Origin of the sequence: Albidovulum salinarum, assembly GCF_025673475.1 — a bacterium.
Lineage (GTDB): Bacteria > Pseudomonadota > Alphaproteobacteria > Rhodobacterales > Rhodobacteraceae > Albidovulum > Albidovulum salinarum.
The window spans coordinates 1-107,223 of sequence record NZ_JAOVQO010000010.1; the positions used below are offsets into that span (position 1 = coordinate 1).

The following is a 107,223-nucleotide window of genomic DNA, read 5'->3' on the forward strand; positions in this document are numbered from 1 at the left end:
CACACCCAGCACTTCACCCTGCCGCATTCAATCTCCCAGCCGATACGACGTCGGCAACGACGTCAATAACGACGTAGCCTAAGATCTGAAGACCACACTCGGAAGGCGGTCCAAAGCGGCCGGTTACGTCTTACACGCCATCTTACTCTTCCCATTCGTCACCCGTGAGTAGTGGCGGTGGACGGAGCAGTAGCGGGCGTGGCAGCAGCAAGCCGAAGTGGTCTCCGGCAGGGTCATCCGTGCTCTACACTCCTACCGAAGTGCGAGCGCTGACCCCAGTTCGCGAGAATGTGGAGAAGCGGGCGTCACAACCTGAGCTTCGAGACGTGTTTCTCTGTCATGCGTGGGACGTCCGGAAAGGCGCAGCCAAGGAACTGCACAATCTCCTTGAGTTGAAGGGCGTCTCTGTATGGTTTAGCGAAAAGGATGTCCTTCTCGGGTCACCGTTGCTTCGCGAAATCGACAAGGGACTAGCCAAGTCGCGAGTGGGTATCGTGCTGGTAACCCCGGCGTTTTTGAGTCGCATTCGTGGAGAGGGTATCGCCGACAAAGAACTATCGGTACTCCTTGCGCGAGAACTGCTTGTTCCCATTGTTCATGATACGACTTACGAAGCTCTCCGCGACGTCAGCCCCATGCTTGGCTCGCGTAGCGGTCTAAGCACCGCAGAAGAGCCCATGTCGGATGTAGCGACGAAGCTAGCCGAACTGGTCGCTGTGTAATGTCAGCGTCTCATTAGGCCTGTCCAGCCTGCTTACGATCTGCTTATGAGTTGGGCTATTAACAACAAAAGCCCCCTTGCGGAGGCTTTGCAATTACCTGTTTTAGCAGGGATTTTTGGCTCCGGCGGTAGGGATCGAACCTACGACCAATTGATTAACAGTCAACTGCTCTACCGCTGAGCTACGCCGGAACACCGGGGGCGATATAGCAAGCGCGGCGTGGGGCGTCCAGAGGGTCTTGCGATAAATTTCGAGGAACTTCACAGAAGCCGAAAATGGGCGTCGATTCCTGAATATAGTTCCGGCTCTGCGATCTTTTTCTCCATGAGATCAAGGAGGTGGGCGAAGACGTTTCGGGCGGCCGCGCGCATGAGCGGTGCCGGCGTATCGGTGTAGATCATCGCGGCGAGGCTCGCGGCATCCGCAGGGCCACGGGACAGCGCTCCCAGGATCGCTGCTTCGCGTTCGCGGCGATGGGCGGCCAGCGCGGCGATGCGGGCCTGTGCGTCGGGAATCGGATCGCCGTGGCCGGAATAGAGGCGCCGCGCGCCGGTCGCCGCGAGCCGGGCGAGAGAAGCCATGTAGGCCCCCATGTCTCCGTCGGGCGGAGAAACCAGAGACGACGCCCAGCCCATGACGTGGTCGCCGCAGAAGACCGTGTCTTGCCAGGCGAAACTCAGGTGGTTGCCCATGTGGCCCGGCGTGTACACCGCCCGCAGCGTCCAGCCGGCGCCTTCGACCGTCTCGCCGTCGCGAAGGCGGATATCGGGCGCGAACCCGGCATCGACACCCTCACCGCCGGCGAGCCCGCCCCCGGCCGCCAGCCGTTCCATCAGCGCCGAGCGGCCAGCGCGCGCGTCGCCAAAGGCGAGGACCGGGGCGCCGGTCGCCTCGGCCAGCGGCCGCGCGAGCGGCGAATGGTCGAGATGGGCATGCGTGACGAAGATGTGGCTCACGCGTTCGCCGGGAGCGAGGGCGCCGAGGAGCGCGGCGAGATGGGCCGGATCGGCCGGTCCCGGATCGATCACCGCGACCTCGCCTTCGCCGAGGATGTAGCTGTTGGTGCCGTGGAGCGTCATCGGCGAGGGGTTGGGCGCGAGCACCGTCCGGAGCCCCGGCTCCAGAAGCAGCACCCTGCCGGGGCGGGGCGGGATCCGCGATTCCTCCTTCATCTTGCGCTTTCTCTCCCTGACCGCTGGGGCTAGGCTCCGGCCATGCGTTTCGACTGGTTCAAGAGCATCCTTCCCCGCGGCCTCTACGGCCGCGCCGCGCTCATTCTCGTCCTGCCCATCGTGATCATCCAGATCGTCGTGTCCATAGCCTTCATCCAGCGCCATTTCGAGCGCGTGACAGCACAGATGACCCGCAACGTCGTGCTGGAGATCTCCTATCTCGCCGAGCGCGCCGATACCGCGGGGGATGCCGCGACCGCCCGGTCCGAGCTGAGGCGTCTGGCCGAGGCGCTGGCGATGACCGTCGACCTGCCGGCGGCGACGGATGCGCCGTCGGCGGATGCGCGGGTCTTCTACGATCTCTCGGGCCGAGTTGTCATCCGGACGCTGCGCGCCCTGGTCGAGCGCGTCGACGCGGTCGACGTCTCGGACCTGCGCACGGTGCGGCTGGTAATGTCGACCCGGCACGGTCCGATGGCGATCCGTTTCGAACGCAGCCGGGTCGCCGCGACCAACCCGCACCAGCTCCTGGTGCTGATGCTGGCGACCGGCCTTCTGATGACCCTCATCGCCTTTATCTTCCTGCGCAACCAGCTCCGGCCGATCCGCAGGCTGGCGCGCGCCGCCGAGGCCTTCGGTAAGGGGCGGATCGAGCCCTACCGCCCCTCCGGCGCGATCGAGGTCCGCTCCGCCGGCAACGCCTTTCTCGACATGCGCGCGCGGATCGAGCGCCAGATCGAACAGCGCACGTTGCTTCTGTCGGGGGTCAGCCACGACCTGCGCACGCCGCTGACGCGGCTTAAACTCGGCCTGTCGATGCTCGGCGACGATCCCGAAGCCACCGCGATGAGCCGCGATGTCGACGACATGCAGCGTCTGCTCGACGCGTTCCTGGCCTTCGTCCGGGGCGATGCGATGGAGGAGGAGGCGAAGGTCCTGGACCCGTTGCCGCTCGTGACCGCGGTGATCGAGGACGCAAGGCGCGCGGGGCAGGACGTCGTGCTCTACGCGGTCACCGGCGCCGGCGCGGCGCCGATGCGGGCGGGGGCGGTGCGCCGCGCGCTCGAGAACCTGATCGGCAACGCGGTGCGCTACGGCCGACGCGCCGAGGTGTCGCTGGCGATCCTCGACCGCGCGATCCGGATCACGGTCGAGGACGATGGCCCGGGCATCGCGCGAGAACGGCGCGAGGAGGCGTTGCGCCCCTTCACCCGGCTCGATGACGCGCGCAACCAGGATCGCGGCACCGGGGTTGGCCTGGGGCTCGCGATCACCGCCGACATCGCCCGCAGTCATGGCGGCACGCTCAGGCTCGGCGAAAGCGAACGGCTCGGCGGGCTCAAGGCGGAACTGGTCCTGGCGCGCTGATCGGGGTCATTGCGCGCCTTGCATCTCCAAGGCGGAATCAATCGATCGCTTCCCTTCCGCGAGGAATGCGGCCGGAGATGATCCTTCGTGGGGTGCTGCGGCGTTTTAGCGCTGATCCGGGAAAGGACGGGGTTTGCCCTCAGCGTTCCGACATCGGGCAACGGCTTGGATCACGGTGGTGCCGAGTGCGTTGAACCGGTTCACGATGGCGATGCGGATCTGGATTTCGGCGCTCTGACGGTCGGGGTCTCGTGACATGGTGCTCTCGCCGGCACTCTTCGAGCAGTTGATCCGGGCCGCGGCCAGTCCGGCCTGGCCATCTCCAACGGGCTCGCGACCAAACCGACCGTTTGGCGCAGTGGGAGGCCGAACTGGACCTTCATGGTCAGGCAGATCTGGATCGCGCTCTCGAAGAAAGTCTCGGGATGGCAACGCTTGCCGTTTTCCTGGCGTGCCAATCCATCTCCGGATCGAACCGGGCCGACAACGCGCCCCGGCGGCGCAGCGACGCGTCGTAGTCCGACCAGTTGTCCGTCGGCACGCACTGCTGCCCGTGGACGATTGCCTCTGTGCTCTCCAGCCCTCGATCCCGTATCTGACCCGGTCGGTGCTGCATCGCCACTTCGGCGATGAGCCATTGTGGCGCCATTGGTTCGAGCCCAAGGGCGAATGCATCTCGCGGCTGCCGGATGTCGAAGGCGACAAACCCAGGCGTCAGCGCTTCAAACGCTACCCCATCGGGTTCATTCACATCGACATCGCCGAGGTGCAGACCGCCGAGGGCAAGCTCTTCTCTTCGGTGCCATCGACCGCACCAGCACGTTCGCGGTCGCCCCACTGGTGGAGAAGGCCGGCCTACGGACGGCGCGGGTGTTCCTGGAACACCTGCTGGAGGCGGTTCCCTACCGGAGCCACACGGTCCTGACCGATCGAGCCATCGCGGCGCCATCGGTTCGAGCCCGATGGCGAGGAGCATCCAGTTCGCCGACCAGCCAAGGAACAGAAACACCCCAGATTCCAGGCAGATGCGCTTCGACATTACCTGCGATGCGAACGGGATCGAGCACCGCCTGACCAAGCCCAACCACCGTCGGACCAACGCCCAGATCGAGCGGATGAACCGGACGATCAAGGACGCGACAGTGAAACGCTTCCGCCACGAGAGCCACGATCAGCTGCGCGCGCACCTCGCGGACTTCATGGCCGCCTACAACTTCGGCCGCAGGCTCAAGACCCTCAGCGGCCTCACGCCTTACGAATACATCTGCTAGGTCTGGATTTCAGAGCCCGATCGATTCATCGTCGATCCGATCCACCAGATGCCAGGACTGAACACCTGGACAACTTGGGGCGCTAAATCCTGCCGCAGTGGGTGGCGCTTAAGGGCAGGCGGCCTGATAGGTTTGACCGGTTTGCGGGTTCCGATACGTGCAAGTGCGCGATGTCGGCTGGTTCGCTCCGACCTGCGCGCCGACCGCCGCTCCGACCAGCGTCGCGGCGGTTTTGCCGCTGCCGCTACCGAACTGGTTCCCAACCGCAGCACCCACGAGCGCGCCCGAAGCTGCGTTGACGCCCTGATTGTCCGTGCACCCCGAAACGATGCCGAAACTCGCCGCCATGATTAAGACGATTCCTGCTGCTCGGATCATTCTCTACTCCTTCCGCTAACGGCTCTTAGTTGAACAACCTTGCGGGTTTCTAAACGTCCGCATGTCTACTCGTCGGGCGATCCAGATGAACTTCTGTCGCCACTTCTTCAATCAATGCGCTTCCAATGAACTTTATCAAGCCTTTACATGTGTGAGCAATCCGATTGTGGTTAGCCCCACTCATGCTTTCTGAAAGCCTGCTTGGTTCAAGAGTTGGGGCTCGTCGGTTCTCCGGGGGATCCCGAGGAGGGGCAAAAAGACATTAACCATCGTGGCAGGCCAATTCCGTTGGGGAGGCTCAACGAGCGCTGCCGCGAGAAACGCGGCCAGGAACAGCCCGGAAAACGCGATCAACGCGCTGGCGTCCGGTCTCAGGCGCTGTGCGGCCAGCGCGGGTGCAGATCATCGATGACGACAGAATGCCGGTGGCTTTCTATCCCGTGTTCCTTCAGATGCGGATGATCGGCGGGCAGGTCCGGATGCGTGTGAGGCAGGGCATCGGGCTCGGCGGCCGGCCAGAGGCGCAGCGCCAGAACGACGCCGAGCACAGCGAGCGCCGCCATCAGGAGGAACGTGGTGTCCAGCCCGAAAGCAGCACCAAAGCGTCCTGCGAGCGGATAGGTCAGAAGCCAGCAAGCATGGCTCAACGCGAACTGCGCGGCGAAGATTGCCGGGCGGTCCTCCGGTTGGGCGGAGCGCCGCAGCAGCCGACCGGTCGGCGTCTGGGTCAGGCTGTAGCCAAAGCCGATGACGACCCAAAGGGCCATCAGCACCGGCAGCGATCCCGCGAGCGGACCGACGAACGTGCCCAAGGCCAGGATCGCGGCGCCGGTGATCATCGCGGGGCGGTCGGCTATCCGCTCAAGCAGTTTCGGCAGGATCAGGGCCGCCGCCATCGAGCCGCCGCCGAAGGCCGCGAGCGCCAGAGCCACCTGCGGCTCGCCGAGACCAAGGCGCGCCTTGACGAGGACGACGGTGTTGACGATGACCATCGCACCGGCCGCCGCTACCGCGAGGTTCAGCGCCAGCAGCCCGCGCAGGCGCGGCGTGGCGAGATAGATGCGTGTGCCGCGCGTCGTGCGGTCCCAGATGCCGCGCGGCCGGGCCGGCTTCGGCGAGGGCAGCGTCACCGTCAGGAGCAATGCCGCCGAGGCGAGGAAACCGATCACCGTGCCGCCGAAAAGGACGGGGAAGCTGACCACCGTGAGCAACGCCGCCGCGAGCATAGGCGACAAGAGGCTTTCGAGGTCGTAGGCAAGTCGCGAGAGCGACAGCGCGCGGGTGTACTCGCCCTCGTCCGGCAGGACATCGGGGATCGTCGCCTGGAAGGTCGGGGTGAAGCCAGCCGAGGCGGCCTGCAGGAGGAAGATCAGCACATAGATGTGCCAGACGTCGCTCACGAACGGAAGCGCCACTGCGACCGCCGCCCGGATCAGGTCGAGCGCGACGAGCATCGCGCGGCGCGGCACCCGGTCGGCAAAGGCCGAGGCCACAGGCGCCAGCGTCACATAGGCCACCATCTTGATCGCGAGCGCCGTGCCGAGCACGAGCCCGGCATCCTCACCCGCGATCTGCCAGGCGAGAAGCCCGAGCGCGACGGTGGCAAGGCCGGTGCCGATCAGCGCGATCACCTGCGCCGCGAAGAGGTGGCGGTAGGTGCGGTTCGCGAGCACGGAAAGCATGATGCCTCAGAGCAGCTTGGCCATAGCCCGCATCTCGGCGAAGCTCTGCCCGCCGTCCTGCCCGAGGCAATGGTCGATATGATCGTGAATGAGCACCCGCTTGGCGGCCGAGACCGCCCGTTCCACCGCCAGCAATTGCATCGCGATGTCGGCGCAGGGCTTGCCGCTCTCGATCATGTCGATGACATGGCGCAGGTGGCCGTCGGCGCGTTTCAGCCGCTTGACGATGCCGGGGTGGGTTGCGTGGGTATGGGGTTCTGTCATTGAAGCCCCCTATCCCCCGGGCGGGGATAATGCAAGATCGCGTGAATGCGACGTATCGGGCGGACAGGCGAATGGCGACACAGCGTGGAAAAGGGGCAAGATCAAGCCGATCATCCACTAACACTCATGCCGGACCACTCAGGTGGGGCAGGTCAATCTCCCCCTGACCGCAGAAGGACCAAAGTGGCACAAGTAGCGTCAGGAGCGGCCATCCAACCCATCATCGATGCCGACCAAGCCGTCGGTCATTGAAAGGCGCCGAGACCGAAGACCTGCATCACACCGCCGATCCCCACGACCGCCTCACCACAGTCCGCCCGGCCGTTACTCTGCAGCGTGAGAGCCAAGTCAGCGGGCTTCGCTCATCAGTCCACGCAGGATCGCCCAGCACATGAGCAGCAGCACCACCGTGAAGGGCAGGCCCGTCGAGATGACCATGGCCTGAAGCGCCCCGAGCCCGCCGCCGACCAGAAGCACGATCGCCACTGCGCCCTCGAACGTACACCAGAAGACCCGTTGCGGCAGCGGTGCGTCGACCTTGCCGCCCGCCGTGATCGTGTCGATCACGAGCGAACCCGAATCCGACGAGGTCACGAAGAACACGACGACAAGAATGATACCGATAACCGAAGTGATCGTGGCCAGCGGTAGCCCTTCGAGCATCGCGAAGAGCGACAGCTCGGGCACATAGCTGTCGATGACGTAGGTCTTTACCGAACTGGCGGCCGGGTTGGTCAGCACCTGGTCGATGGCGACGCCGCCAAAAACGGCCATCCAGAGGACGCAGACCAGCGAGGGGATGATCAGCACGCAAATGATGAACTCGCGCACCGTGCGGCCGCGCGACACGCGGGCGATGAACATGCCGACGAAGGGCGACCAGCTGATCCACCAGGCCCAGTAGAAGGCGGTCCAGCCCTGCATGTAACCGGCATCCGCACGCCCGACCGGGTTTGACAGCGGCAAGATCCCGGCCGCGTAAGCACCGAGGCCACTGATAAAGTCGGCCACGATCGTCGCCGTCGGCCCGGCAAGCAGCACGAAGACGAGAAGAAGCGCCGCGATGCCCATGTTGATCTCCGACAGCACCTTCACGCCGCCGTCGAGGCCGCGCAGGACAGACCCCAATGCCACGGCGGTGATGGCGGTGATCAGCAGTACCTGCACCGTGATGTTGTTCGGGATGCCGAAGACATGCTCGAGCCCCGCATTGGCCTGCTGCGCGCCGAAGCCGAGCGAGGTGGCGAGCCCGAAGAGCGTGGCGAAGACCGCAAGTATGTCGATGACATGGCCGACCCAGCCCCAGATTGCCTCGCCGAAGATCGGGTAGAAGGCAGAACGGATCGTCAGTGGCAGGCCCTTGTTGAAGGTGAACAGCGCCAGCGCCAGCGCCACGACGGCGTAGATCGCCCATGGATGCAGGCCCCAGTGATAGATCGTCGCCGCAAGGCCCATCTTCCTCGCGGCCTCGACGTTTTCCGGGATGATCGCGCCATCCTCGCCGATCGGCGAAGGCACGCCCAGTGGTTCGGAGATCGCCATGTGATAGACCGGCTCCAGCACGCCAAAGAACATCAGCCCGATGCCCATGCCGGCGGCGAAGAGCATCGCGAACCAGCCCATGTAGGAGTAGTCGGGCGCGGCCTCCTTGCCGCCGAGCCGAACCGAGCCCCAGGGGCTGACGATGAGGAACAGGCAAAAGAGCACGAAGACGTTCGCGGCGCCTAGGAAGAACCAGTCGAAGGTCGACGTCAGCCAGGGTCGGAGCCAGCCGAAGACGGCACCGGCCTGATCGGGAAGGGCCAGCGCATAGAAGACGAAGGCCACGATCGTCAGGCCCGAGACAATGAAGACCGGGTTGTGGATGTCGAAACCGAAGGGACCAAGCTGGCCTTCGATGTTGTCCTGGCCGATCGTGTAATCGGTATCGATGATGTCCGCAGAGCCTTCGGGAACGGGGATGCCCTGGGTATTGTCCTGGCCGGCCATGTGGCTTCCTCCTGTCGCAGGATAGTGTCGGTTTCCGGGTGTCAGCCGCGTACGAGCATCACCGAAGCGCGAGAATGCAACGCGAGCGAGCCGCCGTGCGACGCCCAGATGTAGTCGGTCACGTTCGGGATATGCGTGGCCATGATCACAAGATCGGCGCCGATTTCGCCAACGGTCTCGTGCAGGGCCTTGTCGAGTTCGGTGGTCGGGTCGTGGCTGATGACCAGGTGCGACGCCCCCCCGTGCCCGTGCTTCGCCGCTTCGGTCTTGGCAAGGTCCGCAAGGCGGTCCGCGACCTCCCCGGGACCGTGCCCAAGCTCGCTCGGCTCGGCGCTGGTGACGCCAACGTAGCAAACGGTGGCCGAATAGAGCCGTGCCAGATCGGCTGCCGCCTGCAGCGACTTCTGCATCCGGTCAAGGTGCTTCAAGTCCACGGGAACCATGATTTTGCTGAACACTTTGCCCTCCCATATGCGGTCTCGTCGGATCGCGGCGCCCGAGCCCGGCATTCGTACCGGCCATCAGAACGTGCGGTGGGTCCTGCTTCGGCCGGTGGCATGCCCGAAAAGGTCAACCGCGGACATGCCGGAAACTGGGCCAACTGCCGTGCTTAGCCCGTTTGGCGACTTTGGCATTGATATTAGAACACATTTTCCGGCAGCGACCAAATCGCGCTGGAGCGTTCCCAAGCTGCGCGGTCGGGCGGATGATCTTCGCCGCAGCCGTTCACGCCCGGGAGGTCGGTCAGGACATCGGCGCATTCGGACGCGGCCAGCAGGTGTTCGGTTGAGGTCGAGTGCTCCGACTGTTACGGGCTGGAACAGGAGTTAATCAAGCCGCGCAGCCCTCAGCAGAACGTATGGTCGAGCGTGTGAAGCGGACGCTGAAGGACCAGTGCATCCAGCGCAAGCGTTTCGATGGAATCCAGAACGCAAACCGCGCCATCGGCGACTGGCGCAGTTTCTGCAACCACCAGCACCCGCATCAGGCGCCGGACATGGCCCCTCCCGCTGACGCACGCGCATCAGCGGCCTAGCGTGTGCAGATTCCGCGGAACCGATACCAACTCGTGAAACCTGGCGCGCAGACGCTCGTCATGACCGACCGGCGACCGCGGCCGGTCACACCGGGTCATCCTGCCGGGTTGAGGAGCGATACTTTGCGGTAGGCCGGCAAGGAGATCAGCGTCCGCGAAAGCCAGGACAGCGCGCCTGCCGCCAGCACCCCCAGCGCAATCCCGCCCAGTATCGCCACGGCGTCGAAGACGACGGGAGACAGGTATGGTTCCATGAAGGGCATCAGCACCTCGGGCGCCAGGCGGTGCAGCAGATAGATCGGGAAAGCCGCGTGCGCGAGGCGCATGACACCGCGCACGATCACTCGCGGCATCGGCACCGCCTCGACGAAGAGGAGCACCCCGGCCAGCCCGAGCAGGCTCAGGTATTTCGACCAGGATCCGTACCAGTTGCCGCCGAGCCAGGCGGCGAGCGGCAGGATCAGCGCCGCCGCCACCAGGATCACGAGCCGCTGCGAGTAGCTCCGCGCCGCCGCGATGCACCAGCCGAGCGCAAACAGGTAGAAGATCCAAGGCACCGAAAACTGCGAACGTCCGGCGGGCAGCGGCCAGAGTTCGGGCAGGGTCACCCGCAAAAGCACGCCGATGGCCAGCAGGAACAGACCGGTGCCGAACAGCGAGCGCGCCAGCCAGCGGCGCATTCCCGGCGGGCGGAAGACCACCACGAGCAGCAGGCACATCTGAACGTAGGCTTCGACGAACCAGTAGAGGTAGGGCAGCATGAGGTGCGTCTCGGGCTTCGTCACGGCGAAATTGCCGATCAGCGCGACGGACGCCCAGGGTATCTGCTGCCAGGCCACGGCATATCCCAAGAGGACGACGGCATAGGGGATCAGGACGCGCCCGAGCGGAGAGAGGAAGCGCGGCGTCTCCCCCTCGACCAGAAACCGCGACCGGTGCTCCGCGACGCTCATCCCCAGCAGGATGACCATTGCAGCCGCACCGCCATAGACGGGCCACAGCGTCTGATGCGCGACGACCACGGCCAGAATCGCCAGAGCCCGCGCGAGAAGCGGCATCGGAACCCGGCTCGCCGGTCCCGTGGAGGCGCCTTCGAGCTCGGCGATCGGCCGCCGCTCCCAACCTTCGGGCAGCCCCCCGAAGTGCTGGTCCAGCGCGAGAGAGAGCTCGACATGCTGGAGGGAGTCGCCGCCGAGGCTCTGGAAACTGTCGCTCCGCCGGACCGCCTGCGGCGCGAAGGTCCGCGCGAATATGGGCAGCAGGCCCTTGTCGGGAGGCGGCGGCGACGCCAGCGCCTTGAGCGCCGGATACTCGATCTTCCCGTTCGGGCGCCGCGGCAACGGGTTGCACCGAACCAGGACCACATGCCGGGCACCGACGCCCGCGAGCCGGGCCACGCGCGTCTGCAGTGCCTCGGAGGGGCGGCCCGTCGCAACCCAAATGCGCTCGTCATCGCCCCAGACGGCCGCGTCGTCTCCCGATGCGGCAAGCGCCTGTTCCAGCGCGTCGTGCCCCACGCGCAGCCCCGCGATCTTCGACATCCGAGAGCGCCGCCCGGTTATGCGGTAGAGCCCGTCAGCCCCGCACACCGCCAGATCCCCCGTGGCGAGTTCGTCGGTTTCGGAACCGCGGCCGAGATCCGCGGCATCGGATGCGTAGCCCATCATCACGTTGGGTCCGCGATAGATCAGCTCGCCCTCCCGCCCGGGTTCGGCGAAGGTCGCGCCGGTGTCGTCCCGCAACGATAGGCGTCCGCCCGGGATGGCCCGGCCGATGGCGTCCGGCGCGCCCGCGGCCATTTCGTGCGGCAGATAGGAGATCCGCGCCGTCGCCTCGGTCTGGCCGTACATCACCACGAAGCGGCCGCGCCGCTCCGACATCCTCTGCGTCCAGCGCTGCACATCGGCAGCGGGCATCGCGCCGCCGGCGACGGTCAAACAGGTCAGCCCGGCCGGCAACCCCCTTTCGGCGATCGCGGCCTCCAGCAGGCGGAAGTGATGGGGAACGCCGGCCAGACTTGTCGCCCCGGACTCCGCGAGGCGCGGCAGGAAGGTCGGCTCGAGGATCGTTCCCTCGTTCAACCACAGGCCTGCCCCCGACGCGAGATGCGAGTGGAGGACGGACAGGCCGTAGGAATAGTGCAATGGCAGCACCAGGGCGGCGCGGTCTTCCACTCCGATCGCCAGATATTCGGCGATGGACGAAGCGTTGGCTGAAACGGCGTCCCGGGAAAGGCGAACGCCGCGGCCTTGGCCGGTGCTGCCGGAGGTCATCATCAGGAGTGCCAGATCGGGATGAAGCTCGGAGGGCCGATCATGGTAAAGCAGTCGGAAGCGATTCCCCACCCGCCTCCAGCTCGCAGCGGGCCGAAACCGTGCTTCGAGGCTCAATGCGAGATCGGTCTGCCCCTCCGGCATCGGCATCACGGCGTGGCCCGCCCGCAATGCGCCGAGATAGGCGGCAATCGTTGTCGGCGTCGGCGCCATCTCGATCGCGATCAGGCCGCGCCGCAGCGGAAACCTGCACGCGAAGCGAGCCGAGACCGCCGCGAGTTCCGAATAGCTCGTGACGCTATCGCCTGCGAGCAGTGCGGCACGATCCCCGAACGCCTGAAGGGCTTCATAGCTATGGAACAAGGTGCCCTCAGCCGATTACTGGTCGCAATGAACGCGCCCGATACAATGGTAGAGTATTTCAGTCAAGTATGAGCCGTTCGTGAGATGTCGTGGCCTGAAGGACCCAAGTGCGCCTCGAACACACAATCGGCTTTGTGTCATCCCCGCCCCCATACACTGGAAAGACGTCTGAGCCCCGCCCGCCATCGCTCTTGCATCGACCAAGTCCGCGGTCAGGCGAACGTCTCTGGACGCCGGACCTGCCGCGTGCCGCACAGGCGTCGCTCGACGCAGCATGTCGCGGCATGTCCATGGTTCACCGTGAACGGAAGCAGCGCGGCAGTCTCGCCTTCCCCCGCATGGCCATTGACGCGGCGGCGAGGGCGGCCTGGTCAATCGTCAGCTCTTCGGGGTCGGCGATACTGCCAGTTATCACCTTGACCATCACGCCGTCCGGCCCGGTGTCCGTATCGGTCTGCCCGGGTCTGCCGGCCTGCCAGCCGCCATGAAGGCCCGCGCAGTCTATCGCTGCTGCACCGGCGCCAAGAGCCCCGGCAAACCCCCTGCCCCATCCAGGAGCACCTTTCGGTCGGGAGGCAGGTTCCGGACCAAGGCTCAGGCCCTGTTTTTTCGTCACTTACTTGCATTCAAGGAGATGAGAGTGGTGCGGTTGAGAAGACTCGAACTTCCACGGGGGTTAGCCCACAGCGACCTCAACGCTGCGCGTCTACCAATTCCGCCACAACCGCACCGGGCCCGAAGTTCACCTCCGGGCGAGGTGGGCGCTTATTAGCCAAAGCCTCCGGCGATGTGAAGGGGAATTTTCGCCCCGCCGCGAAAAAACACGCGACGGGGAACCACCCCCCTGAAACGGCGCCCCGGCGGCTACTCGGTTACCTCGGCCGAGGCGGTGTCGAGCGGCAGCGCGAAGCTCGGAAGCGCCGCTGGCAAGGCTTCCGGCGCCGCCGGAACCGCGGCCTGGTCGCCGCGGCCGGCAATCGTGTAGGCAGCCTTACGCACCAGTTGCATCCGCTCCGGCTGGCCCGGCGCGAAGGGGGCCGCGCCGGTCAGGTCCGCGGCGGTGATCGCCATGTCGTACCAGTCGAAGGCGAGATCCGCCCGCCGGGCCGCGCCGAATCCCTGGCTCAGGTGATGGCCGAGAAGCTCTCCGTACGCGGCCTCGCCAAGTGCTGCGAGAATCAGGTTGGAGGCCACGGCCACGTCCATGTCGTCGCCGGAATACCCGACCGAGAGGCAGATCTTCGCGGTCGCCGCGAGTTGCGCCGGCGCCATGCCGGTCGAGAGCGCGAAATCGCGCACATCGGCGATGACGCGATCGGCGGTTTCGAGCGAGACCGATGCGACATGGGTTTTCATCGCCGGCGCGAAGCCCGCACATTGGGCCGCCACCTCAGACATGGTGACGCCGGGCACGCGGGCGGCCATCTCCTCACCCTCGGCGATGGCGAAGCTGCGGACGAGGCAGAACTGCTCGCCGAGTGCCGTCATCGGATCGGTCATGGTCGCGACCGTGGTGTAGCCGCCGCTGGAAGCCATCAGCCCGACCCGGTTGCAATGCGAGGCGAGAGAGGCCTCGATCGTTGCGCCGCCGAGGAAGGTCGGCAGGCCCGGCGCGGCCGGTTCCGGCTCCGCCTCGGGCTCTGGCATAGCGATGACCGCCTGCGGTTCGGGCGCCGTCACGGCGGGCGCCGAGGGCACCGGGAGCACCGGCGCCGCCGGCATGGCGGTCGTCATCTGGCCGTGCACCGCGCCCTGGCCGTAGGGCGTGACCCCGGCGGCCTCGTCGCGCCAGGTCAGCAGGAGCCCGCGCATGCCCATCGGATGGGCGGCGGCCTGGCTCATCGTCGCCCCCCCCCCCGCCACCGCGCGGTGGTAGGAGCCGACGAGCAGGTTGCGCTCGTATTCGGTAAGATTGCCGGTGGCCGGGTAGCCGAGCGTCGCCTGGTACTGCGAGATCGCCGACCGCGAGCGGCTGCCGATCACCCCGTCGGCGGCGCCGACCGGATAGCCGAAATAATTCAGCGCCACTTGCACCTCGCGGTTCTGGGCGCGCTGCGCAGAACTGACCCCGCTGTAGTGGTAGCTCGGCGAGCGGCGCACCACTTGCTTTCTCTTGTTGGATTCGTTGACGATCGCGCCACCGATGATGCCGCCGATGATGCCACCGGCAATGGCGTCGCCGGCATCGGCCAGGACCGGACCGGCCGGTGACAGGACGAGCGAAACCGCTGCGGACGCGACGACGATGCGTTGCTTGATCATATCGTACCCCCCGACGAAAATGGCATTTCGCCGTGCCCCGGGCACGTCCAGGCCGCGGCGAGACTTGGAAACCACCCGAGTCTGAACCCCTCGCGTCGCATTGGCAACGGCGAAGGGGTTCAGGCCCGGGTTTTGCACACTCGTAACAAGAACTATCAACAAGGCTTTCTATCTATGGTCGATCACCCAGCCGGACCCCGTTCCTGACTCCGACCGAAAGCCCGGATGGGCCAGCAAGAAGGAGACGATGAGTAGACCGGTCGTGACCGCCACCGAAGCGGCCGCAATGCGTAACACCGACATGCTTGCCCCCAATGATCTGATCAAAAAATCCCCGTGAACTTTCGGGGAGGCCGTACTATGCGGGGGACTATGCGCCGCCGCATCGGCTGGCGCCAGTCTGGAATTCCTGCCCTTGGGGCAGCTTTGATGCGGAGAACCCATGGTCGAATGGATCACCAGCCCCGGCCTCGTCGATTACGAGGCCGCGCTTGCCGCGATGGAGGAGCGGGTGGCCGCGATCGCCGAGGGGCGTGCCGGCGAGGCGATCTGGCTGCTGGAGCACCCGCCGCTCTATACCGCCGGCACCTCGGCGCGGCGCGAGGATCTCACCGATCCCGACCGCTTCCCGGTTTACGAGGCGCGGCGGGGCGGCCAGTACACCTACCACGGGCCAGGCCAGCGCGTGGCCTATGTGATGCTCGATCTCAACCGCCGCGGCCGCGACGTCCGCGCCTTCGTCGGCCGGCTCGAGGCCTGGATCATCGCGGCGCTCGCCGAGTTCAACGTGAGAGGCGAGATCCGCGAGGGGCGCGTCGGGGTCTGGGTCGCCCGTCCGGACAAGGCGCCCGGCTCCGACGGTGCGGTGCGCGAGGACAAGATCGCCGCGATCGGAGTGCGGCTCCGGCGCTGGATCAGCTTCCACGGCATCGCGATCAACGTCGAGCCGGATCTTGCGCATTTCGACGGGATCGTGCCCTGCGGCATTCGCGAGCACGGGGTGACGAGCCTCGTCGATCTCGGCCTGCCGGTGACGATGGGCGATCTCGACGTCGCGCTGAAGGCAACCTTCGCGCAGGCATTCGGGCCGGGTGAGGCGGATCGGCGGCCCGGGCCTGTCGAAGCCTGAGACTGCGGGCAACCGATTCCCCGGCCAGCGCCCTTCCCCACCGATCAGGCCGGTTTGCGCCATGTCAAATCGCGCCATCGGATTCGGTGCTAGAGCGGCCCCGCCCGGACCTTGCCGGGGCTCCGCCAGTCGAAGGAAAGCGATGTAGATAGAGATCCCCGCCGGGACCGCGGCCACGCCGTAAGACCGAATGCCCGCGCGTGGACGCCAATCACGATACGTGCCGCCCCGCGGCCTAGCCCGGCCTCGCCGCTCCCGGCGCCCGCCCGGCAAGTCCTCGGACGCGCTTGATTTCCCGAAAATCCACGGGACGGAAATTTTCCGTCGCGGGCCCTGCTTCTTTGATTGCCCATCCGCCCCCGGACAATTATTACGGGGCCTGAAGCCGTGCGCGGGGCGATAACCCGCGCCTTGCGTATGGAATGGGAGAACAGCATGGCCGACGCAGCCGTTCATGGCCACGGTGATCATGGACACCCCGGGTTCTTTACCCGCTGGTTCATGTCCACGAACCACAAGGATATCGGTATCCTCTACCTCTTCACGGCCGCGGTCGTGGGTCTCATCTCGGTGGCCTTCACGGTCTACATGCGGCTTGAGCTCATGGAGCCGGGCGTCCAGCACATGTGCATGGAGGGCTCGCGCCTCTTCGCCTCCGACGAGCCCTGCACCCCGAACGGGCATGTCTGGAACGTGCTGGTCACGGCCCACGGCATCCTGATGATGTTCTTCGTCGTGATCCCGGCGCTCTTCGGCGGCTTCGGCAACTACTTCATGCCCTTGCACATCGGCGCGCCGGACATGGCGTTCCCGCGGATGAACAACCTCTCTTTCTGGCTCTATGTCGCGGGCACCTCGCTCGCCGTGGCCTCGGTGCTGGCGCCGGGCGGCAACGACCAGGCGGGTTCCGGCGTGGGCTGGGTGCTCTATCCGCCCTTGTCGACGAACGAGGCCGGCTGGTCAATGGACCTCGCGATCTTCGCGGTGCACGTCTCGGGCGCCTCGTCGATCCTCGGCGCGATCAACATGATCACGACCTTCCTCAACATGCGTGCGCCGGGCATGACGCTGCACAAGGTGCCGCTCTTCGCCTGGTCGATCTTCGTCACCGCCTGGCTGATCCTGCTGTCGCTGCCGGTTCTGGCGGGCGCGATCACCATGCTGCTGACCGACCGCAACTTCGGCACCACCTTCTTCCAGCCCTCGGGCGGCGGTGACCCGATCCTCTACCAGCACATCCTGTGGTTCTTCGGCCACCCCGAGGTCTACATCATCATCGTGCCGGGCTTCGGGATCATCTCCCACGTCATCGCGACCTTCGCGAGAAAGCCGATCTTCGGCTACCTGCCGATGGTCTACGCGATGGTGGCGATCGGGGTTCTGGGCTTCGTCGTCTGGGCGCACCACATGTACACGGTCGGCATGTCGCTGACCCAGCAGTCCTATTTCATGCTGGCGACGATGGTGATCGCGGTGCCCACGGGCATCAAGGTCTTCTCCTGGATCGCGACGATGTGGGGCGGCTCGATCGAGTTCAAGACGCCGATGCTCTGGGCCTTCGGGTTCCTCTTCCTCTTCACCGTGGGCGGCGTCACCGGCGTCGTTCTCAGCCAGGCGCCGGTCGACCGGGTCTATCACGACACCTACTACGTCGTGGCGCACTTCCACTACGTGATGTCGCTCGGCGCGGTGTTCGCGATCTTCGCGGGCTGCTACTTCTGGATGGGCAAGATGTCGGGCCGACAGTACCCGGAATGGGCCGGCAAGCTGCATTTCTGGATGATGTTCATCGGTGCGAACCTGACCTTCTTCCCGCAGCACTTCCTCGGCCGCCAGGGCATGCCGCGCCGCTACATCGACTACCCGGAGGCCTTTGCGTACTGGAACTACATCTCGTCGCTCGGCGCGTTCCTGTCCTTCGCTTCGTTCATCTTCTTCATCGGCATCGTGTTCTACACGCTCCGCGCGGGCAAGCGGGTCGAGGAAGCGAATTACTGGAACGAGCATGCCGACACGCTCGAGTGGACCCTGCCCTCGCCGCCGCCGGAGCACACGTTCGAGACGCTCCCGACCCGCGACATGTGGGACAAGGGCCACGCCCACTGAGATGCCCTATCACTGGGTAAGACGACCCGAGGAGGCCCCGGAGAAATCCGGGGCCTCTTCGCGTGAGCCGGTGGCCGAACTCGTGCTCTGGCCGCACCGCTCGCTGCCGCGCACCGGGTTCGTCGGCTTCATCGCGGCGACCGCGGCACTCCTGTCGCTGCCACTCTTCGCGGTCCTCGGCACCAAGGTCCTTTGGGGGCTCCTGCCCTTCCTCGTCCTCACCGTCTGGGGGATTTGGCGCGCGCTGAGTTCGAGCTACCGCACCGGCGAGCTGACCGAGCGGCTGACGCTCCACCCCGACCGGATCGAGATCCTCCGCCGCGCCCCGGACGGCAGCGAGCTGCGGTGGGAGGCCAATCCCTATTGGGTCTCGGTCGCGCTCCATGCCACGGGTGGTCCGGTCCCCGACTATCTCACGCTGAAGGGCGAGGGACGCGAGGTCGAGCTCGGCGCGTTCCTGTCGCCAGAGGAACGCCGCGACCTTGCGGGCGCTCTGCGAGAGATGCTTTCGGCAGCACGATCATGATCGGCTGCGGTCGCAGCAAGAAGCATGACACATTGTCGCCACATTTCGACTTCAGTTTCTCAGCGAACCTGATCGACGACGAGAACCGAAATGGCGACGCAGCAGGTCATCGGAAGCCCCACCCTGAGCATCGGTCCCGGTCAGACCGAGGTCGTGTCGGTCTACACGGCGACGAAACTGCCCGCGAGTTGGTCTGTCACGGTGCTATCGGACGGCGCGCTTTCCCCGGGCGACTACACCGTGTCGATCGGCCCGACCGGGGTCCTGACACTCACGCTGCTGCCGGGCGCCGATATCCCGCCCGGAGGCGTCACCGTGAGCCTCGCGGTCACCGCGGTACATGCCGGCGGCGGCCAGGGTAATACCGACACCCTGACGGTCTCGATCGCAATCGACGAGAACGCCGTGCCGTGCTTCGTCGAAGGCACGCTGATCACCACCACCGACGGCGAGCGCCCGATCGAGACGCTTGGCGTGGGCGACAGGGTCCTGACGCTCGACGGCGGGGCCGCGCCGATCCGGCACATCCTGCGGCGGGAGATAGGCGCGCGGCGTCTGGCGTCAGAATCGACTCTGCGACCGGTGCGCATCAAGGCGGGCGCTTTCGGCGCCGGGCGGCCGCATACCGATCTGCTGGTCTCGCCCTTCCACCGCATCCTGATCGGCGGCTGGGACATAGAACTGCATTTCGGCGCCGAGGAAGCGTTCGCCCATGCCGTGCACCTGGTCAACGACCACAGCGTCGTCCGCGAGGACACTGCCGGTCCGGTGACGTACATCCACCTCATCTTCGATCGCCACGAGATCATCCTCTCCAACGGCCTCGCCAGCGAGTCGCTTCACCTCGGAAACGTCGCCGTTCGATGCCTCGACCGGGAAGACGTGGCCGAACTCGAGCGGCTCTTTCCCGAGGCCGAAAGCCTGTCGGAACATGCCGATTTCGGGCTTGCACGGGGCTGCCTCACGCGCAGCGAGGCCACCCTCGTCGCGTCGATGCGCTGACGCGGCAAGCACACCGCAAACCAGTCCACGAGCTGCTTCTGCCGCACGCACCCGCCAACTCCGCGTCAGATCGATGCCTCTTGAATGATCTAGGCGGGACAGAGATTCGGGCGCTTTATTCCGCCGCCACCGCCGAAACGGCGCCCGCGACGAGCTCGACCCCGGCAAGCCCGGCAAGCCGGTCGAGATCCTCGGCGTAGCGCGCGCGCAGGGCGGTAAGCTGGGTTGCTGCGAAGCCGGTCTCGGGCGCGACCTGCGGCTGGGTTGCGTGGAAGGCGAGGATCCGGTCGCGTTGCCCGGGGGCGAAGCGGGCGCCCTGGCCGTAGTGGCGCTGGATCATCGCGATCGCGCTGTCGGTGATTGCCGGTGCCTCGGGCAGCACCACCGGATCGGCGAGCCGCAGCCCGGGCACGAGATGCGCCATCAGGTCAAGAGGGTGCTGCGGGCCGACCAGCACCGTCACCCTGCCCGCCTCGAGACCGTCGCGCAGCGCCGTCACCGTCTCGGTCCAGCCGCCGGAAAAACCCGCCATCGCCGGAACGTATTCCGCGAAGGGCTCCATCTGCCGGTCGAGCGCAAACCGGCGCCAAGCGCAGGCAAAGAGGTCCTCGTAGGGACGGATCGCGACGACGAGGCGGTCGACCGGCCGGCCGAGCGCCTGCCGCAGCGCCTCGGCCCGCTTCAGTGCCACCGGGTAGAAGCGCCCGGCGAGGAGGCTCGCCATATGCCCGGCAAGGTCGTGCTCCGACAGGATCAGACCGCGCCCCTCCGCGCCAAGGTCCGCGAGGGCCGTAGCGATCGCGCCGACGATGGCGTCGAGCGAGATGCCCTGGTGGCGCGGCTCGGGAAAGCCGCAGTCGAAGGTGCCGCCCGGCGCACCGCCCCGGCCCGGATAGGCCAGATCGTAGCCGGCCGCGGTCAGTGCCGCGCGATTTGCGCCAAGAAATCTCTGATACTCTTCGGCGCCGCAGCAATGCGCGCCGGCATGGACCACGATATCGCTGGTTGGAGCCTGCATGATGTCGGCCTTTCCCACGGATCGTTTCCAGACTGGTGACCAAATATGGCGAAGGTTTGGCTTTTTCCGGTTGCGGATTGGACGGCTGTCCAATCTGGACAAGACAGCAACACCGCGCCAGTCTCGGCCCCGGATAGCGGAGGAACGGCCATGGGCGCACGCAAGATCATCATCGACACCGACCCCGGCCAGGATGACGCGGTGGCGATCCTGCTGGCACTCGCCTCGCCCGAACTGGAGGTGCTCGGGCTTACCACAGTCGCGGGCAACGTGCCGCTCGCGCTCACCTCGAAGAACGCGCGCGTCGTCTGCGAGCTTGCCGGGCGGAGCGACATCCGCGTCTTCGCGGGCTGCGAGGCACCGCTCACCCGCCAGCTCGTCACCGCCGAACATGTCCACGGCAAGACCGGCCTCGACGGAATCGCGCTGCCGGATCCTTCGATGCCGCTCGCCGAGGGTCACGCCGTCGATTTCCTGATCGAGACCCTGCGCGAGGAGGCGCCGGGCACGGTCACGCTCTGCCCGATCGGCCCCCTCACCAATATCGCCACCGCCTTCCAGAAAGCGCCCGACATCGTCGAGCGGGTTGCCGAGATCGTGCTGATGGGCGGCGCCTATTTCGAGGTCGGCAACGTGACGCCGGCGGCCGAGTTCAACATCTATGTCGATCCCGAGGCGGCGAGCATCGTCTTCAAGTCCGGCGTGCCGCTCGTGGTGATGCCGCTCGACGTCACCCACCAGGCGCTGACCACAAGGGCGCGGGTCGAGGCGTTCCGTAACCTCGGCACCCGGGTCGGCCATGCGGTGGCGAGTTGGACCGATTTCTTCGAACGCTTCGACATGGCGAAATACGGCTCCGAAGGCGCCCCGCTCCACGACCCCTGCACCATCGCCTATCTCATCGAGCCCGACCTCTTCTCGGGCCGCCACATCAACGTGGAGATCGAGCTTGAAGGCCGCTTCACCGCCGGCATGACGGTCGCCGACTGGTGGCGCGTCTCGGGACGGGAGGCCAATGCGATGTTCATCGGCGATGTTGATGCGGACGGCTTCTTCGCACTCCTGACCGAGCGCATCGGGCGGCTCTGATCACGGCAGAGCTTCCCCTGCCCCGCCGCCGTGCCTATCTAGGGGGCGAGGAACGCGCATGACCCTGACCCTGCCCTTCGACAATTCCTATGCCCGGTTGCCGGACCGCTTCTTCGTGCGCCAGGCCCCGGTGCCGGTCGCCGAACCCGGCCTGATCGCGGTGAACGACCGGCTCGCGGCCGAACTCGGGCTCGACGCCTCTCTGCTCGCGACGCCCGAGGGCATCGCCGCCTTTGCCGGAAATGCGACGCCCGCAGGCGCGGCCCCCCTCGCCCAGGCCTATGCCGGCCACCAGTTCGGCGGCTGGGTGCCGCAGCTCGGCGACGGCCGCGCGATCCTTCTGGGCGAGATCGTCGCGCCCGGCGGGCGGCGCTTCGACCTCCAGCTCAAGGGCTCCGGCCAGACCCCCTTCTCGCGCCGGGGCGACGGCCGCGCCTGGATCGGCCCGGTGATCCGCGAATACATCGTCTCCGAGGCGATGGCCGCACTCGGCGTGCCGACCACCCGCGCCCTCGCCGCGGTTACGACCGGCGAGACGGTCTGGCGCGAGACCGCGCTCCCCGGCGCCGTCCTCGCCCGCGTCGCGGCGAGCCATATCCGCGTCGGCACCTTCCAGTATTTCGCCGCGCGCGAGGATACCGAGGCACTCCGGCTCCTCACCGATCACGTCATCCAGCGCCACTATCCCGGCGCCGAGGGACCGCTCGCGCTGATCGAGGCGGTGACGGCGGCGCAGGCGCGGCTCATCGCGAAATGGATGAGCTTCGGCTTCATCCACGGCGTGATGAACACCGACAACATGGCCATCTCAGGCGAGACCATCGACTACGGGCCCTGCGCTTTCATGGACGCCTACCATCCGGGCAAGGTCTTTTCCTCGATCGACCAGTTCGGGCGCTACGCCTACGGCAACCAGCCACAGATCGCGGTCTGGAACCTCGCGCAGTTCGCCTCCTGCCTTCTGCCGCTGATGGGCGAACTCGAGCCCGCGATCGAGGCCGCCACCACCGCGATCAACCGTTTCGGCGTGATCTACCAGAGGGAATGGCTGAGGCTCTTCCGCGCCAAGATCGGGCTTTCGACCGAGGAGGACGGTGACGCCAAGCTGATCGAGGCGCTGTTGACCCTGATGGCCGAGAACGAGGCCGACTTCACCCGCACCTTCCGCGGCCTCGTCGACGGCACCGCGGCGGCGGAGTTTGCCGACCCGTTCGCCTTTGAGGTCTGGGCCGAGGGCTGGCAGGCGCGGCTCGCACGCGAGGCCGACCCCGAGGCCGTGATGCGCTCTGCCAACCCGGCCTTCATCCCGCGCAACCACCGCGTCGAGGAGGCGATCCGTGCCGCCGTCGCCGGGGATTTCGCGCCGTTCCACCGGCTGAACGCGATCCTCGCGGAACCGTACGGAGACCAGCCCGAAGCCATCGCATACCGGGACGCGCCGAAACCGGACGAGATCGTCCGCCGCACCTTCTGCGGCACCTGATCAGCGGCGGAATTTGCGGAAGAACCGACGGTTCTTCTGGATGAACTCCTGCAGCACGCCGGTAAGCCCGCCAAGCTCGATCCCCTTGAGGTGGAGAAAGCCCGCGAAGGCCCCGATCGCCGCGCCGATCATGTCGACGATGAGATCCCACATCGTATCGACGAGGCCGGACTTCTGCATGTTCAGCCCGAAGACCTGGTCCATCGCGAACTCGAACACCTCCCACATCGCGCCGACCGACAGCGCGAAGCAGAAGCTGACGAAGGCCACCGCCCAGGCCGGCGCGGCGTAGCGGTCGCCCTCGAACAGCATGAAGACGAAGAGGAAGCCGACGAGCCCGAGGGCGACCGCCGAGACGCCGTGAAGCACGATGTCCCACCACCAGATCCAGTTGTAGAAATCGAACGCCTCGCCGAGGAAAATCGTGGCAAAGACGAAGACCACGATCCAGACGAAGAACCGCACCGGAAGGCGGATGCCGAACCGGCCCTGAAAGAGCACTGGCAGGAGCGACAGGACGATCGTCGCGACCGAGACGAAAGCGAGGTACCAGCGCCCGGTGACGAGCGCCGCGAGGCAAGCCACAGCCAGGACGGTCCAGATCGCCTGGACGATCAAGGGCTGGCGACGGAGGCGGCGCTTCCACATAAGTTCAATCTAGGATTGCGAAATTCGCGCTTCAAGCCCACATTTGACCGCACCAACCGAGGGGATGATGCTGCGCCTGGCCTCCTATAATGTGCACAAATGCCTCGGTCTCGACCGACGCCGACTGCCGCGCCGGGTGTTGTCCGTGATCAACGCGGTCGGCGCCGACATCCTCGCGCTGCAGGAAGTCGACCACCGGCTCGCGCCACGCCCCGCCGCGCTGCCGCACCGGCTGATCGAGCGCGAGACGGACTACACCGTGCCGCCCTTCGCCCTCGACGGACCGAGCCTTGGCTGGCACGGCCAGACCATCCTCGTGCGCCGGGAGATCGAGGTCACGGCGCTCCGCCGTATCGCGCTGCCGGGGCTGGAGCCGCGCGGCGCGGTCCTCCTCGAGGCGGAGACGACGGCGGGGGCGATCCGCGTCGTCGGCGTCCATCTCGGGCTGATCCGGCGCTACCGGACGATGCAGATAGCCGCGATCCGCGCCGCGATCGGCCGCCGCACGGCAATGCCGACGGCGATCCTCGGCGACTACAACGACTGGTCGGTGCGCGGCAGCGGCGAGGCGCTGGCGCCAGAGTTCCGCCTCCACGCGCCCGGCGCGAGCTTTCCCGCCGCGCGCCCGATCGCACCCCTGGACCGGATCGCGCTCGGCCCCGGCCTGCATCTCGTGGATGCCGGCGTCCATGCCTCAGCGCCGGCCCGAATCGCCTCGGACCACCTGCCGATCTGGGCCGATCTTCGGATCGACCCGCCCCCGACCGGCTCAGCGCCGGGCTAAACCCGTCACTAGAAACACGATTGCGCCCGGCGCTGTTCCCGGCCAGCATCTTCGGAATCCCAAGGTACAGACCGTGACACAGACGCTCGCCCCGATCGCCGCCTACGACATCCTGCCGGACGGGACGGCGCGTGCCCTGTCCGATCCCTGGCCCGACGCGGAGCCCGCGCCCGACGCGATCTGGCGCTGGATGCATTTCGAGCGCACCGATCCCGGCTTCGTCGCCTGGAGCGCCGAGCACCTGCCCGCGCCGGTGCGCGCGGCCCTCCTGCAGGCCGAGACCCGGCCGCATTGCGACGCGATCGGCGACGGGCTTCTCGTCACCCTTCGCGGGATGAACCTCAACCCCGGCCAGGCCGAGGAGGACATGGTCTCGCTCCGGCTCTGGATCCGGGCGAACCTCGTCGTGACGGCCCGGCTCCGGCGGGTCTTTCCGATGGACGACCTCCGGCGCGAGATCGCCGAGGGCCGGGCGACGGCCTCGCCCGCCGCCTTCGTCGCCCGTCTCGCCGACCTCGTCACCGAGCGGATCGAGACCGCCTCGTCCGCGCGCGAGGACCTTCTGGACGGGATCGAGGAGGCGCTTCTCGACGACGAGTCGGAGGCCCTCGCCGCCCACACCACCGAGATCGCCCGGCTCGCGCGCTCGGTGATCAAGCTGCGCCGCCACATCGCCCCTCAGCGCGAGGCACTGAACCGGCTCGCGGGAATCGAGGCCGCCTTCCTCACCAGCCCCAGCCGCTACGCCCTGCGCCATGCCGCGAACCGCACCACCCGCGCGGTCGAGGAGCTCGACACGGTCCGCGACCGGCTCACGGCCCTACGCACCCATATCGACAGCCTGCAGACCGCGCGGCTCGGCCGCAACGGGTTTATCCTGTCGGTCGTGGCGGTGGTGTTCCTGCCCCTGAGCTTCCTCACCGGGCTCTTCGGCATGAACGTCGCGGGCATTCCGGGCACCGTTTGGCCCTGGGCCTTCGCGACGCTCTCGTTGGCGATGATGCTCCTCGGGCTCGGTCTGTGGGTCATCCTGCGCTGGCGGAACTGGTTCTGAAGCGCGCTGCAGCCCGCTTCCCCCTTGCCACGTCCCCGCGCCCGCGCTAATCAACGATCCACGCGGGTGTAGCTCAATGGTAGAGCAGCAGCTTCCCAAGCTGAATACGAGGGTTCGATTCCCTTCACCCGCTCCAATCCTTGTGACGACCGGTTCAACCAACCTATCAACCAAGGGAGATTCAGATGAAAACCACGATCCTTGCAGCGGCCATCGTTCTCGCCGGTTCCGGCGCGGCTTTCGCGGCTCAATGCCCCTCGATCATGGCCCAGATCGACGAGGCGCTGGCCGCCTCCACCGCCGACGACGCGACCAAGGCCGAGGTCATGGCGCTCTATGAGACCGGCAAGGCCGCGCATGAGGCGGGCGACCACGACGCTTCGGTCGCCGATCTCAACGCCGCGCTGGTGCTGCTCGGCGGCTGACCAGCCCCGACCGCATTACTGGACGGACCCGCCGCCGCTCTGGTGGCGGGCCCGATGGTTTCGGTTTCCTTCCGCCCGCCGAGCCGCTAGGGATCGCTGCGCGACTCCCCCAGCAAAGGACCGAAGCAATGAGCAACGAGATCGTCAGGTTAGAGACAGAAACCCGCATGTCGAATGCGGTCATCCACAACGGCGTCATCCACTTAGCCGGCGTCGTCGGCGAGCCGGGCGGCGATGCCACCCAGCAGACCCGCGACTGCGTGGCCGAGATCGACCGGCTTCTGGCACTCGCCGGCTCGGACAAGACCCGGATCTTGCGCGCGCAGATCTGGCTCGCGGACATCAAGGCCGACTTCGCCGCGATGAACGCCGTGTGGGACGCCTGGGTTCCGAAGGGCCATGCCCCCGCCCGCGCGACCGGCGAGGCCAAGCTTGCCACGCCGGACTACCTGGTCGAGATCATCATCACCGCCGCACAGGCCTGAGCGGCGGTCCGGTTTTTCGCCAAAAGAGCGGCATTTTGTCTGCGAGAAAATAGGCCGGCTCAGAGGGCCGCGACCATGAGGCAAAGCATCTCGAACATCAGCGAGGCGCCGAGCCAGGCTGTTCCGCCGGTCGGATCGACCGGCGGCGACACCTCGACGAGGTCCGCACCGACGATGTTGAGCCCGGCGCATTCGCGCACCACCCGGATCGCCTCGTAGGCATTGGGTCCGCCCCATTCCGGCGTGCCGGTTCCCGGCGCGACAGAGGGATCGACGAAGTCGATGTCGTAGGACATGTAGGCGGGCTTCGTCCCGACGATCGCGCGCGCCTCCGCCATCACATCCTTGACCCCGCGGTCAAAGAATTCCTCGATCGTGACGATGCGGATCCCGTGCGCCTTGGCGAAGTCGCGATCCTCGCTGTCGTACATCGTGCCGCGGATGCCGATCTGGATCATCCGCGCGGGATCGAGCAACCCCTCCTCCACCGCCGAACGGAACGGATTGCCGTGCGTGAGCGTGGTGCCGCCGAAATAGGCCGGGAAGAGGTCGGTATGGCTGTCGAAATGCACCAGACCGAGCGGCGCGTCCTTCGCGATGCCGCGCAGCACCGGCAGCGTGCAGAGGTGGTCGCCGCCCGCGACCAGCGGCCGGATGCCGCGTTCCTTGAGGCCGGTGAAATAGGCCTCGAAGCGCCTGAGCGTGTCGGGATTGTCGACCGGGTTCGGCCCGACGTCGCCGAGGTCTGCGCAGTTCGCGGCCTCGAAGGGGCGCATCCCGCTCACGCCATGCTGCGCGCGGATCATCGTCGAGGCGTCGCGCAGCTGGCGCGGCCCGTGCCGCGGCCCGGCCCGGTTCGAAACTCCTCCGTCCCAGGGCAGGCCGACAAGCCCGATCTGAACCTCGTCCGCGCGCGGGTGGTCCAAGGGCACATGCGGCAGGCGCATGAAGGTCGGGATGCCCGCGAAGCGCGGCATCTCCATGCCGGAAACCGGGTGGAAAAATCGATCGCTCATGGCCGCTCCCCTGCTGTCGACCGCGAGCTTACCGAGCTCGATGCAAAGGTAAAGCCGCCTTTCTTCGCGCTCGAAATCGTCATCGTCCACCTATCTGAAAATCTGAACGCGACAGCTGACCGAGCAGGCTTGAGAAGTATGGATCGCGGATGCCTTGGGCGAGGGCGCCCCTGTGAACTGCCCCCCAGGCGTCGAAGAAGGCTTTTGGCAGGACTTCCGCGACCTGCCCATCCTGCCATGGAGCAACTGGCTCGTCGGTCACCGTCAGGGTCACCGCCTTCAGCCGCACGCCGGGGCCGAACGTGGCCGCCAGATCCTCCGGGTCGACCTGTCGCACCGTCTTCGGATCGGTGATGTCGTCGAAGGTCACCATTGCCGGAAGGCAGCCCTTTGACACCGAAACCGCGGGCTTGCCCGCCTGACGAGGCACGTCGGCCAACCATTCTCCGCGCTGAAGGCCGCTATTCGAAGGGTTCCATGGGCCGCCCCATCCCAGCGCCTTTCCGGCGGCGCAGGCGTAGCGTTCTTCCGTCCCGCCCAAGAGCGCGAAGAGATAGCGGCCCGGTGCCACCTCGACCACCGTCGCCTCGCCGGAGAGTTCGTAGCTCACCTCGTTGCCCGACAGCGGTTGCTGCCCGAAGGCTGCGCGCACTTCAACGATCGCGGCCCCGGTCCTCATTCCTTCTGCGGTTTCCACTGTCAGTTCCAGCTTCTGGTGCCAGACGTGATGGTCCTGGAGGAAAAGGCTAAAGAACGGCCACAGCCAGATCGCGATTGCGGCCACCGCGCCAAGGGACAATATCCGAACGGCTTTTGTGGCGCTTTTCACGCGGCGACCCTTTCGCAGAACGACCGATCCCGGCGAAGCGCTATGTGGGCGTTCGCCGCGTCGTGGCTCGGGTTGGTCCTGAGTATTTCAAAGAGGTTTTCGGCCGACCGCAGATAGGTCATCGGGTCGAAGACGATCGCCTCGTTGCCATAGATCCGGCCTTGAAAGCCCGCGAGCCCGCCGCCCAGGGAGTGGCCTGTGAGGATGACGCTTTTCGCGCTGTCGTCGGGCTGCACGGCATCGAGGAAATCGGCGGCGAGCCGCGTCTGCTCCTTGAGGACGTTCCCGGCGCCGAGCGGCCAGCCCTCGGTCTGATCGGCGGCGAAATCCTCGGCGGGCGTGAAATCCGTCCCCCGGTAGGAGATTACCGTGCCGTAGGGCGTATCGTAGGCAATGGCGTAGAAGCCGGCGGCTTGCCAGGCGTCATATTGCTCGCGGCCGATTCCAACAAGCTGCCGGTCAATGATCGTCGATTCTCCAATCGACGTGTCGCCGCCAAGCTCAATGCCCGCACCGTACTCACGGTTGTAGGCGTCCATCGACAGGATGGCGAGGTAGAGGTCCTTGGAGATCGTCATTTGTACAATCCTGTCTTAAAGGCGCCTACATCAAAGTATTTTACGTCAGAGGAAATATTTTCCTCAGGGAAGCCCGGCGGATACTGGATGCGTGTTGCGGGGTCAGTCCGTCGCCCAATGACCGCTAAATCCCCCAACACCCCCTCGACCCGCCCCTCGGTCACCGGCTCCTCCGTCACCGCCAGCGTTACCGCCTTAAGCCGCACGCCGGGACCGAACGTGGCCGCCAGATCCTCCGGGTCGACCCGCCGCACCGACTTCGGGTCGGCTATGTCGTCGAAGGTGACGAACAGCGGGTATGCCTCGGATGGCAGCGGCACCGGCCGGTCCTTGGGCAGGGCCTTGATCAGCGCCATCGCCTCGACCGAACTGGCGTAGGCACCCTGCGGCACCGCCAACGCAAAACCGAGGTTGGCACCCGGCTCGCCGCGCCAGCCCTGCGCGCCCTTCAAGAGCGCAAAGAGCCAGCGTCCCGGTGTCACCTCGACCGCCACCGCCTCACCCTGCGGGTAGAAGCGCGACCGGGCGCCGTTGCTCGGTGTCGTCGTCCGGTGCGCCGCGTCCAGACCCTGCCAGCGGATGGCCTGCACCGCGCTGCCGCTGACTTCGCCCGAGGGCGTCTCGATCACCACCGCCATACGCTGGTGCCAGCTCTCCTCGACCGAGCCCGACGGGGGCAAGGGCAGGGCCAGCCGCAGAACCGGCCAGTCGTGGGCGATGACCGCGGCCAGCAGTACCAGAATGGCGACCGCGCCCCACTTCAGGATCGTGCTCATGCCACGGTGCCCTCGCGGCGATGAAGCCGGACCATCTCCCGCGCCCGCGCCGTGCCGGGTCGACAGGCGCGGCCAGACGTTCCTACTTTCGTCATTCCATCCGACCTTCTGGGGTTGGGTGAGTTCCCTGGCCGCCGCAGGCAGGCGGCCGGGGAAGATATGCCGTCACTCCGCCTTTTCGGGTCGGGAAGCATTGACGTTCTCCAGCGTCGACCCTCCCCAAGCCCGCCGATCTGAGGATGCAGCTGCAGTTCGCCTTCATTCACAATCAAGAGATTATGCAACCGCGTCTCAGGCTTCGAGTTCGGCGTCCCAGTAGAGGAAATCGACCCAGCTGTCGTGCAAATGGTTCGGCGGGAAGCGCCGGCCGGCGCGCTGCATGTCTTCGGCCGAGGGCTGGTAGGGCGGCCGTTTCAGCGTCAGGCCCGACTGTTTCAGCGGCTTGTTCGCCTTCCTGAGATTGCACGGTGCGCAGGCGGCGACGACGTTTTCCCAGCTCGTGATCCCGCCGCGCGACCGGGGCAGGACGTGGTCGAAGGTCAGATCGCCCTTCGAGCCGCAGTACTGGCAGCAGAATTCGTCTCTCAGAAAAAGATTGAAGCGCGTGAAGGCCACGCGCTTCTGGGGTTTGACGTAGTCCTTCAGCACCACCACCGACGGTATTCGGATCGCGGCGCGCTGGGAGCGCACGACCTCGTCGTACTCCGCGAGGATCATCACCCGGTCGAGGAAGACCGCCTTGATCGCCTCCTGCCAGGGCCAGAGCGACAGGGGATAGTAGGAGAGCGGGCGGAAGTCTGCGTTCAGCACCAGCGCCGGATAGTGCTTCAGGGCCGACGGCTCCCGCACGAAGCTGGTCCTGAACTCGATTTCGGCCGGTCTGTCGAGCATCTCAACAACGTCCTCGCCCTGCGTGCCGTCCGGCACCTGGGGCGGGAGCACCCGCCCCTGCTTATCAACAACTATATCTGGCGTATCGGCTCTGGCAAGCCCCGCTATCTGCTGTAAGCTGGTATCGCAGCAAAGTGACAGGGGAGTGACAGCAAAATGCCGGTCCCGCCCGTGCTCGGAACGCTCGAATCGGCGCTTTACGTCGATGACCTCGGCGCCGCCGAATCCTTTTATGCCGGAACGCTCGGCCTTCAGGTGGTCACCCGGCAGGAGGGACGGCATGTCTTCTTCCGTGCGGGCGACTCGCTCCTGCTGGTCTTCAACCCCGAAGCGACCGCGCATCCGCCGCGCCCGGGATCGCCGCTGCCGGTGCCGGGGCATGGCGCCAGCGGGCCGGGGCATTACTGTTTCAAGGTCGCGGCCGAGGCACTCGACACTTGGCGCGCGCATCTCGAAGCGGCCGGCATTGCGATAGAGGCGGATTTCCGCTGGCCGAACGGCGCGCGCTCGGTCTATGTGCGGGATCCCGCCGGAAACTCGGTGGAGTTCGCGGAACCCGCGCTCTGGTTCTGAGCGATTCGGACTGTCAGGGGGCGCCGATTCAGCGGCGCCGGTCGCGGCGATCGACGCGAACCGGCAGGCGCTGCGGCTGCGGACGGGACTGGAAAACCGCGAAAACAAGGGCAATGAGGGCAAGGGCGGTCATTGCGGCGAATTCCATGTCGGGCTCTCCTTCAGGTTCGTAACTGGAAACCTAGCGTCCCGCGCGGCGGTTTCAAGCCCCCGGAAGCTTCTCCTTGAGGAAGGCCAGCGCCACCGACAGACCGTCGGGCGCGATGCCGTGACCGGTGCCCTTCATCACATGGCCGTAGGTCTCGAACCCGGCATCCGTCAGCGCCTGCCCGGCGAGCCCCATCTCGGCGAAGGGCACCATCGGGTCGGCATCGCCGTGAACGAGCAGAACCGGCGGGCGCGACTGCGATTCCGCCGCGAGGCGCTGCGGTTCGAGCAGGCGTCCGGAGAAGCCGACGAGCCCGGCGACCGGCTGGCGCCGCCGCGGCAGGACATGGAGCGCCATCATCGTGCCTTGCGAGAAGCCGATCACCGCGAGCCGGTCAGGCGTAAGTCCCTCCTCGGCAAGGCGCGCGTCGAGGAAGGCGTCGATATCGCCGGAGGCGCGGATCAGGCCCGATGCGGCCTCGGCCTCGGTCGAACCATCAAGCCAGGGGATCGGGAACCATTGCCGGCCGAACGGGTTGCCGGCGCAGGGCTCGGGCGCGTCTGGCGCGACGAAGGCGGCGTCGGGCAGATGCGGCGACAAGGGATCGGCGAGGCCGAGAAGGTCGGCACCATCCGCACCGTAGCCGTGCAGGAAGACGATGAGCGAGGTCGCCCGCCCCGAGCGGGCCGGCTTGCGGCCGAATTGCAGTTCGCGTGTCATCTGATCCCCTCGCGGCTCCTCATGCGCCGGTAGTAGGCCCAGAGCGCGCGCGCCGCAATGGCCCGCCACGGGCTCCAGTCCTCGGCCATCGCGCGGAGCGCGCGTTCGTTCGGCCGGTCGGGCAGGTCGAAGAGCATCCGCGCCGCCTCCTGCAGCGCGAGATCGCCGGGCGCGAAGACATCGGCGCGGCCGAGCGAGATGATCGCGTAGATCTCCGCCGTCCAGCGCCCGATGCCGGGCAGCGCGGTGAGCGTGGTGATGACCTCGGAATCCGTTGCCTCCCGCAGGCCCGCATAGTCGAGCCGCGCCTCGGCGAGCGCCTGGGCGTAGCGGATCTTCTGCCGGCTGAGGCCGCAGTCCCTCAGCGCCGCTTCGCCGGCTGTCGCAACGGCGTCCTCGGTGACGAGGCCGGCGGCCTCGAGCCGCGCCCAGAGGGCCGAGGCCGAGGCGGTCGAAACCTGCTGACCGAGGATCGCGTCGAGGAGTGCGGCGAAGCCATCGGGCTTGCGGCGGAGGGGCAATGGCCCCGTTTCACCAAGAAGCACCGCAAAGCGCTGCTCGCGCGCGGCGAGCCAGGCGGCTCCCTCGGCGACACAGGCGGGCGTCTCGATGATGCGGCCGACCATCGGCTCAGACCGGGAGATCGCCGGGCGGATTGCGCAGGAGCCGCGCCATCGCCCCCATCGCCCGGTTGAACTCGGCCTCGCTCAGCGCCCCGTTCAGCGCAATCCGCACCGCGTTCGGCGTGTGGCTCTCGATCAGCGCAAACTCGTCGGCAGAGCGCACGAGCACGCCCTGGGCCTCGGCCTCGCGGGCGAAGGTCGAGGCGCGCCAACCCTGCGGAAGGCGCAGCCAGACGAAGGCGAGGCCCTTCTGCCAGGACAGGTCGAAGGCGCCGAGGATATTGAGCGTCATCTCGAGCCGGCGGGCAAAGACCTCCTGCACGCGGTCGCGCAAACGCGCCGCCTCGCCCGAGGCAAGGAGCGCGTGGACGATGTCCGTCACCGGGCGGGCGAGGCCGAAGCAGGAATGCTGCATCGCCAGTCGGCCCGCCTCGCCAAGCCCGGTCGGGCAGACGATGGCGCCGAAGCGCAGCCCCGCCACGAGCGACTTCGAGATCGAGGTCACATGCCAGGTCCGTTCCGGCGCGATCGCACGGAGCGCGGGGTCGGCGGTGGCATGGACCGAGTAGCAATCGTCCTCGATGATCTGCAGGTCGTGGCGCCGCGCCACATCGGCGATGGCGGCCCTACGTTCGGGCGGCATCCGCACGGTCGTGGGGTTCTGCGCATCGGTGGTGACGCAGACGATCCGCGCGCCGGAGCGGCGGCAGGCCGTGTCAAGCGCCTCGGCAGTCATGCCGGCGCCGTCGATCTCCACCGGCACGATCTCGGCCCGGTTGAGCCTCGCGGCGTGGCGGAAGCCCGGATAGGCCAGCTCCTCGCACAGCACCTGCGGCCGTGCTCCCTTGAGGCAGCATTGCAGGGCGAGGTTGATCCCGTTCTGCCCACCTTGTGTCAATACAATGTCCTCGGCGGTGATCGGACCGAGCACCCGGTCGGACAGCCAGTCGACGAAGGCCGCCCGAAGCGGGCCGTCGCGGCGCAAGCCGGGATAGCCGAGATAGTCCGTGCAGGCTCCCGTTGCGAGTTGTGCAAGCACAGATTGAATCGCCCCCCCCTGCCCGACGTCGGGCAATTGCGGGGTGCGCAGGTCGACCGGGCCGGACGCCGGCTCGGCCGCCGATCGTCCAACCGGGCGATACTCTGCCATAAGCGGTTGAGATGGGCCGAATCTCGGCCGCGAGGAGGCGACGAACGTACCGCGTCCGACCGAGGCTTCGAGCAGTCCCTCCTGGGTCGCGATCTGGTAGGCGCGCGCCACGGTGCCGGGCGTCATGCCGAGCCGCCAGGCAAGATCGCGCACCGGCGGCAACCGCGCACCCTCGGGCAAGTCGCCCGTCCGAACCGCCTCGCGCAGAGAGCGCGACAGGGCGAGATATTTCGGCCCGTCGAAACTTCCGAGGTCCGGGAGCCAACTTGTATCCGTCACAATGTACCTGTGGCGCTCATGCTTTCACCAATGTACTTGTACAAATACCAGCTATTTTCAATTGTATCAATACAAAAGGTGCATCATGGACCAGCTTGCAAAACCTTCCCCGAACGCAATCACACCCCTGGGACGCGTTTCGGTTTTTGTGCTGTACCAGTTCGGCTACCGGACGATCGCGGCCTGGGCCGCACGCCGCCGCAGCCGACATGCACTCGCCCGCCTCGACGACCAGCTCCTTAAGGATATCGGCGTGGACCGCCTCACGCGCGACCGCGAAGTCCTCGCGCCATTCTGGCGCTAGAACCGGGTCCCGTCCCTCCCCGACGGCTGACCCTTTTCCTCGGCCGGGCCCTGCCCGGCCGCTTTTTTTTAGTACGGCCTTAGGCCACCGCTTCGATCGCGATCGAGCGGCGCTTCAGTTCTGAATAGAGCGCCGGCAGGACCCGGGTCTGGTTGACCGCGTGGCGCAGCACATCACCGATCACGTTTTCCTGCGCCTGCGACCGCACGCGCCACACCATGCGACGCTTGACGCCATCGTCATAGACGATCTCGACGGCGCCCGACGGCGCCTTGCGGAGCGCAAGGAAATCGAAGCCCCCGAGGGAGCTGTGGTAGGACATCTGGATGGGCATTTTCTGCTCGTTTTATCTGCCTCAATGAGACGAACATGGGGGCATGCCAAGCCTTGCGTCAATCGGCCCGCCCCACACATCCGCGTGAGCGCGTCAATGCCGCAACAATGTAAACACGTCATGAAAATACGAAAAGGGCGCGGCCCGCAGGCCGCGCCCCAGATCTTGCGGTCCGGCAGATGCCGGAAGCGAAATCAGCGCTTCGAGAACTGGAAGGACCGGCGCGCTTTGCGCTTGCCGTATTTCTTCCGTTCGACGACGCGGCTGTCGCGGGTCAGGAAGCCCGCGGCCTTCAGCGCCGGGCGCAGCGAGGGCTCATAGAGCTGCAGCGCGCGGCTGATTCCGTGCTTCACCGCGCCGGCCTGGCCCGAGAGGCCGCCGCCGACGACGGTCGCCATCACGTCGAACTGGCCTTCGACATTGGCAACCTGAAACGGCTGCTTGAGGATCATCTGCAGAACCGGACGCGCGAAGTAGGCGTTGATGTCCTTGCCGTTGACGGTGACCTTGCCGGAGCCCGGCTTGATCCAGACGCGGGCGACCGCGTCCTTGCGCTTGCCGGTGGCGTAGGAGCGGCCCAGTTCGTCGCGGACCGGCTCACGCGGAGCCTCAGCTTCGACGGCGGCGGCAGTGCCCGAGACCGCCGACTTCAGATCGTCGAGGGATTTGATTTCGTCGGCCATGCTCATGCGCTCCGGGTGTTCTTCGGGTTCATCGACTTGACGTCGAGGACTTCGGGGGCTTGCGCCTCATGCGGATGCTCGGCACCGGCGTAGACGCGCAGGTTCGACATCTGCTGCTTGCCGAGACGGTTGCGCGAGATCATGCGCTCCACCGCCTTGATCACGACGCGCTCGGGATGGGCGCCATCGAGCACCTGGCCCGCGGTGCGGAACTTGATCCCGCCCGGGTGGCCGGTGTGCCAGTAGTAACGCTTGTCGGCACGCTTGTTGCCGGTCATCTGCACCTTGTCGGCATTGATGACGATCACGTTGTCGCCCATGTCCATGTGCGGCGTGAAGGTTGCCTTGTGCTTGCCACGCAGGCGCATGGCGACGATCGTGGCGAGGCGGCCCAGAACGACGCCCTCGGCGTCGATCAGGATCCACTTCTTCTCGATCTCCGCCGGTTTCGCGGTATAGGTTTTCATTGTCAGCCCTTCGAGTTCGGGATCGAAAGGACGCCCCACGGGCGCCCGGAATTCAGATGGGGGCTTTTCCGCAATTCGCTTGCCGCCGTCAAGAGGGCGTTTGCGTATTTAAGCACACGTTTTCAATGGCTTACAAAATAGGTATTAAAATACCCCAATTTTCCACCGCCCGCCCCGCCAGAGTCAGCGCCGCGGCGGTATCGAATAGGTCATCGAGGCCCGGGCAACCGGCTCTTCCTGGCCGTCCGAGCGGATCAGCACGTCGCCGACCGCGAGCACGCGGCCGAGCTTCAGGAGCCGCGCCGTGCCGATCAGGTCGGCGCCGGCGACCGGCTTCCTGAGGAAATCGACGCCGCCGTTCGTCGTCACCGCAAGCGCCACCGGCCCGATCCGCGCGAGGATCGCGAGATAGACCGCCACGTCGGCAAGCCCGAAGATCGAGGGGCCGGAGACGGTGCCGCCCGGCCTCAGGTGGCGGTCGGTGACCTTGAGCCGCACCACGATCCCGTCCTCGGTCAGCCGCTCGATCCGGAAGTCGGACTCGACCTGGGGAAACTCCCGCACCAGAAAAGCGGCCAGATCGGCCTCGTTCATCACCGTCGCCATCTTCCCTCTCCTCCCGCGTCCCCCTAGACTTCGCCAAACCGGCGAGGAATGACAAGATGAGCGACCCGATCCTTCTGCGCGACGACCACGGCGGCATCGCCACGCTGACGCTGAACGCGCCGGCGAGCCTCAACGCGCTCTCGGACGCGATGCTCGCGGCGCTGAAGGCCGAGTTTGCCCGCCTCGCCGGGGATGGCACGATCCGCGCGATCGTCCTCAAGGGCGCGGGCAAGGCGTTCTGCGCCGGCCACGACCTCAAGGAGATGCAGGCCGGGCGGCAGTCCCCCGACAGGGGCCGCGCCTATTTCGCCGATCTCTTCGCCCGCTGCGCCGAGGTGATGCAGTTGATCCCCGCCCTGCCCCAGCCGGTCATCGCCGAGGTCCAGGGCATCGCCACCGCCGCCGGCTGCCAACTGGTCGCGACCTGCGACATGGCGGTTGCAGCCGAAGGCACCCGCTTCGGTGTGAACGGGGTCAACATCGGGCTCTTCTGCTCGACCCCGATGGTGGCACTGTCGCGAAACGTGCCGCGCAAGGTCGCCTTCGAGATGCTGACAACGGGCCAGTTCATCGACGCCACCCGCGCCGCCGAGGTCGGTCTCGTCAACCGGGTCGTGCAGGCCGAGGCGCTCGGCGCCGAGACCCGCGCACTCGCCGAGACGGTGGCGCAGAAACTCACCGCCGCCGTGAAGATCGGCAAACGCGCCTTCTACGACCAGATCGAAATGACCCGCGACGCGGCCTATGACCACGCCGCCGCCGTCATGGTCGAGAACATGCTCTGGCGCGACACCGAGGAGGGGATCAGCGCCTTCCTCGAAAAGCGCCGGCCCGACTGGTCCTGACCCTCGTCTTCTTTTCCCAAGTATCCCGGGGGTGAATGCGGCGCAGCCGCAGGGGGGGCAGCGCCCCCTCTGCCGCCCTCGGCAAGCGCCGGAGGCTCAGATTCCGCGCGTCCTGAGCCACAAGGCCAGCGCGACGGCGCCGAGCGCGAGGAGCAGCGTGACCGAGAGCAGGAGCGTCACGCCCCCCGCCCCGATCAGCAAAGCCCCGAGGAACGGCGCCGCCGCCCCGGCAGTCAGCGGCGCGATCGCCAGCGCGCCACTCAGCGCGCCGAAGTTCTCGTACCCCAAGGCCTCCGCGGTCAGGAGCGGCCGGAGGATCGAGGCGATGCCGATCGACGATCCCTGGCAGACCGCGTAGAGGAACAGAAGCCACGCCTCGCCGGAGGCAACAAGCAGCGCCACGCTCGCGGCGCACATGACGAGCGCGATCGCCCGCGCCGCCGCCCCGGCATGGATCCGCGCCCCGCCAAGCATCAACGCGACCCGCCCCGCGACCTGCATCGGTCCGACCGAGGAGGCCACGAGCACCGCGAGGCCGGGTGCCGCGCCGCGGTCGGTGAGGACCGGCAGCGCGAAGGTGAAGAGCATCGTGTGATTGCCCATCATCAGCCCAAAAAGACCGGCGAGCGCCCAGAACTCCGGCCGCCGCAGTGCCGCCCGGATCGCGCCCTTCGGCGTCTCGGCAAGGGGCGCCCCGCGCCGTTCACCGCGCCGGAGCAGCGCCACCCCGGCGACATTCGCCGGCACCGCGATCAGAACCTGCAGGACGGCGAAGGTGACGAGCGCGCCGCGCCAGCCGAACTCGGCACCCGACCAGGCCCCGATCGGGAAGGCGAGCGTCGAGGCGAAACCCGCGACCAGCGTCACCCGGATGATCGCCGGCCGGGCGTCGCGGCCGAGCCGCCGGGTCAGGAAGGAAAAGCAGGTCTCGTAGAGGCTCGCCGCCTGCGCCGCGCCGATCACCACCCAGAGGCCGAGCCAGAGGCCGATATGCGTCACCTGCGACAGCGCGATGAGGCAGGCCGCGCCCAGGGCCGCCGCGCCGCCGAGGAGAAGCCCGCCGAGCCCGCGATCGACGAGCCGCCCTGAATACGGCGCGAGCAGCGCCTGGGTCAGGAGCGCCAGCGTCGGCCCGAGCGACAGCTCCGCCCGGCTCCAGCCGCTGCCGGATTCGAGCGCGAGCAGGATCGCGCCGAAGACATAGACGAGCGAGGCGAACCCGAGCGTCTGGCCGATCGCGAGCAGCCAGACACCGAGACGCTCCGCCCGCGCCATCGGTCAGAGCCCGTAGATCGCGCGGAACTTCGCCTCGAGATAGTCGAGAAGCGGCTCCTCCGAGGGCGCAGAACCGCAGGCGCGCGCGATCACCTCGGCCGGGCGGTAGAGCCCGCCGTGACGCTGCACCTTCTCGCGCAGCCAGTCGGTCGCCGGCCGCGCGTCGCCGGAGGCGAGTGCGGCATCGAGATCCGGCAGATCCGCCCTGAGCGCGGCATGGAGGCAGCCCGCATAGACATTGCCGAGCGCATAGGTCGGGAAATAGCCGAAGAGCCCCACCGACCAGTGCACGTCCTGCAGCACCCCGTGCGCCGGCCGGTCCACCGCCACCCCGAAATCCCGCGCGAAGCGCGTGTTCCAGGCATCCTCGAGATCGGCGACCTCGAGCCCGCCGCCGAACAGCGCGCGTTCCAGGTCGAACCGCATCATGATGTGGAGGTTGTAATGCACCTCGTCCGCCTCGGTGCGGATAAAGCCGGCCGAAACCCGGTTCACGGTGCGGTAGAACTCCTCGGCCGAGCCGACACTGAGCCCGCCGAAGACCGCGTGCATCTGGCCGTGGAGCCAGCCGGTGAAGGCGCGGCAGCGGCCGATCTGGTTCTCGTAGATCCGGCTCTGGCTCTCGTGCACGCCCATCGAGACGCCCTGCCCCAGGGGCGTGAGGAAATGCGCGGCATCGATGCCAAGCTCGTAGGTCGCGTGGCCGACCTCGTGGATCGTCGAGTAGAAGCAGTTGAAAGGGTCGGTCTCCACGACCCGCGTGGTGATCCGGGCATCGTTGCCGGATCCCGAGGAGAACGGATGCACCGCGAGGTCGAGCCGCCCCCGGTTCCAGTCGTAGCCGAAGGCCGTGGCGAGATCGCGGGCAAGACCGATCTGGCGCGCCTCGGCGAACTGCCCGGTGAGCGGCGCGGGCGGGTTCGCCGCGCCGAGGACCGCCTCGCGCAGGTCCACGAGCCGCGGCCGCATCCGGTCAAACATCGCGGCGATGCCCTGGGCCGTCGCCTCCGGTTCGTAATCGTCGAGAAGCGCGTCGTAGGCATCGCCCGCTCCGAACCCGGCAGCGGCCAGCGCGTGCCCCTTCTCGCGCGACAGCGCCACGACCTTTTCAAGCGTCGGCAGGAAATGCGCGACATCGTCGCGCGCCCGCGCCTCGGCCCAGATGCCCTGCGCGAGGCTCGTGACGCGCGCGAATTCCGAAGCGAGCCGCGCGGGGACCGCGGCATTGCGCCGGTAGGCGCGGCCGATGAGCTCGAGCGCCCGTGCGCCGGCCGGATCCGGCGCCTCGGCCGCGTCGAGCCAGTCGCCCACGCGCGGATCGGTGCGGCGGGCATGGAGCACGCCCTCGATCGCGGCCATCTCCTCGCCGCGCTGCTCGGCAGCACCCTCGGGCATCACCGTCTCCTGGTCCCAGCCCAGCCGGCCGGCGATCTGCGCCAGCGCCTCGGTCTCGCGCTGGAAGGCCATGAGAGCGGCGAAGGCGGTCATTTGCGGCCCCTTATGGTTGCGACGATCGGGTACTGCGCCCGGTGACGGGCGCGCAGGATCAGCACCCAGAGCACGACCGCGCCCAACTGGTGCACGAGTCCGAGAGCCAGCGGCGCGGCATGGAGCACCGTGACGATGCCGAGGACGAGCTGCCCGAAGAGCATCGCCGCCATCCAGTCGAACGCGGTCCGCGTCGCCGGATGCGCCGAGCCGCGCGCACGCCACCAGGCAAAGAGCCCGAAGGCAAACATAAGATAGCCCGCCATGCGGTGGGTGAACTGCACCAGCCCTGGATTCTCGAAGAATGCCAGCACCACCGGCCCGCCGTCGGGAAGATAGAAGGCATCGGCGGGAAAGAAGCTCTCGCCCATCAGCGGCCAGGTCGGGAAGGCACGGCCCGCGTCGATCCCGGCGACAAGCGCGCCGAGAAGGATCTGCAGGAAGGCGAAATGCATCACCCCGGTCGAGAGCGCGAAAAGCTTTGCCTCGCGCGACCGTCGCGCCTGCAGAAGCTCGGAATCGCGCCGGGCGAGCGACAGGATGTACCAGGCGATGAGGCCGAGGATCACGAAGGCGATGCCGAGATGGATCGCGAGCCTGTAGGAGGCGACATCGACCATCCGGCCGGTCAGCCCCGAGGCCACCATCCACCAGCCGATCGCGCCCTGCAGCCCGCCAAGCGCCCCGAGCCCCAGAAGCCGCCCGGTCCAGCCGGCGGGCAGCCGCTTCGTCGCCCAGAAGAACACGAAGCCCGCCGCCCAGACGAGGCCGATGACCCGGCCAAGCTGGCGATGCCCCCATTCCCACCAGTAGATCGTCTTGAAGGCGGCAAGATCCATCAGCCGGTTCTGGAGCTGGAATTCCGGGCTTTCCTGGTATCTCTCGAACTCGGCCTGCCATGCGGCCTCGTCCATCGGCGGCAGCGCGCCGGTGATCGGGCGCCACTCGGTGATCGAGAGCCCGCTGTCGGTGAGCCGCGTCAGCCCGCCCACCGCGATCATTGCCACCACGAGCGCGAAGAGCACCGCGAGCCAGACCCGGATCGCCCCCCGCGCGCCGCCGCGGCCCTTGTCGATCATGCCGCCCTGCGGGCCTTCCGCGGGTTTCGCCCCCTGCCCGACGTCCTCGAAGATGCTGCGTTTGCCGGCCATGGCCCCCTCCGTTCAACGCGCGGGACACTAGGCGTCGGCCGAACGAGCTTCAAGTGCCCGTGAACGCCACCCGCACCCATACCAATGGCTTATACCGAAGGGAATTGTCTTAAAGGGCTCGCTGTGGACTAGTAGGAGTTCGCCCCCAACCGCGACGCGGCACCAGACCTGCGACCAACAGGAGACATACTATGAAGAAATGGTCCATTCTTCTCACCACCCTTGTAGTTGCCGGCGGACCTGCACAGGCAGAGTGGGGCTTTAGCGGCGCCCCGACGCCGAACGCTTTCGTGCAATCGGGGGATATGACGGTCGAATTGCAGTGCGACCGCATCCGGTTTGCCCCCGCGGCTTACGAGGACGCCCAGGACATCGTCGCCAAGCAGGGCCTGTCGATCAGGTTCATGAAGAACGGCTCGACCGAGGCCGGCGCCTTCCAGGTGGGCTCGGACAACGCCTCCGTCGGCATCGTCGACAACTTCCCGGTCGAGATCGTCTTTCTTGATGCCGCGGACCACTCCTTCGTCCTCGACGGGATCGCCCGAAACGCGGTGCTGAACCTGTCGATGATCGACCGGGAGGTCACCTACGGCCTCTTCGACCTCAAGGGATCGGGTGCCGCGGTCCGCGCGTTGCGGGCAGCCTGCGGTTCCGGGGCGGCGCCGGCCTCCTCCGCCTCAACGGAATCGGCTTCGATGGAAGCACCCGAAGGCATCGTCTATTGCGGTGGCGGTGGCATCACGCGGCAGATTGAATACGCGATCCTCGCGCAGCGCGACGGTGAATGGGATGCCATCGTCACCGTGAATGGTGAGAGCCAAAGAGCGATGACTGCGTACAGCTACTTCGGCAACAGCCCCGTACCGAAGGGTTTTCAGGTTGCGCTGCTGCTCGAGGATCGCGGCGAGATGCTGGTGTTCAGCGACGCCGGCGAGAACTGGCTCGAATACGGCGACTACACCTACCACCAGTGCAACTAGCCCCGGCGCGGCAACGCCCGGAACGATCGGTCTGTGCCCCTACCGATCCCACCGACGGACGATCTGCCGCAGCATCCCGTGCAGCGTCTGGACATCGGCCCGCGTCAGCGGCATCCGGCTCCAGAGGTTGCGCAGGTTGAGCTTCATCCCCTCGGCCTTCTGCGCCGGGAAGAAGAACCCTGCCTCCTCCAGCCGCTCCTCGTAGTGGTCGCCGAGGCGCTCAACCTCGATCGCCGGCGCCAGCTCGGTCCCGGCGAGTGCCAGCACTTCCGGCGCCGTCGCGTCCCCCTGTCGCCGCCACTCATAGGCGCAGAGCAGCACGGCCTGGCCGAGATTGAGCGAGGCGAAGTCCGGATTGACCGGCACCGAGATGATCGCGTTGGCGCGCGAGACATCCTCGTTCTCGAGCCCGGCGCGTTCGGGGCCGAACAAGACGGCGACCTTCTGCCCCGCGGCGATCAGCGCGCGGGCATGCTCCATCGCGCGTTCGGGCGTCATCACCGGCTTCGTCAGGTCGCGGTTCCGCGCGGTGGTGGCGAAGACATAGGCGCAGTCGCCGATCGCCTTGGGCAGGGTCTCGAACACCCCGGCATGGTCGAGGACCCGCCCCGCCGCACCCGAGGCCATCGCCACGGCGCGCGGATTGGGCCAGCCGTCGCGCGGATCGACGAGCCGCATGTGCGAGAGCCCGAAGTTCAGCATCGCCCGCGCCGCGGCGCCGATGTTCTCGCCCATCTGGGGGCGCACGAGGATGAAGGCGGGCTGAAGCTCTGACATGGCATATCCGTGGGTTTCGCGGCCTGATACGATGGACCGACCCATATCGCAAGGAGGCGGCGATGGCGTTTGACGAAGGCTTGGCACAGCTCATGCGCGACGATCTGGCCGGCGAGCGGGTGACGGAGCGGAAGATGTTCGGCGGGCTCGCCTTCCTGCTGGACGGCCACATGGTCTGCGGCGTCCACGGGGGCGGCGCGATGTTCCGGGTCGGCAAGGCGAACGAGGCCGCGGCCCTCGCGGTGCCGGGTGCGGCGCCCATGGCCTTCACGGGCCGCAAGATGGGCGGCATGATCGACCTCTCGGACGAGGCGGCGGCCGACGACGCCCGCCGCGGCCGGCTGATGACGCTTGCGCTCGCCTTCGCGAAATCGCTGCCGCCGAAAGAGCCCCGGTAGCCAAGCCGGGATTTCTGCGCTAAGGCCCATCCGACCAGAGACACCGGAGCCGGACATGGCCAGCGAAGACCGCCCGCAGATCTACCTCATCACGCCCCCCGACTTCGTGCTCGAGACCTTCCCCGACCAGCTCGCGCGGGTGCTCGATGCGACCGAGATCGCCTGCCTGCGCCTTGCCCTCGCGGGCTCCGACGCCGACCGGATCGGCCGCGCTGCCGACGCCGCCCGGCTCGTCGCGCACGAGCGCGACGTGGCGGTCGTGATCGACAACCACCTGCAGATCGCCGAGCGTCACGGTCTCGACGGCGTCCATCTCACCGACGGCGCCCGGCTGGTGCGCGAGGCGCGCAAGGCGCTCGGGGCGGATGCGATCGTCGGCGCCTTCTGCGGCGCCTCGCGGCATGACGGCATGTCGGCGGGCGAGGCCGGCGCCGACTACGTCGCCTTCGGCCCGGTGGGCGAGACGGCGCTCGGCACCGGCGCGCGGGCCGAGCCCGACCTCTTCGACTGGTGGACCGAGATGATCGAGGTGCCGGTCGTCGCGGAAGGCGGGCTGACGCCAGAGCTCGTCGCGGCCCTCGCCCCGGTCACCGACTTCCTCGGCATCGGCGCCGAGATCTGGTCCGACGCCGACCCGGTGGCGGCGCTCAAGCGGCTCCTCGCCCCCATCGCCTGACGGCGGCGCCTCAGCTGCCGTAGTCGGTACCGAGCGCGGTCTTGATCCGCGCCCGGACTTCCTCCTCGCAATGCCGCGCGAGGTCCTTGCGCGAGGCGAAGGCATCGACGCGCACTGGGGGATGGAACACCACCTCGACCGAGCCTTGCCGGGGCTGCGCCAGCGTCTTCAGGAGATGCGGCGCGAAGGCCATGTCACCCCACCAGCCATAGAAGCGCGGGCTCTGTCCCTCGGGCGCCCGGTAGAGGACACTGACCGGCTGGATCCGCATCTCGTGTTCGAGCCCGTGATCGTGGAACGCCGCGAAGAGCGTCGACTTGAACGGCAGCACCCGGCGGCCATCGGTCGACGTGCCTTCAGGGAAGAATAGAAGCCGGTGACCGGCGCGGATCCGGTCGGCGAAGAGCTCCTGCTGGGCCTTGGCCGCGCGCGGATCGCGGGCGATGAAGGCGGTCCCCGTCGCCCGCGCGAGCCAGCCGATCCCCGGCCAGCCCGCCACCTCCGACTTGGAGACGAAGTAGACGCACTGGCAGGCATTCAGCGTGAAGATGTCGAGCCAGGAGGCATGGTTGGCGACGATCGCGCCATGATCCCGCATCGGCGTGCCCTCGACCCGGAACCTGAGCCCGATGATCCCGAGCGCCGCGCGGCAGACCATGCGCGTGACATGGGGCGAGACCGGACGGTCCTGCCCGGCGAAGGGCCGCTCCACCAGCCGGATCGCGAGGAGGAGCGCGAGCCCGCCGTAGGTCACGACGCCGAGCACCCCGCCGCGCAGGGTCGCGAGCGCGATCCCGACCGGGCCGACGCGCATCCGGTCGCCCGGCGCCTCGGCGCGCCAGGTGGTCACGCCCGCGCCTCGTGCTTGCGGGTGTAGAACCCCTTGTGGCGGTCGCTCATCGCGGCGGTGTCCATCAGGAGCAAGACATCGGTCGTGTTGAACTCGCGGTCGATGAACGCGCCCTCGCCGACGAAGCCGCCGAGCCGGAGATAGGCCTTGATCAGCGCCGGCATCTCGACCATCGCCGCACGCCGGTCGAGTGCGTCGCGGGCGACGAGATCCATGCGCTGGAAGTGCTCCGGCAGGGCGCGGACGCGCAAGGCCTCGGGCGCAAGATGGTGGTGATGGAGCCATGACAGCGACATCCGCAGCGCCTCGACATCGGTGCCGTGGAAGCTCGCGACCCCGAACAGCACCTCGATCCCGTGCTCGAGCACATAATCGGCGAGCGCGTTCCATAGGAGGAACATCGCGGTGCCGCCTCGATACTCGGCATCGACGCAGGATCGGCCAAGTTCCAGCAGCCGCCGGCCCGAGGAGCGGAGCCGCGCAAGGTCGTACTCGCTGTCGCAATAGAAGCGGCCGAACGCCTCCGCCTGGTCGCCGCGCAGGAGCCGGTAGACCCCCACGACATGATCGAGCGCGGCCGCATCCCGGCGGCGGTCGACGAGGATCAGGTGATCGTTGACCGGGTCGAAGGCATCGCGCTCGAACCTTCCCTCGTGGTCGACGAGCGGCCCGTCGCCGCCAAGCTCCTCGACGAAGACCCGGTAGCGCAGACGCTGCGCGGCCAGAAAGTCGGTCTCTCCGGCGGCAAGGCGGACCTGGAAGTGCGTGGTGTCGGGGATCATCGCAGGCGCCCGGATATTGCGTCCCAAGGAATGGCGGAGGTTTTAGGCGGCGCCCCGGCCATTTGCAACAGAAGGCCGACGCGACCCCGCGTTGACACCCTCATAGGTTGTGATACCGTGCCATTGACAGCCGGAAGTTAATCATCGGGGTCCATGACCAGTACGAGTTCCACCCGCGTCCCGTCGATCACGACCTTGCCGGCGTGTTCGAAATTCACCGTGATCTTCAGGCCGATGCGCGACTGCACCTGGCCGAGCCCCCAGTCCTCATGGACCGGATGGCGCACCAGCATTCCCGGCTCCAGCACTTCGTTCACGATCCGCCCTCCAGCCCAAGGAGTCCCCGATGGCATTTGACAATCCCGACCTGACGGCCCTTCTCGGATCGCGCATCTGCCACGACCTTATCAGCCCTTTGGGAGCGATCGGCAACGGGGTCGAGTTGCTGATGATGTCGGGCGATGCCGCCGGCCCCGAGATCGCGCTGATCTCCGAGAGCGTGTCGAACGCCACCGCGCGGATCCGCTTCTTCCGCATCGCCTACGGCATCGCACCGCCCGGCCAGAGCGTGGCGCGGGGCGAGGTCCGTTCGATCCTCGACGACATGACCCGCGGCGGGCGGCTCTCCATCGACTGGCGCGTCTCCGGCGATGCGCCGCGGCCCGAGACCAAGCTCGCCTTCCTCGCGCTGCAGTGCCTCGAGACCGCCCTGCCCTTCGGCGGACGGATCACGGTCACGGCCGATGACGGCGGCTGGCGGATCGAGGCGCAGGCGGAGAAGATGAAGATCGACGACGCGCTCTGGGCGCGGCTCGACGGCGCGGCGCCGGGCCCCGTCTCCCCCGCCCATGTCCAGTTCGCGCTCCTGCCGGAAGAGGCCGCCCGGCTCGGCCGATGCCTGCGCGTGAGCCGCGCCGAGGGCCGGATCGCGCTCGGCTACTGACGCGCCTCTCCGGCGCAGACGACGCAAGTCATCGCCGCCGGGTCGATGTCGAGCCGGCCCGCGCCGATGAAATCGCCGCAGCGGGCGCACCAGCCGAACTCGCCCGCGCCGATCCGCCTAAGTGCTGCCTCGAGCGCCAGCCGTCGCTGCCCGCGCCGCGCCTCGAGCGCCGCCGCCATCGCCTGGCCCTGCAACGCGTCCATCCGGCTCAGCCGCCCGACGCTCTGCTGGTCGAGCGTGACCGGCGCACGATCCCCGCTCGTCGCCTCGCTCGCGGCGTCGAGCTCGGCCAGCTCGGTCTCGATCCGAGACCGGTAGCGGGCGGCAAGCTCGGCGTCGGTCGGCTCCGCGGTCACGTGCGCACGGTGCCGTCGCCGGTGACGAGATACTTGAACGAGGTGAGCTGCTCGGCGCCGACCGGGCCGCGGGCATGCATCTTGCCGGTGGCGATGCCGATCTCCGCGCCCATGCCGAACTCGCCGCCATCGGCGAACTGGGTCGAGGCGTTCCGCATCAGGATCGCGCTGTCGAGCCGGGTGAAGAACCGCTCGGCCGCCGCGTCACTCTCGGTGATGATCGCCTCGGTGTGGGAGGAGCCGTAGCGGCGGATATGGGCGATCGCCGCGTCAACGTCATCCACGACCCTGGCCGCGATGATCATGTCGAGAAACTCGCGGCCGAAATCCTCCTCCGCCGCCGGCCTGCTGCCCCGCAGCCCCTCGGCCCGGACCTCGACCCCCGCCGCCATCAGCGCATCGACGATCCCCTGCCCGAGCGTCGCGGCGACGTCGCGATGGACAAGCAGGCATTCCGCCGCGCCGCAGATCCCGGTGCGCCGGGTCTTGGCGTTCAGCACGACCTTCATCGCCTTCTCCGGGTCGGCGTCCTTGTCGACATAGACATGGCAGATGCCCTCGAGATGGGCAAAGACCGGCACCCGCGCCTCCTTCTGCACGAGGCCGACGAGCCCCTTGCCGCCCCGCGGCACGATCACGTCGATGAACTCGACCGCCCTGAGCATCTCCGCCACCGCCGCCCGGTCACGGGTCGGCACGAGCTGGATCGCCGCCTCTGGCAGGCCCGCCGCCTTCAGCCCCGCCACGAGACAGGCATGGATCGCGCGGGAGGAATGGAAGCTTTCCGACCCGCCGCGCAGGATCACCGCGTTGCCGGACTTGAGGCAAAGCGCGCCGGCATCGGCGGTGACGTTCGGCCGGCTCTCGTAGATCACGCCGACGACGCCGAGCGGCGTCCGCACCCGGCGGATGTGAAGCCCCGAGGGCATGTCCCACTCGGCGACCACCGCGCCCACGGGATCGGCCTGCGCCGCGACCGAGCGCAGACCTGCCACGATGCTGCCGATCCGCGCCTCGTCGAGCATCAGCCGGTCCATCATCGCCGGGCTGAGGCCCTTGTCACGGCCGAAGGCCAGGTCCTCGGCATTCGCCGCGATGATCGCCTCGCGCCCCGTCCAGACCGCGTCCGCCGCCGCCTCGAGTGCGGCGCGCTTCGCCTCGGGCGCCGCGAAGGCAAGCTCCGCCGCCGCCGCCCGCGCCGCCCGGCCGATCCCGGCCATCAGCGCCGCCATGTCGGAGATCTCCTGCATCTTCATCTTGCCCCCAATATCCCTGCCGGAGGCCGCGCGCGCCAGCGCGCTCCCCTCAGAACGCCATGTCGTCGCGATGCACGATCGGCCCGCGCCCGGCATAGCCGAGAATGGCCGCGATGTCACCCGAGCGCCGCCCCGCGATCGCGCGGGCCTCCTCGGCCGAATAGCGCACAAGCCCCTTGGCGAGCGCCTCGCCCCCGGGCCCGAGGATCGCCACCGGATCGCCGCGCCCGAAGGCGCCCGCAACCGCGGTCACCCCGGCGGGCAGGAGCGACTTGCCGGCCCCGAGCGCCGTAACCGCGCCGGCATCGAGCCGGATCTCGCCCCTCGGCTTCATCGCCGCGATCCAGCGCTTGCGCGCGACTTGCGGGTCGCCCTGGCCGAGGAACCAGGTCTTCGCCGCCCCCGCCGCCAGCGCCGAGAGCGGCCGCTTCACCGAGCCTTCCATGATCGCCATCGCGCAGCCGCCGGCGACCGCGGTCTTCGCCGCCATGAGCTTGGTCTTCATCCCGCCCTTGGACAGGCCCGAGACCGGATCGCCCGCCATCGCCTCGATCTCGGGCGTGATCCGCTCGACGAGGTCGAAGCGCCGCGCGGTCGGGTCCTCCTTCGGATTGGCCGAGTAGAAGCCGTCGACGTCCGACAGGAGCACGAGTTGGTCGGCCCCGATCGTCACCGCGATCTGTGCCGCGAGCCGGTCGTTGTCGCCGAAGCGGATCTCGTCGGTCGCAACCGTGTCGTTCTCGTTCACGATCGGCACCACGCCGAGGCCGAGAAGCATCTCCATCGTCGCGCGGGAATTGAGATAGCGGCGGCGGTTCTCGGTATCCTCGAGCGTCACCAGCACCTGCCCGGCCGTGAGCCCGTGCGGCGCCAGCACCTCCTCGTAGGCCCGCGCGAGGCGGATCTGGCCGACCGCGGCGGCGGCCTGGCTCTGGTCGAGCGTGAGGGCGCCCGCGGGCAGGCCGAGGACGCCGCGGCCGAGCGCGATCGAGCCGGAAGAGACGAGGATCACGTCGGCGCCGCGCGCCTTGATCATGGCCACGTCCTCGGCGAGACCCGCGAGCCAGTCGCGCTTCAGCCCGCCGGCACGGTCGACGAGAAGCGCCGAGCCGATCTTGACGACGAGCCGGCGCGCGGCGCCGATGTCGGGGGTCAGGGCTGCCATGTCCCCTCCTCGGGGCCATCCTCGGCCCGGTCCGCCGAAATCACCCGGTGAAGCGCGCGCAGCACCTCCGGTACGCCCGCGCCGGAGACGCCCGAGATCGCGTGGACCGGACCGCCGGAGGCCTTTTCAAGGCTGCGCCTGCGGTTGGCCAGCGTTTTCGCGTCGAGCGCGTCGATCTTGTTCAGCGCGGTGATCCGCGGCTTCTCGGCCAGCGTCCCGGAATAGGCCTCGAGCTCGGTGATGATCGTGCGGTAGTCCTTGGCGATCGTCGAGGAGGTGCCGTCGACGAGGTGGAGGAGCACCGAGCAGCGCTCGACATGGCCGAGGAACTGGTCGCCGAGGCCACGGCCCTCCGAGGCGCCCTCGATCAGGCCGGGAATGTCGGCCATGACGAATTCCTTGCCGTCGATGCCGACGACGCCGAGGTTGGGCACGAGCGTCGTGAATGGATAGTCCGCGATCTTCGGCCGCGCGTTCGAGACCGCGGCGAGGAAGGTCGACTTGCCGGCATTCGGCAGCCCGAGCAGCCCGGCATCGGCGATGAGCTTGAGCCGCAGCCAGATCGTGCGTTCCACCCCGTCCTGACCGGGATTGGCGCGGGAGGGGGCGCGGTTGGTCGAGGACTTGAAGCGCAGGTTGCCCCAGCCGCCGTTGCCGCCCTGGGCGAGGAGCACCCGCTGGCCGACCTCGGTGAGGTCGGCGATCAGCGTCTCCTCGTCCTCGTCGATGATCTCGGTGCCGACCGGCACTTTCAGCACGATGTCGTCGCCCGACTTGCCGGTGCGCTGCGAGCCCATGCCGGGCTGGCCGGACTTGGCGAAGAAATGCTGCTGGTAGCGGAAGTCGATGAGCGTGTTCAGCCCCTCGACCGCCTCGGCCCAGACCGAGCCGCCGTTGCCGCCGTCGCCGCCGTCGGGGCCGCCGAACTCGATGAACTTCTCGCGCCGGAACGAGACGCAGCCCGCACCGCCGCCGCCGGAGCGGATGTAGACTTTGGCGAGGTCGAGGAACTTCATGGCAGCGCTTTCCTTGGGGTCGAGTGGCGATAGCCCGTGGCGGCGGTTTTCGCAAGGGCGGCGGGGCGTCGGCGAAGGGTCGGCAAAACGTATGGCCCGGGCGCGTGGCGGGTTAAGGGGTCGGTCTCGCTTCGGGCGAAGGAAGCGCCCCCCCCCCCCCCCCGCACCCCCCGGGGTATTTCGGCAATGAAGAAGATGCGGTGGGGCGGCGCCGGATCCGGACCGGTGCCGGTCGCGCGGGAAGCCGGGTCTCTCGGGGACGCCGCGCCACGTCCCGGTCGAGCGCGACGGGTTACGGCGCCGGCCGCGCGGTGCCGAGGGGAGCGGCGTGCCAGTCCGCGCGGGTCAGCTCCATCCGGCGGATCGTGACCTCGCGGCCGAGGGGGCGGGCGAAGGCGGGCCCGGTGCCCCGGTAGGCAAAGCCGAGCCACAGCAGCACCCGGGCAGAGCGGTCGTTGCCCTCGAAATGGCCGGATGCCAGCGGGCCCGCATCGGGATCGGCAAAATGGGCCGCGACGACCGCGCCCGCCGCTTCCTGCATCAGGCCGCCGCCCCAGAACCGGCGCGCGAGCCAGTAGCCGAGATCGGGCTTCGTGTCGATCAGCCCGGCGAGGGCGCCGCCGTGGTCGATCGCCCAATGATCGGCGGTGCCGGCGTCCGACAGGAACGCCCGCGAGTCACCTATCCCATAGGGCCAGGGCGGCGCGGAGAGCCAGCGCGTGACCTCCCAGTCCGCGAGCGCCGCGGCGATCGCGGGCGCATCGTCCGGGATCGGGGGGCGCAGGATAAGCCGCGCCGTGTGGATCACGGCGCGGCGCGGCATCCGCTCAGGCCATCTTGCGCAGATAGGTCCAGGTCGGGACCGTGGCGCCGCGCGCGACCGAGAAGGCCTCGGCGTCGCCGAGGTATTCGAAGCCGCAGTTCGTCAGCACCCGGGCCGAGCCGGGATTGTCCTGGAAGACCTCGGCGAAGAGCGTGCGCGAGCGGTGCGGGTTGGCCTCGACGACGGCGCGGACCGCCTCGGAGGCGTAGCCGGTGTTCCAGAAGGCGGGCGCCACCCAGTAGGTGATCTCGCTCTGCTCGCGCTCCATATGGGTCAGGCTGACGAGGCCCAGGACCTCGGCATGGCCGCGCTCGGACCCGTCCATGACCCAGACATCGGTGTCGCGGCCCTCCGACAGGGCGCGGGTGATGAAGGCCTCGGTCGCGCCCGGCGGCAGTGGATTCGGGATCGCGCGGCTGCCCTCGGCGATCCGTTTGTCGGCCATGTACATCGCGATCAGCCCGGCATCCGAGCGCCGGAGCGCGCGCAGTACGAAACGTTCGGCCGCCAGGGCGGGTTGCACGACGATGGGTTCCTGGATCATGCCTTCCTTCCTCCCGAGAAACACAAAGCCGGAACGTGGCCCCCTACCGGCCCCGAACCCTGCATAACTCTCACCTCGACGCCTTTCCCGCTGCCGCGGTGGTGGCGCCTTGTTTGCCGATACACCCGAAATGGGGCGGGAGCATGGCCGGATCAATCCCCCTGCGCGCCCTCGCGGCCGATAATCGCGCCGACGATCGTGAACCGGATCCGCACGGACAGGGGATCCCGCGGAAACGAAAAGGACCGGCCTTTCGGCCGGTCCCCCTTACGATCGAACGGTAAGGCTTCGGCTTACTCGGCTGCCTCCGCCGCCGGGAGGACCGAAATGAAGGTGCGCCCCTTGAGGCCCTTCCGGAACGTCACGCGGCCTTCGGCGGTCGCGAAGATCGTGTGGTCGCGGCCCATGCCGACGCCCTCGCCCGGCCACCAGGTGGTGCCGCGCTGGCGCACGATGATCGCGCCCGGCTGGGCGGCCTGGCCGCCGTAGAGCTTGACGCCGAGACGCCGGCCAGCGGAGTCGCGGCCGTTGCGGGAGGAACCGCCTGCCTTCTTGTGTGCCATGGGGTGTTACTCCTTCGTCTTGGCCGCGGCCTTCTTGGCCGGGGCTTTCTTCGCCGGGGCGGCTTTCGCCTCGGCCTTCTTGGCCGAGGCCTTCTTCGCCGGGGCAGCCTTCTTCTCGGCCTTGGCCTCGCCGGCCGGCGCATTGTCATGCGCGGCGACGCGGGCGGCGGCGGTGCCGATCGCTTCCTTCACGCCCGACTTTTCCGCGCCCGAGGCGAGGATGTCGGTGACGCGGACGAGCGTCAGCTTCTGGCGGTGGCCACGGGTGCGCTGCGAGGAGTGCTTGCGGCGGCGCTTCCAGAAGGTGATGACCTTGTCGGCCTTGATGTCGTCGATGACTTCGGCCTGCACGGCCGCGCCCTTGACGAGCGGCTCGCCCAGCACCGGCTTGTCGCCGCCGACCATCAGGATCTCGTTGAACTGGACTTTTTCACCAGCGGCGGCGGCGATGAGTTCCACGCGGAGCACGTCGCCCGCCTGAACCTTGTACTGCTTGCCACCGGTCTTGAGGACCGCGAACATGGGTCTTTCCTTTCTCTGCCGCGCCCTGTGGCCCCGGTCTCGACCGGTGTTTCGGGTGTCCCCGCCTCGGACAGCGCGCCCCCGTTTCGGGGACGATCGTTGCAAACTTAAGAATCCCGGTCGGGGCATGGCCTCGCCGGGATGCGGGCTTATCGGGCAGGAGCGCCGCAAAGTCAAGTCCGGCGTGAAGCCGTTTCCGTGGTGGTTTTCGGTCCCGGCCGCGGCGGGTCAATCCGCGGGCGGCGCGCCGCCCTCGGCGCTGCGGCGGGCGATGAAAGCGGCGATGCGCTCGCCGCGCTCGGCCGCGCCCTCGGGGGGGCGGTAGTCGGCGAGCACCTGCTGCCAGATCTGCGTCGCGCGCTCGGTCGAGGTGCGGGCGCCGGCGGCCTCCCAGGTGCCGTGGTTCGAGAGATCGGCGACGAGGGGGGCATAGAAGGCGCGGTCGAAGCGGTCCATCGTATGCTGGGTGGCGAAGAAATGGCCGCCGGGGGCGACATCCTGCAAGGCGTCCCAGGCGAGGTCGTCGGGAGTGGAGGCCAGGGGCGCGCAGAGTTCGGCGATGGTCTGCAGCGCCTCGATGTCGTTGATGAACTTCTCGTAGCCAAAGGTGAGCCCGCCCTCGAGCCAGCCCGCGGAATGCACCGTCAGCGTGGCATTGGCCATGAGGTTGGCCCAAAGCCCCATGTGGTTCTCGCCCGCCGCCTGCATATCGGCGGTGTTGGAGGCGGAACCGGCGGCCGAGCGCCAGGGCAGGCCGACATGGCGGGCGAGCTGACCGGTGCCGATCGCCATGCGGATATGGGTGGGCGTGCCGAAGGCAGGCGCCCCGGACTTCATGTCGACGTTCGACGAGAAGCCGCCGTAGCTGACCGGCGCGCCGGGCCTGGCGAGCTGGGCGAGCGTGATCCCGGCGAGGCATTCGGCGTGCTGGAGGACCAAGGCACCCTCGACCGTCACCGGGGCCATAGCGCCGGAGAGGCAGAAGGGCGTGATGATCGAAAGCTGGCCGGCGCGGGCGAAGTCGATGATGCCCTCGGCCATCGGCTTGTCGATCTGGCGCGGCGAGTTGGTGTTGATCACCGTGGTGGCCCAGGCGCCGGCGGCGAAGTCCTCCTCCGGGAGCCCCATCGCGAGGCGGATCATCTCGAAACTCTCCGCGACCTGGGCGCGGCCGCGGGCATAGACGAAGAGGGGCTTGTCGGAGAGCGTGAGCTGGCCCTTCATCATCGCGTAGTGGCGCAGGGGCGCGGGAACGTCCTGCGGCTCGGCCGAGGGGCCGAGCTTGTGAATCACGTCGAAGCTCTGGTGCAGCTTCAGCGTCTCCAGATAGGTCGCGAGATTGCCGGGGCGGCGGCCGCGCAGCGCGTCGGTGGCGTTGGGGCAGCCGCCGGCGGGCGAGAAGATGAGGGCGCCCTCCTCGTAGGTCAGGTCGCGGTCGGAGTTCGGGGCGCGCATGCGGATGCTGCGCGGCGCCGAGGTGAGCGCGGCGGCGACGATGTCGCGGCCGAGGCGGACCATCTCGGTTCCCTCGTCGACGAGCGCCCCGCCGGCCGCGTAGAGCGCCCGCGCCTCGGGCAAGAGGACGCGCAGACCGAGTTCCTCGAGGAGGCGCAGCGCCATCTCGTGGATGGCGGCGACCCCGTCGTCGGAGAGCACCTTCTGCGGCGCGAAGGGGTGGCGGAGATGGCGGTAGTCCACGACCCGCGCCGGCGCTTCGGTGCGGCGCGCGGCCCGGCCCCGGCGGCGATGCTGTTGGTCCATGGCGCCTCCTTGTCGGACCCAGCCTTTCAGCCGGGCGGCGGGCGGTCTTTCCCGTTCGCGACATCGCCGCTGTCGGTCGGCGCGGGCGATCGCCCCCGCTCGGCGCTTTATTTCAGGCGCCCCCTTGCAGGTGTGGTGGCGCGATCCGCATCTAGGTCCGACGGCTCCCACCGACATAAAGGCCCACCATGTTCGACATCTGGCTCCCGCTCCTCGGCGGTCTCGTTCTCCTTGTCCTCGGCGGCGAGTTTCTGGTGCGGGGCGCGGTGCGCGTCGCCGAGCGGCTCGGCGTCTCGCCGCTGGTGATCGGCCTCACGCTGGTGGGCTTCGGCACCTCGATGCCCGAGCTCGTGACCTCGGTCCGGGCCGCGCTGGCCGGATCGCCCGGCATCGCCTACGGCAATATCGTCGGCTCGAACATCGCCAACATCCTCCTGATCGGCGGCACCGCGGCGCTGCTCGCGCCGATCGCGGTCAGCTCGGCCGCGCTCCGCCGCGACGGCGGCGTCATGCTGGCCGTCGCCCTGGCCTTCGCCGCGATCGCCTGGGCCATGCCGATGTCGCGCGGCGTCGGGCTGGTCTTCGTCGCGGCGCTCGCCGTCTACATCTATCTCGCCTTCCGGATGGAACGGGTGTCGGCGGGCGGCGATCACGGCGCGGCCTACGACAAGGCCGCGGCGCTCGAAGCCGTCGATCCCGCGGTCACCCCCTCGCCCGTGGCCGGGCCGGGCATGCCGCTGTCGCTTGCGACCGCGGTCGGCGGGCTCCTCCTCGTCATGGCCGGCGGCGGCTTCCTGGTCGATGGCGCGGTGGCACTGGCGCGGTCGATGGCGATCTCCGAGACCGTGATCGGGCTCACCATCGTCGCGGTCGGGACCTCGATGCCCGAGCTGGTGACCTCGGTCGTCGCCGCCATCCGCCGCCAGAGCGACGTCGCCTTCGGCAACATCGTCGGCTCGAACATCTACAACATCCTCGGCATCGGCGGTGCCACCGCGCTGATCGCGCCGACCGAGGTGCCCGAGCAGATCGTGGGGTTCGACATTCCGGCGATGGTATTGATGTCGGTCCTGCTGATCGCCGCCGCCTATACGGGTTTTCGCATCACCCGGCGCGAGGGGGCGGCGCTGCTCGCGGGCTACGGCGGTTATGTCTGGTGGATCTGGCCGGTCTGAGCCCGCAGCCGCTCGGGACCCGGGATGGCGGGGGGGGGGGGCGGGGCCGGGTTACCTGTCACGGGCGAGGCTTACCATTCCCTTCCGCGTCGCAGTCGCCGCCCCGGCATTTCGGCCTTCACGCCCCGCGAGATTTCCCCTAAACCGCTAGAACCACGCAATCCGGAGCGGCCATGCGCCTGTCGATCATCGAACGTTGCGAGGCCAAGGGCCTCAGGATGACCGAGCAGCGGCGGGTCATCGCGCGCGTCCTGGAGGAATCCGACGACCACCCGGATGCCGAGGTGCTCTATGCCCGCGCCTGCGCCGTCGACCCGAAGATCTCGCTCGCGACGGTCTACCGGACGGTGAAGCTCTTCGACGAGGCGGGGATCCTCGACAAGCTCGAATTCGGCGACGGCCGGGCGCGCTACGAGGATGCCGAGCGCGAGCATCACGACCATCTCATCGACCTCACGACCGGCGAGGTGATCGAGTTCGTCGACGCGGAGATCGAGGCGCTGCAGGACAAGATCGCCAAGCGCCTCGGCTACCGGCTGAAGGGCCACCGGCTGGAACTGTTCGGGGTGCCCTTGAAGAAGCCCTGACGCCCCGGGAGTGCAGCTGCGGGAACCGGCCGTCAGATCGCCGAAGCCCGGGATCCGCCCTGCCGTGATGCACGGGTTCGGCGCGCCCGGAACCGCCGCGACCGAGGCCGTTGCCGCATGCAGAAACGGTCAGGGAAAACGCCGTCTCCTCCCGGACCCGCGCAACAACGCCGTGTCGAGCGTCACGACGCCGGGGCTTCTCGCCACCGCCCTGGTGGCGGCGGGACGTTCGGTTTCGCGGGAAACCCGCCAGAGGTTTTCCTGCGCACCGGCGGCGTCTCTGACCCATTTCAGGAAAGAGGGGCGGTCGAACGTCCCACCCATCGCGTCCGCCAGCACCGCTTCCAGCGGGTTGAGGATGCCGTCGAGCCATGAACTCATTGCCGGCGCTCCCAGATCGGATTGCGGAAGGTGCCGTGGAGGTCCGCCGGCACGCCTTCGGGCCTGAAGAGCAGCGTCGAGGGGTATGGGTCGTGGTGGTTTACCCGGGACTGCTCCAGGCACCAGAACAGCAGCAGCACCAGCGCGTCGCGCCGCTCCGCGGTCCAGCGCATCGGCAGGCTGTGCGGTTCGGGGGCCACCGAGGAGCAGACGAACTCCTCGCCGAAGGTACGCAGGAATTCGTTCTCAGCTTTCCTTAGCACAGGCACCGGCAACTCGAACAACGAGGCGACACCGAGATGCTTGGCGACCCTTTCCCGCAGCCCCGGCCACGGCACGTAGGCCGTGACCCGCAGCAGCCAGCTTTCGCCGGGGGGCGGGTAGAGCAGAAACTCTTCATCGCTGTCGCCGCGATTTGGCTCGTTATATGGGGCGCCGAACATGCGCATGCCGGTCGCCAGATGCACCGTCCCGGGTTCGGCCGGCCAGCGTTTCGGATCGCCGCCGATGATCGGCCGATCCTCCAGTTCCGGCACCTCCACAGAGCCCCACATGACCATCACACGTCTCCCCCCGCCTTCGCCGCCTGACCCGTCGCCTCCGGCATCTCGTTCGCGATCCACCGTCACGCCGCCTGCCCCGCCAGCGCGATCCGGCCGCTTTTGTCCCCGAGTCCCATCGTCATCCCCGTTTTCGCAAGTGGTAGAGCGCCCTTGCCGCCCCGCCAAGGGGGCTTTCATCCCGCGCCGGGGGCCGAATTCGCTTGCGCGCGACGCCCGATTGCGCTCTGCACGGCGCGTCCGAATGCAAGGTGGCCCGCATGAAGAACCTCCACGGCATCCTTCTCGTCCTCTTCTCGATGGCCGCCTTCTCGGTCGAGGACGCCTTCATCAAGGTGCTGACCGCGAGCCTGCCGGTCGGCCAGGTGCTCATCTGCCTCGGCTTCGGCGGTGCGGCGGTCTTCGCGGCGCTGACCGGACCGGCCGGCTGGCGACGGATCGGGGCGGCGCTCGCGGTGCGCCAGGTGGCGCTGCGCAGCCTCGCCGAGGCGGTCGCGGCGGTCTCCTTCGTGACCGCGCTGTCGCTGGTGCCGATCTCGACGGTCGCGGCGGTCTTCCAGGCGACGCCGCTCGCGGTCACGGCGGGCGCGGCACTGGTCTTCGGCGAGGCGGTGGGCTGGCGGCGCTGGGGCGCGGTCGGCGCGGGGTTCGCGGGCGTCCTGATGATCCTGCGCCCCGGTCTCGAGGGCTTCCGGCCCGAGGCCGGGCTCGTCCTCGTCACCGTGGCGGCGATCGCGCTCCGCGACCTCGTCACCCGGCGGATCCCGGCCGAGGTGCCCTCGCTCGCGGTGTCGTTCCACGGCTTCTTCGCGCTCGTCGTCGCGGGCGGGCTCCTGCTCGTCCTCGGGCCGGCGCCGGCGGCGATCACCGCCACCGCGGGCGCGCAGATCGGCGCCGCGATCCTCTGCGGCACCGCGGGCTATTACGCGATCGTCGCGGCGATGCGCGATGCCGACGCCTCGGCGCTGATGCCGTTCCGCTATGCGCGGCTCGTCTTCTCGCTCGCGATCGGGGTCGCGGTCTTCGCCGAACGGCCCGACGCGATGACGCTCGCCGGGGCGGCGCTGATCCTCGCGGCGGCCTTCTACACCTATCTCAGGGAGCGGAAGGTGGCGCGCACCGCGGTGGCGGCGTGAACACTCTTCCCTCATGGCGCGCGAGCGCGTAAACACCCGGCCAAAAGCCATTTCCCGCCGAAAGGACCGACGAACATGAGCACCATCATCGACATCCACGCCCGCGAGATCCTCGACAGCCGCGGCAACCCGACGGTCGAGGTCGACGTGACGCTGGAAGACGGCACGATGGGCCGCGCCGCGGTCCCGTCGGGCGCCTCCACCGGCGCCCACGAGGCGGTCGAGAAGCGCGACGGCGACAAGTCGCGCTACATGGGCAAGGGCGTCCTCGAGGCGGTCGCGGCCGTCAACGGCGAGATCGCCGAGAACCTCATCGGCGAGGACGCGACCGAGCAGGTGGCGATCGACCGGCTGATGATCGAGATCGACGGTACCGAGAACAAGGGCCGGCTCGGCGCCAACGCGATCCTCGGCGTCTCGCTCGCGGTCGCCAAGGCGGCGGCGGATTTCACCATGCAGCCCCTCTACCGCTATGTCGGCGGCACCTCGGCGCGGGTCCTGCCGGTGCCGATGATGAACATCATCAATGGCGGCGAGCATGCCGACAACCCGATCGACATCCAGGAATTCATGATCATGCCGGTCGCCGCCCCCGACATCCGCGGCGCGGTGCAGATGGGCTCGGAGGTCTTCCACACGCTGAAGAAGGAACTGTCGGCGGCGGGGCTTTCGACCGGGATCGGCGACGAGGGCGGCTTCGCGCCGAACCTCTCCTCCACCCGCGACGCGCTCGACTTCATCCTGAAATCGATCGAGAAGGCCGGTTACCGCCCGGGCGAGGACATCTATCTCGCGCTCGACTGCGCCTCGACGGAATACTTCAAGAACGGCAAGTATGTGCTTTCCGGCGAAGGGAAAACTCTCACGTCCGAGGAGAACGTCGCCTATCTCGAGGCGCTGGTGAAGGACTACCCGATCATCTCGATCGAGGATGGCTGCGCCGAGGATGACTGGGCGGGCTGGAAGCATCTCACCGACGTCCTCGGGGCGAAGTGCCAGCTCGTCGGCGACGACCTCTTCGTCACCAATCCCGCCCGCCTCGCCGAGGGCATCGCCAAGGGCTGCGCCAACTCCATGCTCGTGAAGGTCAACCAGATCGGCACGCTGACCGAGACCCTGCAGGCCGTCGACATGGCCCACCGCGCCCGCTACACCAACGTGATGTCGCACCGCTCGGGCGAAACCGAGGACGCGACCATCGCCGATCTCGCGGTCGCGACCAACTGCGGCCAGATCAAGACCGGCTCGCTCGCCCGCTCCGACCGGCTCGCGAAGTACAACCAGCTGATCCGCATCGAGGAAATGCTGGGCGAGACGGCGGAATATGCCGGCCGCTCGATTCTGCGCGGCTGATATCTCTATTGTCCAAATACCCCCGCCGGAGGCAAACCCGCCTCCGGCGGGTTTTCTTTTTAGATCAATGGATTGCGCGACAAAGCTAGCCGGTCACTCGATCCCGCCGCGGCGGATCACCCGTTCCGACAACTCGGCATAGGCGGCGCGCCAGGCCTCTTCCAGCTCGGGTGTGAACTCGCCGCCGAGCTCGTTGCGCAGGGTCTCGATCAGCGCCTCGCCCATCGGTGCGAAATGCGCGGCCTTGACGCCGATCAGGGCATGGCCGCGGCCAAGCTCGGCGAACCGCTCGCCCAGCGCCTCGGGGCTTTCGAGGTTCTCGATCACGATGCCGAGCGTGGTCATGAACTTCATGCCCTGACCCGCGAGGTCGTCGCGGAACATCGCCCGGAGCGAGGGGTCGCGGCGGAACAGCGCCTCGTAGAAATAGACCGAAGCGGGTTCGAGCCGTTCCCTGAGCCGGTGAAAGCTTTCGCGGATCATCGCGGACTGCCGCGCGGTTACCGTCATCTATTGTCCTTTCTGCTTGTTTTCGCACCACTTTGCCTAACCCGGCAGGGGCGCGCCTTGACCCATCTCAAACCCCGCGGCCCGCTTGCCGGTGAGCGGGGTTTCGGCGAGGATGCGCCATGACCTCCGAGGACAGTATAGCGCATCAGGGTGGAAAACCGCATGGGGAGATCGACCACCGGTCGTTTCTCGCCGCGCTGCCCGTGGCCGAGAAGGCGGCGCTGACCGGGACGAGCGACCGCGCGGGGCTCGTCCATCTGGCGCTGCATGGCGGGCTCATCCTTCTGACTGGCGCGCTCATCGCGCTCCGCGTGCCGTTCTGGCCGCTCCTCCTGCCGGTCCAGGGCGTGCTGGTGATCTTCCTCTTCACGCTCGAGCATGAATGCACGCACCGCACGCCGTTCCAGTCGGCGCGCCTCAGTGATTGGGTCGGTCGCGTCTGCGGCGTCCTGATCCTGCTGCCCTTCGAGTGGTTCCGCTACTTCCACCTCGCGCATCACCGCTTCACCAACATCCCCGGCCGCGATCCCGAGCTCGAGGGCGAGAAGCCGACGGATATGCGCGGCTGGGTCCGGCATGTCTCGGGCCTGCCGGTCTGGTGGGCCAACGCGCGGCTTCTTTGGCGGCTGGTGCTCGGGCGCGAGCGGCCCGCCTTCCTGCCCGACGCCGCGCGCGGCCGCGCCGAGCGCGAGGCGCGTGTGATGCTCGCGCTCTACGCGGTGGCGGCGCTCACGCTTTTCTGGTCGCCGGTCCTCATCTGGGTCTGGCTGGTTCCGGCCCTCCTCGGCCAGCCGTTCCTCCGGCTCTATCTCCTCGCCGAGCATGGCGACTGCCCGACGGTCGCGAACATGTTCGAGAACACCCGAACCACCTTCACCACCCGGGTCGTGCGGTTCCTCGCCTGGAACATGCCCTACCATGTCGAGCACCACGTCTTTCCGGCGGTCCCGTTCCACAAGCTGCCCGCACTGCACCGGCTGATCCGGGACGAGCTGAAGGTCACCGCCGACGGTTATGCCGCCTTCACCCTCGACTACCTCGCCCGCCGCCGCTGAGGCCGGGCACCGGCCCGCAATGTACCCGCCACAATGTTCGCATGGCGCCGCCCCGCCCGATCGGGTAGGCAGGCGGTGTTCCCGATCCCGAGCCCGCCGATGACCGATACCCCGATTCAAGCCCCGAAGAACGACGACAGCCTCGCCGGCTTCGGCTTCGCGCTTTCGGCCTATCTGCTCTGGGGTTTCCTGCCGCTCTACATGAAGGCGCTGGCCCATGTGACGCCGGCCGAGGTCATCGCCCACCGGGTGCTCTGGTCGGTGCCGGTCGCGGGCCTGATCCTCGTCGCGCTCGGCCGCACCGCGGACCTGCGTGCCGCACTCCGCAGCCCGCGCATGGTCGCGATGGCGGTGGTGACGGCGGCGCTCATTTCGCTCAACTGGGGCATCTATGTCTGGGCGATCGGCTCGGGCCAGGCGCTCGAGGCAGCACTCGGCTATTACATCAATCCGCTCTTCTCGGTCCTCCTCGGGGCGGTGCTTCTGCGCGAAAGGCTTAGCCCGGCGCAATGGCTGGCGATCGGTCTCGCCGCGGTCGCGGTGGCGATCCTGACCGTCGAGGCCGGGCGGCTGCCCTTCGTCGCGCTGGCGCTGACTTTGACCTGGGGTTGCTACGCATTTCTCAAGAAGAAGCTGCCGATCGGACCCAATCAGGGCTTCATGCTCGAGGTGCTGCTGCTCACGCCCGCGGCGCTTGCCTATGTGATCTGGCTGGCCGCAAAGGGCGAGAGCCATTTCCTGCAGGGCGTGCCCTTCGACACGGCGATGCTTCTCGGCTGCGGCGTGGTGACCGCGATACCACTTATCCTCTATGCAAATGGCGCGAAGCTCCTCCGGCTCTCGACCATCGCGATCATGCAATACATCGCGCCAACGATGATCTTCCTCACCGCGGTCTTCGTCTTCGGCGAGCCCTTCGGCAGCGCCCGCGCCGTGGCCTTCCCGATGATCTGGGCGGCGCTCGTTCTCTACACCGGCTCGATGCTTAGCCAGTCGCGGAAGCGGCGGCGTCGGGCCGGCTGACCCGCCCCCCGCCGACCGCGGCCGCGACCCCGGTGGTCGTGGCGCAGGAAGTCGGCAGCCCGCGCATCACCCGCACCGCGAGATGGGCGAAGGCCTGCGCCTCGAGCATGTCGCCATCAAGGCCCGCGGCCTCGACCGGCTCGACCGGGCAGTCCATAAGGCGCGCGAGCATCGCCATAAGCGTTTCGTTGTGGCGCCCGCCGCCGGTGACCAGAAGCCGCGAGACCGGGGCCGGGAAATGCTCGGCCCCCCGCGCTACGGCGGCGGCGGCGGCGGCGGTGAGGGTCGCGGCGGCATCGGCGTCGGCGAGATGTTCGACCGCGGCGAGGAGGCCGTGGAAGTCGTTCCGGTCGAGCGATTTCGGCGGCATCCTGCGGAAGTAACGGTGATCGAGGAAGCGGGCGACGACCGCCTCGTCGGGCTTGCCTCCGGCGGCGAGCGCGCCTCCCTCGTCGAGCGCAAGGCCGCGCCGCGCCTGCATGAGATCGTTGACCGGCGCATTGGCGGGGCCGGTGTCGAAGGCGAGGCAGGCGCCGGGCGCGTCCGGCGCGGGCGCGGTCGGGTCAAGCCAGGTGAGGTTGCCGACCCCGCCGAGGTTGAGGAAGGCGAGGGGCTGAGTGGCGCCGATCCATTTCGCGCAGGCGAAATGGAAGAAGGGGGCGAGCGGCGCGCCCTGCCCGCCCATTTCCACATCGGTCGAGCGGAAATCCCACACGACCGGCAGGCCGAGCACCTCGGCCAGAACCGCGCCGTCGCCGGCCTGATGGGTGCCGCGCCCGCCCGGATCATGGGCCAGCGTCTGGCCGTGGAAGCCAACGACCTCGGTCTCGCCCGCGAGGGTGGAGAGAAGCCCGGCATGGGCGGTCTCGACGACCTCGGCGGCCTCGGCGACGCCCGCCTCGCCGGGCCAGCGGCCGAGCGCGGCGCGGATCACCTCGCGCTCTGTATCCGAATAGGATCGGTAGGCGGCGCGGCCGAAGGCGTGAATGCGCTCGCCATCGGTTTTCACCAGCGCCGCGTCCACCCCGTCGAGCGAAGTTCCCGACATGGCACCCAGAGCCCAGACCGCCTTTGCCTTCATCATGCCCTTTCCCTCGGACCCGCCCGCCGATATAGCGGTTGCGGCACGAGAATGAACGAGACCGCGATGACCTACCACCCGAAATCCGATTTCATGCGCGTGATGATGGAACGCGGCTTCCTCGCCGACTGCACCGATTATCAGGGGCTGGACGAGGCTTTGGCGAAGGGCGTGGTTCCGGCCTATATCGGCTTCGACGCGACGGCGCCCTCGCTGCACGTGGGCTCGCTGATCCAGATCATGATGCTCAGGTGGCTGCAGAAGACCGGCCACAAGCCCCTCGTCCTGATGGGCGGCGGCACGACCAAGGTCGGCGATCCGTCGTTCCGGGCCGAGGAACGGCCGCTCCTCACGCCCGCCCAGATCGACGACAACATCGCCGGCATCAAGCGGGTCTTTTCGGCCTATGTCAGCTTTGGCGACGCGCCGACCGACGCGCTGATGCTGAACAACGCCGAGTGGCTCGACACGCTCAACTACCTCGATTTCCTGCGCGACATCGGGCGGCACTTCTCGGTCAACCGGATGCTGTCGTTCGAGAGCGTCAAATCGCGGCTCGACCGCGAGCAGTCGCTGTCGTTCCTCGAGTTCAACTACATGATCCTGCAGGCCTACGACTTCCTGGAACTGCACCGGCGCTACGGCTGCCTCCTGCAGATGGGCGGGTCGGACCAGTGGGGCAATATCGTCAATGGTATCGACCTCACCCGCCGGATCCTCGACGACGAGGTCTTCGGGCTGACCTCGCCCTTGCTGACCACCTCGGACGGCAAGAAGATGGGCAAGAGCCAGTCGGGCGCGGTCTGGCTCAATGGCGAGATGCTCTCGCCCTACGAGTTCTGGCAGTTCTGGCGCAACACGACCGATGCCGATGTCGGGCGGTTCCTCAAGCTCTACACAGAGCTCAACGTCGAGGAATGCGACCGGCTCGGCGCGCTTGAAGGCGCCGAGATCAACGAGGCCAAGATCGTGCTCGCCAACGCGGTGACCGCGCTCGCCCACGGCGCCGAGGCGGCGGTGGCGGCCGAGGCCACCGCGCGCGAGGTCTTCGAGCGCGGCGGCGTCGGCGAGGAGCTGCCGACGCTGGCGCTCTCGGCCGGGGATGTTGCGGACGGGATCAGCCTCGCCCAGCTCTTCGTGCGCTCGGGCCTTGCGAAGTCGGGCAAGGATGCCAAGCGGCTCATCGCCGAGGGCGGCGCAAGGGTGAACGACGAGATCGCCGCCGATGCCGGACAGATGTTCGGCGCAGGCCATTTCGCCACCCCGCTGAAGCTGACCGCCGGCAAGAAGCGCCACGCGCTCGTCGTGCTGGACTGAGCCGGATCGGCACCCGGCTGGCCGGGCGCCGGGGCGGGATGATGGAGATGGGAGCCGAGATGGCGGGACGGCCGGAGCGGATCGCGACGCTCGACATCGCACGGACGCTGGCGCTGGTCGGCATGGCGGTCTTCCATTTCACCTTCGACCTGCAGATGTTCGGCCATCTCGCGCCCGGCACCACTGCCACCGGCGGCTGGGTGCTCTTCGCGCGCCTCATCGCAGGCAGCTTCCTCTTCCTCGCGGGCGTGAGCCTGCAGCTCGCGCATGGCCGGGGCATCCGCCCGCGCGCCTTCGGGCGCCGCTTTTTGATGATCGCGGGCGCCGCCCTCTTGGTCACGGGGGCGACCTACATGGCGCTGCCCGAGCAGTTCGTCTATTTCGGCATCCTCCACTCCATCGCCGTGGCGAGTGTGATCGGGCTCGCATTCCTGCGCCTGCCGGCACTCCTGACACTTGCGGCGGCGGCGGCGGTCCTCGCCATCGCTCGGATGCCGGCCGCGGAGGTCTTCGAGGCGCCGTGGCTGCACTGGCTCGGCCTCGCGACGACGACCCGGCCGTCGGTCGATTTCGTGCCGGTCTTTCCCTGGCTCGCCCCCTGCCTCGTCGGGATCGCGCTCGCGCGGCTGGCCGGGCGCGCAGATCTCTGGGACCGGTTGCGCCGGGTGGAGGGGCGCCTGTCCGCCGCCTCGCTGCAGGCGCTCGCCTGGCCCGGGCGCCACAGCCTTGCGATCTATCTCATCCATCAGCCGGTGCTCTACGGCCTCGTCTGGGCGGCAACGGTAACGATGCGCTGATGCCCCGGCGGAGCGGGGGGCTGTCTGCCCCCCACGCCCCCGACAGGTCGGGGGCTCCCCCCGAGAGTATTTGAAGACAGAAAGTGAGCGGCGATGCGTCACTTTCTATCTTAAAATACTCCCGCCGGAGGCCGACGACGAGAGGAAAGTCTTGCGCCGCAGGCGCGCAATCAGAAACGAGTCAGTTGCCGAGCATCCATCTGCCGTCCGGGTGGAAAGCGTGGAAGACGAAGGCAAAGATGACGTCATGGACGACGTCGTGGCCGCTGACCGCGTCACGGACGCGGATGTTGCCGACCTCGCGGCCCTTGGCGATCCGCCCGGAATCGAGGGCGGACGCCTGGCCCCGGCTCCAGCTGATCCGCACCCCGGCCTCGGCGATCTCGCCCGCCCGCGCCACCCGTTCGAGCGGCCAGGCGCGGTTGCCGACGCGCACCACGCGGGACAGCGGCTCGATCCCGTGGGGCGGCATCTCGCCATTGTAGAGGAAGGGCCGGGCGAGGCTGTCGTAGCCGGCATAGGGGTTGCGGCCGTAGCTGCGCGGCCAGTCGGGCTCGTCCATCACCAGCCCGTCGGGGTTGCGGGCGCGGAACGCGCCCCAGCTTTCCATCCAGCCCGGAAGCTGGGTGAGCTTGCGCCCGGTCAACTTGCCGACGATCGCCTCGCCCAGCGCCTGCTGCCACCAGCTCTCGGTCTGGCGGTCGTACATGATGAGGTCGGAATGGCGGAGCTTGCCCGAAACGCCGAAACTCAGGGTCTGCCCGCCGAGGCGGCGGTCGAAGATCATCCCGGCGTTGCACAGCGGGCAGAAGGTCACCGCCACCGGCACGCCCGCCACCTCGTCGTTGACGATCTCGTGCCAGGTCAGGTAGCGGATCGGCCAGGCGCGCGGCTTGGCCTCGCCGAGTTCGAGCACCATCACCGGCTCGCGGTCGTCGAGGCGGCGCTCGGAGCCGACAGGGATCATCCTTGCGCCGTCGAGCGCGGGGATGCCGTCCTTCGGCGGGCCGCCGGAGAGGATCTCGGCGAAGGGCACCGATGCGCGGGAGAAGTTGGTGCGCGGCCATTCGGCGCGCCAGCGGTCCGGCGCGGCGAGCGCGGCGGCGGCGAGCGCGAAGACTGCGACGAGGGCCGGGGCCAACCCGGCCAGAAGGCGGATCGCGGACATGGAAACCCCCGCCCGGCACTCTGGCGCGGGCGGGGGCGTTTTTCCAGCACCGGGGCGCCGGTCTCACCCGAAGGTGAAAAGTCGTGTTATTCCTCCACCGTCACCGTGACCATGCGGTCGGGCTCGCTCACCGCGCCGTTCAGGTCGGGATTGCCCTTCTTGATCGCGTCGACCACTTCCATGCCGCCGATGACATGGCCGATCACGGTGTACTGGCCGTTCAGGAACTCGCCGGGCGCAAACATGATGAAGAACTGCGAGTTCGCGCTGTCGGGATCGGCGGACCGCGCCATGCCGACGACGCCGCGCATGAAGGAATGCTCGGAGAACTCCGCCGGGATGTTCGGCAGGTCCGACGCGCCGGTGCCCGCGAGCGCCAGGTCGCCGCCGGCCTTGCCGTTCTGGACGTCGCCGGTCTGGGCCATGAAGCCCTCGATCACCCTGTGGAACACGACGCCGTCATAGGCGCCGCGACGCGCCAGTTCGGTGACCTGGGCGACGTGCTTCGGCGCGATGTCGGGCAGAAGGTCGACCGTGACCTTGCCGTTGGCCTCGCCCGCGACCTCGATCACGAGGTTCGGGCCCGGTCCGTCCTCGGCCGCCGAGGCGCTGCCGGTGGACTTGACATAGAGGAAGAACGCGGCGCCGACAGCCACGGCGGCGGCGGCGATCCCGCCGATGATGACGCGGGCGTCAGACATCGGCCGCGACCTTCACCGCGATCATCCGGTCGGGCGACGCGGGCGGTTCGCCGCGGGCGATCTTGTCGACATGCTCCATCCCCGAGATCACCCGGCCGTAGACGGTGTACTGGCCGTTGAGGAAGTGGTTGTCCTTGAAGTTGATGAAGAACTGCGAATTGGCCGAGTTCGGGTTCTGCGACCGCGCCGCGCCGAGCGTGCCGCGATCGTGCGGCAGCTTGGAGAACTCGGCCGGCAGGTCCGGCAGGTCGGAGCCGCCGGTGCCGCAGCGGCCGGGGTTGTAGTTCTGTTCCATGTTCGCGTGCTGGACATCCCCGGTCTGGGCCATGAAGCCCTCGATCACCCGGTGGAAGGCGACGTTGTCGTACTTGCCGGCGCGGGCGAGTTCCTTCATGCGCGCCGAATGCTTGGGCGCGACGTCGGGCAGAAGCTCGATCACCACGTCGCCGTTCTTCAGCGTCATGATGATGGTGTTTTCGGGATCCTTGATCTCTGGCATGAACGCCTCCTTCGATTTCGGCGGCGACCCTAGAGCGCGGCGCGGTCCAAGAAAAGGCCAAAGCGTTCCGGTCGGTTGACCTTCGCCTATGCTTCGGGCGATTTGGCGCGTAAGTCTTGAAAAAACGCACGGCCCGAAAGGATTCTCTTGATGAGCTGGAAAACCATCGACGACATGGACTTCAAGGGCAAGGTCGCTCTGGTCCGCGTCGACATCAACGTGCCGGTCGAGGCCGGGCGCGTCACCGACGCCACGCGGATCGAGAAGATCGTGCCGACGGTGAAGGACATCCAGGAGAAGGGCGGCAAGGTCGTGCTCTTGGCGCATTTCGGGCGGCCTGAGGGCCAGGTCGTGCCCGAGATGAGCCTCAGGGTCACGCTGCCCGCGCTCGAGGCGGCGCTCGGCCAGACGGTCGGCTTCGCGGATAACTGCATCGGGGCGCCGGCCAAGAAGGCGGTGGCGGCAATGGAGCCGGGCGACGTCCTGCTGCTCGAAAACACCCGCTTCCATGCCGGCGAGGAGAAGAACGACCCGACGATGGCCGCCTCGCTCGCGGCACTCGGACTGGTCTATGTCAACGACGCCTTTTCGGCCGCGCACCGCGCCCATGCCTCGACCGAGGGCATCGCGCACCGGATGCCGTCCTGCGCCGGGCGGCTCATGGAGGCCGAGCTCAAGGCGCTGAACGCGGCACTCGGCAATCCGGAGCGGCCGGTCGTGGCGATCGTCGGCGGCGCCAAGGTCTCGACCAAGCTCGATCTGCTCGGCAATCTCGTCGAGAAGGTCGACCATCTCGTCATCGGCGGCGGCATGGCCAATACCTTCCTCGTCGCGAAGGGGATCGAGGTCGGCAAATCGCTCGCGGAGCGCGACATGGCCGAGACCGCGCGGGAGATCCTCGCCAAGGCCGAGGCCACGGGCTGCGCCATCCACCTGCCGACCGACGTGGTGGTGGCCAAGGAGTTCAAGGTCGGGGCGGAAAACCGTACCGTCGCGGCCGGCGAGTGTGCGGCCGACGAGATGATCCTCGATGCCGGGCCGGATACGGTGGACCTGATCGCCGAGGTCTTCGCCCGCTGCCGCACGCTGATCTGGAACGGCCCCCTCGGCGCGTTCGAGACCCCGCCCTTCGACGCGGCGACGACGATGGCGGCGCAGAAAGCGGCGGAACTCACCCGCGGCGGCCGGCTGGTCTCGGTCGCCGGCGGCGGCGACACGGTCGCGGCCCTGAACAAGGCCGGGGTGGCCGAGGATTTCAGCTACATCTCGACCGCGGGCGGCGCCTTCCTCGAATGGATGGAAGGCAAGGTCCTGCCGGGCGTCGCGGCGCTCGAGAACTGAGGCCGGCAGCGCCGCCCTGCCCCGCGCGGCGGCGCGTCATACCCGGCGGCCGCCGCGCTCCTGCGACATCAGACGCGCCACCTCCGCGTCGGGGATCGCCTCGGCGGCATAGCCGAACGTGCCGTCGTGCAGCACCTCCCGTCCGGCCCGGGCCAAGGCGCCGAGTGCTGCGCGGGCGAAGGAGCCGCCGACGCTGATGCGGCGCACGCCGGCGGCGGCGAGGTCGGCCACCGTGCAGGCCGGCCCCGAGAGCCCGGCCACGACATTGACCGGCCGGTCGACCGAGCGGCAAACGGTGCGGATCGCATCGAGATCGGGCAGGCCGGGCGCGAAAAGCACATCCGCCCCGGCCTCGGCGAAGGCCTGAAGGCGGCGGATCGTATCGTCAAGGTCGGGCCGTCCCCAGAGATAGTTCTCGGCCCGCGCGGTCAGCAGGAATGGCCGCCCGCGCACCGCTTCGGCCGCCGCGCGGATCCGTTCGACGGCGAGGGAGAACGGATGGATCGGATCGCCGGGATCTCCGGTCGCGTCCTCGATGGAACCGCCCGCGAGGTCGAGGTCACAGGCCATCGTGACCGTATGCGCGCAGGTCTCGGGTGCCGCGCCAAAGCCGTCCTCGAGATCGGCGGTCACCGGCAGGTTGGTCGCGCGGGCGATTGCGGCGGCATTGAGCAGGATCTCCTCGCGCGTCAGCGCCGCGAAAGAATCGCGCCGCCCGGTGGAGAAGGCATAGCCCGCGCTGGTCGTCGCCAGGGCCTCGAAGCCGATATCTGTGAGGATACGCGCCGAGCCCGCGTCCCAGGCATTGCCGACGACGAACGCCCCCTCGCGGGCGTGGAGTGCCCGGAACCGCTCGAATCTCGTGGTCTGATCCTGCATTCTGTTCTCCAGTCGCAGTGAGAAGCGTCTCGAGGCAGCGTAGGCGCATACGGCGCGCCGGCAAACCCGCACGATGACGCGACGTTCGCCCCGAACCGCCACAGTTTTGCCTCGGGCGGCGGGATAAAAGGGGACAGAAATCTGGCGGGATCAGGAAAGCATAAACATGGCGGCGAAATGGACGCTGATCACCGGGGCGTCGGACGGTCTCGGCCGCGAGTTCGCGCGGATCGCGGCGGCCGAGGGGCGCGACCTGATCCTCGTCGCGCGCCGCGCCGAGAGGCTGGAGTCGCTGGCGCAAGAGCTGCGCGCCCGCTACCGGATCGCGGTCGAGGTGATGCCGGCCGACCTGTCCGATCCCGCCGCGGTCGACGCACTGTGGCGCCGTGCCGCGCACCGGCGCCAGATCGAGGTGCTGGTCAACGATGCCGGGTTCGGGCTGAACGGCGCCTTCGCCGACACCGACCTGGCCCGCGAACTGGCCTCGATCGCGGTCAACGTCATGGCGCTCACGATCCTGATGAAGCACGCGGTCGGCCATATGCGGTCGCAAGGCGGCGGGCGGATCCTGAACGTCGGCTCCACGGCGGGGTTCATGCCGGGGCCGAACATGGCCGTCTACCACGCGACCAAGGCCTATGTCCTGTCGCTGAGCGAGGCGGTGGCCGAGGAACTGCGGGGCGGCAACGTCACTGTCACGGCGCTTTGCCCCGGCGCGACGGCGACCGGGTTCCAGAGCGTCGCGCAGATGGAAAACGCGCTTCTGCTGCGGGTCCTGCCGGTGGCAGAGGCCGGCGCGGTCGCCCGGGCCGGCTGGCGGGCGATGCAGCGCGGCCGTCGGATCTGCGTCACCGGATCGTTCAACCGGTTCTTCGCGGCGGCGCCGCGGCTCTCGCCGCGGGCACTGACGACGCGGATCGCGGGGCTGTTCCTGCGGTCCGGCGGCATTCGCGCGCGTTAGCGCCACCACATTTGCATGCGACCCGACTGTCGCCTAGAAGCGATGGAAGGGCGCGCGGCGCGCCCATTGCATTTCAAGCTTTCGCGCGGAGACGGACATGGCACGGCAAAATCAGGCAGAACAGATGCGTTCCGGCAAGGGCTTCATCGCCGCGCTCGACCAGAGCGGCGGCTCGACACCGAAGGCGCTGAAGCTCTACGGCGTCGAAGAAGGCGCCTGGTCGAACGACGACGAGATGTTCGCGCTGATCCACCAGATGCGCGCCCGCATCGCGACGGCCCCCGCCTTCACCGGCGAGCGGGTGATCGGCGCGATCCTGTTCGAAAAGACCATGGACGGCGAGATCGGCGGCAAGCCCGCCGCCCAGTTCCTGTGGGAAGAGCGTGGCGTGGTACCGTTCCTCAAGATCGACAAGGGGCTCGAGGACAAAGCCGACGGCGTGCAGCTGATGAAGCCGATCGGCGGGCTCGACGCGCTTCTCGACCGGGCAGTCAAGGCGGGGATCTTCGGCACCAAGGAGCGTTCGGTGATCGGCGCGGCCTCGGCCTCGGGTATCGCGGCGGTCGTGGCGCAGCAGTTCGACCTCGGCCGCCAGGTGCTGGCCAAGGGGCTGGTGCCGATCATCGAGCCGGAAGTGACGATCTCGATCGCCGACAAGGCCGAAGCGGAGGACATCCTGCTCGCGGAGCTGAAAAAGCAGCTCGACGCGCTGCCCGAAGGCGCGGACGTGATGCTGAAGCTGACGCTGCCGACCAAGGCCAATCTCTACAAGCCGCTGATCGACCATCCGCGGGTGATGCGCGTCGTCGCGCTGTCGGGCGGCTATTCTCGCGACGAGGCGAACGCGCTCCTGGCGCAGAACGCCGGCATGATCGCCAGCTTCTCGCGCGCGCTGACCGAGGGGCTCTCGGCCAAGCAGGACGACGCCGAGTTCAACCGCACGCTCGACGCCACGATCCAGTCGATCCGCGACGCCTCGGTGGCCGGCTGACAACGCCGGTCTGGCGAAACGCGATGTGGGGGATTCCCTTCGCGAATCACTTGTGCCATGATTCTCGCAGCCGCCCGACGAAGGCGGCGCGAAGAGGCAGATCATGAGTGTATCGCGGAGCCGTCCCGCCCTTGGCGTCGTCGTCTACTTCGCCCTCGCATCGGGACTTGGCTTCTATTTCACCTTCGCCGCCGTCCAGGGTGACTACGGGGTGTTCCGCCGGGTCCAGGCGACGGCCGAGAAGGCGGCGCTGACGGCCGAGCGCGACCGGCTGAAGATCGAGGTGGCGCGGATGGAGAACCTGACCCGCCGCCTCTCGGACGACTACCTCGACCTCGACCTGCTGGACGAGCGCGCCCGCGACGTGCTCGGCCTGATCCGCGCCGACGAGATCGTCATCCACTGACGCTTCGGCGCGGCCGCTCCACGCGTCAGTTCCGAAGACATGCTTGCGATCATACGGCGAAGGGTCGGCCGGAGGCTTTGGCCGTGCCGCAGACATCGGCAGAATCCGCGCGTCCATCCCGTCAGGCACCTGCCCGAATACGAAGTCGGGAAACGCTTGCCTGCGGTGGCGGCGGGATCGCCGTTGACCATGTTGTGCCGCACGAGATTCAGGATATCTTTCAGCGAGTGACAGCACAGGCGTTCTGCCTCGGAGTCGCGGCGCGGGCCTTGCTCCTGGCCAGATCCGGCAATGAATGGCGCGCACAAATATTGCTCGCGATTCTTCGCAAACTGCGCTATAGGGTAGTTTAACGTTGAACTACTTTCTCGCCATTGGGAGGTTCTCGGCATGGCCGCAAGAAAAAGCGCCGCAACATCAAACACATCCAAGGAAGATCTGCTGAAGTATTACCGCGAGATGCTTCTGATCCGGCGATTCGAAGAGAAGGCCGGCCAGCTCTACGGCATGGGTTTGATCGGTGGTTTCTGCCACCTTTACATCGGCCAGGAGGCAGTGGTCGTCGGGCTCGAGGCGGCTGCCGAGGAAGGTGACAAGCGGATAACCTCCTATCGCGACCACGGCCACATGCTGGCCTGCGGCATGGACCCCAAGGGCGTGATGGCCGAACTCACGGGCCGCGAGGGCGGGCTGTCCAAGGGCAAGGGCGGCTCGATGCACATGTTCTCCAAGGAGAAGCATTTCTACGGTGGCCACGGCATCGTCGGCGCCCAGGTGCCGCTCGGCGCCGGTCTCGCCTTCGCGGACAAGTACAAGGAAAACGGCCGCGTCACCTTCACCTACTTCGGCGACGGCGCGGCGAACCAGGGCCAGGTCTACGAGACCTTCAACATGGCCGCGCTGTGGCAACTGCCGGTGATCTTCGTGATCGAGAACAACCAGTATGCGATGGGCACGTCGCAGAAGCGCTCCACGTCGACGCCGGACCTGCATACGCGCGGCCTCGCCTTCGGCATCTCGGGCGAGACCGTTGACGGGATGGATGTGCTGGCCGTGAAGGCCGCGGGCGAAAAGGCGGTGGCGCATTGCCGCGCCGGCAAGGGCCCGTACATCCTCGAAGTCATGACCTACCGCTACCGCGGCCACTCAATGTCGGATCCGGCCAAGTACCGGACCCGCGAGGAGGTGCAGAAGATGCGCGAGGAGCGTGACGCGATCGAGAACGTGCGCGAGCTTCTGCTGCAGGGCAAGCATGCGAGCGAAGACGATCTGAAGGCCATCGACAAGGAGATCAAGGCGATCGTCAACGAGGCGGCCGAATTCTCCAAGGTGAGCCCCGAGCCCGCGCTCGAGGAGCTCTGGACCGATATCTACGCGTAAGGGGGACACGCATATGGCTACCGAAATTCTGATGCCGGCGCTTTCCCCGACGATGGAGGAAGGCAAACTCGCCAAGTGGCTGGTGAAGGAGGGCGACACGGTGTCGTCCGGTCAGATCCTCGCCGAGATCGAGACCGACAAGGCGACGATGGAGTTCGAGGCCGTCGACGAGGGTATCGTCGGCAGGATCCTTGTTGCCGAGGGGACCGAGGGCGTGAAGGTCAACACGCCGATCGCGGTTCTCGTCGAGGAAGGCGAGAGCGCCGATGCCGCGCCTTCCGCCGCAGCCGCTGCGCCGGCCGCCGAAGCCCCTGCCCCGGCGCCGGCCGTTGCAACCGCTGCTCCCGCGGCGCCCGTGGTCGACGCGTCTCCCGACTGGCCGGAAGGCACGGCGATGAAGACGATGACGGTGCGCGAGGCATTGCGCGAGGCGATGGAAGAAGAGATGACGCGCGATGCCGACGTCTATCTCATGGGCGAGGAGGTCGGCGAGTATCAGGGCGCGTATAAGATCAGCCAGGGCCTGCTCGACCGGTTCGGATCAAAGCGCGTGATCGACACGCCGATCACCGAGCATGGCTTCGCCGGCATCGCCGTGGGTTCTGCCTTCGGCGGGCTTCGTCCGATCGTCGAGTTCATGACCTTCAACTTCGCCATGCAGGCGATCGACCACATCATCAACTCGGCGGCGAAGACCCTCTACATGTCGGGCGGCCAGATGGGTTGCCCGATCGTCTTCCGCGGTCCGAACGGTGCCGCCGCCCGCGTGGCCGCGCAGCACAGTCAGGATTACGCGGCATGGTATGCGCAAATTCCGGGTCTCAAGGTCGTGCAACCCTACTCGGCGGCTGACGCCAAGGGTCTGCTCAAGACCGCAATCCGGGATGCGAACCCCGTGATCTTCCTCGAGAACGAGATCCTTTATGGCCGCTCGTTCGAAGTGCCTGATCTCGAAGACTTCACGATTCCCTTCGGCAAGGCGAAGGTCTGGCGCGAGGGGACGGACGTGACGCTTGTGTCGTTCGGGATTGGCATGAGCCACACGCTCGAAGCCGCCGACAAGCTCGCGGCGGAGGGGATCAGCGCCGAAGTCATCGACCTCAGAACGCTCCGGCCCATCGACACGGCAACCGTGATCAAATCGGTAATGAAGACCAACCGGTGCGTGACGGTCGAGGAAGGCTGGCCGGTCTGTTCGATCGGCAACCACATCTCGGCGGTCCTGATGCAAGAGGCCTTCGACTACCTCGACGCGCCCGTCATCAACTGCACCGGCAAGGACGTGCCGATGCCGTATGCGGCCAACCTCGAAAAGCTGGCGCTAGTGACCTCGGATGAGGTTGTGGCGGCGGTGAAGCAAGTCACCTATCGGTAAGGAGGCAAACACATGGCAACCGAAATCCTGATGCCGGCGCTGTCTCCGACGATGGAGGAGGGCACGCTCGCCAAATGGCTCGTGAAGGAGGGCGACACCGTGTCGTCCGGCGATATCCTGGCCGAGATCGAGACCGACAAGGCCACGATGGAGTTCGAAGCGGTCGACGAAGGCATCGTCGGCAGGCTCTTAATCGCGGAAGGTACGTCGGGCGTGAAGGTTAACACGCCCATTGCGGTCCTGGTCGAGGAAGGCGAGAGCGCCGATGCGGCTCCCGCCGCCAAATCGGCGCCAGCGACTGCGCCGGCTGCGGCTGCGGCAGCGCCTGCGACGCCACCTGCGGCGACCCTGGCCGTCGCGGTGTCGGGCGGCGCACGCGTCCTTGCTTCGCCGCTCGCGCGGCGTCTGGCAAAAGAGAAGGGCATCGACCTCTCGGCGCTGACCGGCTCTGGCCCGCACGGGCGCGTTGTGAAGGCTGATGTCGAGGCCGCTTCGTCCTCGCCGGCCACCAAGACGCCGACCGCAGCGGTGCAAACCCCAGCGACAGCCGCATCCGCACCGGCGGCAATGCCCGCAGGGCCGTCGGCGGCGAGCGTTGCGAAGCTGTACGAGGGCCGCGATTACGAGGAGATGCCGCTCGACGGGATGCGGAAGACCATCGCTGCCCGGCTTACCGAAGCCAAGCAGACGATCCCGCACTTCTATCTTCGCCGCGACGTGCAACTCGATGCGCTGATGAAGTTTCGCGGTCAGCTCAACGCGCAGCTCGAAAGCAGGGGCGTCAAGCTTTCCGTCAACGACTTCATCATCAAGGCGTGCGCCAACGCGTTGCAGGCGGTGCCCGATGCCAACGCGGTTTGGGCCGGTGACCGGATCCTGAAACTCAAGCCTTCGGACGTTGCTGTCGCCGTCGCGATCGACGGCGGGCTGTTCACTCCGGTGCTAAAGGATGCGCACCAAAAGTCGCTTTCCGCGCTGTCGTCCGAGATGAAAGACCTCGCCGGCAGAGCCCGCTCTCGCAAGCTCGCACCGCATGAATACCAGGGCGGCAGCTTCGCGATCTCCAACCTCGGCATGTTCGGTATCGACAACTTCGACGCGGTCATTAATCCACCGCACGGCGCAATCCTTGCCGTGGGGGCCGGCGTCAAGAAGCCGGTTGTGAAAGCCGACGGCGAAATTGGCGTGGCCACTGTGATGTCGATGACGCTTTCGGTCGATCACCGGGTAATCGACGGCGCACTCGGCGCTGAACTTCTCAAGGCTATTATCGAGAACCTCGAAAATCCGATGGCGATGCTTGCTTGAAAAAGAGGCCGGGGCCCTGCGCCCCGGCCTTTGCCGTCGTCCGGATGCCTTCAGACGCCGTCGTCGATGACCTGATCCATCGTCAGAGCAGGCTGGGCGCAGCCGGCCTCGCCGATCACCTTTGCGGGGACACCGGCAACCGTGGTGTTTCTCGGGACTTCGTGTAGAACCACCGATCCGGCCGCAATGCGCGAGCAGTCGCCGATAAGGATATTGCCAAGGATCTTGGCGCCCGCACCTATCAGGACGCCATTGCCGATCTTCGGATGCCGGTCGCCGTCCTCCTTTCCGGTTCCGCCAAGTGTGACCGAATGCAGCATCGACACATTGTCGCCTACAACCGCCGTCTCACCAATGACGATCGAGTGAGCGTGATCGATCATGATCCCCTTACCGATAAGGGCATTCGGGTGAATATCGACGCCAAAGACCTCGCTCACGCGCATCTGGACGAAATACGCAACATCGCGCCGACCGTTCGTCCAGAGCCAATGACCTATCCGGTAGGCTTGGACGGCCTGAAAACCCTTGAAAAAAAGCATCGGTTGCATGAAGCGATGGCATGCCGGGTCACGGTCATAGACCGCGACAATATCGGCCCGCGCCGATTGGCCGATTTCCGGATCGTCAGCATAAGCTTCGTCGGCAATCTCGCGCAGTATCTGCTCGCTCATCTCGCCCGAGGCGAGCTTGAGCGAGAACCTGTACGCGAGCGCCCGCTCCAGGGTGGCGTGGTGCAGAAGACCTGAATGAATGAATCCGCCGAGGAGCGGTTCGTCGCGGACTGCCGCTCGCGCCTCCTCGCAGATATGCGACCAGACCGGATCAACCTGCGCAACTTTCGGTTTTGTTTCGGCCATGACAGCTTCCTCCGATTTCCAGTCAACATATAGCAGATAGGATCGGTGCGTGAAACTGGAAGAGGCAGCGCCAGGCGTGGATCACACTTCGCGACGACGCCAGTCGAGTAGCACATCGAACACGGACGCCATCGCTTCCAGATACCGAAGTTCGGAAAGGAACGGTTCAGGTGCGAGTCGCGCATTGGGCGGCGTCGCGGCCGAGAGGCTGCCGTTTCCCCAGAGCGGATGGTTGCGTCCATGGCGCTTGCGGAACAGATCCGCCGCATGGGCGCACTCGAGGAATCGCCATACCGCCCCGGGCCATTCTTCTCTGGGTAAGTGCAATACCGCACGCGCGGCCGCGGCCACGTCGCCATGGGTCAAAGTGCGCACGGGTCACAAGTTCGGAACGGCGATTTCCATGTAGTGGACCGCGATGCGGACCTTTCCGCCGGAGAACGTGCCTCCCGCCGCATCGAGTTGCATTACCTCGGGCGCGTAGAACGCTGTTGGCTGCCCCAGACCCCCCCGCGCCCAAGAACCCACACTGAGGCTCAGCCCCGACCCGTAGCGCCCGGCTGCTCCGGGATTGCCGAGAGACCAACTCGTGAGAGATCCCGTGACCGCTGCAATCACCCGCGCCGTCGCACCGACTACCACGGAATTGGGCGGGATTATCGCCGACGTCGTCGAGACCGAACCGGCCGTAATCACGTGGTCTGTCTCCGCCACGGCGAAGCTCAAGCCGGCATTTGAGGGCGACAGCGTCATCATCCCGGCGCGCCACCCAGAGCCGTCATGTAGCGCCTGCGCACCCTCGTCAAGGATCACCGTCCGCCAGCCCCGTCGAGGTTCGGCGAACTCCCACCCACCGTTCGTACCAATCGCCACATTTCCGTCCTGACCCGACCACTCGTTCACTGCACCGACAGGCACACCGTAGCACGCGCCATCGACAACGATCGCGGGCGGGATCGTTACGCTGCGCGAGACCAGGGTCAACGAGACGAGGCCGTCGAGCCGGGTAAGCGCCTCATTCATCGTCACGTGCTTCTGAGCCTGTGCGGGCTGAAGAAGCGGCAAACCAAGCTGGTTCGTGTTAAACATCGACGCTGATCCTCGTGAAGGGGCCCGCTCCGAACTGGTCGGACAACTGGGCGACATGGATTTCGAACGGAGCGTTGACCCCGTCGAGGGCTTGTAGACCGGCCGGGTAGGTCCAGCCGGGCTGGGCAAGTGTCACGGTGCGCCGGGTGGCTGCACCCTGCACGATGCGAAGCTCGTAGATCTCCAGCGCCTCGCCCAACGGCACATCGAAACCAGACCAGCTGTCCCCGTCGATACGCGTCCTACGGATCCAGCCGATGTCCAAATCGCCCAGAGAGTTCCGTTGTGCTCTAAGATGAACAGGGGACAGCGGGCGAAGCCCGATTCCGGTGAAAGCTTCAACCCGGTGGGCATAGGACGGATCGCCATAGCCGCGCTTCGCTGGGCCGATCCGGTAGTGCCGGGCCAGATCACGCTCCGCCACGGAGAGCTTGATCTGCTGCGGAACCCCGTTCATCAGAACGACATAGCTTCCCGGCGGCCACGCGTCGGGCGCTATCGCATCGCTACCCGCCTGCCCACGAAGACGCATCGACAGGTCGTAGGTGTCCTTTGCGATCAGCGCGGCCTCCGCGAACTGGAAGAGCTCCCAGTTCGCTGAGGCTCCGTCTCCGATCGCCATCACGTTCGCCCCATTGAGAATCTGGCTCGGACTGACGGAGTTGAGCGTTCCGCCGCTCACCTTCACCCTCAACGGCACCCCCCGGTCCCACTGCCCGGGCTGTGCCCGATACAGGACGTTTTCGGTCTGACCGATCACCGACGCAGCCTTGATGAGAAGATTGAGCTGGTACCCAGAATCGCTGTCTGACGCGTAGAGCGCCGCCTCCGGCCAGGGCGAGGCTGTGACCGCGACATGGGGCCGATGCGGCGCTTCCTGACCGCTCATCAGTGGCAGGTCCATGAACAGAGCAAAGACAGGCACGGGCGCGGCAAAGGCGCGCGGCGTCACGCGTTCCTCCGCTTCGTCTGACGGCTGATAGACGGCCGGCTCCACCCGGACGGCCTCGACCTCAATTTTCCCCGCCTGTTCGACCCTGTCGATCCGGTACAGCCCGCCACCGTCCAGCGAGATGACGTCACCCGCGCCGAGATGGCCGAGAGATGGTGGAAGCGCGAGCCGCGCGCCATCACGCGCGACCCGAGCCTCGCTCATCCAGCGCTCGACGATCCCCTGCCCCTCCGACCGCGTCAGAGCAAGCGCGACGTCCGACTGCGTCGTCGTGCGCGCCTCCTCGTCAGGAAAGATCGCCTCGACGGCTCGTGCCTCGTAGTCGCCGTCTGCCTCGACATAGTTCAGCCGAACCCGGCCCGCGATTTCGACCTCTGTGGCGCGAGATGTCTCGACCCACCCGTTGGTGTCGCCGCCGACGGCCAGCTGGTCGGCGCCGATCACTGCGTCCGCCAAGCCATCGCGCATGCGGAACGTGAGAACTCCGCCCCGTTCAAGCGCGTCGAACCCATAGCTGAGCATCAAAGGTTGCAGCGCCGCCCGGCCGCTTCCAACATCCGCCACTTGGTAGCCTCGGACCAGACCGTAGAGCCCGGAGACGTCGACGGACGCAAGCCCGGATCGCGCGCAGATCTCCCCGACGACGCTGGAGAGCGGCTGGGCCGAGACGCGTCCCGTGATCCAGTGACCGCGCGCATAATTGTCCCCGTCAGACCAGATGTTCTCAAGCGCCGGAAACTGCGGAAACGGACGCGCATCCCAAGCCCACGCGTGAGCCCGCCTCATGTCGATCATAGGCTCCAGATATTCCTCGGAAATCGGGTTGTTCGCCGGATCGTTCCAATAGTCGATCATCGCGCGCAGGTATTGCATCTGCATCAAGTCGTCGCGGCGCCCGTTCGAATAGGCAGGCAGGACCGATTCCGAGGACTTCGGATCGAGGAACTTGTTGGGCTCGTTGGCGCCCTTCTCAATGGCCGCGCAGCCAAATTCGGTAAACCAGATCGGTTTCGACTGCGGCACCCACGGGCTCGGCGTGAGTGATTTTGCCCCCCCGATCCGGTTGTGATGCGGGTTCTCCCACCACCTGCGAATATCCTTGTAGCGCCATATCCAGTGATCACCATAGGCGCCGTCGGTAATCGGCGTGCGGATCTGCGCGTCGCGATGGGCCTTACTGGCATAGTACCAATCGTAGCCCTCCCCCCCGGCGATGTTGGCCTTCAGGTAGTCGAGGTTGTAGATCGACCCCCAATGCGCATCGGCGTGATCATGGCCGTCGCGCCAGTCAGCCAACGGCATGTAATTGTCGATCCCGACGAAATCGATGTTCGCATCAGCCCACAGGGGATCGAGGTGGTAGAAGAGATCGCCGGTTCCGTCCTGATAACCGAAGTATTCGGACCAGTCTGCGGCATATCCGATCATCACGGATGGCCCGAGGATCGAGCGGACGTCGGCAGCAAGCGCCCTGAGGGCGGTGACCGCCGGAAAGCTGTCCCCCGCGCCGCGGATCTGCGTGAGGCCGCGCATCTCCGACCCGATACAAAACGCCGTCACTCCACCTGCCGCCGCGCAAAGATGCGCGTAGTGTAGGATGAAACGCCGGTAGGACCACTCTTCCGGGCCGGTGTAGGTGACGGTCGTACCGGCCACCGAAAAATCTTCGATCTGCGTCGTTCCGAAGAACTCCGAAACCTCGGCGGCGGCAGCCGCAGTCCGGTCCGGGCTCCCGGCCCGCCCCGGAGCGATCGACAGCGTAATCCGCCCGCGCCAGGGAAGTACGGGCTGACCCGACGCTCCGCTCCAGGGATCCGGCAGGCTGTTTCCGGCCATCTGCTCCATCAAGATGAACGGGTAGAAGACAACCGCCTTGCCCTGCTCCCGCAGCGCCGCGACGGCCTCCACGACCGAAACATCGGCCGGAGTGCCGCCATAGACCGGCCGATCATTGCCTCGGATCACCTCCTCGGCGCTCGACCGCGAGATGCCAGCCGCGCGCCACGGCATTCCGACCCCGTCAAAACGATTGTCCTCGACCTTCGGCTTCACGCGACACTGGCCGCAGCGCAGATCGCTCCCGAACCAAGACACGACCAGCGAAACCGAACCGCAGCCCGGCAGCTCTTCGCGCAGCATGTCGAGGGACACTGCCATGTCCGTCTTGCCTGTGGGTGTGTGGATGTTGGCCGAGACGTTCTTCCCGACCCCGGTCGCGTAGTGGACAGGGGTTGTCGCCAGCGCATACTCGCCGGTGCCAGGGATCATCGCAACGCCGCTGATACCCCGCGTAAGATCCGTCACCTTGTCGATTCCGGGCCCCTGTGCCGGACGCAGGACTTCGAAGCTGAACTGCGGCACTCGATTGCCGAACTGCCCCAGCTCGAGTTCCTCGAAGACCACATAGGCCGTCCCTCGGTACGCCGGAACCCGCCCGGCACCCTCGATCGCTTCTATCTTCGGATCGGGCAGCTGGTTCTCGCCACCGGCATAGACCCGCATGTTCACGTCATCTCGGGAGATCTCGACACCGTCGGCCCAGACCCGGCCCACGCGCGTGATCTTTCCTTCACAGAGCGCCACGGCAAGGCTCACCGTGTACGAGTACTCCGTAACCTCCGGCGCTGCGGGCCGAGGAGTGCCTTTGCCGCCTCCGCCGCCCGACGCTGCCGCGCGCTCGTGAAAGCGCGACGCCCAGATCACTTGGCCCGACACCCGCATCCGGCCCCAGAGCTGACCGATCGGAGCGCCCTCGCTTGCACCGGTAAGACGGAAACGGTCGACCCGGCCGGTTTCGACCGCCTGCGATCCCGTTCCCAGCAGGCGCTGGTCTATGAAGTTGCCAACCACCGCACCGACCGCGCGCCCGATGACGGCGCCGGATAGCCCCAGTACCGACCCGCCAAATCCCGAACCGATCGCGGCCCCGGCGGCCGAAAGCAATATGGTCGCCATTCCGATCCTCCTTCAGGGAAATTCGAACCTCGCCACGACGCGGCGAAGCCAGGGTGCCGAAAGCGGGCTCTCGAACACGCCGTGCCCGGTGTAAGCGTGAATGAATGTCGCCGCGTCGCCGACCTCGGCAATAATCCCGAGATGCTTTGCGACAGACCCGTCACGCATCCTGAAAAGCACGACCTCGCCTGGCGCCGGAGCGCTCGCCATGTCGCATTCGCGCAGGTGCCTTCGCGCGGCCGTCCAGAGACGTTCGGCCCCTTCGGGCTCCGACCAGTCCCATGTATAGGCTGGCACCGGCTCTGGCTCCGAGCCGAAGAGTTCGCGCCAGACCCCGCGCAAAAGTCCGAGACAATCGGCCCCGGCGCCACGGACCGAGGCCTGGTGCCGATAGGGTGTACCTACCCACTCGCGCGCGATCTCGACTGCCCGCATGCCCGTCTCGACCGTCATCTCCGGCTCCCGCCATCGTTGACGCTTACCTTGACCGGGTAGGACATAAGCCAGTCCTCGCCCGGAATGTCAGGAAAGCCTCTGAAATTATTCAGATTTTCGAACTTGAGTCGACAACTGTCGGCCTGCCGGTCGCACCCAGCCTCGATCAGCACGGTGTTGCCAGGTTCGGGCGCCATGCCGAGCGACTGCCAGAGTTCAACCTCGCGTGCACCATTGGCTTTCAGCCTGTCGTTCTTGACGATGCCGACCAGCCCTTTAGCGCGACCGTCCAGTACCTTGAAGCGCCCCTTTTCGAACCAGCGGTCCTCGAAGCCCGCGAAACTCGCGAAACGGAAGACGCGCGCATCCTCCGCCTCCTCGACGGGTCGCTGGCTGGAATAGCCAGCCCTGCCAAGGTCGAACTTGCACCGCTTGTCGCCGAGGATCGCCGAGCACCGGGCATGATAGACGAACCCCTGCGGCTGGTTCAGTTCCTCTGCCAAGCCGCGTAGCTCTGCCGTGAACGCGCCTCCCGAACGGACGATCTCTCCCAGAGTTCCGCGGAATTGCAACGCACGGACCGAAACGTCCACCCAGTTCACCAACCATCCCCGTACCTCCGCGCCGTCGTAGCGGCCGGCCAGGATGTCCTGTTCGATTATGGCATCCGACCGCAGAGCCCCGAAGGCTTCAGTATTGTCGACCGACAAGCCGGTCGCTTGCTGGATCGCCTTCGCCGTCAGGCCCGAATCCGCGCGAAAATCAACTCCGTCGAAATGCAGGTCGCGATCGTGATCGGTGAATCCCAGAACCAGCCCATCCCGCCGCGTGACCGCGAAGGCCCGGCACAGTGTCGTGGCGCCAGACCTCAGATGCTCCCTAAGATCGTCAGGATACCCCCTCACAACCGCACCTCCACGACCGGCACAGTCGGAACGTCACCCGCCTGGAACGACGCGACCGAGACCTGAATGCGGTCGGTGTCGAACCTGACTGGCACGTCGAACTCGAACCCCGCAGTGATCCTCTCGTTGATCGATGGCGGGCTTGCGAAGGCGACGATCCCGGTCGCCGTGTCGACCGAAAAATGCACGCCCTCCGCCAGTTCGTCACCCTGGAGCCCGACCCGCACCGTTCCCGCCACCGGCTTCCGGATCACGCGCACCTGGTTCGCAGCACCCGACGCATAGGCCTTGACCAACTGGTACTCGGTCCGACTGCCGTCCCCGACGTCGATGAACTGGTCGGCCATGCCGACCGTCGCCGAAGCCGGGCAAGACTTGTAGTCGGCCCAGTCCTTCCAGCGGAACCCGTGCAGCTGACCCTGCCGCGCCTCGAAGAAGTCGATGAGCGCGCCGATATCGTCGAGACTGCGCAAGCCGACCCCGGCATCGTATCGCCGACGCGACTGTGACCAGGGCGTGTTGCGCTCCTCGAACCCGTTGCTCAACGACACCACCTCGGTGCGCCGTTCGGGGCCTCCGACCGAGCCAAAGCTCAGATTCGCCGGGAATCTCACTTCATGGAATGCCATCCGCCCCTCCTCAGCGATTGCGCTCGCCGCGCGACAATGCTCGCGCCATCTGCGCCGCGATCTGGCTCTGACTGCGGGCAAAGCCCTGCACGTCCGGCGTCGTCACGTTCATCACGATGTTGACCGGCCGACTGCCGCCCGAGGCCTGCACACCGAGCCGCCCATCGGCGCCACGCGTTAGCGGCATGATCGCCTCCGGCCCCGCCTCGCCCATCAGGCCGCGCCCGTTTCTCATCGGAAACATCGTCGGCGAAGAGACGACGCCCCCCTTGGCGAAAGGCATCACCCTGCCTTGCGCGAAACTCCCACCCTTCTCGAACGGTAAGAGCCCGCTCAGAATGCCGTTCATGCTCCCTGCGATGGCGCCACCGACCGCCTCTTGAACAGGCTTCATCGCGATGCTGTAGATACTGCTGGCCATCGTTCGTGCGACCTTGCCCAGCGCGTCCGATAGCTTCATCCCGTCGAAGATCAGCCCGTCGAAAGCCCGCCTGAGCCCGCCGCCGATACTGGTCGATAGGGTGCCGACCTCGCGCCCGGTGAAGACCATGCTCTCGCGCATCCGCCCGAGTTCCGCGTCGAAAGCCGCAGCCATCGTCTGCGCCCCGCCGAGGCTTGCCTCAAGCGCGGTCGCCTTCGCGGCCATACCGTCGATCCCGTCCAATCCGTCCGTCACCGCCATCTCAGCCTTCCTTATTCTTGTCCGGCCAGGCCCGCGCCAGTTCGTCCAGCCGCGCCCGATTCAGTGGCGCGACGGCCCCGGGATCGCCCAACATCAGGACCAGTTCCGCCGGCGTCAGCTTCCAGAACACGTCCGGCGCCAGCCCCAACCCCGACAGCCCCGCCCGCATCAACCCCGGCCAGTCGAGACCGCTCATAGCCCCTCCGGCACCGTGAACGCACGGGCGAGCAATTCGGCCGCCACCCGTGCGGCCTCGACCGGCCCGCCGCCGATCTCCACCTTCAAAAGGTCAGCCGCCGTGCCGGTCCAGCCGCCACCCCGAAGGCCCGCGACGACCAGCATCAGGACGTCGCGCGTCGAAAACCGCCCCGCCTCAAACCGCTCCACGAGCTCTATGAGCGTCCCGGTCTGCAACCCGGCTTCGAGCTCCGCCAGTGCGCCGAGCGTCAGCTTGGCGACACGAGCCTCGCCGTCGAGCCGGATCGCGACCTCCCCCGTCCAGGGATTTGCCATCAGATCGCCGTGAAGTTGAGGGCGCCAGCAGAGGCGAGCGACAGCTCGTAGGTTGCCTCGCCGTTATAGCTGCCCGCGTATTCGATCGACGTGATCTGGAACGGCCCCTCGACGACGCCGAAATCCGGGATGATCACCTGAAAACTCTCGATGCTGCCCGAGAAGAAGATCTGCCGCGCACGATCATCCGTGGCCGAGTCCACGAAGACGCCAGACCCCGACACGCTCGCGGACCGCACGCCGGCGCCGCCCAGAAGCTCGCGCCAGCCGCCCTGGCTTTCGAGGCTGGTCACGTCGACCGTCTCGGCATTGAAACTGATCCGCGTCGCCCTGAGCCCCGCGATCGTGAGGAATTGCCCGTCGCCCGTCAGGTCGAGCTTGATCAGAAGATCCTTGCCGTTCTGGGCCGCCATGTCCGTTCTCCGATTTGTGTAAGATTCGGGTCGTCAGGGAAGAACCGAGACCCGGAATTGTGTGAAACCCGCAAAGCCGTGCGCCGCTGTCCCGGTCGTGATCCGAAACGACCGGCTCAGTCCTCGACCCGCGCCCGGAACATCAGGTCAATCCGCCGCACGTCCGCTTTTTCGACCCTTCGCGCCCGAGCCGAAAGAAACCAAAGACCCACGAGTCGCCCCCGCGCCAGCACCGGCGTAGCATCGGTCAGCGCATCAGACACCGCCGCCGCCACCGCCTTGGCATTCTGGAACCCCGCCTGATCGGTCACGATCGAGACGGTGAACTCGTGAAACGCGCCCCGCCCCACCTGGTCGGACGCGTCGCGCACATCCTCTGGTCCGATCGAGACATAGGTTCCCGTCACCGTACCCGGCGGCACGGCATCGTAGATCGCCCCCGATACCAGCGCGTCCAGCGCCGGATCCGCGGTCAACGTCTGGTAGATCACCGCCTGCAACGCGGCGGCCGCTCCGTAGCTCATGCCACAACCTCCTCCTGCGCGAAGCAGGTCAGATACTTCCCGACAGGATCGGCTTCCGTGACGGCACTAATGCGGAAGGTGCGCGCGCCGTCCCGGAATCGCTGCTCCGGCTTCGGTCGCGACGGTGCCCCCTGCGGCGCCCCGCGCACGGTGATCCGGTAGGACACGCTCGACACGGTGAGGAACTCCCCGGCCCGCTCGCCGCCCGCCCCGGCATCGACCGCCGCCCAGAGCGCGCCCAGAACGACCCAGTTCAACGACCAGCCGCCGGCACCGTCCGGAACCCGCTGCGCCTCTTCCAGGACCAGCTTCCGGTTCAACCGCGGGGCGCTCATGCCGCGCCCCCGCCGAGAACACGCACCGTCCGCCAGCGCTCGATCAGGGCCATCACCCCAAACGGCATGCCGAGGCGCTCGCCCGCTTCGTGCCGGTTCTCGTGAAACTGCGCAGCCAGCAGGAACACCGCCTGCGCGAGGTCGTCCGGCACATCCGACCAGGACGGCCCGAAGCCCGCCGTAAAGAGGACCTCGACCGAGCCCCCCACTGGGATCCCCGGCAACAGCGCCCCTGCCGCCACGATCTTCGGCCGTTGCGCGTCCCGCTCCAGCCGGTAGCGCGCGGGGTCGATCACCTCCGCTTCGCCGCCGCGATCCTTCACGGTGACCAACACGATCGCGCTCACCGGCGCCACCGGGAAGGCCTGACACTCCGGCCAGCGCCATTGGTTGAGCTCCAGCACATGGTCCCGCGCGATCAGCGCCTTGCCGATGCGCCCCTCGATCGCCGCCAGCGCCGCCCGCAGGTAGCCCGCCACCAGCGCATCCTGCGCCCCGTCATCGGCGAACCCGGTGCCAAGCCTCAGATGGTCCTTGAATTCCGCCACCGGCAGCGCCGCCTGCGGCACCGGTGTCACTTCGCTCAGCATCATGGGATATCTCCGATAGTCGCGCCCGTCCCTCAGGAACGGACGCGGGCCAGCCCCGCATTGCTCGGACGGAGGGAGCAGCTAGACAACACGGATGGCTCAATCGGCCCGCGCCCGAACGGCCGGGACCCGAAGGCCCCGCCCGATCCGCCTCCCTTACGAGACGGCGAATTTCAGAAGCTTGATCGCGGCGAAGTCGCTCACGTCGCCACCCACACGCTTCGAGGCATAGAAGAGCACATGCGGCTTGGCCGAGAACGGATCGCGCAGAACCCGCATGTCGGGGCGCTCTGCGATCGTGTAGCCGTTGTGGAAGTCGCCGAAGGCGATGGCATATGCGTCGTTACCGATATCCGGCATGTCCTCGGCCACCAGCACCGGATAGCCCATCAGCCGCGCGGGCTCGCCGGCGGCAAGGCCGTCCGACCACAGGAACCGGCCGTCGGCATCCTTCATCTTGCGAACCGCGCCGGCGGTCTTCGAGTTCATCACGAAGCTCGCGTTCGCCCGGTATTCGGCGTTCAGCGCGTAGACGAGGTCGATGATCGCATCCGACGCGTTGGTCGAGGCGAAGTCACCCGCCGCCCCCGTCGGCACATAGCCGAGCGAGCCCCAAGCCCAGACGCCATTGGCGACAGCCCCATGCGCTAGGAAGCCCCTCGGCTTGTCGACGCCATTCCCGTTCACGAAGGCCTGCGCCTCGGCACGCGAGAACCGGTCGGCGATGCGCTCGGCCAGCCAGCCTTCGACATCGAAGGCGCTGTCGTCGAGCAGCCGCTGCGACGCCTTCGGCATCGCCGACAACTCGTGCAGCGGGATCGAGATGCGGTCGATCTGCGGCGTGCCGGTCTCGGCGGGCGAGCCCGTCTCCGTCGCCCAGCCCGAGCCGAGATCGGTGTGATCGACCAGCACGTCGAAAGAGGTCGCCTCGACACTCACCACATTGGCGATCGAGCGGAGCGACGAGGTCGATTTCAACACGCCCCGGATACGGTCCGAGGTCTGCGGATCGACGAGGAACCCGCCCTCGGCATTGACCTGGGTGTTGAGCGCCTTGCCCTCGAGCACCAGCCCCCGCAGCCCGTCGTCGTCGCCCGACCGCAGATAGGCGGCAAAGGCCTTCTTGTGCGGCGCCTCATGGTCGATGGCAGTCGAAAGGACCGGACGGCCCGGCATGTGAGATTTGCGATCCAGCATGGTCAGTCGCTCTTCCTGTTGTTGCAACTTCGATTTCATGTCGTCCTGAAAGCCCTTGAACTCGCTCAGGAAACCCTGAAGCGCAGACTTCATCTCCCCGGCCGGAGCGTCGGACACGCCTTCCCCGGCCCGAGCCCTCGTCTCGGTCGTCTTCATACCCATCACCTCACGTCAGGGGTTGCGTCGGACGGGACCTAACGCCCCGCCAGTGCCCGGCGCGCCTCGTCGAGCAAAGCCGCCAGTTCCCGCAGGTCGGCGTCACCAAGCGCATCGCTCTTGGCGCCGACCCGCGCCTCGGGAAGCATCGGGAAGGTCACCACCGACACCTCCCAAAGCTCCACCTCTCGAAGAAGCCGCTGCCCCTTCGCATCCTTCTCCGCCGTCACCGTTCGGTAGCCGATCGAGAGCCCGTCGATGGCGCCCGCCGCGACCAGGGCCGCCGCCTCGCGCCCCTTCTCGACTTCGGTCAGAATCCGGCCCTTGACCTTGAGCCCCCGCCCGTCCTCGGTGATCTCGTCCCAGACCCCGATCGGCTGGGCGGGATCGTGCTGCCAGAGCATCTTCACCGCGCGTCCCTGCGCCTTGAGCCGCTCCAGCGACTTTCCATAGGCCCCCGGCATCACGACATCGCCACCCTGATCAGTGATGCCAAAGAACGAGGCATAGCTCTCGATCCGGCATCCATCCCTGATGGCGACATCCTCGCCCAGCCGGCAAAACTTCATCTCCAGCCCGTAAATACCTGTTGTCATTCAAGATTTCCTATTTCGGCCCGAACTCGATCAGCGACTGCGCCGCCTGCGCCAGAAACACGCCCACGACCCCGAAGACCGTCATCCAGAGCCGCCTCTCCACCCCCCCGATCATCGCCTCGATCCGCTCCAGCCGCTTCTCGACCGTCTCGAACTGCAGCGCCATGATCCTCTCGGTCGCCTCGAAACGATGCTCGTACGGCTCCTTGAGATAGCGTGACCCCGGCCCCGTCATACTCATTCCTCATCCGCAAGCCGCGGCAGCCCGAGGATCGACCGCTTCTCGGCGTCGGTCAGGAACGTGGCCTCGCCCACCCGTTTCCATTGCTGGTCCCGCTCGGCCGCGAGTGCCGGCACCTGGTCGAGATCGGGGCGCAACTCTACCTGCTCGCCGAGATGGGTGGACAGCCAGTAGGACACCGCCGCAGTAACTCGCGTGGCCAGGGGCAGCACGGTCAGCCGGTAGAAGGCCCGGTTCGCCTCCTGGTAATTGGCATAGGTGGCATCCCCGGGAATCCCCAAAAGCATCGGCGGCACCCCGAAGGCGACCGCGATCTCCCGCGCCGCCGCCTCCTTGGTCTTCTGGAACTCCATGTCCGAGGGCGAGAACCCCATCGGCTTCCAGTCGAGCCCCCCCTCCAGCAGCATCGGCCGCCCGGCATTGCGCGCGCCCTGATGATGCATCTCCATCTCGTGGATCAGCCGGTCATACTGCTCGCCCGACAATTGCGCCTGCCCGTCCGCGCCCTTGTAGACGATGGCCCCCGACGGCCGCGCCGCATTGTCGAGAAGCGCCTTCGACCAGCTCGATGCCGAATTGTGCACATCGACCGCGACGGCCGCCGCCTGCAGCGGAGAAAGCCCGTAGTGGTCGTCCTGTGGATGGAAGGACTTGATATGACAGATGGGATCGACGGGACCGGTCATGTCGAACCGGTGCTTCCGCCCGCCGACGGTATAGTCATAGGCCACCGGCCAGCCATCCACTCCCGGCACCAGCGACATCCGGTCCGAGCGCAGCACATGCAGCTCCACCGGCAGCCCCCCGGCCCCGACCGCCTCGACATAGCCGTTCCCGCTCAGAAGCAGCTGCCCGTAAAGGGCCTCGAACAGCTCTGCCCGCCCCTGCCCCGGATTGGGGCGACGCATCAGCTCGGTCACGGGATGCACATCGTAGCGCCGCTCCCCGTCCTGGCAGACCAGAGGCAGCGCCGCTGCCGCCTCGGAAATGAGCTTCACCGCCCGGAACCCGACCGGATTGCCGGAAAACCCGGTCTTCGTGAGGCTCACCGTATCGCGCGGGCTCCATGCCACCCGGCCCGACGAGCCCCAGGCCACAACGCGCCCGGTGGCCGAGGCCTTCTGCTCCGGGACCGCCCCCGCGGCGCGCCGGAAGATGTTCCATGCCATCGCTAATCTCCTGTTTCAGCCCGGGCCGACCGGCGGCGCCCCGAAGGAACCACCCGCATTTCACCTTGCCCAAATATCCTCGGGGGGAGCGCGGAACGCGCGCGGGGGGCAGACAGCCCCCGTCCGACACCGTTCACAAGCTCCTGACCCGAGGTCGCCGCCATTTCGCCGCCGGTTCCACGATCAGCTCGCTCAGAGCCCAGACCAGCGCATCCACACGGTCGGGCGAACCCCGCCCCTCGTATCCCCGCGCCGTCATCCGGCACATCTGGTTCTCGAGCGTCCCGAGCCCGTGCAGGTGATGCACCCGCCCCTGCTCGTAAAGGGCCGCCACCGGCTCCGCCCGCGCGACCTTGCCCCGCGCCGCGCGCACCGCCCGGAACGGAACCACCGGGTCGATCTGCCGCACCACGCTCTCGACCAGGTCGCCGCCCTGGTTGACCTCCGCGACGAGCCGCTCCGCGCCGTGCCGCTCCACCGCCGCGATCGCCGCTCGCGCCCAGTCGGCGGGCGACGCCGCCGGGACACTCGCATCCTCCAGCACCCAGGCCCGCCATTCCGACGGCGCCCCCTCGGTCAGCGCGCCCACGACGACGATCCCGCATTCGTCCGAACCGGCATGCCCCGTCACCGGCGGATCGACCGCGACGACGATCCGGCTCAGCCGCTCGGGCGCCCCGGACCGGCATGCCTCAAGGCTCGCCGAGGTCCAGAGCGCCCCTTCCGCATCCTCCAGAAGCACCCCGTCGAGCTCCTGCCGCCCGAGCCGCGTCCCGGCATAGCGCGCCCGGACCTCGTCGAGGAACGAAGCCGCGAGATAGGCCCGGTTCGCCTCGGTCGGCGCCTGCGTCAGCACCGTCGAGGGATTGCGCAAGATCGCCTTCAGGACACCCACGTTGCGCGGCGTCGTTGTGACCACCTGGCGCGGATGCTGTCCGAGCCGCAGCGCAAACTGCAGCATGTCCCAGGCGTCTTCCGCCTTGCCCCATTTGGCCAGTTCGTCGACCCAGGCGGCATCAAACTGCGGTCCCCGGAGGCTTTCGGGGCTATGCGCCGAATAGATCTCGGCCACCGCGCCGTTCGGCCAGACGAGCCGCTTGCGCCCCGCCTCCCAAAGCGGCCGCCGGTCTGGCGGTGAACAGGCGAGGATGCCGCTCTCGCCGAAGACCATGACCTCGCGGACCTGATCGACCGTTTCGCCCACGAGCGCGACCCGCCGCGCCCGGCCGGGATCCTCCGGCCGCGCACCCTCGACCTCGGCGCGCACCCATTCGGCCCCGGCGCGGGTCTTGCCCGCGCCGCGCCCACCCATGATCACCCAGCTCTTCCAGGCCCCATCGGGCGGCAGCTGATGCGGCAGCGCCCAGAACTCGAAGAGCCAGGGCAGCGCCGCAAGCGCCTCGTCGCCAAGCCCGGAAAGAAACTCATCCACAACCTCCAGCCTCGCGGAGGCGAGCCAGGCGGCGGCAGATCTCATCCCTTGCGGCGTCGAGGTCGAGCGCCGCGCCAGCGACGCATCCGCCTTCCGCTTCGTCGAATTGTGCAATCCTTGCCCTTTCCTCGAACACGATCCTGAGCGCGGATCGCAAGTCCTTGACGGCCTGTGTCCCGTCCTTCAGCCTGTCGAATTCACCCCGTTCGATCCGACGGATCGCGGCGGCGATTTCCGACGCGTAGCCACGAAACAGTTCATCCGCTTCCACGACAAGTGTCCTGGAAGGCGGCTCTTCAGCCGGAAGCTCTGTTGTCATTAAGTCAGCGCCCGCCTCTCATGCCCGCCCGCACGAGAGAAATGAAAAAGCGGCGATGGGGTCACCCCCGCGCCGCTCGCCCACTTCTTCTAGCATGCCCGAAGGTATATCCGGGATCGTTCGCAAAGTCAAGTGAAAACGTATTTGATTACAAAGACTTGGCGCGCGATCTATTTACCGCGCGTTAACCGTTTCCGAGAGCCAGGCGGCCGGCCGCCCGGCTCAGTTCCCGGTGCCCTGCTCCGCCTCGATCGTCCGCCAGCGCGCGACATTGTCGTTGTGCTCGGCCAGGGTCTTGGCAAATGCATGCCCACCCGAGCCATCGGCAACGAAGAACAGGTAATCGGTCTTTTCGGGATTGAGCGCCGCCGCGATGCTGTCCGCGCCCGGATTCGCGATCGGGGTCGGCGGCAGCCCGTCGATCACATAGGTGTTGTAGGGTGTGCGCCCCCTGAGCTCGCTCTGCCTCAACCCGCGCCCCAGTACCCCCTGTCCCTTGGTAATCCCGTAGATCACGGTCGGATCGGTCTGCAGCTTCATGCCCTGCGCAAGCCGGTTGAGAAACACGCTCGCCACAAGCGCGCGCTCCCCCGGAACACCCGTCTCCTTCTCGACGATCGAGGCCATGATCAGCGCCTCTTCCGGCGAGGCATAGGGCAACCCGTCTGCCCGCTTCTCCCAAAGCTCGGCCAGCGTCTTTTCCTGCGCCGCGCTCATCCGCGCGACGAGGTCGGCGCGCACCGCCCCGCGTTCGACCTCATACTGCTGGGGCGCGAGCGTGCCCTCGGCCGGGATGTCCTTGATCTCCCCGGACAGGAAGTCCACGCGCGACAGCGCGTCGATCACCTGCCAGCTCGTCACGCCCTCGACCACGGTCACCCGCAACCGAACATCGGGCTCCCCGACGAGCGCCGCGAAATCGTCCGGCACCGGCCCCTTTGCCGGATCGAACTTCGCCAGCTCCGCCAGCTGCCCGGTCGCCGGGTCGAGATCGCTGACCACGACGTTGGTCTCGGCAACGCCGATCCTCAGGTTGACCTCGGTCCCGCAGGTCGACACCCCAAGCCCCGTCGCCTCGGCGATGATCTCTTCCATAGAGGCACCCGGAGCGATCAGATAGGAGCCCGCCTTGAGTTGCCTGGACCGGTCCGAGTAATCCGCGCCGACCCTGAAGATGTAACGGTTGGAGATCGCCCCCTGCGCCGCGAGATCGTCCGCGAACCTGCTGAGCGTCCCGCCCTTGGGAACCTTGACGCAGATCGCCTCGGCGAGCGGTCCCGGCCCGACATACTGCCGCTGCCCCCAGGCCACGACGCCGGCGACCGCCATCAGGAGGACGATGGCGATCGTGAGAAAATTCGCGGCAATGTGCTTCCACATCAGGCCGAGACCCGCCCCAGCACCAGCGAGGCATTGGTCCCGCCAAATCCGAACGAGTTGGAAAGCGCCACGTTGATCTCGCGCTTGACCGCCTTGTTCGGCGCCAGGTCGAGCTTCGGCTCCACCGCGGGATTGTCGAGGTTGATCGTCGGCGGCGCCACCTGGTCGCGGATCGCGAGAACGCAGAAGATCGCCTCGACCGCGCCGGCCGCGCCCAGAAGATGCCCGATCGCCGATTTCGTCGACGACATCGTGGCCTTCGCCGCCGCATTGCCCATCAGCCGCTCGACAGCGCCAAGCTCGATCGTGTCGGCCATGGTCGAGGTGCCATGCGCGTTGATGTAGTCGACCCGGTCCGGCGTGATCCCCGCGCGCGCCAAGGCCGCCTGCATCGAACGATAGCCGCCGTCCCCGTCCTCGGAGGGCGCCGTGATGTGATAGGCGTCGCCGGAAAGCCCGTAGCCCAGCACCTCGGCATAGATCTTCGCGCCCCGCGCCTTGGCGTGCTCGTATTCCTCCAGCACGACGACGCCTGCGCCCTCGCCCATTACAAACCCGTCGCGATCGGCGTCATAGGGCCGCGAGGCCTTGGTCGGATCGTCGGCCCGCTTGGTCGACAGCGCCTTGCAGGCATTGAACCCGGCGATTCCGATCTCAGAGATCGGGCTCTCGGCGCCGCCCGCGACCATCACGTCGGCATCACCCCACTGGATGAGCCGCGCCGCATCGCCGATCGCATGCGCGCCGGTGGAGCAGGCGGTCACGACCGCGTGGTTCGGCCCCTTGAACCCGTAGCGGATCGAGACCTGACCGGAGATCAGGTTGATGAGCGCGCCCGGAATGAAGAACGGAGAGACCCGCTTCGGCCCCCGCTCCTTGATCAGGACCGCCGTCTCAGCGATGGAGGACAACCCGCCGATCCCCGAGCCGATCATCACGCCCGTGCGCAAACGGCCTTCCTCGTCCTCCGGCATCCAGCCAGAATCCTTCACCGCCTGATCGGCCGCGGCCATGCCGTAGAGGATGAAATCGTCGACCTTGCGCCGGTCCTTCGGTTCCATCCAGTCGTCGGGGTTAAACGTCCCGTCCGTGCCATCGCCGAACGGAATCTCGCAAGCATAGGTCGTGGTGACGTTCGATGCATCGAACCGCGTGATCGGCCCGGCCCCGGACTTCCCTGCGATCAAACGCTCCCAGGTCTCTTCCACGCCACATGCCAACGGCGTGACCATACCCAGTCCTGTTACGACGACCCGCCTCATTGCGATCCTCACTCAGTTTGCAATTCGGGGATTGATACACGGCCAAGGCGGACACGGGCAAGACCAGTTCACCGCATCGGCCGGAGCGCGCCACCGGCCGCCCGGTGTAAGCGGGCGGCCGGTCCTGAACCGCAAGGTCATGCACGAACGGCGGGCGCTCGCGGACCGGCGCCAACGCCGGTCGAAATCAGATGAACTCCGCGACGTGCGACGTATCCGGCCGTGCCTCGCGCAGAGCTTCCTTGAGATCGACAGTCTTGTTGAACAGCGCCCGCCCGACAATTGCGCCGGAGACCTCGCCGAGAAGCCGCAACCGCGAGATGTCGTCGACCGTGCGAACGATGCCGCTGGCGATCACCGGAATCTTCGTCCGCGCCGCGAGCGCAGAGATCACGCCCAAAGCGGCGTCCGATTCCTGCAAGTCATAGTCGATGTCAGTGACGATGATGGCTGCGAACGGCGTGCCTTCGAACGCATCGAGGAAGGCCTCCGGCGTATAGGCGCTCTGGCTCTTCCAGCCGTGCGTCATCACATGTCCCTTCCAGACATCCACGGCCAGAACGATCTGGTCGGGATGATGATCAGCCAGTTCCTTCACCAGATGCGGATTCTGCGCGGCAAGAGTCGACACGACGACCCGACCCGCGCCGTGGTCGATCCACTGCTCGATCCGGTCACGCGAGCGGAAGCCGCCCCCCAACTGAACCGGAATCCCGGCCCCCCGGATGATGTTCAGGATCAAGTCGTGGTTCTCGTTGCTGCCATGCATGGCGTCGAAATCGGTAACATGCATCCATTCCGCGCCAGCATGGGCGAATTCCTGAGCCTTGACGACAGGATCGACGTGCCAGATCGACGGTTCCTCGATCCGGCCGCGCGCTAGGCTGACGCACCGGCCGTTCTGAATTTCGATCGTGGGGTACAGGATCATGTCAGCGCCTCCATGCAGTTTGTCCCTTGACCGGAGCGGTCGGGCTCTCTGGGAAGCCGCCACGCTTCGGGCGGCGGCCTTCCCTCGAAGTTTATGGCTGTTGGCGCTAAACCCAAAGGCGATTCCGACGCTTTTGCAAAGAATCCGTCAGATTCCGCCCACTGCCTGCCCAAGCCCCGCTGGCGCCCCTCAAACCCCGAGATCGCGCGCCAGGAGCATTACCCGGTCGCCCAGATCCTCGCATTCGCGCATCGCGACGTAGCCGAGCCTCTCCGCGATCGCGAAGGACGCCGCATGTCCAATCTCGATCATCGCATGGCTCCGCCCACCGAAGGCCTGCGCGTCGAACCATCGATGCGCAGCCGTCACCGCCTCGCGCCCGTAACCCTGACCGTGCGTCCAAGCGCTCAGCACCCATCCGGCCTCCGGTGCGGCGTCAAAGTCAGCGCCAATCCCGCGCCGGCCGGTGAAGAACCCGGTCTGGCCGATGAATGCGCCATCGGCCTTCCTTGTGATCGCCCACTGGCCGAACCCCTCGATCACCCAGTTCCCCGCGATCTTCAGAAAGACCGCCCAGCTCTCCTCCTCCGAGCGCGGCTTCGCACCGATGAAGCGCACGACCTCCGGCTCCTGCCAGAGCGCCGCGAAGGCCGCGAAATCCTCCCGCACCATGGCCCTGAGCCTGAGCCGTTCCGTCTCGATCACCGGCACCATCACGCACCCCCAAAAGCAAAGCGGCGCCCCCTTCGGGACGCCGCTTCATATCCGTCTCGAGGCGCCGGTCAGGCAGCTTCGGAGATGAACTTCACCGCATCGCCGAAGGTCTGGATCGTCTCGGCGGCGTCGTCCGGAATTTCGATGCCGAACTCTTCCTCGAACGCCATCACCAGCTCGACGGTGTCAAGGCTGTCCGCGCCCAGGTCGTCGATGAACGAGGCGCTCTCGGTCACCTTGTCCGCCTCGACGCCCAGATGCTCGACGACAATTTTCTTCACGCGATCTGCGATGTCGCTCATGTCAAATCCTCATTTTCGCGGGCCTTTCCCGCCTCCTGGTCCCTTGCTCTCACCGAGCGGCTCCGGCCCCGCATCCTCGCGAAGGCCACCGGCGATGCACAGTGCATCCCCCGGCACGTCGTCGCCGCCTATAGCACAGTCTAATCCCGAGGCAAACGCTTTCGCAACGTCCACCAGGGACCGTCTCAGGCCATGTCCATGCCGCCGTTCACATGCAGCGTGGCGCCCGTGACATAGGCCGCCTCCGGGCTCGCGAGATAGAGCGCCGCGGCCGCGATTTCCCGCGCCTCGCCCATCCGCCCGGCCGGGATCTGCGCCGAGATCCGCGCCTTCTGCTCGTCGTTGAGCTTGTCGGTCATCGCCGTGGCGATGAAGCCCGGCGCGACGCAGTTGACGGTGATGCCCCGGCTCGCCACCTCGTGCGCGAGTGCCTTCGACATGCCGGTCAGCCCCGCCTTCGCGGCGCAGTAGTTGCCCTGGCCCGGATTGCCGGTCGTGCCGACGATCGAGGTGATGTTGACGATCCGCCCCCAGCGCGCCTTCATCATGCCGCGCAGGACGCCGCGACAAAGCCGGAAGGTCGAGGTCAGGTTGACATCGATCACCGACTGCCACTCGTCATCCGACATCCGCATGAAGAGGTTGTCGCGGGTGATCCCGGCATTGTTGACGAGGATGTCGACCGCGCCCATCGCCTCGGCGGCCCGCTTCGGCAGCGCCTCGACCGCGGCCGGGTCCGAAAGGTTGCAGGGCAGGACATGCGCCCGCTCGCCCAGTTCCGCCGCCAGCTCATGAAGCGGCGCCTCGCGCGTTCCCGACAGCGCCACCACTGCGCCCGCACCATGCAGCGCGCGCGCGATCTCGCCTCCGATCCCGCCCGACGCGCCGGTGACCAGCGCCGCTTTTCCCGTCAGATCGAACATGCCTCAGCCCCTCACTTTCTGTCTTCAAATACTCCGGGTGGGGTTCGGGGAGGGCAGCGCCCTCCCCGTCCGCCCTATCCTTTCGCCGCGGCGACATCCTCCGGCGTGCCCACCGCGCGGCATTCGCCTTCCTTGGCGATCCGGCGGATCATGCCGCACAGCGCCTTGCCGGCGCCGATCTCCCAGAACTCGGTCACGCCCTTCGAGGCCATGAACGCCACGCTCTCGCGCCAGCGCACCGAACCCGTCACCTGCTCGACCAGGAGCGAGCGGATCGTCGCCGGATCGGTCACGTCATGGGCCGTGACATTGGCGACGAGCGGCACCTTCGGCTCGTCGATATGGACATGGCTCAGCGCCTCGGCCATCGCCGCCGCGGCCGGCGCCATCAACTCGCAGTGGAAGGGCGCGGAGACCGGCAGCAGGATCGCCCGCTTGGCGCCCTTCGACTTGGCGATCTCGAGCGCCCGCTCGACCGCGTCCTTGTGGCCCGAGACCACGACCTGTGCCGGATCGTTGTCGTTCGCCGCCTGGCAGACCTCGCCCATCGCCGCTTCGGCCGCGACCGCCGTCGCCGCCTCGAAGTCGAGCCCGAGAAGTGCTGCCATCGCGCCGACGCCGACCGGCACCGCCTCCTGCATCGCCTGCCCGCGCAGGCGCAAGAGCCGCGCCGTGTCGGCGAGGCTCAGCGCCCCCGCCGCGCAGAGCGCCGAATACTCGCCGAGCGAGTGCCCAGCGACGAAGGCCGCCGAGCCGACCTCGATCCCCTCCGCCTCGAGCGCCCGCAAGGCCGAGATCGACGTTGCCATCAGCGCCGGCTGCGCGTTCCGGGTCAGCGTCAGCTCCTCCTGCGACCCTTCCCAGATCAGCGCCGAGAGCTTCTCGCCGAGCGCGGCGTCGACCTCGTCAAAGACCGCCCGCGCCGCCGGATAGGCCTCGGCGAGCGCCTTGCCCATGCCGATGACCTGTGCCCCCTGGCCCGGAAATACGAAAGCGCGCGTCATGATCCATCTCCCCAACGGTTTCTGACCGCATAGCCTGCCCGGCCCCGCCGTGCAATCCACGAGCGCCCGGCTGGCGCCGCCACGACACTCGGATATCATGCGCGAAAGGCCCCGAACGGAGACCGCCATGCCCCGAGCGACCGCCACCCGCCACGGCTTCGGCCGCGCGGCCCGTGCGTTCCACTGGCTCTGCGCGCTCGCGATCGTCGCGGCGGCGGCGCTCGGCCTTTACATGCTGCGCCTGCCCGCCGGCTCCGAGACCGAGGTCGCCGCCGTCTACCGCGCCTTCTCGGCTCACAAGACGCTCGGCATCGTCGCGCTCGCGCTTATCCTCGCCCGGCTTGGCTGGACACTCCGCCACCCCGGTCCCGGCCCGCTCCACCCTGCGCGGCGGGTCGAGACATTCCTCGCCGACTTGGTGCACTGGATCCTCTGGGGCGCGATGCTGGCGCTGCCGGTGACCGGCTGGCTCCACCACAGCGCCGCGCCGGGCTTCGCGCCGATCCTCTGGCCGTTCGGCCAGTCGCTGCCGCTGGTCTCGGCCGACGAGGCCAGGGCGCTCGAATGGCGAACCCTTCACCGGGCGGCTTCTTGGCTCCTTTACGGCGCGCTCGCCCTCCACATCCTCGGCGCGCTGAAACACGCACTCGTCGACCGCGACGCGACGCTTGCCCGCATGGTCACGGGCAACGGCCCGCCGGTGGCGCCCGCACGCGCCGGGCGGTACGCCGCCATTCTCGCCGCAGCCCTCTGGACCGCCACCATCGCCGTGAGCCTCCGCCTCGCCCCAGAACCGGAACCCGACCCGTTCGGGGCGTTAAACGGCCTCGACAGCCTTGACGGAATCGACGGCTTCGGCGAACCGGTGCTTCCGGGCAGCGCGCCCTTGCAATAGCCGCCGATTCCTTTATAAGGCCGCATCCTTCCGCTTTCACGAAACCGGCGAAGCCTCTCGTGGCGGGTCGCGGAAGGTCTGAACCCGCCGTTGAAGCCGCCCGAAACGACAGGAGTACGCATGCCGCTTTATGAGCATGTCCTCATCGCGCGTCAGGACCTTTCCAACGCGCAGGCCGAAGGCCTCATCGAACACTTCTCCACTGTGCTCAACGACAACGGCGGCAAGATCGTCGATCACGAGTACTGGGGCGTCAAGACGATGGCCTACAAGATCAACAAGAACCGCAAGGGCCACTACGCCTACCTGCGTTCGGACGCGCCCTCGGCCGCCGTGCAGGAGATGGAGCGCCTTGCCCGTCTGCACGACGACGTGATGCGCGTGATGTCGATCAAGGTCGACGCGCACGAGGACGGCCCCTCGGTCCAGATGCAGAAGCGCGACGAGCGCGGTGATCGTGGCGACCGCCGCGACCGCGGCGACCGCCGTTGATCGAAGCCTGAGGAAAGGAACTTAACCCATGGCGAACAAACCGTTTTTCCGTCGTCGCAAGGTCTGCCCCTTCTCGGGCGACAACGCGCCGAAGATCGACTACAAGGACGTCCGTCTTCTCCAGCGCTACATCTCCGAGCGCGGCAAGATCGTGCCCGCCCGCATCACCGCCGTCTCGGCGAAGAAGCAGCGTGAACTGGCCCGCGCCATCAAGCGCGCCCGCTTCCTCGCCCTTCTGCCCTATGCCGTGAAGTAAGGAGACCGACCCATGCAAGTCATCCTGCTCGAACGCGTGGCCAAGCTTGGCCAGATGGGCGAAGTCGTCAAGGTGAAGGACGGCTACGCGCGCAACTTCCTGCTGCCGCAGGGCAAGGCGCTGCGCGCCTCCGAAGCCAACATCCAGAGCTTCGAATCGCGCAAGGCCCAGCTCGAAGCGCAGAACCTCGAGACCCGCAACGAAGCCGAGAAGGTTTCCGAGAAGCTCGACGGCCAGATCTTCGTCGTGATCCGCTCGGCCTCCGACGCCGGCGCGCTCTACGGCTCGGTCACGCCGCGCGACGCCTCCGACGCCGCGACCGAGGCCGGCTTCACCGTCGACCGCAAGCAGATCGTGCTGACCCGCCCGATCAAGGAACTCGGCCTCCACGACGTCGAAGTCGTGCTGCACCCGGAAGTCTCGGCCACGATCAAGCTCAACGTCGCCCGCTCGACTGAGGAAGCCGAACTGCAGGCCACCGGCAAGTCGATCCAGGAACTGGCAGCCGAAGCCGAAGCCGCGGCCGATTTCGAGATCGCCGAGCTCTTCGACGACATCGGTGCCGCCGGACAGGACGCCGACGCGGAATAATACCGACCACCACTCACGACACCGAACCGCGCCGGCCCGTCCGGCGCGGTTTTCTTTTTCCTAGCCTTGGACTTTCTGGGTTCTCTTTGCGGAGAAAGCCGCCATCTGAACCTATCGTTTACCGGATCTGGTGACAGGTTTCGAACACAGTCGCCTCTTGCGCGGCGCCATCATTTGTCGTGGCGTGCTCGAAGAAGGTTGGCAGGCCGGCAGGAACGACCGTGTCCGAGCGCGCAGCTCCGAGAAATATGTGCTTCGAGGTTGCCGGATCGATCGGGAACCAACACGGTTCGTCGAAAGTGCCGGCATAAACGCCAACCACATTCGGAAACCGCTCGAAGCTGAGCCAAAGCTTCGTGCCGCAGTCCGGGCAAAAATGGACGTGGACCAGCTTTCCCGATCCCGCCGACACCTGATCGAAAGTCTTGGGCGAGCCGGCAAGCACGACGAACGTGTCGGCGTCAAAGATCGGCTCGACCATATAGGCCGATCCCGTGGCCTTCTGGCAAAACCGGCAGTGACAGACAGTCACTCGGTTGGGCATCGCAAGAGTTGCGTAGCGTATAGCGCCGCACAGGCACGCTCCCTCGTTTCTCGTCATTGCTGCATCCCGGTTTTGTAAGGCTTCCTTAATCGGCTGCCACCGCGAAGCGTTGCACATTGCGACGCGGCCTTGAAGGCGAACTTGCTCGAACGCCTTCTGAGGAATCCGGATTGAGCGACCATTCACCGGCAAGGGGCTACCGTTTGTCTTGCCCGGCATGCCGTCATGGGTCGCGTTCTAGCGATTTCTGGCGCATCATCGCCGCGTACACGTTGAAAGGAGGTTCCATGTCGATCATCTCGCACCACGCCCGCGCCGCAGCCGACGAGATCAAGACGGTCTTCGACTTCTTTTCTTCCTACCGGGCCGACGCCGCCGACGGGCAGGGCGTGGCCGACCTCACCTTTGGCAATCCGCACGAGATGCCGCTTCCCGGCCTCGTCGCCGCGCTCAAGACCCACAGCGAGCCGCAGCGCACCGACTGGTTCGCCTACAAGACCAGCGAGGAGGACGCGCGCGGCGTCCTGGCCCGTGCGCTCTCGCAGGAACTCGGCCTCGGCTTCGTTCCCGAGGACGTTGCAATGACCACGGGCGCCTTCGGCGCGATCGCGCTCGCCTTCGCGATGCTGCTCGATCCCGGCGACGAATGCATCATCCCGGTGCCGGGCTGGTTCTGCTATGGCACCGTGCTGCGCAACGGCAACGCCGTCCCGGTGAAGGTGCCGCTTGCCGAGGACACGTTCGACCTCGACCTCGCCGCGATAGAGCGCGCGATTACGCCGCGCACCCGGATCGTGGTGGTCAACACACCGCACAATCCCACCGGCATCATCTATTCCCGCGAGCGACTGGCCGAGCTCGCGGCACTCCTGACCGCCAAATCGGCCGAGATCGGGCGGCCGATCTTCATCCTCTCCGACGAGCCCTACCGGCGGATCCGCTTCGACGGCGCGGGCTTCACCAGCCCGGCCGAGCTCTATCCCTGGACGCTCATCGACTACAGCTACGGCAAGGTCCTGCTCGCCCCCGGCCTTCGGATCGGCTATCTCGCCATCGGTCCGCTTATGCCCGAGGAGGCCAAGGCGGAACTTCGGGCGCTCGCCACCTCGACCCAGGTCGCGCAGGGCTGGACCTTCCCCGACGCGCCGCTGCAATACGCGGTCGCCGACCTCGAGGCGCTGTCGATCGACATTCCGGCGCTTCAGGCCAAGCGCGACCGGATGCATGGCGCGCTCGAACAATGGGGCTACCGGATGACCCGCCCCGCCGGCACCTTCTACCTCTGGGGCCGGGCGCCCGGCGGCGACGCTGTGGCCTTCACCCGCAGGCTCGCGGAGCGCGGGGTCTATGTCATGCCGGGAACACTCTTCGAACGGCCCGCGGATTTCCGCATCAGCCTGACCGGCAGCGCCGAGATGATCGAAGCGAGCCTGCCCGCTTTCGAGGCCGCCAAAGGCAATGCCCGCGCCTGAGGCGCGGGCATCCTTCATGAAGCGAGGTCAGCCGACCAGCGCGTTGTCATTCCGCTTGATCGCGATGACGGTCGAGCGCGGCAACTTGCCCGTGCCATCCGGGAAGGGCGCGGCAGGGTGCTGGATGCCCACGAACATCGTTCGCCGATCCGCCGACCAGGTGAGACCAGTCACCTCGGCGCCGAGTGGCCCGGTCATGAACCGTTCGATCTGACCGGTCGCCGGATCGCCCGCGAGCATCTGGTTGTTGCCCATCCCGGCGAAATCACCCTCGTTCGTGTCTTCGCCGTCGGTCTGGATCCAGAGCAGGCCGGTCGTGTCGAACTTCATCCCGTCCGGAGAGTTGAAGAGATTGCCGGCATTGACGTTCTTCGACCCGGCATAGGCGTCCTCGTGCACGGTGGGGTTGCCGGCCATGACATAAAGGTCCCAGCCGAACCGGTCCGAGCCGTGATCGTCGTCCTCCGGATACCAGCGCACGATCTGGCCGTATTCGTTGGCCTCGCGCGGGTTCGGGCCGTTCACCGGGGTCGGATCGCCGCCCTCATTCGGCTTCTTGCCGCGGTTCTTGTTGTTGGTCAGGGCGCAGTAGCCCTCGACCGCAACCGGGTTGACCGCGACCCATTCCGGCCGGTCCATCGTCGTCGCGCCGACCTTCGAGGCGGCCATCCGGGTGAAGATCCGGATCTCGGCCTCGCTCATGCCTGTCGCCTCGGGCGTCAGCTCCACCCATTCGCCGGTCAGATCGTCGTCGAACCGCGCGACGTAGAGCCGGCCGTCGTCGAGGAGCCGCGACGTGCCCACGCCCGGCGCATAGAACCCGTCCGAGACGTAGCGATAGAGGAACTCGCCCCGCTCGTCATCGCCCATATAGACCACGACCCGCCCGTCCGGCGCGAGCGTCACGGCCGTGTTCTCGTGCTTGAAGCGGCCGAGCGCGGTGCGCTTCACAGGAACCGAGGCCGCGTCGGCAGGGTCGATCTCGACGATGTAACCATGCCGGCGCGGTTCGTTCGGCGTGGTCGCGATGTCGAAGCGCGGATCGAACTTCTCGTAGGCATAACGGCTCTCGCGATCCACTCCGTAGCGCTTGAAGTCGTCCGGCAGATCCTGCTCGGCGACGGTCGAGCCGAAGTAGCCGTTGAAGTTCTCCTCGCAGGTCAGATAGGTGCCCCAGGGCGTCCGGCCCGCACCGCAATTGTTGAGCGTGCCGAGCACCGTCACCCCCTCCGGATCAGCCGCCGTCTTCAGTAATGCGTGTCCCGCCGCCGGCCCCGACAGCCGCATCGGCGTCCGGTGGGTGATGCGGCGGTTGAAGGGCGAGCCGACCACGACCGACCAGCCGTCCGGCCCCTCGGCGATCTCGAAGACCGAGACGCCCTGAAGGTTCTGCAGCTTCGCCACGTCCTCGGCGGTCGCCGGCACGCCGTCGGTGTTCTGCGGCAGGTTCACCTCTGGATTGGCAGTTTCGTGGTTGACGGCAATCACCTGATGGCCGCCGATCTCAAAGAGTTCCATCCCGTCGGTGTTCTCGCCGAAGATCCGGTCCGATCCTTCGGCGCTGCCGCCGGTCGCGTGGTCGAAGGCCGGCGCGTCCGCAAAAAGTGGATCACCCCACTTTACCACGGGCTGCCAGTTGTAGCCCTCGGGCACATGAACGGTGTGGTCGGTCTGCGCCTGGATCGGCGCGAAGGCGAAGCGCCCGCCCGATGCGGCCGCCTCTGCTGCCGGCGCGGAGAGGAGCGTCCCCGCCCCCATCACCGCCGCGCCCGAACCGAAGGCGATCACGCCGCCGAGGAACCCGCGCCGCGACAGCGCCCGCTCCACGACACGGTCGAAACCGGATTCGGCCGGGCGTGGATCGTTCACTTCGTCCCATTCGTCCCAGGACAGGCGGTGCGTGTCCGTGGCTTTCATGTCATGCCCTCTCGCGGTAATGATATTCTGCGACAATTTCGGACGCTTCCGTAACGGAAACTTGTTACTCCGATGAAATCTGCGCAACGCTCCGCCGCGGCGCTTCGCATTCTGTTGCACCCCGAGCGGGATGCGTTTTAAAGAAAGGCGCCGGCTCTCCGGCCACACCGAAATACCCGGCCAGGAGCCCACCGATGTCCATGCTTTCGACCTTCATCAAGCCGATGCACCGGGAGGGCTACCGCTTCGTCGGCATCTTCGCCGCCGTGACGCTCGTGCTTTTCCTGATCGCGGAACCGCTGGGCTGGATCGGGGTCGGCCTCACCGTCTGGTGCTACTACTTCTTCCGCGACCCCGAGCGGGTGACGCCGGTGCGCGAGGGGCTAATCGTCTCCCCCGCCGACGGCATCGTGCAGATGATCGGCAAATACGCCCCGCCCGAGGAACTCGGCCTCGGCACCGAGCCGATGACCCGCGTCGCGGTCTTCATGAACGTCTTCAACTGCCATGTGAACCGCACCCCGATCGCCGGGCGCGTGGAGAAGATCGCCTACCGGCCCGGCAAGTTCTTCAACGCCTCGCTCGACAAGGCGAGCGTCGACAACGAAAGGAACGGCCTCGCAATCCGGCTCGAGGACGGCCGCGCCATCGGCGTCGTGCAGATCGCCGGCCTCGTCGCCCGCCGCATCGTCTGCGAGGTGAACGAGGGCCAGCCGCTCCAAACCGGCCAGCGCTTCGGCATGATCCGCTTCGGTTCGCGGCTCGACGTCTACCTGCCCGAGGGCGTCTCCCCGCTCGTCGCGGTCGGCCAGTCGACGATCGCCGGAGAGACCGTGCTCGCCGACCTCATCTCCACCGAAACGCCGCGCCTTGGCGTGAGACGCTGACCGATGAGCGAGCTTCCGCAGCCCGAACCCGAAAGCGACAGCCAGCCCTTCCTGGCGCTGCTGCCGAATCTCGTGACGATGATCGGGCTCTGCGCCGGTCTCACCGCGATCCGCTTCGTGCTTGCCGGCAAGTTTGAACTCGCGGTGATCCTGATTATCTTCTCGGCGGTAATCGACGGGCTCGACGGGCTTCTCGCCCGCCGCCTGAAGGCCACGAGCGAGATCGGCGCCCAGCTCGATTCCCTGTCCGATTTCCTGAATTTCGGCGTCGCGCCAGGTCTTCTCGTCTACCAGTTCGCGCTTGCCGAGAGCGAAAAGATGGGCAGCTGGATTGTCGTCCTCGTCTATGTGAGCTGCACCTGCATGCGGCTCGCGCGCTTCAACGTGGCGCAGAACAAGGCTGCCGTGACCGGGATCAAGCCGCCGCCGCATTTCGTCGGCGTCCCGGCGCCGGCCGGCGCGATGCTGGCGCTCCTGCCAGCCTTCGTCGCGTTCGAAACCGGCGCCGAGCCGGCGCCGCCGCTTCTGACCGGGGGCTATCTCCTCGGCGTCGGCCTTCTGATGGTCAGCCGACTGCCGACCTTCTCGCCGAAGTCGCTGCGCGTGCCGAAGGCGAAGACCGGCTGGATCATGATCGCGACGGCATTGGTGATCGGCGCGCTGCTGGCCTGGTTCTGGCTCTCGCTGATCCTGCTCACGGCTGTCTACGGCCTCTCGCTGTTACATTCGTTCTACAAGGTATTCCGGCACGGGCGAGGCTGACACCGCCGCCTCCGGCCACAGGAAAGGACAGGAATTGGAACTCGCCGCCGTAAAAACCTCGTACAAGTACTGGGCCCCGATCTACGATTACACCTTCGGTGCGATCACCCGTGCCGGTCGCCGTCGCACGGTCGACTATGTCAACACGCGCTCGGGCCGAGTGCTCGAGATCGGCGTCGGCACCGGCCTGTCGCTGCACCGCTACGGCCGCCATCTCGAGGTGATGGGCATCGACGTC

General features: G+C 67.3%; 117 protein-coding genes, 3 tRNA genes and 4 pseudogenes (1 of these 124 only partly in view). 45 read left to right on the forward strand and 79 right to left on the reverse strand.

Features of this window, described 5'->3' with window-relative positions; genetic code table 11:
- Window positions 1-239 precede the first annotated feature (239 nt).
- Window positions 240-722, forward strand: a complete 483-nt coding sequence (locus tag OEZ60_RS11440) for a toll/interleukin-1 receptor domain-containing protein (protein WP_263336170.1) — start codon at window positions 240-242, stop codon at window positions 720-722.
- A gap of 116 nt (window positions 723-838) precedes the next feature.
- On the opposite strand, the gene OEZ60_RS11445 is transcribed toward OEZ60_RS11440, so the two are convergent.
- Window positions 839-913: transfer RNA gene (locus OEZ60_RS11445), tRNA-Asn, on the reverse strand.
- Between the two features lie 69 nt (window positions 914-982).
- Entirely contained in the window at window positions 983-1,894 is a 912-nt protein-coding gene (locus OEZ60_RS11450; RefSeq protein ID WP_263336173.1) for an MBL fold metallo-hydrolase, read from the reverse strand.
- A 42-nt stretch (window positions 1,895-1,936) separates the two neighbouring features.
- On the opposite strand from OEZ60_RS11450, the gene OEZ60_RS11455 reads away from it, so the two are divergent.
- Window positions 1,937-3,262: an ATP-binding protein gene (locus OEZ60_RS11455; protein WP_263336176.1), complete on the forward strand. Its 1,326-nt coding sequence runs from the start codon at window positions 1,937-1,939 to the stop codon at window positions 3,260-3,262.
- A gap of 105 nt (window positions 3,263-3,367) precedes the next feature.
- Here OEZ60_RS11455 and OEZ60_RS22285 read toward each other — a convergent pair.
- Both OEZ60_RS22285 and OEZ60_RS11460 read right to left on the reverse strand, forming a co-directional pair.
- Window positions 3,368-3,559: pseudogene (locus OEZ60_RS22285) on the reverse strand (hypothetical protein); the annotation flags it as partial.
- Window positions 3,547-3,824 (reverse strand): annotated as a pseudogene (locus OEZ60_RS11460) (transposase); the annotation flags it as partial. The pseudogenes OEZ60_RS11460 and OEZ60_RS22285, both read right to left, overlap by 13 nt.
- On the opposite strand from OEZ60_RS11460, the pseudogene OEZ60_RS11465 reads away from it, so the two are divergent.
- A pseudogene (locus OEZ60_RS11465) lies at window positions 3,795-4,599 on the forward strand (integrase core domain-containing protein); the annotation flags it as partial. The pseudogenes OEZ60_RS11460 and OEZ60_RS11465 sit on opposite strands and share 30 nt — an antisense overlap.
- A gap of 42 nt (window positions 4,600-4,641) precedes the next feature.
- Here the strand turns inward: OEZ60_RS11465 and OEZ60_RS11470 are convergent.
- The 5 genes from OEZ60_RS11470 to OEZ60_RS11490 all read right to left on the reverse strand — a co-directional run bounded on the left by OEZ60_RS11470 (window position 4,642) and on the right by OEZ60_RS11490 (window position 9,304).
- Window positions 4,642-4,911, reverse strand: coding sequence for a glycine zipper 2TM domain-containing protein (locus tag OEZ60_RS11470; RefSeq protein ID WP_263336178.1), 270 nt, complete (start codon window positions 4,909-4,911; stop codon window positions 4,642-4,644).
- A gap of 371 nt (window positions 4,912-5,282) precedes the next feature.
- Complete coding sequence (locus tag OEZ60_RS11475) at window positions 5,283-6,593, reverse strand: MFS transporter (RefSeq protein WP_263336180.1); 1,311 nt, start codon at window positions 6,591-6,593, stop codon at window positions 5,283-5,285.
- Window positions 6,594-6,599: 6 nt separating this feature from the next.
- A complete protein-coding gene (locus OEZ60_RS11480; protein WP_263336183.1) occupies window positions 6,600-6,857 on the reverse strand; it encodes a metal-sensing transcriptional repressor in 258 nt (85 codons plus the stop codon).
- Between the two features lie 348 nt (window positions 6,858-7,205).
- Complete coding sequence (locus tag OEZ60_RS11485; protein WP_263336185.1) at window positions 7,206-8,846, reverse strand: BCCT family transporter; 1,641 nt, start codon at window positions 8,844-8,846, stop codon at window positions 7,206-7,208.
- Between the two features lie 41 nt (window positions 8,847-8,887).
- On the reverse strand, window positions 8,888-9,304 hold the full coding sequence (locus tag OEZ60_RS11490) for a universal stress protein (RefSeq protein ID WP_263336187.1): 417 nt from the start codon (window positions 9,302-9,304) through the stop codon (window positions 8,888-8,890).
- 401 nt (window positions 9,305-9,705) lie between these two features.
- Here OEZ60_RS11490 and OEZ60_RS22290 point away from each other — a divergent pair, with 401 nt between their 5' ends.
- Window positions 9,706-9,882 (forward strand): integrase core domain-containing protein, encoded by a 177-nt coding sequence (locus tag OEZ60_RS22290; RefSeq protein WP_354003558.1) that lies wholly within the window; start codon window positions 9,706-9,708, stop codon window positions 9,880-9,882.
- A gap of 95 nt (window positions 9,883-9,977) precedes the next feature.
- On the opposite strand, the gene OEZ60_RS11500 is transcribed toward OEZ60_RS22290, so the two are convergent.
- The 3 genes from OEZ60_RS11500 to OEZ60_RS11510 form a co-directional block, all read right to left on the reverse strand.
- Window positions 9,978-12,518, reverse strand: a complete 2,541-nt coding sequence (locus OEZ60_RS11500; protein WP_263336191.1) for an AMP-binding protein — start codon at window positions 12,516-12,518, stop codon at window positions 9,978-9,980.
- Window positions 12,519-13,159: 641 nt separating this feature from the next.
- Window positions 13,160-13,246, reverse strand: a tRNA-Leu gene (locus tag OEZ60_RS11505).
- A gap of 136 nt (window positions 13,247-13,382) precedes the next feature.
- Window positions 13,383-14,780, reverse strand: coding sequence for a peptidoglycan-binding domain-containing protein (locus tag OEZ60_RS11510; protein WP_263336193.1), 1,398 nt, complete (start codon window positions 14,778-14,780; stop codon window positions 13,383-13,385).
- A gap of 442 nt (window positions 14,781-15,222) precedes the next feature.
- Here OEZ60_RS11510 and lipB point away from each other — a divergent pair, with 442 nt between their 5' ends.
- The 4 genes from lipB to OEZ60_RS11530 all read left to right on the forward strand — a co-directional run bounded on the left by lipB (window position 15,223) and on the right by OEZ60_RS11530 (window position 19,543).
- A complete protein-coding gene (gene lipB, locus OEZ60_RS11515) occupies window positions 15,223-15,909 on the forward strand; it encodes a lipoyl(octanoyl) transferase LipB (protein ID WP_263336195.1) in 687 nt (228 codons plus the stop codon).
- Between the two features lie 435 nt (window positions 15,910-16,344).
- The gene (ctaD, locus tag OEZ60_RS11520) at window positions 16,345-18,015 is read left to right on the forward strand and encodes a cytochrome c oxidase subunit I (protein ID WP_263336197.1); all 1,671 of its coding nucleotides are present in this window, start codon (window positions 16,345-16,347) and stop codon (window positions 18,013-18,015) included.
- A gap of 1 nt (window position 18,016) precedes the next feature.
- Entirely contained in the window at window positions 18,017-18,541 is a 525-nt protein-coding gene (locus OEZ60_RS11525; protein ID WP_263336200.1) for a DUF2244 domain-containing protein, read from the forward strand.
- Between the two features lie 90 nt (window positions 18,542-18,631).
- Entirely contained in the window at window positions 18,632-19,543 is a 912-nt protein-coding gene (locus tag OEZ60_RS11530; protein ID WP_263336202.1) for a Hint domain-containing protein, read from the forward strand.
- Window positions 19,544-19,658: 115 nt separating this feature from the next.
- On the opposite strand, the gene OEZ60_RS11535 is transcribed toward OEZ60_RS11530, so the two are convergent.
- Entirely contained in the window at window positions 19,659-20,579 is a 921-nt protein-coding gene (locus tag OEZ60_RS11535; protein ID WP_263336205.1) for a hypothetical protein, read from the reverse strand.
- Between the two features lie 132 nt (window positions 20,580-20,711).
- On the opposite strand from OEZ60_RS11535, the gene OEZ60_RS11540 reads away from it, so the two are divergent.
- Together OEZ60_RS11540 and OEZ60_RS11545 are read left to right on the forward strand one after the other, a co-directional pair.
- Entirely contained in the window at window positions 20,712-21,650 is a 939-nt protein-coding gene (locus OEZ60_RS11540) for a nucleoside hydrolase (protein WP_263336208.1), read from the forward strand.
- 58 nt (window positions 21,651-21,708) lie between these two features.
- Window positions 21,709-23,133, forward strand: a complete 1,425-nt coding sequence (locus tag OEZ60_RS11545; RefSeq protein WP_263336210.1) for a protein adenylyltransferase SelO — start codon at window positions 21,709-21,711, stop codon at window positions 23,131-23,133.
- Here the strand turns inward: OEZ60_RS11545 and OEZ60_RS11550 are convergent, their stop codons facing one another.
- Window positions 23,134-23,781, reverse strand: a complete 648-nt coding sequence (locus OEZ60_RS11550; protein ID WP_263336213.1) for a hypothetical protein — start codon at window positions 23,779-23,781, stop codon at window positions 23,134-23,136.
- 43 nt (window positions 23,782-23,824) lie between these two features.
- Here OEZ60_RS11550 and OEZ60_RS11555 point away from each other — a divergent pair, with 43 nt between their 5' ends.
- The 5 genes from OEZ60_RS11555 to OEZ60_RS11575 all read left to right on the forward strand — a co-directional run bounded on the left by OEZ60_RS11555 (window position 23,825) and on the right by OEZ60_RS11575 (window position 26,529).
- Window positions 23,825-24,565: an endonuclease/exonuclease/phosphatase family protein gene (locus OEZ60_RS11555; protein WP_263336215.1), complete on the forward strand. Its 741-nt coding sequence runs from the start codon at window positions 23,825-23,827 to the stop codon at window positions 24,563-24,565.
- Window positions 24,566-24,638: 73 nt separating this feature from the next.
- Window positions 24,639-25,619, forward strand: a complete 981-nt coding sequence (locus tag OEZ60_RS11560) for a CorA family divalent cation transporter (protein ID WP_263336218.1) — start codon at window positions 24,639-24,641, stop codon at window positions 25,617-25,619.
- 62 nt (window positions 25,620-25,681) lie between these two features.
- A tRNA-Gly gene (locus OEZ60_RS11565) sits at window positions 25,682-25,755 on the forward strand.
- Between the two features lie 49 nt (window positions 25,756-25,804).
- Window positions 25,805-26,044, forward strand: coding sequence for a hypothetical protein (locus OEZ60_RS11570; protein WP_263336220.1), 240 nt, complete (start codon window positions 25,805-25,807; stop codon window positions 26,042-26,044).
- A gap of 128 nt (window positions 26,045-26,172) precedes the next feature.
- Entirely contained in the window at window positions 26,173-26,529 is a 357-nt protein-coding gene (locus tag OEZ60_RS11575) for a RidA family protein (RefSeq protein WP_263336223.1), read from the forward strand.
- A 59-nt stretch (window positions 26,530-26,588) separates the two neighbouring features.
- Here OEZ60_RS11575 and OEZ60_RS11580 read toward each other — a convergent pair whose 3' ends face one another.
- The 5 genes from OEZ60_RS11580 to OEZ60_RS11600 all read right to left on the reverse strand — a co-directional run bounded on the left by OEZ60_RS11580 (window position 26,589) and on the right by OEZ60_RS11600 (window position 30,619).
- On the reverse strand, window positions 26,589-27,545 hold the full coding sequence (locus tag OEZ60_RS11580; RefSeq protein ID WP_263336226.1) for an agmatinase: 957 nt from the start codon (window positions 27,543-27,545) through the stop codon (window positions 26,589-26,591).
- Window positions 27,546-27,624: 79 nt separating this feature from the next.
- The gene (locus OEZ60_RS11585; protein ID WP_263336229.1) at window positions 27,625-28,374 is read right to left on the reverse strand and encodes a hypothetical protein; all 750 of its coding nucleotides are present in this window, start codon (window positions 28,372-28,374) and stop codon (window positions 27,625-27,627) included.
- The gene (locus tag OEZ60_RS11590; protein ID WP_263336232.1) at window positions 28,371-28,952 is read right to left on the reverse strand and encodes an alpha/beta hydrolase family protein; all 582 of its coding nucleotides are present in this window, start codon (window positions 28,950-28,952) and stop codon (window positions 28,371-28,373) included. The genes OEZ60_RS11585 and OEZ60_RS11590 overlap by 4 nt, the downstream gene beginning before the upstream one ends.
- A complete protein-coding gene (locus OEZ60_RS11595) occupies window positions 28,949-29,728 on the reverse strand; it encodes a hypothetical protein (protein WP_263336235.1) in 780 nt (259 codons plus the stop codon). The genes OEZ60_RS11590 and OEZ60_RS11595 overlap by 4 nt, the downstream gene beginning before the upstream one ends.
- Window positions 29,729-30,019: 291 nt before the next feature.
- Complete coding sequence (locus tag OEZ60_RS11600) at window positions 30,020-30,619, reverse strand: HNH endonuclease (RefSeq protein ID WP_263336569.1); 600 nt, start codon at window positions 30,617-30,619, stop codon at window positions 30,020-30,022.
- Window positions 30,620-30,775: 156 nt separating this feature from the next.
- Between OEZ60_RS11600 and OEZ60_RS11605 the strand changes: the two genes are divergently transcribed.
- Window positions 30,776-31,192: a VOC family protein gene (locus OEZ60_RS11605; RefSeq protein WP_263336239.1), complete on the forward strand. Its 417-nt coding sequence runs from the start codon at window positions 30,776-30,778 to the stop codon at window positions 31,190-31,192.
- A 202-nt stretch (window positions 31,193-31,394) separates the two neighbouring features.
- Here OEZ60_RS11605 and OEZ60_RS11610 read toward each other — a convergent pair whose 3' ends face one another.
- The 3 genes from OEZ60_RS11610 to OEZ60_RS11620 are packed head-to-tail and all read right to left on the reverse strand — an operon-like array spanning window position 31,395 to window position 34,112.
- Window positions 31,395-32,060, reverse strand: coding sequence for an alpha/beta hydrolase (locus tag OEZ60_RS11610; protein ID WP_263336241.1), 666 nt, complete (start codon window positions 32,058-32,060; stop codon window positions 31,395-31,397).
- Window positions 32,057-32,686 (reverse strand): DNA-3-methyladenine glycosylase family protein, encoded by a 630-nt coding sequence (locus OEZ60_RS11615; protein ID WP_263336243.1) that lies wholly within the window; start codon window positions 32,684-32,686, stop codon window positions 32,057-32,059. Before OEZ60_RS11615 ends, OEZ60_RS11610 begins: the two co-directional genes overlap by 4 nt.
- Before the next feature lie 4 nt (window positions 32,687-32,690).
- Window positions 32,691-34,112 carry an aminotransferase-like domain-containing protein gene (locus OEZ60_RS11620; RefSeq protein WP_263336245.1) on the reverse strand — a complete coding sequence of 474 codons (1,422 nt, stop codon included), beginning with the start codon at window positions 34,110-34,112 and terminating at the stop codon, window positions 32,691-32,693.
- A gap of 85 nt (window positions 34,113-34,197) precedes the next feature.
- Here OEZ60_RS11620 and OEZ60_RS11625 point away from each other — a divergent pair, with 85 nt between their 5' ends.
- Window positions 34,198-34,416, forward strand: coding sequence for a DUF1127 domain-containing protein (locus tag OEZ60_RS11625; protein ID WP_263336248.1), 219 nt, complete (start codon window positions 34,198-34,200; stop codon window positions 34,414-34,416).
- Between the two features lie 79 nt (window positions 34,417-34,495).
- Here OEZ60_RS11625 and OEZ60_RS11630 read toward each other — a convergent pair whose 3' ends face one another.
- The 4 genes from OEZ60_RS11630 to OEZ60_RS11645 all read right to left on the reverse strand — a co-directional run bounded on the left by OEZ60_RS11630 (window position 34,496) and on the right by OEZ60_RS11645 (window position 36,506).
- Window positions 34,496-34,750, reverse strand: a complete 255-nt coding sequence (locus OEZ60_RS11630) for a hypothetical protein (protein ID WP_263336251.1) — start codon at window positions 34,748-34,750, stop codon at window positions 34,496-34,498.
- Window positions 34,751-34,944: 194 nt separating this feature from the next.
- Entirely contained in the window at window positions 34,945-35,433 is a 489-nt protein-coding gene (rpsI, locus tag OEZ60_RS11635; RefSeq protein ID WP_263336253.1) for a 30S ribosomal protein S9, read from the reverse strand.
- A gap of 2 nt (window positions 35,434-35,435) precedes the next feature.
- A complete protein-coding gene (gene rplM / locus OEZ60_RS11640) occupies window positions 35,436-35,900 on the reverse strand; it encodes a 50S ribosomal protein L13 (RefSeq protein WP_263336256.1) in 465 nt (154 codons plus the stop codon).
- Between the two features lie 183 nt (window positions 35,901-36,083).
- Complete coding sequence (locus OEZ60_RS11645) at window positions 36,084-36,506, reverse strand: PaaI family thioesterase (RefSeq protein WP_263336259.1); 423 nt, start codon at window positions 36,504-36,506, stop codon at window positions 36,084-36,086.
- A 56-nt stretch (window positions 36,507-36,562) separates the two neighbouring features.
- Between OEZ60_RS11645 and OEZ60_RS11650 the strand changes: the two genes are divergently transcribed.
- Window positions 36,563-37,351, forward strand: a complete 789-nt coding sequence (locus tag OEZ60_RS11650; protein WP_263336262.1) for an enoyl-CoA hydratase — start codon at window positions 36,563-36,565, stop codon at window positions 37,349-37,351.
- 96 nt (window positions 37,352-37,447) lie between these two features.
- Here OEZ60_RS11650 and OEZ60_RS11655 read toward each other — a convergent pair whose 3' ends face one another.
- From OEZ60_RS11655 to ctaA, 3 genes are read right to left on the reverse strand one after another with little or no spacing between them, the layout of a single operon-like run.
- Entirely contained in the window at window positions 37,448-38,626 is a 1,179-nt protein-coding gene (locus OEZ60_RS11655; RefSeq protein ID WP_263336265.1) for an MFS transporter, read from the reverse strand.
- A gap of 3 nt (window positions 38,627-38,629) precedes the next feature.
- On the reverse strand, window positions 38,630-40,114 hold the full coding sequence (locus OEZ60_RS11660) for a carboxypeptidase M32 (RefSeq protein WP_263336268.1): 1,485 nt from the start codon (window positions 40,112-40,114) through the stop codon (window positions 38,630-38,632).
- Window positions 40,111-41,265, reverse strand: coding sequence for a heme A synthase (ctaA, locus tag OEZ60_RS11665; RefSeq protein WP_263336271.1), 1,155 nt, complete (start codon window positions 41,263-41,265; stop codon window positions 40,111-40,113). Before ctaA ends, OEZ60_RS11660 begins: the two co-directional genes overlap by 4 nt.
- Before the next feature lie 191 nt (window positions 41,266-41,456).
- Between ctaA and OEZ60_RS11670 the strand changes: the two genes are divergently transcribed.
- Window positions 41,457-42,245, forward strand: a complete 789-nt coding sequence (locus OEZ60_RS11670) for a hypothetical protein (protein WP_263336272.1) — start codon at window positions 41,457-41,459, stop codon at window positions 42,243-42,245.
- Between the two features lie 39 nt (window positions 42,246-42,284).
- On the opposite strand, the gene OEZ60_RS11675 is transcribed toward OEZ60_RS11670, so the two are convergent.
- Window positions 42,285-43,022: an RNA methyltransferase gene (locus OEZ60_RS11675; RefSeq protein ID WP_263336275.1), complete on the reverse strand. Its 738-nt coding sequence runs from the start codon at window positions 43,020-43,022 to the stop codon at window positions 42,285-42,287.
- 62 nt (window positions 43,023-43,084) lie between these two features.
- On the opposite strand from OEZ60_RS11675, the gene OEZ60_RS11680 reads away from it, so the two are divergent.
- Both OEZ60_RS11680 and OEZ60_RS11685 read left to right on the forward strand, forming a co-directional pair.
- On the forward strand, window positions 43,085-43,420 hold the full coding sequence (locus tag OEZ60_RS11680; protein ID WP_263336278.1) for a TfoX/Sxy family protein: 336 nt from the start codon (window positions 43,085-43,087) through the stop codon (window positions 43,418-43,420).
- 55 nt (window positions 43,421-43,475) lie between these two features.
- On the forward strand, window positions 43,476-44,096 hold the full coding sequence (locus OEZ60_RS11685; RefSeq protein ID WP_263336281.1) for a thiamine phosphate synthase: 621 nt from the start codon (window positions 43,476-43,478) through the stop codon (window positions 44,094-44,096).
- Between the two features lie 10 nt (window positions 44,097-44,106).
- Here the strand turns inward: OEZ60_RS11685 and olsA are convergent, their stop codons facing one another.
- The 3 genes from olsA to OEZ60_RS11700 all read right to left on the reverse strand — a co-directional run bounded on the left by olsA (window position 44,107) and on the right by OEZ60_RS11700 (window position 46,045).
- The gene (gene olsA / locus OEZ60_RS11690; RefSeq protein ID WP_263336284.1) at window positions 44,107-44,946 is read right to left on the reverse strand and encodes a lyso-ornithine lipid O-acyltransferase; all 840 of its coding nucleotides are present in this window, start codon (window positions 44,944-44,946) and stop codon (window positions 44,107-44,109) included.
- Window positions 44,943-45,728: an L-ornithine N(alpha)-acyltransferase gene (olsB, locus tag OEZ60_RS11695; protein WP_263336571.1), complete on the reverse strand. Its 786-nt coding sequence runs from the start codon at window positions 45,726-45,728 to the stop codon at window positions 44,943-44,945. The genes olsA and olsB overlap by 4 nt, the downstream gene beginning before the upstream one ends.
- 137 nt (window positions 45,729-45,865) lie before the next feature.
- Complete coding sequence (locus tag OEZ60_RS11700; protein ID WP_263336288.1) at window positions 45,866-46,045, reverse strand: DUF3553 domain-containing protein; 180 nt, start codon at window positions 46,043-46,045, stop codon at window positions 45,866-45,868.
- Between the two features lie 29 nt (window positions 46,046-46,074).
- Between OEZ60_RS11700 and OEZ60_RS11705 the strand changes: the two genes are divergently transcribed.
- Window positions 46,075-46,671 carry a histidine phosphotransferase family protein gene (locus tag OEZ60_RS11705; RefSeq protein ID WP_263336291.1) on the forward strand — a complete coding sequence of 199 codons (597 nt, stop codon included), beginning with the start codon at window positions 46,075-46,077 and terminating at the stop codon, window positions 46,669-46,671.
- Here the strand turns inward: OEZ60_RS11705 and OEZ60_RS11710 are convergent.
- The 9 genes and pseudogenes from OEZ60_RS11710 to OEZ60_RS11750 form a co-directional block, all read right to left on the reverse strand.
- Window positions 46,665-47,027, reverse strand: coding sequence for a TraR/DksA family transcriptional regulator (locus OEZ60_RS11710; RefSeq protein ID WP_263336294.1), 363 nt, complete (start codon window positions 47,025-47,027; stop codon window positions 46,665-46,667). The two genes, OEZ60_RS11705 and OEZ60_RS11710, sit on opposite strands and share 7 nt — an antisense overlap.
- The gene (locus OEZ60_RS11715) at window positions 47,024-48,277 is read right to left on the reverse strand and encodes a glutamate-5-semialdehyde dehydrogenase (RefSeq protein WP_263336572.1); all 1,254 of its coding nucleotides are present in this window, start codon (window positions 48,275-48,277) and stop codon (window positions 47,024-47,026) included. The genes OEZ60_RS11710 and OEZ60_RS11715 overlap by 4 nt, the downstream gene beginning before the upstream one ends.
- Window positions 48,278-48,332: 55 nt before the next feature.
- Window positions 48,333-49,448: a glutamate 5-kinase gene (proB, locus tag OEZ60_RS11720; RefSeq protein WP_263336298.1), complete on the reverse strand. Its 1,116-nt coding sequence runs from the start codon at window positions 49,446-49,448 to the stop codon at window positions 48,333-48,335.
- Window positions 49,436-50,464, reverse strand: coding sequence for a GTPase ObgE (obgE, locus tag OEZ60_RS11725; protein ID WP_263336301.1), 1,029 nt, complete (start codon window positions 50,462-50,464; stop codon window positions 49,436-49,438). The genes proB and obgE overlap by 13 nt, the downstream gene beginning before the upstream one ends.
- 292 nt (window positions 50,465-50,756) lie before the next feature.
- Entirely contained in the window at window positions 50,757-51,287 is a 531-nt protein-coding gene (locus OEZ60_RS11730) for a GNAT family N-acetyltransferase (RefSeq protein WP_263336303.1), read from the reverse strand.
- Between the two features lie 4 nt (window positions 51,288-51,291).
- The gene (locus OEZ60_RS11735; RefSeq protein WP_263336305.1) at window positions 51,292-51,831 is read right to left on the reverse strand and encodes a GNAT family N-acetyltransferase; all 540 of its coding nucleotides are present in this window, start codon (window positions 51,829-51,831) and stop codon (window positions 51,292-51,294) included.
- 293 nt (window positions 51,832-52,124) lie between these two features.
- Window positions 52,125-52,394, reverse strand: a complete 270-nt coding sequence (gene rpmA / locus OEZ60_RS11740; protein ID WP_263336308.1) for a 50S ribosomal protein L27 — start codon at window positions 52,392-52,394, stop codon at window positions 52,125-52,127.
- A 36-nt stretch (window positions 52,395-52,430) separates the two neighbouring features.
- Window positions 52,431-52,916, reverse strand: a pseudogene (rplU, locus tag OEZ60_RS11745) (50S ribosomal protein L21); the annotation flags it as partial.
- 228 nt (window positions 52,917-53,144) lie between these two features.
- Window positions 53,145-54,677, reverse strand: a complete 1,533-nt coding sequence (locus tag OEZ60_RS11750; RefSeq protein ID WP_263336311.1) for a trimethylamine methyltransferase family protein — start codon at window positions 54,675-54,677, stop codon at window positions 53,145-53,147.
- 188 nt (window positions 54,678-54,865) lie between these two features.
- Between OEZ60_RS11750 and OEZ60_RS11755 the strand changes: the two genes are divergently transcribed.
- Together OEZ60_RS11755 and OEZ60_RS11760 are read left to right on the forward strand one after the other, a co-directional pair.
- A complete protein-coding gene (locus OEZ60_RS11755; RefSeq protein WP_263336314.1) occupies window positions 54,866-55,852 on the forward strand; it encodes a calcium/sodium antiporter in 987 nt (328 codons plus the stop codon).
- Between the two features lie 173 nt (window positions 55,853-56,025).
- Window positions 56,026-56,439 (forward strand): Fur family transcriptional regulator, encoded by a 414-nt coding sequence (locus OEZ60_RS11760; protein WP_263336317.1) that lies wholly within the window; start codon window positions 56,026-56,028, stop codon window positions 56,437-56,439.
- Window positions 56,440-56,568: 129 nt separating this feature from the next.
- On the opposite strand, the gene OEZ60_RS11765 is transcribed toward OEZ60_RS11760, so the two are convergent.
- A complete protein-coding gene (locus tag OEZ60_RS11765) occupies window positions 56,569-56,820 on the reverse strand; it encodes a hypothetical protein (RefSeq protein ID WP_263336319.1) in 252 nt (83 codons plus the stop codon).
- Entirely contained in the window at window positions 56,817-57,380 is a 564-nt protein-coding gene (locus tag OEZ60_RS11770) for a hypothetical protein (RefSeq protein WP_263336320.1), read from the reverse strand. Before OEZ60_RS11770 ends, OEZ60_RS11765 begins: the two co-directional genes overlap by 4 nt.
- A gap of 260 nt (window positions 57,381-57,640) precedes the next feature.
- On the opposite strand from OEZ60_RS11770, the gene OEZ60_RS11775 reads away from it, so the two are divergent.
- Window positions 57,641-58,516 carry a DMT family transporter gene (locus tag OEZ60_RS11775; RefSeq protein WP_263336322.1) on the forward strand — a complete coding sequence of 292 codons (876 nt, stop codon included), beginning with the start codon at window positions 57,641-57,643 and terminating at the stop codon, window positions 58,514-58,516.
- 75 nt (window positions 58,517-58,591) lie between these two features.
- A complete protein-coding gene (eno, locus tag OEZ60_RS11780) occupies window positions 58,592-59,869 on the forward strand; it encodes a phosphopyruvate hydratase (RefSeq protein WP_263336324.1) in 1,278 nt (425 codons plus the stop codon).
- 93 nt (window positions 59,870-59,962) lie between these two features.
- Here the strand turns inward: eno and OEZ60_RS11785 are convergent, their stop codons facing one another.
- Window positions 59,963-60,379, reverse strand: a complete 417-nt coding sequence (locus tag OEZ60_RS11785; protein WP_263336327.1) for a globin domain-containing protein — start codon at window positions 60,377-60,379, stop codon at window positions 59,963-59,965.
- A gap of 119 nt (window positions 60,380-60,498) precedes the next feature.
- On the opposite strand from OEZ60_RS11785, the gene OEZ60_RS11790 reads away from it, so the two are divergent.
- Both OEZ60_RS11790 and rarD read left to right on the forward strand, forming a co-directional pair.
- Window positions 60,499-61,434, forward strand: coding sequence for a fatty acid desaturase (locus tag OEZ60_RS11790; RefSeq protein ID WP_263336330.1), 936 nt, complete (start codon window positions 60,499-60,501; stop codon window positions 61,432-61,434).
- 99 nt (window positions 61,435-61,533) lie between these two features.
- Window positions 61,534-62,457, forward strand: coding sequence for an EamA family transporter RarD (gene rarD / locus OEZ60_RS11795; protein ID WP_263336336.1), 924 nt, complete (start codon window positions 61,534-61,536; stop codon window positions 62,455-62,457).
- On the opposite strand, the gene OEZ60_RS11800 is transcribed toward rarD, so the two are convergent.
- The gene (locus OEZ60_RS11800; RefSeq protein ID WP_263336338.1) at window positions 62,420-63,541 is read right to left on the reverse strand and encodes an anhydro-N-acetylmuramic acid kinase; all 1,122 of its coding nucleotides are present in this window, start codon (window positions 63,539-63,541) and stop codon (window positions 62,420-62,422) included. The two genes, rarD and OEZ60_RS11800, sit on opposite strands and share 38 nt — an antisense overlap.
- A 63-nt stretch (window positions 63,542-63,604) precedes the next feature.
- Between OEZ60_RS11800 and tyrS the strand changes: the two genes are divergently transcribed.
- The gene (tyrS, locus tag OEZ60_RS11805; RefSeq protein ID WP_263336575.1) at window positions 63,605-64,855 is read left to right on the forward strand and encodes a tyrosine--tRNA ligase; all 1,251 of its coding nucleotides are present in this window, start codon (window positions 63,605-63,607) and stop codon (window positions 64,853-64,855) included.
- A 59-nt stretch (window positions 64,856-64,914) separates the two neighbouring features.
- Entirely contained in the window at window positions 64,915-65,652 is a 738-nt protein-coding gene (locus OEZ60_RS11810) for a heparan-alpha-glucosaminide N-acetyltransferase (RefSeq protein WP_263336341.1), read from the forward strand.
- 181 nt (window positions 65,653-65,833) lie between these two features.
- On the opposite strand, the gene OEZ60_RS11815 is transcribed toward OEZ60_RS11810, so the two are convergent.
- The 3 genes from OEZ60_RS11815 to OEZ60_RS11825 all read right to left on the reverse strand — a co-directional run bounded on the left by OEZ60_RS11815 (window position 65,834) and on the right by OEZ60_RS11825 (window position 68,020).
- Window positions 65,834-66,820, reverse strand: a complete 987-nt coding sequence (locus tag OEZ60_RS11815; RefSeq protein WP_263336344.1) for a DUF3179 domain-containing protein — start codon at window positions 66,818-66,820, stop codon at window positions 65,834-65,836.
- An 86-nt stretch (window positions 66,821-66,906) separates the two neighbouring features.
- Window positions 66,907-67,521 (reverse strand): peptidylprolyl isomerase, encoded by a 615-nt coding sequence (locus tag OEZ60_RS11820; RefSeq protein WP_263336347.1) that lies wholly within the window; start codon window positions 67,519-67,521, stop codon window positions 66,907-66,909.
- Window positions 67,514-68,020: a peptidylprolyl isomerase gene (locus tag OEZ60_RS11825; protein WP_263336350.1), complete on the reverse strand. Its 507-nt coding sequence runs from the start codon at window positions 68,018-68,020 to the stop codon at window positions 67,514-67,516. Before OEZ60_RS11825 ends, OEZ60_RS11820 begins: the two co-directional genes overlap by 8 nt.
- A gap of 150 nt (window positions 68,021-68,170) precedes the next feature.
- Here OEZ60_RS11825 and OEZ60_RS11830 point away from each other — a divergent pair, with 150 nt between their 5' ends.
- A complete protein-coding gene (locus OEZ60_RS11830; protein ID WP_263336352.1) occupies window positions 68,171-69,361 on the forward strand; it encodes a phosphoglycerate kinase in 1,191 nt (396 codons plus the stop codon).
- Between the two features lie 36 nt (window positions 69,362-69,397).
- Here the strand turns inward: OEZ60_RS11830 and OEZ60_RS11835 are convergent, their stop codons facing one another.
- A complete protein-coding gene (locus tag OEZ60_RS11835) occupies window positions 69,398-70,240 on the reverse strand; it encodes an isocitrate lyase/PEP mutase family protein (RefSeq protein ID WP_263336354.1) in 843 nt (280 codons plus the stop codon).
- A 166-nt stretch (window positions 70,241-70,406) separates the two neighbouring features.
- On the opposite strand from OEZ60_RS11835, the gene OEZ60_RS11840 reads away from it, so the two are divergent.
- The 6 genes from OEZ60_RS11840 (at window position 70,407) to OEZ60_RS11865 (ending at window position 76,661) form a co-directional block, all read left to right on the forward strand.
- Complete coding sequence (locus OEZ60_RS11840) at window positions 70,407-71,201, forward strand: SDR family NAD(P)-dependent oxidoreductase (protein WP_263336357.1); 795 nt, start codon at window positions 70,407-70,409, stop codon at window positions 71,199-71,201.
- Between the two features lie 97 nt (window positions 71,202-71,298).
- Window positions 71,299-72,192, forward strand: a complete 894-nt coding sequence (locus tag OEZ60_RS11845; protein ID WP_263336360.1) for a fructose bisphosphate aldolase — start codon at window positions 71,299-71,301, stop codon at window positions 72,190-72,192.
- A 103-nt stretch (window positions 72,193-72,295) separates the two neighbouring features.
- Complete coding sequence (locus tag OEZ60_RS11850) at window positions 72,296-72,598, forward strand: FtsB family cell division protein (RefSeq protein WP_263336362.1); 303 nt, start codon at window positions 72,296-72,298, stop codon at window positions 72,596-72,598.
- A gap of 390 nt (window positions 72,599-72,988) precedes the next feature.
- Window positions 72,989-73,978 (forward strand): pyruvate dehydrogenase (acetyl-transferring) E1 component subunit alpha, encoded by a 990-nt coding sequence (pdhA, locus tag OEZ60_RS11855; RefSeq protein ID WP_263336364.1) that lies wholly within the window; start codon window positions 72,989-72,991, stop codon window positions 73,976-73,978.
- Window positions 73,979-73,991: 13 nt separating this feature from the next.
- A complete protein-coding gene (locus tag OEZ60_RS11860; RefSeq protein WP_263336366.1) occupies window positions 73,992-75,353 on the forward strand; it encodes a pyruvate dehydrogenase complex E1 component subunit beta in 1,362 nt (453 codons plus the stop codon).
- Window positions 75,354-75,365: 12 nt separating this feature from the next.
- A complete protein-coding gene (locus OEZ60_RS11865) occupies window positions 75,366-76,661 on the forward strand; it encodes a pyruvate dehydrogenase complex dihydrolipoamide acetyltransferase (RefSeq protein WP_263336369.1) in 1,296 nt (431 codons plus the stop codon).
- A gap of 50 nt (window positions 76,662-76,711) precedes the next feature.
- On the opposite strand, the gene cysE is transcribed toward OEZ60_RS11865, so the two are convergent.
- The 27 genes from cysE to fabD form a co-directional block, all read right to left on the reverse strand.
- The gene (cysE, locus tag OEZ60_RS11870) at window positions 76,712-77,521 is read right to left on the reverse strand and encodes a serine O-acetyltransferase (protein WP_263336371.1); all 810 of its coding nucleotides are present in this window, start codon (window positions 77,519-77,521) and stop codon (window positions 76,712-76,714) included.
- Between the two features lie 81 nt (window positions 77,522-77,602).
- On the reverse strand, window positions 77,603-77,896 hold the full coding sequence (locus tag OEZ60_RS11875) for a DUF7742 family protein (protein ID WP_263336372.1): 294 nt from the start codon (window positions 77,894-77,896) through the stop codon (window positions 77,603-77,605).
- A 3-nt stretch (window positions 77,897-77,899) separates the two neighbouring features.
- Complete coding sequence (locus tag OEZ60_RS11880; RefSeq protein ID WP_263336374.1) at window positions 77,900-78,610, reverse strand: DUF2793 domain-containing protein; 711 nt, start codon at window positions 78,608-78,610, stop codon at window positions 77,900-77,902.
- The gene (locus OEZ60_RS11885; protein ID WP_263336376.1) at window positions 78,603-82,517 is read right to left on the reverse strand and encodes a baseplate multidomain protein megatron; all 3,915 of its coding nucleotides are present in this window, start codon (window positions 82,515-82,517) and stop codon (window positions 78,603-78,605) included. Before OEZ60_RS11885 ends, OEZ60_RS11880 begins: the two co-directional genes overlap by 8 nt.
- Before the next feature lie 12 nt (window positions 82,518-82,529).
- Entirely contained in the window at window positions 82,530-82,970 is a 441-nt protein-coding gene (locus OEZ60_RS11890) for a C40 family peptidase (RefSeq protein WP_263336379.1), read from the reverse strand.
- Window positions 82,967-83,857 (reverse strand): DUF2163 domain-containing protein, encoded by an 891-nt coding sequence (locus tag OEZ60_RS11895; protein WP_263336381.1) that lies wholly within the window; start codon window positions 83,855-83,857, stop codon window positions 82,967-82,969. The genes OEZ60_RS11890 and OEZ60_RS11895 overlap by 4 nt, the downstream gene beginning before the upstream one ends.
- The gene (locus tag OEZ60_RS11900; RefSeq protein WP_263336382.1) at window positions 83,854-84,486 is read right to left on the reverse strand and encodes a DUF2460 domain-containing protein; all 633 of its coding nucleotides are present in this window, start codon (window positions 84,484-84,486) and stop codon (window positions 83,854-83,856) included. The genes OEZ60_RS11895 and OEZ60_RS11900 overlap by 4 nt, the downstream gene beginning before the upstream one ends.
- Before the next feature lie 10 nt (window positions 84,487-84,496).
- Window positions 84,497-85,168 (reverse strand): phage tail tape measure protein, encoded by a 672-nt coding sequence (locus OEZ60_RS11905; protein ID WP_263336384.1) that lies wholly within the window; start codon window positions 85,166-85,168, stop codon window positions 84,497-84,499.
- 1 nt (window position 85,169) lies between these two features.
- Window positions 85,170-85,364 carry a rcc01693 family protein gene (locus OEZ60_RS11910; RefSeq protein ID WP_263336386.1) on the reverse strand — a complete coding sequence of 65 codons (195 nt, stop codon included), beginning with the start codon at window positions 85,362-85,364 and terminating at the stop codon, window positions 85,170-85,172.
- Entirely contained in the window at window positions 85,361-85,681 is a 321-nt protein-coding gene (locus OEZ60_RS11915; protein ID WP_263336387.1) for a gene transfer agent family protein, read from the reverse strand. The genes OEZ60_RS11910 and OEZ60_RS11915 overlap by 4 nt, the downstream gene beginning before the upstream one ends.
- Window positions 85,681-86,094, reverse strand: coding sequence for a phage major tail protein, TP901-1 family (locus tag OEZ60_RS11920; protein ID WP_263336389.1), 414 nt, complete (start codon window positions 86,092-86,094; stop codon window positions 85,681-85,683). Before OEZ60_RS11920 ends, OEZ60_RS11915 begins: the two co-directional genes overlap by 1 nt.
- 116 nt (window positions 86,095-86,210) lie before the next feature.
- Window positions 86,211-86,618, reverse strand: a complete 408-nt coding sequence (locus tag OEZ60_RS11925) for a DUF3168 domain-containing protein (RefSeq protein WP_263336392.1) — start codon at window positions 86,616-86,618, stop codon at window positions 86,211-86,213.
- On the reverse strand, window positions 86,615-86,953 hold the full coding sequence (locus tag OEZ60_RS11930) for a head-tail adaptor protein (protein WP_263336394.1): 339 nt from the start codon (window positions 86,951-86,953) through the stop codon (window positions 86,615-86,617). Before OEZ60_RS11930 ends, OEZ60_RS11925 begins: the two co-directional genes overlap by 4 nt.
- A complete protein-coding gene (locus OEZ60_RS11935; RefSeq protein ID WP_263336396.1) occupies window positions 86,950-87,546 on the reverse strand; it encodes a head-tail connector protein in 597 nt (198 codons plus the stop codon). Before OEZ60_RS11935 ends, OEZ60_RS11930 begins: the two co-directional genes overlap by 4 nt.
- Before the next feature lie 153 nt (window positions 87,547-87,699).
- Window positions 87,700-88,896, reverse strand: coding sequence for a phage major capsid protein (locus OEZ60_RS11940; RefSeq protein ID WP_263336397.1), 1,197 nt, complete (start codon window positions 88,894-88,896; stop codon window positions 87,700-87,702).
- 38 nt (window positions 88,897-88,934) lie between these two features.
- A complete protein-coding gene (locus tag OEZ60_RS11945) occupies window positions 88,935-89,492 on the reverse strand; it encodes an HK97 family phage prohead protease (protein ID WP_263336399.1) in 558 nt (185 codons plus the stop codon).
- A 10-nt stretch (window positions 89,493-89,502) separates the two neighbouring features.
- On the reverse strand, window positions 89,503-89,733 hold the full coding sequence (locus tag OEZ60_RS11950) for a GTA head formation protein, RCAP_rcc01685 family (protein WP_411709801.1): 231 nt from the start codon (window positions 89,731-89,733) through the stop codon (window positions 89,503-89,505).
- On the reverse strand, window positions 89,730-90,902 hold the full coding sequence (locus OEZ60_RS11955) for a phage portal protein (protein WP_263336402.1): 1,173 nt from the start codon (window positions 90,900-90,902) through the stop codon (window positions 89,730-89,732). The genes OEZ60_RS11950 and OEZ60_RS11955 overlap by 4 nt, the downstream gene beginning before the upstream one ends.
- A gap of 133 nt (window positions 90,903-91,035) precedes the next feature.
- The gene (locus OEZ60_RS11960) at window positions 91,036-92,379 is read right to left on the reverse strand and encodes a DNA-packaging protein (RefSeq protein WP_263336405.1); all 1,344 of its coding nucleotides are present in this window, start codon (window positions 92,377-92,379) and stop codon (window positions 91,036-91,038) included.
- Entirely contained in the window at window positions 92,327-92,605 is a 279-nt protein-coding gene (locus tag OEZ60_RS11965; RefSeq protein WP_263336407.1) for a hypothetical protein, read from the reverse strand. Before OEZ60_RS11965 ends, OEZ60_RS11960 begins: the two co-directional genes overlap by 53 nt.
- A 270-nt stretch (window positions 92,606-92,875) precedes the next feature.
- The gene (gene mltG / locus OEZ60_RS11970; RefSeq protein WP_263336410.1) at window positions 92,876-94,033 is read right to left on the reverse strand and encodes an endolytic transglycosylase MltG; all 1,158 of its coding nucleotides are present in this window, start codon (window positions 94,031-94,033) and stop codon (window positions 92,876-92,878) included.
- Window positions 94,033-95,295: a beta-ketoacyl-ACP synthase II gene (gene fabF, locus OEZ60_RS11975; RefSeq protein WP_263336579.1), complete on the reverse strand. Its 1,263-nt coding sequence runs from the start codon at window positions 95,293-95,295 to the stop codon at window positions 94,033-94,035. Before fabF ends, mltG begins: the two co-directional genes overlap by 1 nt.
- A 187-nt stretch (window positions 95,296-95,482) precedes the next feature.
- Complete coding sequence (locus tag OEZ60_RS11980) at window positions 95,483-96,226, reverse strand: 1-(5-phosphoribosyl)-5-[(5-phosphoribosylamino)methylideneamino]imidazole-4-carboxamide isomerase (protein ID WP_263336581.1); 744 nt, start codon at window positions 96,224-96,226, stop codon at window positions 95,483-95,485.
- Window positions 96,227-96,415: 189 nt separating this feature from the next.
- Complete coding sequence (locus OEZ60_RS11985; RefSeq protein ID WP_263336412.1) at window positions 96,416-96,940, reverse strand: GNAT family N-acetyltransferase; 525 nt, start codon at window positions 96,938-96,940, stop codon at window positions 96,416-96,418.
- A 68-nt stretch (window positions 96,941-97,008) separates the two neighbouring features.
- Window positions 97,009-97,242, reverse strand: a complete 234-nt coding sequence (locus OEZ60_RS11990; protein WP_128515501.1) for an acyl carrier protein — start codon at window positions 97,240-97,242, stop codon at window positions 97,009-97,011.
- A gap of 185 nt (window positions 97,243-97,427) precedes the next feature.
- Window positions 97,428-98,165 (reverse strand): 3-oxoacyl-ACP reductase FabG, encoded by a 738-nt coding sequence (gene fabG / locus OEZ60_RS11995; protein WP_263336415.1) that lies wholly within the window; start codon window positions 98,163-98,165, stop codon window positions 97,428-97,430.
- 74 nt (window positions 98,166-98,239) lie between these two features.
- Window positions 98,240-99,169, reverse strand: coding sequence for an ACP S-malonyltransferase (gene fabD / locus OEZ60_RS12000; protein WP_263336417.1), 930 nt, complete (start codon window positions 99,167-99,169; stop codon window positions 98,240-98,242).
- 127 nt (window positions 99,170-99,296) lie between these two features.
- Here fabD and OEZ60_RS12005 point away from each other — a divergent pair, with 127 nt between their 5' ends.
- The 4 genes from OEZ60_RS12005 (at window position 99,297) to rplI (ending at window position 101,403) form a co-directional block, all read left to right on the forward strand.
- Complete coding sequence (locus OEZ60_RS12005) at window positions 99,297-100,064, forward strand: cytochrome b (protein WP_263336419.1); 768 nt, start codon at window positions 99,297-99,299, stop codon at window positions 100,062-100,064.
- Window positions 100,065-100,184: 120 nt separating this feature from the next.
- On the forward strand, window positions 100,185-100,556 hold the full coding sequence (gene rpsF / locus OEZ60_RS12010) for a 30S ribosomal protein S6 (RefSeq protein WP_263336421.1): 372 nt from the start codon (window positions 100,185-100,187) through the stop codon (window positions 100,554-100,556).
- 28 nt (window positions 100,557-100,584) lie between these two features.
- Window positions 100,585-100,812 (forward strand): 30S ribosomal protein S18, encoded by a 228-nt coding sequence (gene rpsR, locus OEZ60_RS12015; protein WP_105514010.1) that lies wholly within the window; start codon window positions 100,585-100,587, stop codon window positions 100,810-100,812.
- Window positions 100,813-100,824: 12 nt separating this feature from the next.
- On the forward strand, window positions 100,825-101,403 hold the full coding sequence (gene rplI, locus OEZ60_RS12020; RefSeq protein ID WP_263336425.1) for a 50S ribosomal protein L9: 579 nt from the start codon (window positions 100,825-100,827) through the stop codon (window positions 101,401-101,403).
- Window positions 101,404-101,521: 118 nt separating this feature from the next.
- Here rplI and OEZ60_RS12025 read toward each other — a convergent pair whose 3' ends face one another.
- On the reverse strand, window positions 101,522-102,166 hold the full coding sequence (locus OEZ60_RS12025) for a GFA family protein (protein WP_317852832.1): 645 nt from the start codon (window positions 102,164-102,166) through the stop codon (window positions 101,522-101,524).
- Window positions 102,167-102,234: 68 nt separating this feature from the next.
- Between OEZ60_RS12025 and OEZ60_RS12030 the strand changes: the two genes are divergently transcribed.
- Window positions 102,235-103,419 carry an aminotransferase class I/II-fold pyridoxal phosphate-dependent enzyme gene (locus OEZ60_RS12030; RefSeq protein WP_263336427.1) on the forward strand — a complete coding sequence of 395 codons (1,185 nt, stop codon included), beginning with the start codon at window positions 102,235-102,237 and terminating at the stop codon, window positions 103,417-103,419.
- Between the two features lie 27 nt (window positions 103,420-103,446).
- Here OEZ60_RS12030 and OEZ60_RS12035 read toward each other — a convergent pair whose 3' ends face one another.
- The gene (locus OEZ60_RS12035; RefSeq protein ID WP_263336429.1) at window positions 103,447-105,336 is read right to left on the reverse strand and encodes a PhoX family protein; all 1,890 of its coding nucleotides are present in this window, start codon (window positions 105,334-105,336) and stop codon (window positions 103,447-103,449) included.
- Window positions 105,337-105,530: 194 nt separating this feature from the next.
- Here OEZ60_RS12035 and OEZ60_RS12040 point away from each other — a divergent pair, with 194 nt between their 5' ends.
- The 3 genes in view from OEZ60_RS12040 to OEZ60_RS12050 are tightly spaced (at most 34 nt apart) and all read left to right on the forward strand, a layout consistent with a single transcriptional unit that may run on beyond the window.
- Window positions 105,531-106,223 (forward strand): phosphatidylserine decarboxylase, encoded by a 693-nt coding sequence (locus tag OEZ60_RS12040; protein ID WP_263336431.1) that lies wholly within the window; start codon window positions 105,531-105,533, stop codon window positions 106,221-106,223.
- A gap of 3 nt (window positions 106,224-106,226) precedes the next feature.
- A complete protein-coding gene (gene pssA, locus OEZ60_RS12045; RefSeq protein WP_263336433.1) occupies window positions 106,227-106,985 on the forward strand; it encodes a CDP-diacylglycerol--serine O-phosphatidyltransferase in 759 nt (252 codons plus the stop codon).
- A gap of 34 nt (window positions 106,986-107,019) precedes the next feature.
- Window positions 107,020-107,223 carry the 5' portion of a class I SAM-dependent methyltransferase gene (locus OEZ60_RS12050; RefSeq protein WP_263336434.1) on the forward strand. Its footprint extends 432 nt past the window's final position, so 204 of the gene's 636 nt are visible here — the first part of the coding sequence; its start codon is at window positions 107,020-107,022; its stop codon lies beyond the right edge, outside the window.

What these genes read in the sequence shown, in the direction of transcription:
- OEZ60_RS11815 (WP_263336344.1), bottom strand. Translation starts at nt 66,820, where the DNA reads ATGTCCGCGATCCGCCTTCTGGCCGGGTTGGCCCCGGCCCTCGTCGCA.
- pssA (WP_263336433.1), top strand. Translation starts at nt 106,227, where the DNA reads ATGAGCGAGCTTCCGCAGCCCGAACCCGAAAGCGACAGCCAGCCCTTC.
- OEZ60_RS11960 (WP_263336405.1), bottom strand. Translation starts at nt 92,379, where the DNA reads ATGAGATCTGCCGCCGCCTGGCTCGCCTCCGCGAGGCTGGAGGTTGTG.
- lipB (WP_263336195.1), top strand. Translation starts at nt 15,223, where the DNA reads ATGGTCGAATGGATCACCAGCCCCGGCCTCGTCGATTACGAGGCCGCG.
- OEZ60_RS11765 (WP_263336319.1), bottom strand. Translation starts at nt 56,820, where the DNA reads ATGAGTTCATGGCTCGACGGCATCCTCAACCCGCTGGAAGCGGTGCTG.
- OEZ60_RS11990 (WP_128515501.1), bottom strand. Translation starts at nt 97,242, where the DNA reads ATGAGCGACATCGCAGATCGCGTGAAGAAAATTGTCGTCGAGCATCTG.
- eno (WP_263336324.1), top strand. Translation starts at nt 58,592, where the DNA reads ATGAGCACCATCATCGACATCCACGCCCGCGAGATCCTCGACAGCCGC.
- OEZ60_RS11880 (WP_263336374.1), bottom strand. Translation starts at nt 78,610, where the DNA reads ATGTTTAACACGAACCAGCTTGGTTTGCCGCTTCTTCAGCCCGCACAG.
- OEZ60_RS11670 (WP_263336272.1), top strand. Translation starts at nt 41,457, where the DNA reads ATGAAGAAATGGTCCATTCTTCTCACCACCCTTGTAGTTGCCGGCGGA.
- OEZ60_RS11600 (WP_263336569.1), bottom strand. Translation starts at nt 30,619, where the DNA reads ATGCTCGACAGACCGGCCGAAATCGAGTTCAGGACCAGCTTCGTGCGG.
- OEZ60_RS11510 (WP_263336193.1), bottom strand. Translation starts at nt 14,780, where the DNA reads ATGATCAAGCAACGCATCGTCGTCGCGTCCGCAGCGGTTTCGCTCGTC.
- olsB (WP_263336571.1), bottom strand. Translation starts at nt 45,728, where the DNA reads ATGATCCCCGACACCACGCACTTCCAGGTCCGCCTTGCCGCCGGAGAG.
- OEZ60_RS11845 (WP_263336360.1), top strand. Translation starts at nt 71,299, where the DNA reads ATGGCACGGCAAAATCAGGCAGAACAGATGCGTTCCGGCAAGGGCTTC.
- OEZ60_RS11985 (WP_263336412.1), bottom strand. Translation starts at nt 96,940, where the DNA reads ATGGTGCCGGTGATCGAGACGGAACGGCTCAGGCTCAGGGCCATGGTG.
- cysE (WP_263336371.1), bottom strand. Translation starts at nt 77,521, where the DNA reads ATGGCCGAAACAAAACCGAAAGTTGCGCAGGTTGATCCGGTCTGGTCG.
- OEZ60_RS11480 (WP_263336183.1), bottom strand. Translation starts at nt 6,857, where the DNA reads ATGACAGAACCCCATACCCACGCAACCCACCCCGGCATCGTCAAGCGG.
- OEZ60_RS11890 (WP_263336379.1), bottom strand. Translation starts at nt 82,970, where the DNA reads ATGACGGTCGAGACGGGCATGCGGGCAGTCGAGATCGCGCGCGAGTGG.
- rplM (WP_263336256.1), bottom strand. Translation starts at nt 35,900, where the DNA reads ATGAAAACCTATACCGCGAAACCGGCGGAGATCGAGAAGAAGTGGATC.
- rplI (WP_263336425.1), top strand. Translation starts at nt 100,825, where the DNA reads ATGCAAGTCATCCTGCTCGAACGCGTGGCCAAGCTTGGCCAGATGGGC.
- OEZ60_RS11750 (WP_263336311.1), bottom strand. Translation starts at nt 54,677, where the DNA reads ATGGACCAACAGCATCGCCGCCGGGGCCGGGCCGCGCGCCGCACCGAA.
- OEZ60_RS11980 (WP_263336581.1), bottom strand. Translation starts at nt 96,226, where the DNA reads ATGATCCTGTACCCCACGATCGAAATTCAGAACGGCCGGTGCGTCAGC.
- OEZ60_RS11910 (WP_263336386.1), bottom strand. Translation starts at nt 85,364, where the DNA reads ATGAGCGGTCTCGACTGGCCGGGGTTGATGCGGGCGGGGCTGTCGGGG.
- OEZ60_RS11545 (WP_263336210.1), top strand. Translation starts at nt 21,709, where the DNA reads ATGACCCTGACCCTGCCCTTCGACAATTCCTATGCCCGGTTGCCGGAC.
- OEZ60_RS11575 (WP_263336223.1), top strand. Translation starts at nt 26,173, where the DNA reads ATGAGCAACGAGATCGTCAGGTTAGAGACAGAAACCCGCATGTCGAAT.
- pdhA (WP_263336364.1), top strand. Translation starts at nt 72,989, where the DNA reads ATGGCCGCAAGAAAAAGCGCCGCAACATCAAACACATCCAAGGAAGAT.
- OEZ60_RS11850 (WP_263336362.1), top strand. Translation starts at nt 72,296, where the DNA reads ATGAGTGTATCGCGGAGCCGTCCCGCCCTTGGCGTCGTCGTCTACTTC.
- fabG (WP_263336415.1), bottom strand. Translation starts at nt 98,165, where the DNA reads ATGTTCGATCTGACGGGAAAAGCGGCGCTGGTCACCGGCGCGTCGGGC.
- OEZ60_RS12025 (WP_317852832.1), bottom strand. Translation starts at nt 102,166, where the DNA reads ATGCCGGGCAAGACAAACGGTAGCCCCTTGCCGGTGAATGGTCGCTCA.
- OEZ60_RS11540 (WP_263336208.1), top strand. Translation starts at nt 20,712, where the DNA reads ATGGGCGCACGCAAGATCATCATCGACACCGACCCCGGCCAGGATGAC.
- OEZ60_RS11945 (WP_263336399.1), bottom strand. Translation starts at nt 89,492, where the DNA reads ATGACAACAGGTATTTACGGGCTGGAGATGAAGTTTTGCCGGCTGGGC.
- OEZ60_RS12035 (WP_263336429.1), bottom strand. Translation starts at nt 105,336, where the DNA reads ATGAAAGCCACGGACACGCACCGCCTGTCCTGGGACGAATGGGACGAA.
- OEZ60_RS11615 (WP_263336243.1), bottom strand. Translation starts at nt 32,686, where the DNA reads ATGGTCGGCCGCATCATCGAGACGCCCGCCTGTGTCGCCGAGGGAGCC.
- OEZ60_RS11630 (WP_263336251.1), bottom strand. Translation starts at nt 34,750, where the DNA reads ATGCCCATCCAGATGTCCTACCACAGCTCCCTCGGGGGCTTCGATTTC.
- OEZ60_RS11950 (WP_411709801.1), bottom strand. Translation starts at nt 89,733, where the DNA reads ATGAGTATGACGGGGCCGGGGTCACGCTATCTCAAGGAGCCGTACGAG.
- OEZ60_RS11685 (WP_263336281.1), top strand. Translation starts at nt 43,476, where the DNA reads ATGGCCAGCGAAGACCGCCCGCAGATCTACCTCATCACGCCCCCCGAC.
- OEZ60_RS11705 (WP_263336291.1), top strand. Translation starts at nt 46,075, where the DNA reads ATGGCATTTGACAATCCCGACCTGACGGCCCTTCTCGGATCGCGCATC.
- tyrS (WP_263336575.1), top strand. Translation starts at nt 63,605, where the DNA reads ATGACCTACCACCCGAAATCCGATTTCATGCGCGTGATGATGGAACGC.
- proB (WP_263336298.1), bottom strand. Translation starts at nt 49,448, where the DNA reads ATGGCAGCCCTGACCCCCGACATCGGCGCCGCGCGCCGGCTCGTCGTC.
- OEZ60_RS11955 (WP_263336402.1), bottom strand. Translation starts at nt 90,902, where the DNA reads ATGGCATGGAACATCTTCCGGCGCGCCGCGGGGGCGGTCCCGGAGCAG.
- OEZ60_RS11645 (WP_263336259.1), bottom strand. Translation starts at nt 36,506, where the DNA reads ATGGCGACGGTGATGAACGAGGCCGATCTGGCCGCTTTTCTGGTGCGG.
- OEZ60_RS11450 (WP_263336173.1), bottom strand. Translation starts at nt 1,894, where the DNA reads ATGAAGGAGGAATCGCGGATCCCGCCCCGCCCCGGCAGGGTGCTGCTT.
- fabF (WP_263336579.1), bottom strand. Translation starts at nt 95,295, where the DNA reads ATGAGGCGGGTCGTCGTAACAGGACTGGGTATGGTCACGCCGTTGGCA.
- obgE (WP_263336301.1), bottom strand. Translation starts at nt 50,464, where the DNA reads ATGAAGTTCCTCGACCTCGCCAAAGTCTACATCCGCTCCGGCGGCGGC.
- ctaA (WP_263336271.1), bottom strand. Translation starts at nt 41,265, where the DNA reads ATGGCCGGCAAACGCAGCATCTTCGAGGACGTCGGGCAGGGGGCGAAA.
- OEZ60_RS11935 (WP_263336396.1), bottom strand. Translation starts at nt 87,546, where the DNA reads ATGATGCTGAGCGAAGTGACACCGGTGCCGCAGGCGGCGCTGCCGGTG.
- rarD (WP_263336336.1), top strand. Translation starts at nt 61,534, where the DNA reads ATGACCGATACCCCGATTCAAGCCCCGAAGAACGACGACAGCCTCGCC.
- OEZ60_RS11925 (WP_263336392.1), bottom strand. Translation starts at nt 86,618, where the DNA reads ATGAGCTACGGAGCGGCCGCCGCGTTGCAGGCGGTGATCTACCAGACG.
- OEZ60_RS11475 (WP_263336180.1), bottom strand. Translation starts at nt 6,593, where the DNA reads ATGCTTTCCGTGCTCGCGAACCGCACCTACCGCCACCTCTTCGCGGCG.
- OEZ60_RS22290 (WP_354003558.1), top strand. Translation starts at nt 9,706, where the DNA reads ATGGTCGAGCGTGTGAAGCGGACGCTGAAGGACCAGTGCATCCAGCGC.
- OEZ60_RS11455 (WP_263336176.1), top strand. Translation starts at nt 1,937, where the DNA reads ATGCGTTTCGACTGGTTCAAGAGCATCCTTCCCCGCGGCCTCTACGGC.
- OEZ60_RS11775 (WP_263336322.1), top strand. Translation starts at nt 57,641, where the DNA reads ATGAAGAACCTCCACGGCATCCTTCTCGTCCTCTTCTCGATGGCCGCC.
- OEZ60_RS11810 (WP_263336341.1), top strand. Translation starts at nt 64,915, where the DNA reads ATGGCGGGACGGCCGGAGCGGATCGCGACGCTCGACATCGCACGGACG.
- OEZ60_RS11530 (WP_263336202.1), top strand. Translation starts at nt 18,632, where the DNA reads ATGGCGACGCAGCAGGTCATCGGAAGCCCCACCCTGAGCATCGGTCCC.
- OEZ60_RS11760 (WP_263336317.1), top strand. Translation starts at nt 56,026, where the DNA reads ATGCGCCTGTCGATCATCGAACGTTGCGAGGCCAAGGGCCTCAGGATG.
- OEZ60_RS11580 (WP_263336226.1), bottom strand. Translation starts at nt 27,545, where the DNA reads ATGAGCGATCGATTTTTCCACCCGGTTTCCGGCATGGAGATGCCGCGC.
- OEZ60_RS11655 (WP_263336265.1), bottom strand. Translation starts at nt 38,626, where the DNA reads ATGGCGCGGGCGGAGCGTCTCGGTGTCTGGCTGCTCGCGATCGGCCAG.
- OEZ60_RS11790 (WP_263336330.1), top strand. Translation starts at nt 60,499, where the DNA reads ATGACCTCCGAGGACAGTATAGCGCATCAGGGTGGAAAACCGCATGGG.
- OEZ60_RS11835 (WP_263336354.1), bottom strand. Translation starts at nt 70,240, where the DNA reads ATGCAGGATCAGACCACGAGATTCGAGCGGTTCCGGGCACTCCACGCC.
- OEZ60_RS12005 (WP_263336419.1), top strand. Translation starts at nt 99,297, where the DNA reads ATGCCCCGAGCGACCGCCACCCGCCACGGCTTCGGCCGCGCGGCCCGT.
- OEZ60_RS11920 (WP_263336389.1), bottom strand. Translation starts at nt 86,094, where the DNA reads ATGGCGGCCCAGAACGGCAAGGATCTTCTGATCAAGCTCGACCTGACG.
- OEZ60_RS11940 (WP_263336397.1), bottom strand. Translation starts at nt 88,896, where the DNA reads ATGAAGACGACCGAGACGAGGGCTCGGGCCGGGGAAGGCGTGTCCGAC.
- OEZ60_RS11770 (WP_263336320.1), bottom strand. Translation starts at nt 57,380, where the DNA reads ATGGTCATGTGGGGCTCTGTGGAGGTGCCGGAACTGGAGGATCGGCCG.
- mltG (WP_263336410.1), bottom strand. Translation starts at nt 94,033, where the DNA reads ATGTGGAAGCACATTGCCGCGAATTTTCTCACGATCGCCATCGTCCTC.
- ctaD (WP_263336197.1), top strand. Translation starts at nt 16,345, where the DNA reads ATGGCCGACGCAGCCGTTCATGGCCACGGTGATCATGGACACCCCGGG.
- OEZ60_RS11605 (WP_263336239.1), top strand. Translation starts at nt 30,776, where the DNA reads ATGCCGGTCCCGCCCGTGCTCGGAACGCTCGAATCGGCGCTTTACGTC.
- OEZ60_RS11715 (WP_263336572.1), bottom strand. Translation starts at nt 48,277, where the DNA reads ATGCAGGAGATCTCCGACATGGCGGCGCTGATGGCCGGGATCGGCCGG.
- OEZ60_RS11830 (WP_263336352.1), top strand. Translation starts at nt 68,171, where the DNA reads ATGAGCTGGAAAACCATCGACGACATGGACTTCAAGGGCAAGGTCGCT.
- OEZ60_RS11840 (WP_263336357.1), top strand. Translation starts at nt 70,407, where the DNA reads ATGGCGGCGAAATGGACGCTGATCACCGGGGCGTCGGACGGTCTCGGC.
- OEZ60_RS11675 (WP_263336275.1), bottom strand. Translation starts at nt 43,022, where the DNA reads ATGTCAGAGCTTCAGCCCGCCTTCATCCTCGTGCGCCCCCAGATGGGC.
- fabD (WP_263336417.1), bottom strand. Translation starts at nt 99,169, where the DNA reads ATGACGCGCGCTTTCGTATTTCCGGGCCAGGGGGCACAGGTCATCGGC.
- OEZ60_RS11525 (WP_263336200.1), top strand. Translation starts at nt 18,017, where the DNA reads ATGCCCTATCACTGGGTAAGACGACCCGAGGAGGCCCCGGAGAAATCC.
- OEZ60_RS11900 (WP_263336382.1), bottom strand. Translation starts at nt 84,486, where the DNA reads ATGGCATTCCATGAAGTGAGATTCCCGGCGAATCTGAGCTTTGGCTCG.
- OEZ60_RS11860 (WP_263336366.1), top strand. Translation starts at nt 73,992, where the DNA reads ATGGCTACCGAAATTCTGATGCCGGCGCTTTCCCCGACGATGGAGGAA.
- OEZ60_RS11825 (WP_263336350.1), bottom strand. Translation starts at nt 68,020, where the DNA reads ATGCCAGAGATCAAGGATCCCGAAAACACCATCATCATGACGCTGAAG.
- OEZ60_RS11735 (WP_263336305.1), bottom strand. Translation starts at nt 51,831, where the DNA reads ATGATCCAGGAACCCATCGTCGTGCAACCCGCCCTGGCGGCCGAACGT.
- OEZ60_RS11485 (WP_263336185.1), bottom strand. Translation starts at nt 8,846, where the DNA reads ATGGCCGGCCAGGACAATACCCAGGGCATCCCCGTTCCCGAAGGCTCT.
- rpsF (WP_263336421.1), top strand. Translation starts at nt 100,185, where the DNA reads ATGCCGCTTTATGAGCATGTCCTCATCGCGCGTCAGGACCTTTCCAAC.
- OEZ60_RS11625 (WP_263336248.1), top strand. Translation starts at nt 34,198, where the DNA reads ATGGACCAGCTTGCAAAACCTTCCCCGAACGCAATCACACCCCTGGGA.
- OEZ60_RS11595 (WP_263336235.1), bottom strand. Translation starts at nt 29,728, where the DNA reads ATGAGCACGATCCTGAAGTGGGGCGCGGTCGCCATTCTGGTACTGCTG.
- OEZ60_RS11800 (WP_263336338.1), bottom strand. Translation starts at nt 63,541, where the DNA reads ATGATGAAGGCAAAGGCGGTCTGGGCTCTGGGTGCCATGTCGGGAACT.
- OEZ60_RS11785 (WP_263336327.1), bottom strand. Translation starts at nt 60,379, where the DNA reads ATGACGGTAACCGCGCGGCAGTCCGCGATGATCCGCGAAAGCTTTCAC.
- OEZ60_RS11820 (WP_263336347.1), bottom strand. Translation starts at nt 67,521, where the DNA reads ATGTCTGACGCCCGCGTCATCATCGGCGGGATCGCCGCCGCCGCCGTG.
- OEZ60_RS11905 (WP_263336384.1), bottom strand. Translation starts at nt 85,168, where the DNA reads ATGGCGGTGACGGACGGATTGGACGGGATCGACGGTATGGCCGCGAAG.
- OEZ60_RS11915 (WP_263336387.1), bottom strand. Translation starts at nt 85,681, where the DNA reads ATGGCAAATCCCTGGACGGGGGAGGTCGCGATCCGGCTCGACGGCGAG.
- OEZ60_RS11755 (WP_263336314.1), top strand. Translation starts at nt 54,866, where the DNA reads ATGTTCGACATCTGGCTCCCGCTCCTCGGCGGTCTCGTTCTCCTTGTC.
- OEZ60_RS11680 (WP_263336278.1), top strand. Translation starts at nt 43,085, where the DNA reads ATGGCGTTTGACGAAGGCTTGGCACAGCTCATGCGCGACGATCTGGCC.
- OEZ60_RS11610 (WP_263336241.1), bottom strand. Translation starts at nt 32,060, where the DNA reads ATGACACGCGAACTGCAATTCGGCCGCAAGCCGGCCCGCTCGGGGCGG.
- OEZ60_RS11865 (WP_263336369.1), top strand. Translation starts at nt 75,366, where the DNA reads ATGGCAACCGAAATCCTGATGCCGGCGCTGTCTCCGACGATGGAGGAG.
- OEZ60_RS12040 (WP_263336431.1), top strand. Translation starts at nt 105,531, where the DNA reads ATGTCCATGCTTTCGACCTTCATCAAGCCGATGCACCGGGAGGGCTAC.
- OEZ60_RS11470 (WP_263336178.1), bottom strand. Translation starts at nt 4,911, where the DNA reads ATGATCCGAGCAGCAGGAATCGTCTTAATCATGGCGGCGAGTTTCGGC.
- OEZ60_RS11590 (WP_263336232.1), bottom strand. Translation starts at nt 28,952, where the DNA reads ATGACGATCTCCAAGGACCTCTACCTCGCCATCCTGTCGATGGACGCC.
- OEZ60_RS11660 (WP_263336268.1), bottom strand. Translation starts at nt 40,114, where the DNA reads ATGACCGCCTTCGCCGCTCTCATGGCCTTCCAGCGCGAGACCGAGGCG.
- OEZ60_RS11570 (WP_263336220.1), top strand. Translation starts at nt 25,805, where the DNA reads ATGAAAACCACGATCCTTGCAGCGGCCATCGTTCTCGCCGGTTCCGGC.
- rpmA (WP_263336308.1), bottom strand. Translation starts at nt 52,394, where the DNA reads ATGGCACACAAGAAGGCAGGCGGTTCCTCCCGCAACGGCCGCGACTCC.
- OEZ60_RS11885 (WP_263336376.1), bottom strand. Translation starts at nt 82,517, where the DNA reads ATGGCGACCATATTGCTTTCGGCCGCCGGGGCCGCGATCGGTTCGGGA.
- OEZ60_RS11550 (WP_263336213.1), bottom strand. Translation starts at nt 23,781, where the DNA reads ATGTGGAAGCGCCGCCTCCGTCGCCAGCCCTTGATCGTCCAGGCGATC.
- OEZ60_RS11650 (WP_263336262.1), top strand. Translation starts at nt 36,563, where the DNA reads ATGAGCGACCCGATCCTTCTGCGCGACGACCACGGCGGCATCGCCACG.
- OEZ60_RS12030 (WP_263336427.1), top strand. Translation starts at nt 102,235, where the DNA reads ATGTCGATCATCTCGCACCACGCCCGCGCCGCAGCCGACGAGATCAAG.
- OEZ60_RS11930 (WP_263336394.1), bottom strand. Translation starts at nt 86,953, where the DNA reads ATGAGCGCCCCGCGGTTGAACCGGAAGCTGGTCCTGGAAGAGGCGCAG.
- rpsI (WP_263336253.1), bottom strand. Translation starts at nt 35,433, where the DNA reads ATGGCCGACGAAATCAAATCCCTCGACGATCTGAAGTCGGCGGTCTCG.
- OEZ60_RS11730 (WP_263336303.1), bottom strand. Translation starts at nt 51,287, where the DNA reads ATGCCGCGCCGCGCCGTGATCCACACGGCGCGGCTTATCCTGCGCCCC.
- rpsR (WP_105514010.1), top strand. Translation starts at nt 100,585, where the DNA reads ATGGCGAACAAACCGTTTTTCCGTCGTCGCAAGGTCTGCCCCTTCTCG.